General features: G+C 68.3%; 99 protein-coding genes and 1 pseudogene (2 of these 100 running past the window's edge). 53 read left to right on the top strand and 47 right to left on the bottom strand.

Annotation, left to right across the window (positions count from 1 at the left end; all coding sequences use genetic code 11):
- The 8 genes from paaB to IPF36_RS00775 all read left to right on the top strand — a co-directional run.
- A protein-coding gene (paaB, locus tag IPF36_RS00740; RefSeq protein ID WP_029044895.1) for a 1,2-phenylacetyl-CoA epoxidase subunit PaaB crosses the window boundary here: on the top strand, positions 1-70 show its end. It extends 212 nt beyond the left edge of the window; the window shows 70 of its 282 coding nt (coding positions 213-282); the start codon falls outside the window, past its left edge; the stop codon is at positions 68-70.
- A 13-nt stretch (positions 71-83) separates the two neighbouring features.
- Entirely contained in the window at positions 84-836 is a 753-nt protein-coding gene (gene paaC, locus IPF36_RS00745) for a 1,2-phenylacetyl-CoA epoxidase subunit PaaC (RefSeq protein ID WP_195427010.1), read from the top strand.
- A 5-nt stretch (positions 837-841) separates the two neighbouring features.
- Positions 842-1,357, top strand: coding sequence for a 1,2-phenylacetyl-CoA epoxidase subunit PaaD (paaD, locus tag IPF36_RS00750; protein WP_133094281.1), 516 nt, complete (start codon positions 842-844; stop codon positions 1,355-1,357).
- Between the two features lie 17 nt (positions 1,358-1,374).
- On the top strand, positions 1,375-2,451 hold the full coding sequence (paaE, locus tag IPF36_RS00755) for a 1,2-phenylacetyl-CoA epoxidase subunit PaaE (RefSeq protein WP_133094282.1): 1,077 nt from the start codon (positions 1,375-1,377) through the stop codon (positions 2,449-2,451).
- A 55-nt stretch (positions 2,452-2,506) separates the two neighbouring features.
- Positions 2,507-4,171, top strand: coding sequence for a phenylacetic acid degradation protein PaaN (paaN, locus tag IPF36_RS00760; RefSeq protein WP_195427013.1), 1,665 nt, complete (start codon positions 2,507-2,509; stop codon positions 4,169-4,171).
- Positions 4,172-4,244: 73 nt separating this feature from the next.
- On the top strand, positions 4,245-5,594 hold the full coding sequence (gene paaK, locus IPF36_RS00765; protein WP_195427016.1) for a phenylacetate--CoA ligase PaaK: 1,350 nt from the start codon (positions 4,245-4,247) through the stop codon (positions 5,592-5,594).
- Positions 5,595-5,748: 154 nt separating this feature from the next.
- Positions 5,749-6,057, top strand: coding sequence for a DUF485 domain-containing protein (locus tag IPF36_RS00770; protein ID WP_195427018.1), 309 nt, complete (start codon positions 5,749-5,751; stop codon positions 6,055-6,057).
- The gene (locus IPF36_RS00775) at positions 6,054-7,718 is read left to right on the top strand and encodes a cation acetate symporter (protein ID WP_195427021.1); all 1,665 of its coding nucleotides are present in this window, start codon (positions 6,054-6,056) and stop codon (positions 7,716-7,718) included. The genes IPF36_RS00770 and IPF36_RS00775 overlap by 4 nt, the downstream gene beginning before the upstream one ends.
- 23 nt (positions 7,719-7,741) lie before the next feature.
- Here IPF36_RS00775 and fusA read toward each other — a convergent pair whose 3' ends face one another.
- Positions 7,742-9,805, bottom strand: coding sequence for an elongation factor G (gene fusA / locus IPF36_RS00780; protein ID WP_195427023.1), 2,064 nt, complete (start codon positions 9,803-9,805; stop codon positions 7,742-7,744).
- A 213-nt stretch (positions 9,806-10,018) separates the two neighbouring features.
- Entirely contained in the window at positions 10,019-10,918 is a 900-nt protein-coding gene (locus IPF36_RS00785) for an oxidoreductase (protein ID WP_135702983.1), read from the bottom strand.
- Positions 10,919-11,101: 183 nt separating this feature from the next.
- On the opposite strand from IPF36_RS00785, the gene gcvA reads away from it, so the two are divergent.
- Positions 11,102-11,998, top strand: coding sequence for a transcriptional regulator GcvA (gcvA, locus tag IPF36_RS00790; RefSeq protein WP_195427026.1), 897 nt, complete (start codon positions 11,102-11,104; stop codon positions 11,996-11,998).
- A gap of 15 nt (positions 11,999-12,013) precedes the next feature.
- Here gcvA and IPF36_RS00795 read toward each other — a convergent pair whose 3' ends face one another.
- The 12 genes from IPF36_RS00795 to tauA form a co-directional block, all read right to left on the bottom strand.
- A complete protein-coding gene (locus tag IPF36_RS00795; protein ID WP_133094290.1) occupies positions 12,014-12,694 on the bottom strand; it encodes a nitroreductase in 681 nt (226 codons plus the stop codon).
- Positions 12,691-13,923 (bottom strand): CaiB/BaiF CoA-transferase family protein, encoded by a 1,233-nt coding sequence (locus tag IPF36_RS00800; protein WP_195427029.1) that lies wholly within the window; start codon positions 13,921-13,923, stop codon positions 12,691-12,693. Before IPF36_RS00800 ends, IPF36_RS00795 begins: the two co-directional genes overlap by 4 nt.
- Position 13,924: 1 nt before the next feature.
- On the bottom strand, positions 13,925-14,350 hold the full coding sequence (locus tag IPF36_RS00805; RefSeq protein WP_243736843.1) for a PaaI family thioesterase: 426 nt from the start codon (positions 14,348-14,350) through the stop codon (positions 13,925-13,927).
- Entirely contained in the window at positions 14,347-15,330 is a 984-nt protein-coding gene (locus IPF36_RS00810) for a tripartite tricarboxylate transporter substrate binding protein (RefSeq protein ID WP_195427030.1), read from the bottom strand. Before IPF36_RS00810 ends, IPF36_RS00805 begins: the two co-directional genes overlap by 4 nt.
- 34 nt (positions 15,331-15,364) lie before the next feature.
- Entirely contained in the window at positions 15,365-16,168 is an 804-nt protein-coding gene (locus IPF36_RS00815) for an enoyl-CoA hydratase/isomerase family protein (RefSeq protein ID WP_195427033.1), read from the bottom strand.
- A 10-nt stretch (positions 16,169-16,178) separates the two neighbouring features.
- A complete protein-coding gene (locus tag IPF36_RS00820; RefSeq protein ID WP_135702978.1) occupies positions 16,179-16,943 on the bottom strand; it encodes an SDR family NAD(P)-dependent oxidoreductase in 765 nt (254 codons plus the stop codon).
- 1 nt (position 16,944) lies between these two features.
- Positions 16,945-18,090 (bottom strand): thiolase family protein, encoded by a 1,146-nt coding sequence (locus IPF36_RS00825; protein ID WP_195427036.1) that lies wholly within the window; start codon positions 18,088-18,090, stop codon positions 16,945-16,947.
- Positions 18,091-18,126: 36 nt separating this feature from the next.
- A complete protein-coding gene (locus IPF36_RS00830) occupies positions 18,127-18,480 on the bottom strand; it encodes a Zn-ribbon domain-containing OB-fold protein (protein ID WP_133094296.1) in 354 nt (117 codons plus the stop codon).
- 174 nt (positions 18,481-18,654) lie between these two features.
- Positions 18,655-19,584, bottom strand: coding sequence for a LysR family transcriptional regulator (locus IPF36_RS00835; RefSeq protein WP_135702975.1), 930 nt, complete (start codon positions 19,582-19,584; stop codon positions 18,655-18,657).
- Positions 19,585-19,839: 255 nt separating this feature from the next.
- The gene (locus tag IPF36_RS00840) at positions 19,840-20,712 is read right to left on the bottom strand and encodes an ABC transporter permease subunit (RefSeq protein ID WP_133094297.1); all 873 of its coding nucleotides are present in this window, start codon (positions 20,710-20,712) and stop codon (positions 19,840-19,842) included.
- A gap of 10 nt (positions 20,713-20,722) precedes the next feature.
- Positions 20,723-21,499, bottom strand: coding sequence for a taurine ABC transporter ATP-binding protein (locus tag IPF36_RS00845; RefSeq protein WP_133094298.1), 777 nt, complete (start codon positions 21,497-21,499; stop codon positions 20,723-20,725).
- A gap of 41 nt (positions 21,500-21,540) precedes the next feature.
- Entirely contained in the window at positions 21,541-22,539 is a 999-nt protein-coding gene (gene tauA, locus IPF36_RS00850) for a taurine ABC transporter substrate-binding protein (RefSeq protein ID WP_133094299.1), read from the bottom strand.
- A 295-nt stretch (positions 22,540-22,834) separates the two neighbouring features.
- Between tauA and IPF36_RS00855 the strand changes: the two genes are divergently transcribed.
- Entirely contained in the window at positions 22,835-23,605 is a 771-nt protein-coding gene (locus IPF36_RS00855) for an SDR family NAD(P)-dependent oxidoreductase (RefSeq protein WP_133094300.1), read from the top strand.
- A gap of 20 nt (positions 23,606-23,625) precedes the next feature.
- On the opposite strand, the gene pdeM is transcribed toward IPF36_RS00855, so the two are convergent.
- The 10 genes from pdeM to IPF36_RS00905 all read right to left on the bottom strand — a co-directional run bounded on the left by pdeM (position 23,626) and on the right by IPF36_RS00905 (position 37,427).
- The gene (pdeM, locus tag IPF36_RS00860) at positions 23,626-24,321 is read right to left on the bottom strand and encodes a ligase-associated DNA damage response endonuclease PdeM (protein ID WP_195427039.1); all 696 of its coding nucleotides are present in this window, start codon (positions 24,319-24,321) and stop codon (positions 23,626-23,628) included.
- Entirely contained in the window at positions 24,318-27,002 is a 2,685-nt protein-coding gene (locus IPF36_RS00865; protein ID WP_195427042.1) for a ligase-associated DNA damage response DEXH box helicase, read from the bottom strand. Before IPF36_RS00865 ends, pdeM begins: the two co-directional genes overlap by 4 nt.
- Complete coding sequence (locus IPF36_RS00870; RefSeq protein ID WP_195427045.1) at positions 26,999-28,672, bottom strand: ATP-dependent DNA ligase; 1,674 nt, start codon at positions 28,670-28,672, stop codon at positions 26,999-27,001. Before IPF36_RS00870 ends, IPF36_RS00865 begins: the two co-directional genes overlap by 4 nt.
- Positions 28,669-29,799, bottom strand: a complete 1,131-nt coding sequence (locus tag IPF36_RS00875) for a ligase-associated DNA damage response exonuclease (protein ID WP_368671095.1) — start codon at positions 29,797-29,799, stop codon at positions 28,669-28,671. Before IPF36_RS00875 ends, IPF36_RS00870 begins: the two co-directional genes overlap by 4 nt.
- Positions 29,800-30,559: 760 nt before the next feature.
- Positions 30,560-31,156: a hypothetical protein gene (locus IPF36_RS00880; RefSeq protein ID WP_195427050.1), complete on the bottom strand. Its 597-nt coding sequence runs from the start codon at positions 31,154-31,156 to the stop codon at positions 30,560-30,562.
- Positions 31,157-31,159: 3 nt separating this feature from the next.
- Entirely contained in the window at positions 31,160-31,723 is a 564-nt protein-coding gene (locus IPF36_RS00885) for a PAAR domain-containing protein (RefSeq protein WP_195427053.1), read from the bottom strand.
- Between the two features lie 600 nt (positions 31,724-32,323).
- Positions 32,324-33,766, bottom strand: coding sequence for an FAD-binding oxidoreductase (locus IPF36_RS00890; RefSeq protein WP_195427054.1), 1,443 nt, complete (start codon positions 33,764-33,766; stop codon positions 32,324-32,326).
- Between the two features lie 16 nt (positions 33,767-33,782).
- Positions 33,783-34,199, bottom strand: a complete 417-nt coding sequence (locus tag IPF36_RS00895; protein WP_133094306.1) for a nuclear transport factor 2 family protein — start codon at positions 34,197-34,199, stop codon at positions 33,783-33,785.
- 143 nt (positions 34,200-34,342) lie between these two features.
- A complete protein-coding gene (locus IPF36_RS00900) occupies positions 34,343-35,914 on the bottom strand; it encodes a PLP-dependent aminotransferase family protein (RefSeq protein ID WP_135702967.1) in 1,572 nt (523 codons plus the stop codon).
- 76 nt (positions 35,915-35,990) lie between these two features.
- The gene (locus IPF36_RS00905) at positions 35,991-37,427 is read right to left on the bottom strand and encodes an amino acid permease (protein ID WP_135702966.1); all 1,437 of its coding nucleotides are present in this window, start codon (positions 37,425-37,427) and stop codon (positions 35,991-35,993) included.
- 334 nt (positions 37,428-37,761) lie between these two features.
- Here IPF36_RS00905 and IPF36_RS00910 point away from each other — a divergent pair, with 334 nt between their 5' ends.
- Genes IPF36_RS00910 through IPF36_RS00920 form a run of 3 tightly spaced genes read left to right on the top strand, consistent with a single transcriptional unit; the run spans position 37,762 to position 41,391 of the window.
- Complete coding sequence (locus IPF36_RS00910) at positions 37,762-38,601, top strand: IclR family transcriptional regulator (protein ID WP_195427056.1); 840 nt, start codon at positions 37,762-37,764, stop codon at positions 38,599-38,601.
- A 58-nt stretch (positions 38,602-38,659) separates the two neighbouring features.
- Positions 38,660-39,673, top strand: coding sequence for an AAA family ATPase (locus IPF36_RS00915; protein WP_195427059.1), 1,014 nt, complete (start codon positions 38,660-38,662; stop codon positions 39,671-39,673).
- A complete protein-coding gene (locus IPF36_RS00920; protein WP_135702963.1) occupies positions 39,670-41,391 on the top strand; it encodes a cobalt chelatase in 1,722 nt (573 codons plus the stop codon). Before IPF36_RS00915 ends, IPF36_RS00920 begins: the two co-directional genes overlap by 4 nt.
- A gap of 2 nt (positions 41,392-41,393) precedes the next feature.
- Here the strand turns inward: IPF36_RS00920 and IPF36_RS00925 are convergent, their stop codons facing one another.
- Genes IPF36_RS00925 through IPF36_RS00940 form a run of 4 tightly spaced genes read right to left on the bottom strand, consistent with a single transcriptional unit; the run spans position 41,394 to position 43,985 of the window.
- Positions 41,394-41,696, bottom strand: a complete 303-nt coding sequence (locus tag IPF36_RS00925; protein ID WP_133094312.1) for a 2Fe-2S iron-sulfur cluster-binding protein — start codon at positions 41,694-41,696, stop codon at positions 41,394-41,396.
- 33 nt (positions 41,697-41,729) lie between these two features.
- Positions 41,730-42,056, bottom strand: coding sequence for a ferredoxin (locus IPF36_RS00930; protein WP_195427061.1), 327 nt, complete (start codon positions 42,054-42,056; stop codon positions 41,730-41,732).
- A gap of 1 nt (position 42,057) precedes the next feature.
- Entirely contained in the window at positions 42,058-42,393 is a 336-nt protein-coding gene (locus IPF36_RS00935) for a 2Fe-2S iron-sulfur cluster-binding protein (protein WP_135702961.1), read from the bottom strand.
- 53 nt (positions 42,394-42,446) lie between these two features.
- On the bottom strand, positions 42,447-43,985 hold the full coding sequence (locus tag IPF36_RS00940; RefSeq protein WP_133094315.1) for a hypothetical protein: 1,539 nt from the start codon (positions 43,983-43,985) through the stop codon (positions 42,447-42,449).
- A 432-nt stretch (positions 43,986-44,417) separates the two neighbouring features.
- Here IPF36_RS00940 and IPF36_RS00945 point away from each other — a divergent pair, with 432 nt between their 5' ends.
- From IPF36_RS00945 to IPF36_RS00990, 10 genes are all read left to right on the top strand, one after another.
- Positions 44,418-45,113: a sulfite exporter TauE/SafE family protein gene (locus tag IPF36_RS00945; RefSeq protein WP_133094721.1), complete on the top strand. Its 696-nt coding sequence runs from the start codon at positions 44,418-44,420 to the stop codon at positions 45,111-45,113.
- A 60-nt stretch (positions 45,114-45,173) separates the two neighbouring features.
- Positions 45,174-46,106 (top strand): ornithine cyclodeaminase family protein, encoded by a 933-nt coding sequence (locus IPF36_RS00950; RefSeq protein ID WP_133094316.1) that lies wholly within the window; start codon positions 45,174-45,176, stop codon positions 46,104-46,106.
- Positions 46,107-46,283: 177 nt separating this feature from the next.
- On the top strand, positions 46,284-47,015 hold the full coding sequence (locus IPF36_RS00955; RefSeq protein WP_133094317.1) for a TenA family transcriptional regulator: 732 nt from the start codon (positions 46,284-46,286) through the stop codon (positions 47,013-47,015).
- 25 nt (positions 47,016-47,040) lie between these two features.
- On the top strand, positions 47,041-48,486 hold the full coding sequence (locus tag IPF36_RS00960; protein WP_195427063.1) for an aldehyde dehydrogenase family protein: 1,446 nt from the start codon (positions 47,041-47,043) through the stop codon (positions 48,484-48,486).
- A 27-nt stretch (positions 48,487-48,513) separates the two neighbouring features.
- Positions 48,514-48,993, top strand: a complete 480-nt coding sequence (locus tag IPF36_RS00965) for a heme-binding protein (protein ID WP_013953475.1) — start codon at positions 48,514-48,516, stop codon at positions 48,991-48,993.
- A gap of 27 nt (positions 48,994-49,020) precedes the next feature.
- Positions 49,021-50,022 carry a 2Fe-2S iron-sulfur cluster-binding protein gene (locus IPF36_RS00970; protein ID WP_133094319.1) on the top strand — a complete coding sequence of 334 codons (1,002 nt, stop codon included), beginning with the start codon at positions 49,021-49,023 and terminating at the stop codon, positions 50,020-50,022.
- A 70-nt stretch (positions 50,023-50,092) separates the two neighbouring features.
- On the top strand, positions 50,093-50,800 hold the full coding sequence (locus IPF36_RS00975; protein ID WP_135702959.1) for a GntR family transcriptional regulator: 708 nt from the start codon (positions 50,093-50,095) through the stop codon (positions 50,798-50,800).
- Positions 50,801-50,972: 172 nt separating this feature from the next.
- A complete protein-coding gene (locus IPF36_RS00980; RefSeq protein WP_165971459.1) occupies positions 50,973-51,149 on the top strand; it encodes a hypothetical protein in 177 nt (58 codons plus the stop codon).
- 251 nt (positions 51,150-51,400) lie between these two features.
- Positions 51,401-52,894, top strand: coding sequence for an amidase (locus IPF36_RS00985; protein WP_195427065.1), 1,494 nt, complete (start codon positions 51,401-51,403; stop codon positions 52,892-52,894).
- A 56-nt stretch (positions 52,895-52,950) separates the two neighbouring features.
- Positions 52,951-54,255 carry an MFS transporter gene (locus tag IPF36_RS00990; protein ID WP_133094322.1) on the top strand — a complete coding sequence of 435 codons (1,305 nt, stop codon included), beginning with the start codon at positions 52,951-52,953 and terminating at the stop codon, positions 54,253-54,255.
- Between the two features lie 28 nt (positions 54,256-54,283).
- On the opposite strand, the gene IPF36_RS00995 is transcribed toward IPF36_RS00990, so the two are convergent.
- The 4 genes from IPF36_RS00995 to IPF36_RS01010 all read right to left on the bottom strand — a co-directional run bounded on the left by IPF36_RS00995 (position 54,284) and on the right by IPF36_RS01010 (position 59,428).
- The gene (locus IPF36_RS00995; protein ID WP_195427067.1) at positions 54,284-55,054 is read right to left on the bottom strand and encodes a sulfite exporter TauE/SafE family protein; all 771 of its coding nucleotides are present in this window, start codon (positions 55,052-55,054) and stop codon (positions 54,284-54,286) included.
- Positions 55,051-56,085 (bottom strand): phosphate acetyltransferase, encoded by a 1,035-nt coding sequence (gene pta, locus IPF36_RS01000; RefSeq protein WP_195427070.1) that lies wholly within the window; start codon positions 56,083-56,085, stop codon positions 55,051-55,053. The genes IPF36_RS00995 and pta overlap by 4 nt, the downstream gene beginning before the upstream one ends.
- A gap of 123 nt (positions 56,086-56,208) precedes the next feature.
- Positions 56,209-57,975, bottom strand: a complete 1,767-nt coding sequence (gene xsc / locus IPF36_RS01005) for a sulfoacetaldehyde acetyltransferase (protein ID WP_133094722.1) — start codon at positions 57,973-57,975, stop codon at positions 56,209-56,211.
- A gap of 373 nt (positions 57,976-58,348) precedes the next feature.
- Positions 58,349-59,428 carry a 4-hydroxyphenylpyruvate dioxygenase family protein gene (locus tag IPF36_RS01010; protein ID WP_195427073.1) on the bottom strand — a complete coding sequence of 360 codons (1,080 nt, stop codon included), beginning with the start codon at positions 59,426-59,428 and terminating at the stop codon, positions 58,349-58,351.
- Positions 59,429-59,740: 312 nt separating this feature from the next.
- On the opposite strand from IPF36_RS01010, the gene IPF36_RS01015 reads away from it, so the two are divergent.
- The 3 genes from IPF36_RS01015 (at position 59,741) to IPF36_RS01025 (ending at position 63,141) form a co-directional block, all read left to right on the top strand.
- Positions 59,741-60,574 carry a shikimate dehydrogenase gene (locus IPF36_RS01015; protein WP_135702955.1) on the top strand — a complete coding sequence of 278 codons (834 nt, stop codon included), beginning with the start codon at positions 59,741-59,743 and terminating at the stop codon, positions 60,572-60,574.
- A gap of 108 nt (positions 60,575-60,682) precedes the next feature.
- Complete coding sequence (locus IPF36_RS01020) at positions 60,683-62,011, top strand: MFS transporter (protein WP_135702954.1); 1,329 nt, start codon at positions 60,683-60,685, stop codon at positions 62,009-62,011.
- Positions 62,012-62,076: 65 nt separating this feature from the next.
- A complete protein-coding gene (locus tag IPF36_RS01025) occupies positions 62,077-63,141 on the top strand; it encodes a porin (RefSeq protein ID WP_133094328.1) in 1,065 nt (354 codons plus the stop codon).
- A gap of 93 nt (positions 63,142-63,234) precedes the next feature.
- On the opposite strand, the gene aroQ is transcribed toward IPF36_RS01025, so the two are convergent.
- Positions 63,235-63,708, bottom strand: coding sequence for a type II 3-dehydroquinate dehydratase (gene aroQ, locus IPF36_RS01030; protein WP_195427132.1), 474 nt, complete (start codon positions 63,706-63,708; stop codon positions 63,235-63,237).
- Positions 63,709-63,811: 103 nt separating this feature from the next.
- Here aroQ and IPF36_RS01035 point away from each other — a divergent pair, with 103 nt between their 5' ends.
- Complete coding sequence (locus IPF36_RS01035; protein ID WP_133094329.1) at positions 63,812-64,786, top strand: LysR family transcriptional regulator; 975 nt, start codon at positions 63,812-63,814, stop codon at positions 64,784-64,786.
- On the opposite strand, the gene IPF36_RS01040 is transcribed toward IPF36_RS01035, so the two are convergent.
- Positions 64,770-65,537, bottom strand: coding sequence for an IclR family transcriptional regulator C-terminal domain-containing protein (locus tag IPF36_RS01040; RefSeq protein ID WP_133094330.1), 768 nt, complete (start codon positions 65,535-65,537; stop codon positions 64,770-64,772). The two genes, IPF36_RS01035 and IPF36_RS01040, sit on opposite strands and share 17 nt — an antisense overlap.
- Positions 65,538-65,671: 134 nt before the next feature.
- Between IPF36_RS01040 and IPF36_RS01045 the strand changes: the two are divergent.
- Positions 65,672-66,520, top strand: a pseudogene (locus tag IPF36_RS01045) (sugar phosphate isomerase/epimerase family protein); the annotation flags it as partial.
- A gap of 68 nt (positions 66,521-66,588) precedes the next feature.
- On the opposite strand, the gene IPF36_RS01050 reads toward IPF36_RS01045, so the two are convergent.
- The 6 genes from IPF36_RS01050 to IPF36_RS01075 all read right to left on the bottom strand — a co-directional run bounded on the left by IPF36_RS01050 (position 66,589) and on the right by IPF36_RS01075 (position 72,912).
- Entirely contained in the window at positions 66,589-67,500 is a 912-nt protein-coding gene (locus tag IPF36_RS01050; protein ID WP_135702951.1) for a DMT family transporter, read from the bottom strand.
- 131 nt (positions 67,501-67,631) lie between these two features.
- Positions 67,632-68,807: a cytochrome c gene (locus tag IPF36_RS01055; protein ID WP_195427075.1), complete on the bottom strand. Its 1,176-nt coding sequence runs from the start codon at positions 68,805-68,807 to the stop codon at positions 67,632-67,634.
- Positions 68,808-68,838: 31 nt separating this feature from the next.
- Positions 68,839-69,717, bottom strand: a complete 879-nt coding sequence (locus IPF36_RS01060; RefSeq protein ID WP_195427079.1) for an ABC transporter ATP-binding protein — start codon at positions 69,715-69,717, stop codon at positions 68,839-68,841.
- Positions 69,711-70,766 (bottom strand): ABC transporter permease, encoded by a 1,056-nt coding sequence (locus tag IPF36_RS01065; protein WP_195427082.1) that lies wholly within the window; start codon positions 70,764-70,766, stop codon positions 69,711-69,713. Before IPF36_RS01065 ends, IPF36_RS01060 begins: the two co-directional genes overlap by 7 nt.
- A gap of 3 nt (positions 70,767-70,769) precedes the next feature.
- The gene (locus IPF36_RS01070; protein ID WP_135702948.1) at positions 70,770-71,783 is read right to left on the bottom strand and encodes an ABC transporter substrate-binding protein; all 1,014 of its coding nucleotides are present in this window, start codon (positions 71,781-71,783) and stop codon (positions 70,770-70,772) included.
- Between the two features lie 31 nt (positions 71,784-71,814).
- Entirely contained in the window at positions 71,815-72,912 is a 1,098-nt protein-coding gene (locus tag IPF36_RS01075) for an LLM class flavin-dependent oxidoreductase (protein WP_135702947.1), read from the bottom strand.
- Between the two features lie 236 nt (positions 72,913-73,148).
- Between IPF36_RS01075 and IPF36_RS01080 the strand changes: the two genes are divergently transcribed.
- The 7 genes from IPF36_RS01080 (at position 73,149) to IPF36_RS01110 (ending at position 83,332) form a co-directional block, all read left to right on the top strand.
- Positions 73,149-74,360 carry an acyl-CoA dehydrogenase family protein gene (locus IPF36_RS01080; protein ID WP_133094337.1) on the top strand — a complete coding sequence of 404 codons (1,212 nt, stop codon included), beginning with the start codon at positions 73,149-73,151 and terminating at the stop codon, positions 74,358-74,360.
- A 104-nt stretch (positions 74,361-74,464) separates the two neighbouring features.
- Positions 74,465-75,082: a cysteine dioxygenase gene (locus IPF36_RS01085; RefSeq protein ID WP_195427085.1), complete on the top strand. Its 618-nt coding sequence runs from the start codon at positions 74,465-74,467 to the stop codon at positions 75,080-75,082.
- The gene (locus IPF36_RS01090; protein WP_133094339.1) at positions 75,079-76,707 is read left to right on the top strand and encodes a rhodanese-related sulfurtransferase; all 1,629 of its coding nucleotides are present in this window, start codon (positions 75,079-75,081) and stop codon (positions 76,705-76,707) included. Before IPF36_RS01085 ends, IPF36_RS01090 begins: the two co-directional genes overlap by 4 nt.
- A 236-nt stretch (positions 76,708-76,943) precedes the next feature.
- Positions 76,944-77,345: a cobalt-zinc-cadmium resistance protein gene (locus IPF36_RS01095; RefSeq protein WP_133094340.1), complete on the top strand. Its 402-nt coding sequence runs from the start codon at positions 76,944-76,946 to the stop codon at positions 77,343-77,345.
- A gap of 225 nt (positions 77,346-77,570) precedes the next feature.
- Positions 77,571-79,046: a TolC family protein gene (locus IPF36_RS01100; RefSeq protein WP_135702944.1), complete on the top strand. Its 1,476-nt coding sequence runs from the start codon at positions 77,571-77,573 to the stop codon at positions 79,044-79,046.
- 2 nt (positions 79,047-79,048) lie between these two features.
- On the top strand, positions 79,049-80,209 hold the full coding sequence (locus tag IPF36_RS01105; RefSeq protein WP_133094342.1) for an efflux RND transporter periplasmic adaptor subunit: 1,161 nt from the start codon (positions 79,049-79,051) through the stop codon (positions 80,207-80,209).
- Positions 80,210-80,215: 6 nt separating this feature from the next.
- Positions 80,216-83,332, top strand: coding sequence for an efflux RND transporter permease subunit (locus tag IPF36_RS01110; protein WP_135702943.1), 3,117 nt, complete (start codon positions 80,216-80,218; stop codon positions 83,330-83,332).
- Between the two features lie 830 nt (positions 83,333-84,162).
- Here the strand turns inward: IPF36_RS01110 and IPF36_RS01115 are convergent.
- From IPF36_RS01115 to IPF36_RS01125, 3 genes are all read right to left on the bottom strand, one after another.
- Positions 84,163-84,747: a bifunctional 2-polyprenyl-6-hydroxyphenol methylase/3-demethylubiquinol 3-O-methyltransferase UbiG gene (locus IPF36_RS01115; protein ID WP_133094344.1), complete on the bottom strand. Its 585-nt coding sequence runs from the start codon at positions 84,745-84,747 to the stop codon at positions 84,163-84,165.
- Between the two features lie 2 nt (positions 84,748-84,749).
- Positions 84,750-85,100, bottom strand: a complete 351-nt coding sequence (locus IPF36_RS01120; protein WP_195427088.1) for a mechanosensitive ion channel protein MscS — start codon at positions 85,098-85,100, stop codon at positions 84,750-84,752.
- Between the two features lie 262 nt (positions 85,101-85,362).
- Positions 85,363-87,822 carry a DUF3772 domain-containing protein gene (locus IPF36_RS01125; RefSeq protein ID WP_135702942.1) on the bottom strand — a complete coding sequence of 820 codons (2,460 nt, stop codon included), beginning with the start codon at positions 87,820-87,822 and terminating at the stop codon, positions 85,363-85,365.
- A gap of 495 nt (positions 87,823-88,317) precedes the next feature.
- On the opposite strand from IPF36_RS01125, the gene IPF36_RS01130 reads away from it, so the two are divergent.
- From IPF36_RS01130 to IPF36_RS01145, 4 genes are all read left to right on the top strand, one after another.
- Positions 88,318-88,989, top strand: coding sequence for an alpha/beta hydrolase (locus tag IPF36_RS01130; protein ID WP_133094347.1), 672 nt, complete (start codon positions 88,318-88,320; stop codon positions 88,987-88,989).
- A 126-nt stretch (positions 88,990-89,115) separates the two neighbouring features.
- On the top strand, positions 89,116-89,880 hold the full coding sequence (locus IPF36_RS01135; RefSeq protein ID WP_135702941.1) for a BON domain-containing protein: 765 nt from the start codon (positions 89,116-89,118) through the stop codon (positions 89,878-89,880).
- Positions 89,881-89,973: 93 nt separating this feature from the next.
- Positions 89,974-91,113, top strand: coding sequence for a DSD1 family PLP-dependent enzyme (locus IPF36_RS01140; RefSeq protein ID WP_133094349.1), 1,140 nt, complete (start codon positions 89,974-89,976; stop codon positions 91,111-91,113).
- A gap of 2 nt (positions 91,114-91,115) precedes the next feature.
- Positions 91,116-91,709 (top strand): uracil-DNA glycosylase family protein, encoded by a 594-nt coding sequence (locus IPF36_RS01145; RefSeq protein WP_195427090.1) that lies wholly within the window; start codon positions 91,116-91,118, stop codon positions 91,707-91,709.
- Between the two features lie 28 nt (positions 91,710-91,737).
- On the opposite strand, the gene IPF36_RS01150 is transcribed toward IPF36_RS01145, so the two are convergent.
- Positions 91,738-93,060: a sensor histidine kinase gene (locus IPF36_RS01150; protein WP_133094351.1), complete on the bottom strand. Its 1,323-nt coding sequence runs from the start codon at positions 93,058-93,060 to the stop codon at positions 91,738-91,740.
- Positions 93,061-93,069: 9 nt separating this feature from the next.
- The gene (gene cqsA, locus IPF36_RS01155) at positions 93,070-94,374 is read right to left on the bottom strand and encodes an alpha-hydroxyketone-type quorum-sensing autoinducer synthase (protein ID WP_133094352.1); all 1,305 of its coding nucleotides are present in this window, start codon (positions 94,372-94,374) and stop codon (positions 93,070-93,072) included.
- 459 nt (positions 94,375-94,833) lie between these two features.
- Here cqsA and IPF36_RS01160 point away from each other — a divergent pair, with 459 nt between their 5' ends.
- From IPF36_RS01160 to IPF36_RS01200, 9 genes are all read left to right on the top strand, one after another.
- The gene (locus tag IPF36_RS01160) at positions 94,834-95,769 is read left to right on the top strand and encodes a dioxygenase (RefSeq protein WP_133094353.1); all 936 of its coding nucleotides are present in this window, start codon (positions 94,834-94,836) and stop codon (positions 95,767-95,769) included.
- Positions 95,770-95,809: 40 nt separating this feature from the next.
- Positions 95,810-96,559 carry an SDR family NAD(P)-dependent oxidoreductase gene (locus IPF36_RS01165; RefSeq protein WP_195427093.1) on the top strand — a complete coding sequence of 250 codons (750 nt, stop codon included), beginning with the start codon at positions 95,810-95,812 and terminating at the stop codon, positions 96,557-96,559.
- A 48-nt stretch (positions 96,560-96,607) separates the two neighbouring features.
- Positions 96,608-97,492, top strand: coding sequence for a 3-keto-5-aminohexanoate cleavage protein (locus IPF36_RS01170; RefSeq protein ID WP_135702938.1), 885 nt, complete (start codon positions 96,608-96,610; stop codon positions 97,490-97,492).
- Positions 97,493-97,534: 42 nt separating this feature from the next.
- The gene (locus IPF36_RS01175) at positions 97,535-98,512 is read left to right on the top strand and encodes a zinc-binding alcohol dehydrogenase family protein (protein ID WP_195427095.1); all 978 of its coding nucleotides are present in this window, start codon (positions 97,535-97,537) and stop codon (positions 98,510-98,512) included.
- Positions 98,509-98,850, top strand: a complete 342-nt coding sequence (locus IPF36_RS01180; protein ID WP_133094357.1) for a cupin domain-containing protein — start codon at positions 98,509-98,511, stop codon at positions 98,848-98,850. Before IPF36_RS01175 ends, IPF36_RS01180 begins: the two co-directional genes overlap by 4 nt.
- 143 nt (positions 98,851-98,993) lie before the next feature.
- Positions 98,994-100,055, top strand: coding sequence for a porin (locus IPF36_RS01185; RefSeq protein ID WP_240745857.1), 1,062 nt, complete (start codon positions 98,994-98,996; stop codon positions 100,053-100,055).
- A 42-nt stretch (positions 100,056-100,097) separates the two neighbouring features.
- On the top strand, positions 100,098-101,081 hold the full coding sequence (locus tag IPF36_RS01190; protein WP_135702937.1) for a tripartite tricarboxylate transporter substrate binding protein: 984 nt from the start codon (positions 100,098-100,100) through the stop codon (positions 101,079-101,081).
- Between the two features lie 601 nt (positions 101,082-101,682).
- Positions 101,683-102,720 (top strand): LacI family DNA-binding transcriptional regulator, encoded by a 1,038-nt coding sequence (locus IPF36_RS01195; RefSeq protein ID WP_133094360.1) that lies wholly within the window; start codon positions 101,683-101,685, stop codon positions 102,718-102,720.
- 253 nt (positions 102,721-102,973) lie between these two features.
- The gene (locus tag IPF36_RS01200) at positions 102,974-104,242 is read left to right on the top strand and encodes a YihY/virulence factor BrkB family protein (RefSeq protein ID WP_133094361.1); all 1,269 of its coding nucleotides are present in this window, start codon (positions 102,974-102,976) and stop codon (positions 104,240-104,242) included.
- Between the two features lie 49 nt (positions 104,243-104,291).
- Here IPF36_RS01200 and IPF36_RS01205 read toward each other — a convergent pair whose 3' ends face one another.
- Together IPF36_RS01205 and IPF36_RS01210 are read right to left on the bottom strand one after the other, a co-directional pair.
- On the bottom strand, positions 104,292-105,824 hold the full coding sequence (locus IPF36_RS01205) for a sensor domain-containing diguanylate cyclase (RefSeq protein ID WP_133094362.1): 1,533 nt from the start codon (positions 105,822-105,824) through the stop codon (positions 104,292-104,294).
- A 217-nt stretch (positions 105,825-106,041) separates the two neighbouring features.
- Complete coding sequence (locus IPF36_RS01210) at positions 106,042-107,040, bottom strand: tripartite tricarboxylate transporter substrate binding protein (protein WP_195427098.1); 999 nt, start codon at positions 107,038-107,040, stop codon at positions 106,042-106,044.
- Between the two features lie 162 nt (positions 107,041-107,202).
- Here IPF36_RS01210 and IPF36_RS01215 point away from each other — a divergent pair, with 162 nt between their 5' ends.
- The 5 genes from IPF36_RS01215 to IPF36_RS01235 all read left to right on the top strand — a co-directional run.
- Positions 107,203-108,009 carry an IclR family transcriptional regulator gene (locus IPF36_RS01215; RefSeq protein ID WP_133094364.1) on the top strand — a complete coding sequence of 269 codons (807 nt, stop codon included), beginning with the start codon at positions 107,203-107,205 and terminating at the stop codon, positions 108,007-108,009.
- A gap of 52 nt (positions 108,010-108,061) precedes the next feature.
- Complete coding sequence (locus tag IPF36_RS01220; protein ID WP_195427101.1) at positions 108,062-110,227, top strand: acetate--CoA ligase family protein; 2,166 nt, start codon at positions 108,062-108,064, stop codon at positions 110,225-110,227.
- Between the two features lie 92 nt (positions 110,228-110,319).
- On the top strand, positions 110,320-111,351 hold the full coding sequence (locus IPF36_RS01225; RefSeq protein WP_195427104.1) for a tripartite tricarboxylate transporter substrate binding protein: 1,032 nt from the start codon (positions 110,320-110,322) through the stop codon (positions 111,349-111,351).
- A 47-nt stretch (positions 111,352-111,398) separates the two neighbouring features.
- Positions 111,399-112,730 (top strand): DUF1254 domain-containing protein, encoded by a 1,332-nt coding sequence (locus tag IPF36_RS01230; RefSeq protein ID WP_195427108.1) that lies wholly within the window; start codon positions 111,399-111,401, stop codon positions 112,728-112,730.
- Positions 112,731-112,743: 13 nt separating this feature from the next.
- A protein-coding gene (locus IPF36_RS01235; protein WP_135702932.1) for a DUF1254 domain-containing protein crosses the window boundary here: on the top strand, positions 112,744-113,659 show its 5' portion. The gene runs 443 nt beyond the window's last position; 916 of the gene's 1,359 nt are visible here — the first part of the coding sequence; it begins with the start codon at positions 112,744-112,746; its stop codon lies beyond the right edge, outside the window.

Here is a 113,659-nt window from a genome sequence, read left to right on the forward strand (position 1 = left end):
GCCCGCCAACAGCAAGGTCTACCGCCACCCCACGTTCTTCCCGATGCCGGAAGCGGTCAAGCACATCTGAGGCGGCCCGGACCATGACGAACCACAAGCTCGAATATTTGCTGCGCCTCGGCGATTCCACGCTGGTGCTCGGCCAGCGCCTGTCGGAATGGTGCGGCCGCGGCCCGGCGCTGGAAGAGGACATCGCGCTGACCAACGTCGCGCTCGACCTGATCGGCCAGACCCGCCTGTGGCTGGGCTATGCCGCCGAAGTGGAGGGCGCCGGCCGCAGCGCCGACCAGCTGGCCTTCCTGCGCGACGCGCACCAGTTCCGCAACCTGCTGCTGGCGGAACAGCCCAACGGCAGCTATGCCGATACGCTGGCGCGCCAGTTCCTGTTCGATACGTGGCACTACTTCCAGCTCGAAGCGCTGCAGCGATCAACCGATGCGCGCATTGCCGAAATCGCCGCCAAGTCGCTCAAGGAAGTGACCTACCACGTGCGCCGCAGCGCCGACCTCGTGGTGCGCCTGGGCGATGGCAGCGAAGAAAGCCACCGCCGCATGCAGGATGCGTTCGACGACCTGTGGATGTTCACCGGCGAACTGTTCGAAGCCGATGCGGCCGAGGCCGCTCTGGCGCGCGCAGGCGTGATCCCCGATCCCGCCACGCTGGCCGAGCCCTGGCAGCGTCATGTCGGCGAGGTGCTGGAGGAAGCCACGCTGCGCGTGCCTGCGAGCCAGTGGGCGCAGAGCGGCGGCCGCCACGGCCGCCATACCGAACACCTCGGCTACCTGCTGGCCGAGATGCAATTCCTGCAGCGCGCCTATCCCGGCGCGCGGTGGTGAGCATCATGACCGCGCAAGCGCTGGCGCGTCCCGCCGTGGAGCAGGTCTGGACCTGGCTCGACGCGGTGCCGGACCCTGAGATTCCAGTGATTTCCGTGGTGGATCTCGGCATCGTGCGCGACGTGGCGTGGGAAGGCGATGCCTGCGTCGTCACCATCACGCCGACGTATTCAGGCTGCCCGGCCATGACCGTGATCCGCGAAGGCATCGAAAGCGCGCTCGCCGCGCAGGGCGTGGACAAGGTGCGCGTGCGGACGCAACTGGCGCCGGCGTGGACCACCGACTGGATGACCCCGCGTGGCAAGGCCAGCCTCACCGGCTATGGCATCGCGCCGCCGGCGCAGCAGGTGATCGATATCAGCGGCATCAGCCGGAAAGCGGCGCCGGCCCTGGTGGTGGCCTGCCCGCACTGCGGCTCGCGCCATACGCGGCTGGTCAGCCAGTTTGGCTCGACCGCGTGCAAGGCGCTGTACCGCTGCGGCGACTGCAAAGAGCCGTTCGACTACTTCAAGGCTCACTGAGAAGGAAAGGTGGGGAGATGAGCAAATTCCATGAACTGACGGTGGCCTCGGTCACGCGCGAAACCCGTGACGCGGTGGCCGTGACCTTCGCCGTGCCGGACGAACTGGCCGACGCCTACCGCTACGTGCAGGGCCAGCACCTGACGCTGCGCACCGGTATCGACGGCGAGGACGTGCGCCGCTCGTACTCGATCTGCTCGGCGGTGCAGGATGCGCAGCTGCGCGTGGCGATCAAGCGTGTCGACGGCGGGCTGTTCTCCAACTGGGCCAACGAGCAGTTGCAGCCGGGCATGAAGCTGGAAGTGATGCCGCCGTCCGGCCATTTCCACGTGCCGCTGTCCGCCACGCACGCGAAGCACTACGTCGCCTTTGCCGCCGGCAGCGGCATCACGCCGATGCTGTCGATCATCAAGACCACGCTGCAGGCGGAGCCGGACAGCCGCTTCACGCTGTTCTACGGCAACCGCGCCTCGTCGTCGGTGCTGTTCAAGGAAGAGCTGGAAGACCTGAAGGACACCTACCTGCAGCGCTTCAACCTGGTGTTCGTGCTCAGCCGCGAGCAGCTCGACATCGACCTGTTCAACGGCCGCATCGACGGCGGCAAGGTCAACGCGCTGCTCAAGCACTGGGTCAGGCCGCAGGACATCGACGTCGCCTTTATCTGCGGCCCGCAGTCGATGATGGAAGAAGTCTCGCAGGCGCTGCTCGACAACGGCGTCGACAAGGCCCGCATCAAGCGCGAGCTGTTCGCCACCAGCATCCCCGCGGCGCGGCCCGCCGCGCATGCGCACAAGCAGGTCGGCCAGCAGCAGTGCGAGGTGACGGTGATCCAGGACGGCCGCACCCGTTCCTTCACGCTGGAAAAGAACAAGGAAACCGTGCTCGACGCCGCGCTGGCGCAGGGCATCGAGCTGCCGTACTCCTGCAAGGGCGGCGTCTGCTCGACCTGCCGCTGCAAGCGCATCGAAGGCGAGGTCGACATGGACGTCAACTTCGCGCTGGAAGACTACGAAGTCGCGCGCGGCTTCATCCTCAGCTGCCAGAGCTACGCCGTCAGCGACAAGCTGGTGATCGATTTCGACCAGGAAACCTGAAGCGTTTTCCTGCCATTCCCAATACCCAGATTCAATCTCGCCCCCGGAGCAAGCCGTGTCCCACCCGTTTTTCGAACGCCACCAGGCGCTGCTGGAACAAGCCACCCAAGCCATTGCCACGCGCGGCTACTGGAGCCCGTTCGCTGAAATGCCGAGCCCCAAGGTCTATGGCGAGACCGCCAATGCCGATGGCAAGGCCGCCTTTGAGGCCCGCCTGAACCAGCCGTTCGCGTTGTCGCAGTCCGGCACCGCCGGCCAGGCCGGCAAGGAAGTCTCGCCGTATGGCCCGGAACTGGGCATCACTTATCCTCGGCCTGATCTCGATCAGCTCTTTGCCGGCGTGGCCAGGGGCATGCCCGCATGGCGCAAGGCCGGACCGGAGGCATGGGTGGGCGTATCGCTGGAAATCCTGCAGCGCCTGAACCGCCGCAGTTTCGAGATTGCCTACGCGGTCATGCACACCACCGGCCAGGCCTTCATGATGGCCTTCCAGGCCGGCGGCCCGCACGCGCAGGACCGCGGCCTGGAAGCCGTGGCCTACGCCTGGGACGAACTGCGCCGCATCCCGAAGCTCGCCACGTGGGAGAAGCCGCAGGGCAAGAACGAGCCGCTGCGCATGGAAAAGCGCTACACCGTGGTGCCGCGCGGCGTGGGCCTGGTGATCGGCTGCTGCACCTTCCCGACCTGGAACGGCTATCCCGGCCTGTTCGCCAGCCTGGCGACCGGCAATGCGGTGGTGGTCAAGCCGCACCCGGGCGCGATCCTGCCGCTGGCGATCACCGTCGAGGTGGCGCGTGAAGTGCTGGAAGAAGCCGGCTTCGACCCGAACATCGTCACGCTGGTGGCCAACGACCCGAGCGAGCGCATGGCGTCGAAGCTGGCGTTGCGCCCGGAAGTGCGCCTGATCGACTTCACCGGCAGCACCGCCAACGGCGACTGGCTGGAGCGCAACGCGCACCAGGCGCAGGTGTACACCGAGAAGGCAGGTGTCAACCAGATCGTGATCGACTCCACCGCCGACTTCAAGGGCATGGTGCGCAATATCGCTTTCTCGCTGTCGCTGTACTCGGGCCAGATGTGCACGGCGCCGCAGAACATCTACGTGCCGAAGGACGGCATCGACACGCCGGAAGGGCGCATCAGCTTCGACCAGGTTGCCTCGGCGATCGGCGAGGCCGTTGGCAAGCTGACCAGCGATCCGGCCAAGGCGGTCGAACTGATCGGTGCGATCCAGAACGACGGCGTGGCGGAACGGATCGAAGCGTCGCGCGCGCTGGGCGAGATCGTTGCCGACAGCCGTGTGCTCGAACATCCCGAGTTTCCGGGCGCGCGCATCCGCACGCCGCTGGTGCTGAAGGTCGATGCCAGCGACGAGGCGAAGATCATGCAGGAACTGTTCGGCCCCATCTCCTTCGTCGTGGCGACCGACAACACGGCGCACAGCATTGAACTGGCGCACCGCGGCGCGAAGACACACGGCGCGCTGACGCTGTCCGCATACACCACCGACGCGGGCGTGACCGAAACCATCCGCGATGCCGCGGAAGACGCTGGCGTGGCGCTGTCGCTTAACCTGACCGGCGGCGTGTTCGTCAACCAGTCGGCCGCGTTCAGCGATTTCCACGCTACCGGCGCCAACCCCGCGGCCAATGCATCGCTGTCGGATGCGGCCTTCGTCGCAAACCGCTTCCGCGTGGTCCAGAGCCGCTCGCATATCTGATCGCAAGGCCTGCAGTACCCCGGCGCCGGCCCCCCTTCGTACGCGGCGCCATCATAACGAGATGGAGTAGACAATGGTGCAACGCAACCCCAACCCCAATGAGCTGGAGCCGATCGAGCGCGCCAGCCGCGACGAACTGCAGGCGCTGCAGCTGCAACGGCTCAAATGGAGCGTGCGCCATGCCTATGACAACGTGCCGCATTACCGCAAGGCGTTCCAGGCGGCCGGGGTGCACCCGGACGATTTGAAGTCGCTGTCCGACCTGTCGAAGTTCCCGTTCCTGACCAAGCAGGACCTGCGCGACAACTATCCGTTCGGCATGTTCGCGGTGCCGCGCGAGCAGGTGGCGCGCGTGCATGCGTCGAGCGGCACCACCGGCAAGCCGACCGTGGTCGGCTATACCGCGAAGGACATCGACACGTGGGCAAGCGTGGTGGCGCGCTCGATTCGCGCCGCGGGGGGCCGCGCCGGCGACCTGGTCCATGTCAGCTATGGTTACGGGCTGTTCACCGGCGGGCTGGGCGCGCACTACGGCGCGGAGAAGGCGGGCTGCACGGTGATCCCGATGTCGGGCGGACAGACCGAGAAACAGGTACAGCTGATCCGCGAGTTCCAGCCCAACATCATCATGGTGACGCCGTCGTACATGCTGAACCTGATCGAGGAGATGGAGCGCCAGGGCATGGATCCTTCGGAAAGCTCGCTGAAGGTCGGCATCTTCGGCGCCGAGCCCTGGACCGACGCGATGCGCGCGGAGATCGAGGCGCGTGCCGGCATCGACGCGGTGGACATCTACGGCCTGTCCGAGGTGATGGGGCCGGGCGTGGCTTGCGAATGCATCGAGAGCAAGGACGGCCCGGTGATCTGGGAAGACCATTTCTATGCCGAGATCATCGACCCGGTGACCGGCGAGGTGTTGCCGGATGGCTCCGAGGGCGAGCTGGTGTTCACCTCCCTGACCAAGGAAGCACTGCCGGTGATCCGCTACCGCACGCGCGACCTGACGCGCCTGCTGCCGCCGACGTCGCGCTCGATGCGCCGCATCGGCAAGATCACGGGGCGCTCGGATGACATGCTGATCATCCGCGGCGTCAACGTGTTCCCGTCGCAGATCGAGGAACTGATCCTGAAGGCGCCGGCGCTGGCGCCGCAGTACCAGCTGGTGGTGACGCGCGACGGGCACCTCGACAAGCTGGAGGTGCGGGTCGAGGCGCGGCCCGAGCGCTCCGCGTCGCTGTCGGCGGATGACCGGGCGGCGCTGGAGCGGGATCTGAAGGACCAGATCAAGACCTATGTCGGCGTGACCACGCGGGTGCAGGTGGTGGCGGCTGCAGGGATCGAGCGCACCACGGTCGGCAAGGCAAGGCGCGTGGTGGACATGCGGCCGAAGGTTACACACGAGCAGCCGGTCGGCGCGATCTGAGGCGCTGCTTTTCACCCATACCGCTGGCATAGGCTCCCCTCTCCCGCAAGCGGGAGAGGGGAGACCGTCGGTAGATCGACGCCTCAAACAAGAACCAAACTGATGGCAGCCACCAGAGCCGCCACACCACCCCCCCTGCGCCAAAGGAGACACCATGGACGCGCGACAACTGGAAGCCATCCAGAACCACCCCGACTTTATCCGCCTGATCCACGGCCGCACGCGCCTGGGCTGGTCGCTGACGCTGGTCATGCTGGCGGTCTACTTCGGCTTCATCCTGCTGCTGGCCTTTTCGCCCGCCACGCTCGGCACGCCGGTCGCCGGGGGCGTCATGACGGTGGGCATCCCCGTAGGCGTTGCAGTGATCGTTGCCGCCGTGCTGCTGACCGCCATCTACGTCCACCGCGCCAACCGCGACCTGGATCCGCTCAACGAACGCGTGCGCAAGGAGTGCGAAGCATGAAGCCGGTACACCTTTCCCTCGGCGCCGCCCTGTGCGGTCTGGCAGCCAGCGCCGCCACTGCAGCCCCCGCGATCCAGGGCGAGGCCGCGCAGCGGCCGCTGAACTGGAGCGCCATCGTCATGTTCATGCTGTTCGTGCTGTTCACGCTCGGCATCACCCGCTGGGCCGCGCGGCGCACGCGTTCGGCGTCGGACTTCTATGCGGCCGGCGGCGGCCTCACCGGCTTCCAGAACGGCCTGGCGATCGCCGGCGACATGGTGTCGGCCGCGTCCTTCCTTGGCATCTCGGCCATGATGTTCGACAAGGGCTACGACGGCCTGATCTACGCGCTCGGCGTGGTGGCGGGCTGGCCGATCATCCTGTTCATCGTCGCCGAACGGCTGCGCAACCTGGGCCGCTACACCTTTGCCGACGTGGTCTCGTACCGGCTGGCGCAGAAGCCGGTGCGCATCACCGCAGCGTGCGGCACGCTGACCGTGGTCATCATGTACCTGGTCGCGCAGATGGTCGGCGCCGGCAAGCTGATCGAGCTGCTGTTCGGCACCAGCTATGAATCGGCGGTGGTCATCGTCGGCGCGCTGATGGTGCTGTACGTGATGTTCGGCGGCATGCTCGCCACCACCTGGGTGCAGATCATCAAGGCGCTGCTGCTGCTCGGCGGCGTGACCTTCATGGCGGTGATGGTACTGGCCTATTTCGGCTTCAGCCCCGAAGCCATGTTCGCCAGCGCGGCCAGGGTGCATGACAAGGGCACGGCGATCTTGTCGCCGGGCGGGCTGGTGTCCAACCCGATCGATGCGATCTCGCTCGGCGTCGGCATGATGTTCGGCACCGCGGGTCTGCCGCACATCCTGATGCGCTTCTTCACCGTGGCGGATGCGAAGGAAGCGCGCAAGTCCGTGCTCTACGCCACGGGCTTCATCGGCTACTTCTACGTGCTGATCCTGGTGGTGGGCTTCGGCGCGATCGTGATGGTGGGCGCGGACCCGGCCTATCGGGACGCGGCCGGCAAGCTGATCGGCGGCAGCAACATGGTGGCCGTGCACCTGTCGCACGTGATCGGCGGCGACCTGTTCCTCGGCTTCATCTCGGCGGTGGCGTTCGCGACCATCCTGGCGGTGGTGGCCGGGCTGGCGCTGTCGGGCGCGTCGGCGGTGTCGCACGATCTCTACGCCAACGTGTTCCGCCGCGGGCAGGCCAGCGAGAAAGACGAGATCCGCGTGTCGAAGCTCGCCACGCTGGTGATCGGCCTGCTGGCGATGGTGCTGGGCGTGATGTTCGAGAAGCAGAACATCGCCTTCCTGTCCGGGCTGGTGCTGGCGATCGCCGCGTCGGTCAATTTCCCGGTGCTGTTCCTGTCGATGTTCTGGAAGGGGCTGACCACGCGCGGTGCGGTGGCCGGCAGCCTGGCGGGGCTGGTGTCGGCGGTGCTGCTGCTGGTGCTGGGCCCGACCGTATGGGTGGGGATCCTCAAGCACCAGCAGGCGATCTTCCCATATGCCAACCCGGCGCTGTTCTCGATGACGCTGGCCTTTGCCGCCGCCTGGCTGGTGTCGGTGCTGGACCGCTCGGCGCGGGGGAGCGCCGAACGCCAGCGCTACGGCGCGCAGTTCGTGCGCGCCATGACCGGCATCGGCGCGGCCGGTGCCAGCCAGCACTGAAAACCAGGCCAGCACCGGGCTGGTCAGTCGGTGTCCTGCTGCGCCTTGTGGCGGGACGCCATCTTCTCCTGCTGTCCCGGCGGCACGTTGTCGTAATGGCTGAACTGGATGGTGTAGCTGCCGTGGCCGCCGGTCATGCTGTTCAGCCGTGACTGGTAGTCGTTCAGCTCCGACAGCGGCACCTGCCCGGCAACGATCACGCTGTTGGCGGCGCCGGTGCGGGTGCCATGCACCTGGCCGCGCTTGGCGGACAGGTCGCCGATGACATCGCCCATCGCGGTGCCCGGCACCGTGACCTCGATCTCGACGATCGGCTCCAGCACGCTGGGGCGCGCCTTCATCACCGCGTCGATAAACGCCTTGCGTCCGGCCGTGGCGAACGCCACTTCCTTGGAATCGACCGGGTGGCTCTTGCCGTCGTACACGGTCACGCGCACGTCCTGCATCGCAAAACCGGCCAGTGGACCGCTTTCCAGCACCTGGCGGATGCCTTTCTCCACTGCGGGGATGAACTGGCCGGGAATCGCGCCGCCCTTGACCGCATCGATGAACTCGAAGCCTTCGCCGCGCGGCAGCGGCTCCACGCGCAGCATCACTTCGCCGAACTGGCCGGCACCGCCGGTCTGCTTCTTGTGGCGGTGGTGGCCCTCCGCCTTGCCGGCAATGGTCTCGCGATACGCGATCTTCGGCGGCCGCGTGGCGACTTCCAGCTTGTACTGCTCGGTCAAACGCTCCAGCGCGCAGCGCAAATGGAACTCGCCCAGTCCGAACACCACGGTCTCGTTGGTGCCGGCCGGATGCTCGATGCGCAGGCAGGGATCTTCGGCGCTGAGCTTGTGCAGCACCTCGGCCAGCCGCTGCTCGTTGCCGCGCCGCGCCGGCTCGATCGCCAGGCCGTAGATCGGCGTGGGAAACTCCAGCGGCGTCAGGTGGATGTCGCCATCCTCGGTGGCGTCGTGCAGCACCGCGTCGAAGCCGAGTTCATCCACCTTGGCCACCGCGCAGATATTGCCCGGGCCGGCGCGCTGCACTTCCTGCGTCTCCTTGCCCTGCAGCAAGAGCAGGTGCGCCACCTTGAACGGCTGGCGGCCCTCGCCGATATAGAGCTGGCTGTCGCGCGTGACCGTGCCCTGGTGGATGCGGAACACCGCCAGCTTGCCGACATAGGGATCGACTACCACCTTGAACACATGCGCCAGCACGTGCTTGTCCGGCACCGGCTCGGCGCGCACCGCCTTGCGTTTCTCGGTACCATCCTCGGCAGTGCCGGTCGAGCGGTAGAACAGCGGCGGGTTGCCTTCGGTGGGATTGGGCAGCAGCCGCACGAAGACATCGAGCAGTTCCGCGATACCGGCGCCGGTGGCGGCCGAGGTAAAGCAGATCGGCACCAGGTGGCCTTCGCGCAGCGCACGCTCGAACGGCGCGTGCAGTTGCTCCGGCGTGATGGCCTCGCCTTGCTCCAGGTACACCTCCATCAGCTCCGGATCGATCTCGATCACCTGGTCGATCAGCGCTTCATGCGCCGACGCCACCGATAAAAAATCCGACTCTCCGGCCGGATTGAAGAAGCAGTCCACCACCTTGCCGCCGTTTCCGGCCGGCAGGTTGATGGGCAGGCACTCCTTGCCGAACGCCTCCTGGATCTCGGCCAGCAGCCCCGGCAGGTCGACCTTCTCGCCGTCGATGCCGTTGATAACGATCATCCGGCACAGTTGCCGCGCCTGCGCCCAGGCCATGGCGCGGCGCGTGGTCATTTCGATCCCGGTCTGCGCGTTGATGACGATGGCCGCCGTCTCGACCGCCGCCAGCGCACTGATCGCCAGGCCGGAGAAATCCGGGTAGCCCGGCGTGTCGAGCAGGTAGATGCGGGTGCCGCGGAAGTCGACGTGGGTGATGGCGGAACTGAGCGAGCGCTTGTACTTGCGCTCCAGCGGATCGCTGTCGCTGACGGTCGAGCCGCGCTCCACGCTGCCCGGGGTGTGCAGCGCACCCCCCTTGTGCAGCAGTGCTTCGACCAGCGAGGTCTTGCCGCTCCCCGCATGCCCGAGCAGGGCAACGGTGCGGATGGCATCGGGACTGTCGTGCATGGTGGCTCTCTCGTCCGGCAATGGCTGTCAGGGCATTATTGGCGAAATTCGCCGGAAACGACATATGCCAGTGTCGGCATCGGGACAAAGCCTGATAGGCGCAAGGGTGTGAAGTGGTGCATGCGGCGCTTGGGCCCGGCCGGCAACCCGCGCCTCGCGCATGGCTGCAGCGCAGCAATCCAGGATTCAATAAGATTGCTGCGCCGCAACAGATCAGGCACTGGCGTGGTCGGTCGAGACCGCCACGGCATGCCATGCCGCCAGTTCGCTTTCCACCTTGCGGTTCTTTTCCGCGATGCGGGCCACCGTATCGGAGCCCAGCGGCAGCCGCACCGGCGGGTTGTCGCTGTCGGCAAGGGCGAGCAGCGCCACAGCCAGCTTGGCGGGATCGCCGGGCTGCTGGTGGTTGGCCGACGCCATGTGGCCGCGCATCGCGCCGACGGTTTCGGCGTATTCGGCGATCTCGGTGCCGACGCGGACCAGCGAGCTGGCATCGAGGAAGTCGGTGCGGAAGAAGCCCGGCTCGACCACGGTGGCGCGCACGCCCAGCGGCGCCAGCTCGGCGTCGAGCGCTTCGGTCAGCCCTTCCACCGCGAACTTGGTGGCGCCGTAGACGCCCCAGCCGGGATAGGCCGCATAGCCACCGATCGACGAGATATTGACGACATGCCCACTGCGCTGGCGGCGCATCTGCGGCAGCACCGCGCGCGTGACGTTCAGCACGCCGAATACGTTGGTGGCGAACTGCTGCTCGACTTCGCGCGCCGACGCTTCCTCCACCGCGCCCAGCAGGCCGTAGCCGGCGTTGTTGACCAGCACGTCGATGCGGCCGAAGCGGGCCACGGCGGCCTCGGCCGCGGCGATGGCCTGCGCTTCGCTAGTGACGTCGAGCGCCACCGGCAGCAGGTTGTCATGCGCGCCCACGGCGCCGGTGATCGTTTCGGGGCGGCGCGCGGTGGCGACGACACGGTCGCCGCGGGCCAGCGCGGCGCGGGTCAGTTCCAGGCCGAAGCCGCGCGAGGCGCCGGTGATGAACCAGACCTTGCCGGCGGCGTTGGTGACGTTGGTGGCGTTGGTGGCGGTGTTGGCAGCGATGGTGGTGTTGGCGGACATGGTGAATCTCCTTTGCTCGGTTTGACTTCGGTGTCTGATGGCGGGGGCCACGGAGACAAATTTAGGCGCGCTCGGTCAGCAACACTAGGCGGTGTAATTCCGTTTCAAAGACAACCAGAAGTTGTCAATAAATGCGAGCGATGTCGATTGAGCAATTCTCAACCGTATGGCAGACTCGCCGGCATGGACAAACTGCCTCCCCTGAACGCCCTGCGCGCCTTTGAAGCGGCGGCCCGGCACCTGAGCATCACCACCGCTGCGGAAGAGCTGCACGTGACGCCGGGCGCCGTCAGCCGCCAGATCCGCTCGCTGGAAGAAGGCCTGGGCGTGCAGCTGCTGCATCGCGGCCACCGGCAGATTTCGCTGACCCGCACCGGCGAGGACTACTACCGCGCCGTGACCCGGGCCATGGACGACCTGCGCGAGGCCACGCGGCGGCTCGGCAAGCGGGCCAGGCGCAAGCAGCTCAAGGTGCGCGCCTACACTACTTTCGCCATGCGCTGGCTGATCCCGCGGCTGTCGAGCTTCCATGCGGCCAATCCCGGCATCGAGGTGCTGCTGACCGCCTCGCTGGACCCGGTCGATTTCCGCAAGGAAGACATCGATGGCGCGATCCGCCTAGGCGACGGCAAGTGGAGCGGCGTGAATACCTACCGGCTGGTGTCCAACATCCTGGTGCCGGTCTGCAGCCCCAGCGTTGCGGCCGGCAACCCGAAGGTGAAAAAGCCTGCCGACCTGCAGCGCCAGACGCTGCTGCATTCGATTGCGCGTCCGGACGACTGGGCGCACTGGCTGAAGGCGGCGCGCGCCGACGCGCAGGTCGACGCGCGCAGTGGCATGACGTTCCAGAGTTCCGCCATGGCTTATGCGGCGGCAGTGGAAGGGCAGGGTTTCGCCATCGCCCAGCGCTTCCTGGTCGCGGGAGACCTGGAGGCCGGGCGGCTGGTCGCGCCGTTCCGCCAGAGCGTCGACATGGGCGACTTCACCTACTACCTGCTGACGCCGGCGGACCGCAAGGAAAGCGCCAGCATGGCGGTGTTCCGCGAGTGGCTGCTGGCGCAGTGCGAGACGCAAAGCTAGCGCGGCGCTCGCCGGTCACCAGCCGGCGAAGCAGGCAAATCCCTCCACTGGCTCGCGCGCAGTACGCAGCCGGTTGGCCGGCTCGGCGGGATCGGCGTGTCCGAGCGACATGCCGCACACCAGGATTTCATGGTCGGGAATGGCAAGCTGCGCGCGGATGACCCGGTGGTAGCGCGCGAACGCCTGCTGCGCGCAGGTTTCCAGGCCGTGCCCCAGCGCCGCTAACATCACCGCATGCAGGAACATGCCGAGGTCCAGCCACGCCGCCTGTCCCTGCCCGCGCTCGATGGTGAAGAACAACCCCACCGGCGCGCCGAAGAACGCGTAGTTGCGGGCATACTGCCGCGCCATGCCGGCGGCGTCGCCGCGCGGGATGCCAAGCAGGCCGTACAGCGCCTTGCCCAGTGTGCGGCGGCGCGCCAGGTAGGGCTCGCGCCACGCCGGCGGGTAGTAGACGTATTCCTCGCGATGACCGCCGCCATCGCTGTCGTGCAGCGCCAGCAGGGCATCGCTGAGCCGGTCGCGCACGGCACCGGCGCAGGCGTAGACCCGCCATGGCTGGGTGTTCGACGCGCTCGGGCTGCGCGCCGCGTCGGCCAGGATTGCCGCCACGGTCTCGCGCGGTACCGGCGTATCGAGAAAGCCGCGCACGCTGCGGCGGGCGTGGAGCGCGGCGATGATGTCGGCGCGGTTCATGATGCCGTTGCCGTGAGCGGTGCCTCGATGGTATCGGCACAATGGACCGCGCCGCGCGCCTGCAAGGCGGCGATCTGTGCCGCGCTAAAGCCAAGCCCGGCGAGCACCGTTTGCGTATGTTGTCCGCACGCCGGCGCCGGCCGCGCGGGCAGCGCGTTTTCCTGGACGCTATTGATCGGGAAGCCTGGCATGCGGATCTCGCCCAGCGTCTCGTGCGGGATGCGCTGCACCATGCGGTTGGCCGCCACCTGCGGGTGCGCCATCAGGTCTTCATAGGTGGCCACGCGCGCACACAGGATGTCGGCATCCTGCAGCACGGCCAGCCACGCGTCGGTGGGTCGCGTCACCAACACGCTGGTCAGCGCCTCGACCATTGCCGCCCGGTTGGCGACGCGCAGCGGCGAGGTGGCGAAGCGCGGGTCGTCGGCGAGCGCCGGCAGGCCCAGCACGTCGCACAGCCGGCGCCAGCGCTCGGGCATGTAAGCGGCGATCATGATCCACCCGTCGGCGGTGCGGAAGGCCTGGTTGGGCGCCGAATAGGGCGCGGCACTGCCCGCCCGTTCCGGCAGCCGCCCGTCGGCGCAATAGCTGGTGAGCGACGATTGCTGCAGCGCCAGCGCGGCGTTGAGCAGGCTGACGTCGAGATGCCCGCCCTGGCCGTCGCGTGCCCGCTGCGCCAGCTTGCCCAGGATACCGACGCAGGCGACGTAGCCGGTCATCACGTCGACCACCGGCGCCTGCACCTTGCACGGCTCGCCGTCGGGCAGGCCGATCAGGCTCATCAGCCCGGAATCGGCCTGGATGATGCCGTCGACGCCGGCACGGCCGGCATACGGGCCGTCCTGGCCATAGGCGGAGATCGAGCAGTAGACCAGCGCCGGGTTCAGCGCCGACAGCTCGGCATGGCCCAGCCCGAGGCGATCCATCACGCCCGGGCGCATGCTTTCCACCACGATGTCGGCTTCTGCCGCCATCCGGCGCGCCACGGCGAGACCTTCGGGGGATTTCAGGTCCAGCGCCACGCCCAGCTTGTTGCGGTTGAAGCCGTGGAACAGCGCGCTGTCGTCGCCCAGCCAGCCGGGGCCGAGCCCGCGGCCCAGTTCGCCGCCGGGCGGCTCGACCTTGATGACCCTGGCGCCCATGTCGGCCAGCAGCATGGTGCAGGTCGGCCCGGCGCCGATCTGCGTGAAGTCGATGACGGTCAGGCCGTCTAGTGCATCGCGCAGCATGTCATGTCTCCGGAAGGATGCGGGATCGTTTGAACGTGCCCTGCGCGGTGGCGACCAGCACGCCGGCATCGGTGGCCAGTTCGGCCGTGGCAAAGTACAGGCTCTTGCCGGCGCGGCTCACCGTGGCGGTGGCGCGCAGCCGGCCCGCGCTGGCCTTGCTGAGGTAGCTGATGGCCAGCATTACCGTCACCGCGTGGCCGAGGGCGCCGTCGGGGCCCGTCGGCAGGCCGGCGTAGCCGCAGGCGGCGTCGAGCAGCGTGGCGATCACGCCGCCCTGCACGCTGCCCTGCCGGTTCAGGTGGCGCGGCTCGATGTCGAGCTCGAAGGCGCAGCGGCCGTCGCCGACGCTGGCCAGGCGGATGCCAAGGTAGTCCAGCAGCGGGTTGTCGGTGGGCGGCACCATGGGGTGTTCAATCGGCGCGTTCACAGCGCCACCTTGATGTTGTTGTCCTGGATCACGCGCTGCCAGCGCGACATTTCCTTGCCGATATGCGCCTTCAGCTCGGCCGGCGTGGAGGCCTGCGGCTCGAAGCCCTGCTTTTCCAGTTGCCCGGCAACGTCGGGCGACTTCAGCGCGGCCACCAGCGCGGCATTGACCTTGTCGACCACGGTCTTCGGCGTGCGTGCCGGCGCCAGCAGGCTGTACCACAGCTCCGCGTCGTAGCCGACGATGCCGGCCTCGGCAAAGGTCGGCAGGTCTGGCATCAGCGCGCTGCGCTTCTTGCCGGCGATGCCGAGCGCACGCAGCTTGCCGGCGCGCACGAACTGGATCGACGAGGCAAAGGTGGCGAACGAGATCTGCACCTGGCCGCCCATCAGGTCGCTGATCGACGGGCCGGTGCCGCGGTAGGGCACGTGCAGCAGCTCGGTCTTGTTTAGCTTGGCGAAGACCTCGCCCGCCAGGTGCTGCGGCGTGCCGGGCCCCGGGCTGCTGTAGCTGAGCTTGCCCGGGTTGGCGCGGGTGTACTGGATGAACTCCTGCAGCGTGCGGAACGGCTGGTCGGGATTGGCGACCAGCATGATCGGCACCGACGCGATGCGCCCGACCGGCTCGAAGTCGCGCTCGACCTGGAACGGGACCTTCATGCCGAGGAACGGGTTCATCGTGATCTGGCTCGACGCGATCACCAGCGTGTAGCCGTCCGGCGCGGCGTGCGCGACGTAGTCGGCGCCCAGGTTGCCGCCGGCGCCGGGTTTGTTCTCGATCACGATGGTCTGGCCCAGCAGCTGGCTCATCTTGGGTGCGATGGCGCGTGCCAGGATGTCATTGCCGCCGCCCGGGGCGAACGGCACCACCAGCGTGATCGGCTTCTGCGTGGGGTAGGGTGCCTGTGCCGCTGTGCTCAGCGCCGTGACTGCCAGCACGCCGGCCATTGCCGCGCGCATGATTCGGGAAATACCTGCCATGGTTGTGTCTCCTGCGTGGTTCTTGTCGGTCCGCTCAGCGTCCCGTGTAGTGGGGCTGCCGCTTTTCGGCGAAGGCCTGGCGGCCTTCGGCGCGGTCGGCGGTATCGCGCAGCACGCCCCAGTAGAGTTCGGTGAGTTGCTGCGCGTCGGTCTCGCTGAGGTGGCTGGTCTGGCGCGACAGCTTCTTGACCGCCTGCACGGCCAGCGGCGCGTTGGCGGCGATGCGCGCGGCCAGCGCCAGCGCACGGTCGGGCAGGGCATCGGGCGCCATCGTCTCGGTGACCAGGCCGATGCGCGCGGCGTGCGCGGCATCGATGCGTTCGCCGGTCAGCACCATCTGCATCGCATGCGCCGCGGGCACCGCCTTGAGCAGCCGGTGCAGGCCGGACACCGCCGGGATCGAGCCGACCGCGACTTCGGGCAGGCCGAAGGTCGCCTGCGTCGACGCGATCCGCAAGTCGCACTGCAGCGCGAGCTCCAGCCCCGCGCCGAGGCAGTGCCCGTTGACCGCCGCGACCAGCGGCTTGCCGAGGCCGAGGTCGGTCAGATCCATCAGCCGGATATAGAGCCCAAGGTCAGCAGCATGCTCCGGCGCGCGGAACAGCGCCTCGGGGTAGGTGGCGGCGGAGGTGCGCGTGCCCTTGAGGTCCGCGCCGGCGCAGAAGGCGCGCGTACCGGCGCCGGTCAGCACCGCGACGCGCAGGTCGTCGCGGTCGCGCACCTCGGCCAGGTGCGCGCGCAGTTCGCGCAGCGTGGTTACATCGAGCGCATTGAGCGCGTCGGGCCGGTCGACGGTCAGCACCGCGACCGCGCCTTCGATGTGGCGTTGGATGGTCATGATGGCTTCCTTACACGCTGGGCGACGACAGGCTGCGCCCGCCGCAGACGTAGAGCGTCTGGCCGGTTACGTACGACGATTGCGGATCGAGGAAGAAGCTGACCGCATTGGCGATATCGTCGGCGGTGCCGATGCGCTGCACCGGCACCGACTTCTGCAGCCGCGCCTGTACCTCCGGCGCAAAGCCACGGAACAGCGGCGTATCGACGATGCCGGGCGCGACCGCGTTGACGGTGATGCCCTTGCCGGCGAACTCGATCGCCAGCGAGCGCGTCAGGCTGACCACGCCGCCCTTGGCCGCCGAGTAGTTGGCCTGCCCGAAGCCGCCCAGCCAGGCCCGCGACGAGATATTGACCACGCGCCCGTAGCCGCGCTCGACCATGCCGGGCAGCGCCGCGCGGCAGCACAGGAACTGCGAGCGCAGGTTGGTATCGATGACCAGGTCCCAGTCGTCGTCGGTCATCTTCAGGAAGCGCATGTCGCGCACTGCCCCCGCGTTGTTGACCAGGTAGTCGACGCGGCCGGCGCGGGCCGCGACTTGCGCAAAGGCGTCGTTGACCGCGGTGGAATCGGTCAGGTCGGCGGTGGCGCCGAAGGCATTGAGCCCTGCGGCGGCCAGCGTGCCGACGGCCTCGTCCAGCGCACCGCCATCGCGGTCCAGCAGCGCCACGGTCAGCCCCTGCCGCGCCAGTTGCGTGGCGATGCCCAGGCCGATGCCGCGCGCGGCGCCCGTGACCACGGCCACATGCGTGGGATCGAATCGTTGCGTACCCATGTCAGACTCCCAGCAGGTGGACGGAAGAGGCGGCGTGGTCGACACCCGCGATGCCGCCGCCGGTGCATTGCGTCAGCCCGACGCGCGCGTTCTCGACCTGGCGCTCGCCGGCGCGCCCTTGCAGGTGCCAAAGGATTTCGACCATCTGTGCCACGCCGGTGGCGCCCAGCGGATGACCCTTGGCCAGCAGGCCGCCGCTGGGGTTGACCGGCACGCGGCCGCCCAAGCGGGTTGCGCCGGACTTCAGCAGCGGCACCGCTTCGCCTGGCTCGGCCAGGCCCAGCGCTTCGTAGTAAAGCAGTTCGGCGATGGTGAATGCGTCGTGCAGCTCGACCACGTCGACATCCTGCGGCCCCAGCCCCGCCTGCTCGTACGCCTGGCGCGCGGCACGCGCGGTGATCTCGGCATCTAGGATGTCGTCGTCGGCCTCTTCGCGCAGGCCGGAGACCACCACCGACGACAGCACCTTGACCGGACGCGCCTGCGCCGGACGGCGCGTGCTCAGCACCACCGCGGCGGCGCCGTCGACCTGCGACGGGCAGCACTGCAGCAGCGTCAGCGGGTCGGCGATCATGCGCGAGCCGAGCACTTCTTCCACCGTGGTGGCCTTGCGCTGCTGCGCATACGGGTTGAGCGAGCCGTTGTAGCGGTTCTTGACCGCCACTTCCGCCAGGTCGGCGGGCGATGCGTCGCGCTCGTGCAGGAAGCGCGTGCCGCGCATCGCATACACCGCGGGCAGCACCATGCCGGCCTTGGCATAGAGGTCCGTCTTGTGGTCGTTGCGCTGCAGCGGGATGGTGCCGCCACCCAGCGCGGTCAGTTGCTCGATGCCGAACACCAGCACGGTGTCGTATTGCCCGGCCAGCAGCGCGTGCCGCGCCAGGTGCGCGCCGGTGGCGCCGCTGGCGCAGGCGTTCTCGACGTTGTAGACCGGGATACCCTTCAGCCCCAGGTCGCGCACGATCAGCTGGCCCAGGATCATGCCGCCCAGCACATTGGCGCAATACACCGCCTGGATGCGGCCGAGCGGCACGTCGGCGTCGGCCAGCGCCTTGAGGATGGCCTGTTGCGCCAGTTCCGGCGCCAGCACGCCGGGGTGGCGGCCGAACGGCGTCATCGCGCCGCCGTGGATGTAGATGTCCTGCATGTTGCTTTCCCTTTCCTTCTGCATTCTTTCGATCGGTCAGGCCGTGACGGCCTCGAAGACATAGCCGAACTCGGCGTCCGGGCGCGCTTCATAGCGGTCGCCGATCGCCGGGCGCGCCTTGCCCTGCAGGCGCCCGAAGATGCGCACCGGGCCGACGAAATCGACATAGCCCAGCGCGTACGGCGGCTGGCCGCTCTTGGGCGCGGGATGGATTACGGTGAAGCTGTAGACCACGCCGGAGCCGCGGATGGCGACGGGGTCATGCTCGGCGGCGAGCGGCGAATCGGCCGGCACTGCCGGGAAGATCCATTCGCCGGTGGCGCGGTGGCGCGAGGCGATCAGGTGGGGAAGGGGGTCCGCACTCCAGAGCGGATAGGCTTGGTCTGACACGGCAGTCTCCTGTGTTGGTGGGCCTTGGCGTAATGGTTGTCGCTGGCGGCGCGTGCGACAAACGACATTTCCGGCGCGTTCGCTTGAGAAAAAATCAAACGAAGGGCCGGCGCAGGGCGTCAGGAGAAGGGTGTTGGAAGGAAGTGTGGGTGGGGCTGCTTCGCGCCGGAAGGCTCAGGGCACCAGGCCCACCAGCCGCGACAGCGATTGCTCCGCGCCGCGCCCCGCTTCCACTACGAAATCGATGAAGCGCCGTACCCGCACCGGCATCTGGCTGCGGTGCGGGTAGTACATGTACAGCCCGACATTGCTGCTGCTGAATTCCGTCAGGATCGCCTTGAGCCGGCCGCTGACGAGGTCGGCGTGGATCATGTAGGCGGACAGCTGGCCGATGCCAATACCGGCGCGCACCGCCTCGACCTCGGTTTCCACGTCGTTGAAGCTGGCGACGGCGGGCACCTCCTGGTAGACCAGCGCGCCGTCGACCTGCAGCTCCCACGGCACCATGCGCCCGGTGGCCGGGCGGCGGAAGCCGGTGCACTGGTGCTGCAGCAGTTCGTCCAGCGTGGCCGGCTCGCCGTGCCGTGCGAGGTAATCGGGAGCGGCGCAGATGACCAGCGGCAGGTCGCACAGCCGGCGCGCCACCAGGTTCTGGCCGGGACTGGTGCCGGCGCGGAAGCCGATATCGATGCGGGACTCGACCAGGTCGGTGAAGAGGTCGCTCAGCACCACGTCGAAGGTGATGCCCGGATGCAGCCCGCGGAAGGCGCGCACCAGCGGCACCAGAACGCGGCTGCCGACCGACGGCGGCGCGGTCAGCCGGATCAGCCCGTCGTCGTCGCTCTTGCTGCTGCGCACCTGGTCCAGCGCCTCATCCAGCTGGCGCATGCCCGGCGCGGCCAGCTCGAACAGCCGCGCGCCTTCGGTGGTGAGGCTGAGCTTGCGCGTGGTCCGGTGCAGCAGGCGCACGCCGAGGTCGTCTTCCAGCGTGCGCACCGCCTTGCTGACGGCCTGCGGGGTCACGCCGGCTTCTACCGCGGCGCGCTGGAAACTGCCGGCGCGTACCACGCCGATGAAGAGGGTGAGGACGCGGGCTTTGTCCATGATTGGCAACTGGCGGTTGGGAATGTGCCGATGATAGTGCGTAACCGGCCTTGCTGGCTCGAAAAGGCGGGCTTTCGTACAAGTGACGGGACCGGGCGGCGTTGCGTAGCATTGAGGGCACACGCGCGCCGCGGGGGAGCAGGGCGCGCTGCATTTCGGCAAGCGGCTGATCGGGCGGAACCGGGCGTATCAATCACCGCCAGATGCCAGCCGCCAGGAACAGAATCCCGGCGGCCAGCAAAATGCCCACCCCCCTTACATCCTCCCCTTCCAGGGCACCAACCACTTCGCCATCTTCCTCATCAGCAGATCAAACACATAAGCAATCAACCCGATCAGCACGATCCCCATGATCACAACGTCGGTACGCAGGAAGTTGGACGCGTTCAGCACCATCTGCCCGAGCCCGGCGGTGGCGGCCACCATCTCGGCCGCCACCAGCGTGGTCCACCCGAAGCCGATCGCAATCCGCATGCCTGTCAGGATGTCCGGCAGCGCGGCGGGCAGCACCACGTGCCGCACCACCTGCCACGGCGTGGCGCCCATGGAGTAGGCGGCATTGATCTGCTCGATGGTCACCGACCGCACCCCCGCCTGCGCCGACATCGCCAGCGGCGCGAAGCACGCCAGGAAGATCAGCAGCACCTTCGAGGTCTCGTCGATGCCGAACCAGATCACGATCAGCGGCAGGTACGCCAGCGGCGGCAGCGGGCGGTAGAACTCGATGGGCGGATCGAAGATGCCGCGCGCGATGCGCGACACGCCCATCAGCACGCCGATCGGCACCGCCGTGACCACCGCCAGCCCGAACGCGCCAAATACGCGCACCATGCTCGCGGTGAAATGCTCGGTCAGCGGCTGGCCGCCTTGCAGGTTCCCCTGCCAAGCATCGATGAAGGCGGTGACGATCGATTCCGGCGTGGGCAGGAACAGCGGCGGCAGCCAGCGCAGGTGGCTGGCGACCCACCACAGGACGAGCAGGCTCGCAACGGTTACGGTGGAGATGCGCGAGCTGGAGCCTTCGCCGGGCAGGCGGTAGCCCGACACGGCTTTCATCGGCTTGCTGGAAGGCACGGCCGCAGGTGCTGCGCGCGGCGCGGGTTCGATGCGTTGGGCGGAAGCGGGCATCTTGAATTCCTCAGGCGGTGGCATGGATCAGGTCAACGATCTCTTCGCGGTAGCGGATGAATTCCGGGTCGGACTTGACCTGGCGGGCATCGCCGCACTCGATGAAGCGGCGCGCGAAGGGCAGTTCATAGGTATGCGCGATGCGGCCCGGCGACGGCGTCATCACGATCAGCCGCGTCGCCAGGAACAGCGCCTCTTCCACGCTGTGGGTGATGAAGAACACGATCTTCTGCTCCTTCGCCCACAGCCTGAGGATCAGCGCCTGGATCGATTCGCGCGTCAGGGCGTCGAGCGCGCCCAGCGGCTCGTCCATCAGCATCACGGCCGGGTCGCAGGCCAGCGCGCGCGCGATCCCCACGCGCTGCTGCATGCCGCCGGAGAGCTGGTAGACCGGCTTGGCGGCCGCCGCATCCAGTCCCACCGCGGCCAGTTTTTCGCGGGCGATGCGCAGGCGTTCGGCGCGCGGCACGCCGCGCAGGCGCAGGCCCAGCGCCACGTTGTCGGCCACGCTCAGCCACGGCATCAGCGCATGCTTCTGGAACACCACGCCGCGCTCGGCACCGGGTCCGCGCACGGCCTTGCCGTTCAGCCGGATCTCGCCTTCCGACGGCTCCATGAAGCCGGCGATGCACGACAGCAGCGTGGTCTTGCCGCAGCCCGAGGCGCCCAGCGCGACGACGAAATCGCCGCGCTCCATGGTGAGATTGACCTGCGACAGGGCCAGCGTGCGGGCGCCGCCGGCGGCGCCGTAGTTCACGCTGAGGTTATCGATTTCAAGTTTGTTCATGACGATTTCCGCTGCTGTTGCCGTTCCACACACCGCGCGCGTTACCGCAGCGCTCGTTTGGCCCATTCCGCATTGACGCCCTTGCTGTAGTCCGGCAGCACTGTCTGGATGGTCCCTTGCTCCTTCAGGAACTGCGCCGCCGACTGCAGCGCACGCGCCGCGCCGCCACCGAGCCAGCGCTCCGAGACCTGCTCTTCCAGCGTCGGGAAGGCATACAGCGCCATGCTGGCCGGCACCGTCTCGGCCTTGGCGCCCGAGACCTTGGCCACCGCCTTGACCATCGGCGAATCGGCGGTCCATGACGCCTTGTTCTTGCGGTAGTTGTCGTCCGCGGCGGCCAGCACGCGCACCAGCTTGACCATGAACTCCGGGTTTTCCCGCGCGAACTTCTTGTTGGCGATCATCCCGTCGAAGGTCGCCTTGCCGGTATCGGCGGCGATCTGCCCGGAGGTCGTCAGCACCGTTCCCGACTGCTTGAGCTTGGCCAGCACCGGATCCCAGATAAAGGTCGCGTCGATGTCGCCGCGCTCCCACGCGGCCGCGACCTCGGGCGGGCGCATGTTGACGATGCGCACGTCCTTGGGATTGACCCTGGCGCGCTCCAGCGCGACCAGCGTGTGGTAGTGCGTGGTCGACACGAACGGCACGCCCACGCGCTTGCCCTTCAGGTCGCCGATGCTGGCGATCTTGCTGCCGTTGCGCGCGACCATGGCCTCGGCCGCGTTGATGTCATCCAGGATCCAGAACAGCTCCACGTCCAGTCCTTGCGACAGCGCCGAGGCGATCGGCGAAGTGCCCGCCTCGCCGATCGCGATCTGGCCCGACGCCATCGCGCGGATCACGTCGCCGCCGCCGCCGAACTGGCGGAACGAGACCTTGTAGCCGGTCTGCTTCTCCAGCTCCTTCATGTCTTGCGCATAACGCCAGGGCACCACCATGTCCTGGTAAGCAATGACCACATCCTTGCTTTGCGCGTGGGCGGCTGGCACCAGTGCTGCTGCCAGGGCGAAATACGTCGCAAGTCGCTTGATCCACCGCATGGTTCTGCTCCTCGAAAGGAAAGGGGTTGAAGGTCTCGGCTTTATAGGTGAGCGCCGATCCAGCTCTATAGGACCAGTTGGCCGGATTCGCTGGGGCCAGCCTCGCCGCGGCGCCGGAAATGGCGACAGGCCGGGCGGAGCGGTGGCCCGGGCCAGCGTCAATCATGGAAATCCTTAGCGGCCCGGAAGTGCGCCGGCGCGCATCCAAACTCATCGGTTCCGACGACGAGCTTTGTGGCGTGACGGGTCAACAATGTCCGGTCGAGGCAGCGACCCACCATCCGAGGAGACAGACATGAGCAAGCACCCCTTCGACCTGGCAGGAAAAGTGGCCCTGGTGACCGGCGGCAACGGCGGCATCGGGCTGGGCATCGCCGAGGGCCTGGCCGCGGCCGGCGCGGACATCGCGATCTGGGGCACCAACGCGGACAAGAACGCCGTGGCCGCCGACCGGCTGGCGCAGCATGGCCGACGCGTGCACACCGAGGTGTGCGACGTGGGCGACGAGCAGGCGGTCGATGCCGCCATGCAGCGCACGGTAGCGGCGCTGGGGCGGATCGATGGCTGCTTTGCCAACGCCGGCATCGGCGGCAACAAGGGGCCGTTCGATGCGATGACGGCCGAGGTATGGCGCAAGACCATGCGCGTCAACCTGGATGGCGCCTTCTTCACGCTGCGCGCCGCGGTGCGGCAGATGCTGGTGCAGGGCGAGGGCGGCGTGCTGTGCAGCACCGCGTCGGTCGCGGCCATCGAAGGCGCGCCGCGCACCGAGCACTACGCCGCCACCAAGGGCGGCGTGATCTCGATGATGCGCGGCCTGGCCGTCGAATATGCACGCAAGGGCATCCGCGCGCATTCGATCCTGCCCGGCTGGATCAAGACCGAGATGACTGGCGCCGCGCAGGCCAACGATGCCTTCCAGGAGATGGTGCACAAGCGCGTGCCGATGCGCCGCTGGGGCGAGGGCAGCGATTTCGCGGGCATTGCGGTCTACCTGATGAGCCCGGCGTCGGCCTACCACACCGGCGACACCTTCGTCATCGACGGCGGCTACACGCTGTTCTGAGGCCTGCTCTGAGCGCTGTACTAAGGCGCGCGGCCAACCGGCCAGACACGGCCGCCGCCGACCACGTAGACGCGTTCGTCCGGCTGCGGCCGCACCGTGGCGTGGCCGGTGAAGGCGCCGAAGGCGGGCAGGATGGCGCCGCACGGGCCGAACAGGAAGCACGGCAGGCGCAGGCTGTCGGCGCCGGCACCGCGCAGCCGGCACGCCGGGTGCAGGTGGCCGGCCAGCACGTAGCCCAGCGGCGATGCCCCGGGCATGTGGCACAGCGCGAACGGGCCCGCCGCGGCCGGCTCCGTCACTACGCGGATCTGCAGCGAAGCGGGCGGGTCTCCCGCGCGCGCATCATGGTTGCCTCGCACCAGCGTGCAGCGCACCGGCGGAGGCAGGATGCGGCGCCAGCCGTCCAGCGCCGCCAGCACCGCCGGCGTGCGCGCGGCGCGGGCGTGCAGGAAGTCGCCGAGGAAGACCAGCTCCTCGATGGGCAACTGCCGCGTCAGCTGCGTCAGCAGGCCGAGGTTGTCGCCGGTGGTGCCGTGCGGCACGGGTTGTCCGAGCGCGCGGAATGCCGCGGCCTTGCCGAAGTGCACGTCGGCCACCATCAGCATGCCCGCCGCCGGCCACCACGCCGCGTGCTCGGGCAGCAGCCACAGCGTTTCTCCCGCCACCTGAATGGGGCAGGCGCCGTTGGCCTGCAGGGTGCCGGCATCCGGTGTCATAGCAGCGGCAAGGGTCTGGAGGGCTTGCGCGCGCGACGCGGCTTGCGCGGCGTGCGGCCGGACGGACCGGCGTGGTCGGCCATGCCGAAGCGCGCCGCTTCTGCCACGGCGTCGGCCTGCATGCCGGCGGCTTCGCCGGGCTCGGCGCCAGCGGCCAGTTCCAGCTCGGCGAGCATGCGCGCGATGCGGTCGGCCAGCTTCTCGGTGCTGAGCTTCTCGCGCAGGAATTCCACCACCAGCGGGAACGACAGCGGCGTGGGGCGCTTCAGGGCGTGCAGGTCTAGCCTGAGCGTTGCCAGCCGTTCGAGGGTTTCAGCGAGCCGGTGTGCGTCCAGTTCCTGCATCAGCACTTCGCGCTCGGCCTGGCCAAGCAGCAGGTTGCCGGGATCGTGCTTGCGGAAGACCTCGTAGAACAGGCTCGACGACGCCTGCAGCTGCCGCGCGCTCTTGGGCGCGCCCGGATAGCCCTGGAAGATCAGCCCGGCGACGCGCGCGATCTCGCGAAAGCGCCGCAGCGACAGCTCGCCCGCATTGAGGCTGCCGAGCACGTCGGCGGCCAGGTCGCGCCGGCGCTCCTCGGCCAGCACCTGCGGCAGCCAGTGGCCCCAGTCCATCGGCGCTGAGGCGAGCAATTCGAGCCCGTAGTCGTTGACCGCGACCGAGAACGTCGCCGGCACCTTCTGCCCGAGCCGCCATGCCAGCAGGCTGCCCAGCCCGAGGTGCACCGAGCGGCCGGCGAAGGGGTAGAGGAACAGGTGCCAGCCCTCGCGCGAGTGCAGCGACTCGGCCAGCAGCGTCTGGCGCGTGGGCAGCGCCGACCACTGCGCCTGCAGGTCTACCAGCGGCTGGATCAGCGGCAGCTCGGGCGTGGTGCGCGGATCGAGCCGCCCCGCGGCGGCGGCTTCGAGCGTGTCGATCACCGCTTCGGCCAGCTCGGTCGACATCGGCATCTTGCCGCCGTTCCAGCGCGGCACCACCGGGCGCCTGCCGGTGGCGCGGCGCACGTAGGCGGTCATCTCCTGCACGCGCACCAGCTCCAGCAGGCGGCCGCCGAACAGGAAGCAGTCGCCTGGCGCCAGCCGGGCGATAAAGCCTTCCTCCACCGATCCCAGCGAGGCGCCGCCGCTGCCGGCGCGGCTCCAGTAGCGCACCTGCATGGTGGCGTCGCTGACGATGGTGCCCACGCTCATGCGGTGGCGCCGCGCCAGCCCGAGGTCGGGCACGCGCCAGACGCCTTCATCGTCGGGCACCGCGCGGCGGAAATCGGGATAGGCGGACAGCGTGGCGCCGCCCTGGCGCACGAAGTCCAGGCACCACTGCCATTCGGCATCGGTCAGGCCGCGGTAGGCCCAGGCGCCGCGCACCTCGGCCAGCAGCGCCTCGGGCCGGAAGCCGCCGCCCAGCGCCACCGTCACCAGGTGCTGCACCAGCACGTCGAGCGGCTTGTCGGGCGACTCGCGCGCCTCGATCCGGCCCGCCTGCACCGCATGCCGCGCGGCCACGGCTTCCACCAGTTCCAGGCTGTGCGTGGGCACCACCGTCACGCGCGACGCGCGGCCCGGCGCGTGGCCGGAGCGCCCGGCGCGCTGCAGCAGCCGCGCCACGCCCTTGGGCGAGCCGACCTGCAGCACGCGCTCCACCGGCAGGAAGTCGACGCCGAGGTCCAGGCTCGATGTGCAGACCACCGCGCGCAGCTCGCCGTTCTTAAGGCTCAGTTCCACCCACTCGCGCACCGCGCGGTCGAGCGAGCCATGGTGCAGCGCGATCTGTCCTGCCCAGTCGGGGCGCGCATCGAGCAGCGCCTGGTACCACAGCTCGGCCTGCGAGCGGGTGTTGAGGAAGACCAGCGTGGTGCCGCTGTGCCCGAGCTCCTCGACCACGTGCGGCAGCATCGACAGGCCCAGGTGGCCGGCAAACGGGAAGCGGCTGGCATTGCCGGGCAGCAGCGTGTCGATGACGAGGGGCTTGGGGGTGTGGCCGTGCACCAGCACGCGCAGGTCTTCCGGCACGCCGCACAGCAGCACGTCGGCGGCATGCGGCAGGTTGCCGAGCGTGGCCGACAGCCCCCACACCATCAGCGCCGGCTGCCATTGCCGCAGCCGCGCAAGCGCCAGCTGCGCCTGCACGCCGCGCTTGTTGCCGATCAGTTCGTGCCATTCGTCGACCACCACCATGCGCACGCGCCGCAGGGTTTCGTGCGCGTCGGCGCGGGTCAGCATCAGCGTCAGGCTTTCGGGCGTGGTCACCAGCGCGGTCGGCAGGCGGCGTTGCTGCGCGGCACGCTCGGCGCTGCCGGTGTCGCCGGTGCGCAGCGCCACGGTCCAGTCGAGATCGAGTTCCGCCAGCGGCGCCTGCAGCGCGCGCGTGGTGTCGGCGGCGAGCGCGCGCATCGGTGTCAGCCACAGCACCGTCAGCGGCGGCGCGGGCTTGTCGTGCGACAGCGCGGCGCGCGGCGTGCCGAATGCCATCAGCGCGCCCAGCCATGCCGCATAGGTCTTGCCGGTGCCGGTGGTGGCGTGCAGCAGGCCGCTCTGGCCGCGCGCGATCGCGGTCCAGACTTCGCGCTGGAACGCGAACGGCTGCCAGCCGCGCGCATCGAACAGTGCCTGCAGGCCCTGCGCGACGGTCAGCGGCTCGGTGGCGTCCTCCGCCGGCTTGCGCGCGGCACGCGGCGGGGTCATGCGGCATCCTCCCGTGGCGTGGCAGCGCCAGGCAGCATGGCTTCCAGCGTGGCCAGCGTGTCGGCTTCCTCGATGGGCTTGTCGGTGCGCCAGCGCAGCATGCGCGGGAAGCGCACTGCGATGCCGCTCTTGTGGCGGCCGCTGCGGGCAATGCCTTCGAAGCCGAGTTCGAACACCTGCGTCGGCTCGACGCTGCGCACGGGGCCGAATTTCTCGACCGTGGTGCGGCGGATGATGGCGTCGACCGCGCGCATCTCCTGGTCGGTCAGCCCGGAATAGGCCTTGGCGAACGGCACCAGCGCGCGGCCCGGCGTTCCCGGCGGCGCGTTCCACACCGCGAAGGTGAAGTCGGTGTAGAGGCTGGCGCGGCGGCCGTGCCCGCGCTGCGCGTAGATCAGCACCGCATCGACCGAATAGGGATCGATCTTCCATTTCCACCAGACCCCCACGTCCTTGGTGCGGCCGGCGCCATAGGCCGCATCGGCCGCCTTCAGCATGAAGCCTTCCACGCCCAGGTCGCGCGAGGCATCGCGCAGCCGCGCGTAGTGCTCCCAGCTGCCGGCGTCGACCAGCGGGCTCAGTTCCAGCGCGGGGTGGATGTGGCCGGCCACCACCTGCTCCAGTCGCGCGCGGCGTTCCGCCTGCGGCCGCGCGCGCCAGTCCTCGCCCTGCCATTCGAGCAGGTCGTACGCCATCAGGATCGCCGGCGCATCGCGCAGCAGCTTCGCGCCCAGCGTCTTGCGGCCGATGCGCTGCTGCAGCAGCGCGAACGGCTGCACGCGGCCGTCCTGCCAGATCACGATCTCGCCGTCGAGCACGGTGCCGTCGGGCAGCGCCGCCGCGGCGTCGATGATCTCCGGGAAGCGCTCGGTGATCAGGTCCTCGCCGCGCGACCACAGCCAGGTCTGCCCGTCGCGGCACACCAATTGCGCGCGGATGCCGTCCCATTTCCACTCGACCAGCCAGCCGCCAGGCGCGCCGAGCACGTCGCCGAACTGCTCGACGGGCGCCTGCAGCGGATGCGCGAGGAAGAACGGGTAGGGCTGGCCGCCGGCGCGCAACTGGCGGTCGTCATCGCTCTCCGGCGCCAGCAGGGCGAGGAAGCGCGCGGCATCGGGGCGCGCCGACAGGTCGGTGTAGCCGACCATGCGCTCGGCCACGCGCTTGGGCTCGATGCCCGCCACCTCGCCCAGCGCGCGCGTGACCAGCAGGCGCGACACGCCGACCCGGAAGGCGCCGGTGATCAGCTTGAACAGCACCAGCCGGCCTTGCGCGTCCAGCGGCCGCCACAGCGCATCGAGCCGCGGCATCAGGTCTTCAGGCGGCAGGCTGCGCAGCGGCAGCAGGCGCTGTTCGACCCATTCGGCCAGGCCGGCGTGGTCGGCATCCATGGGTTCGGGCAGCAGCAGGGCGATGGTTTCGGCAAGGTCGCCGACGGCCTGGTAGCTCTCCTCGAACAGCCAGTCGGGCAGGCCGGCGGCCTCGCGCGCGAGTTCGCGCAGCACCGACACCGGCACGATCTGCCGCGGCTTGCCGCCGGCCAGGAAGTACACCGCCCACGCCGCGTCCTGCGGCGGGGCGGCGCGCAGGTAGTCGACCAATGCTGCGAGCCGGGCCTTGGTGGAGGTGGTGCCGTCGAGCGCGGCGTAGAGGTCGGCGAAGGCCTTCATGGGGCGGCTTCTTCGTTGCTGGCTTCGCTCACGGCTTCGGCCTGCGCCTCCACGCGCACCGCTTCATCGTCGTCGCCGTACTCGGTCTCGAACGCCTGCGCCTGCCAGCCGCGTTCATTCAGGTAGCGCACCATCACCGGCACGTTGCCGTGGGTCACGATGATGCGGCCCGCGCCGGTGGCGCTGATCGCCTGCAGCAGCCCCGGCCAGTCGGCGTGGTCGGACAGCGCAAAGCCGCGATCGACGCCGCGGCGCCGGCGCGTGCCGCGCAGCTGCATCCAGCCGCTGGCAAAGGCATCGGACGCATCGCCGAAGCGCCGCAGCCAGGGCGAGCGCTGCGCCGACGGCGGCGCCACCACCAGCGCCTGCCGCAGCAGCGGGCTGCGCGGCGGCAGTTCGGACGCCAGCGCCATCGGCGGCAGCGCCACGCCGGCGTCGGCATAGGCCGCGTTGAGCGTGGTCAGCGCGCCGTGCACGATCACCGGCCCGGGCAGGCCATCGACGCCGGCATGGTGCAGCAGCCCATGCAGGATGCGCTGCGCCTTGCCGAAGCTGTAGGCGTAGACGATGCTGGCGCGGCTGGCCTGCACATTGGCCCGCCACCAGTGGAAGATCTCCGCCATCAGCGTTGCCTGCGACGGCCAGCGGTAGATCGGCAGGCCGAAGGTGCTTTCGGTGATGAAGGTATCGCACGGCACCGGCTCGAACGGATCGCAGGTGCCGTCGGCCTCCAGCTTGTAGTCGCCGGAGGCCACCCATACCTGGCCGCCATATTCCAGCCGCACTTGCGCCGAGCCGAGCACGTGCCCGGCCGGATGCAGGCTCAGCGTGACGCCGTGGTGGGTGATGCGTTCGCCGTAGGGCAGGGTGTTCAGGTGGATGCCGGGCAGGCGCGCCAGCAGCACGCCGCGGCCTGGTTCTGAACAGAGGTAGTGCGCATGCCCGAAGCGGGCGTGGTCGGAGTGGGCGTGGGTAATGACGGCGCGCTCGACCGGGCGCCACGGATCGATATGGAAATCGCCGGGCGGGCAATACAACCCTTCGGGCCGGGCGACGACCAGGTCGCCGGGGCGCGCGGGTTCGGACGGAAACGGCCGGGGCTGGTCCAAGCGTGCCTCCTGATGCACTGCGGCCGCCATGCGGCTGCGATGCTCCCGGGGCGGGAGACTTGGGCATCATACTGCGGCGGCATGCGGGGTGAGGAGGCGGCGGGGTCCGGTTTGGGTGTCGGTGGTGGTCCGACAAGGCGTGCAAGATTGATCGCCAACTGATGCGGTGGCGGCGGGGAGTTGGCACCCTATGGGAGCTTCACCTCTGGGCAGTTCATGTTTGATGAATAGATTGCCGTCGCGTCGTCTGTATCGAAATAGATCCCATCATAATGATCGCCCCTGAAATAATGCGAATAAATTATGCGGCGCTTGAATTGACCTCTCAATCTAAAATCTGGCCATGCGCAATATGGGCCGTTCCTTGATATGGTGTCGAGGGAATTCAGTAATCCATCGGTATTTCTCTTGTAATTTACGACGACGTCCCATCCGAGGTAGCGAAATGGCGTATTGCTTTCTGATTCGTAATCATGTTTGTCAATGAAATTTCCGCTATCCTTGTCAAGGACCCGGGTAACTCGTTCTTGTACATAACATTCTCCGCAAGCATAAGACATGTGGCGGGTTTCTATAATTATGTTCGGCTCAGATAAGGGGAAGGGATAGATTGATATCGCGCATGCACCGCCCGCGATACAGGCCATTGCGCAAAAAAACCGAAGCATTTTTATTTTTGGGATTTTCATTGTGTCAACCATTTTTCGTCTATTGCACCTTTTTGTTTTGTTAGTTTTATTAGTCGGCCGCCCTTGAAAATCGCTCGGCTGCCGTGCCTTTAGTCCTGTCTTGGTTTGTCGTCAGCGTCAATTCCGGGGACGGCGTTCGTCGTGTGGCCGATTACGGACGACTTGATCTTTCCCGCCTCTTTCAGTCGTCTCGAGAAATCTGCTGCAATATTGTCTTCGTCTTTTGGATTGGCGGACGTCTGGCATCCATGGAACTCGATTTTCGCCTCGTTGGTGAAATTTGAAAATTGAATTTTCGAAAGATCGGGGCGCGAAAGAGATGCATTGTGGACAGCGTAGCGGTACCAGCGAAAATTGTTAAAACCTCCATTATTTTCCTCGCGCACGGATACCATATAGAGGTGATCCGGGCCGCCATGCGTAAATACGTCCAGTGATCGAATGCTGTTGACCTTTTGCTTGTTTATCGTCGCAATGAATTCCTGTGCGGAATCGATTTGCACATCAATGATTTCCAGTGTATTGTTATCGGATTGCTTGTAATCCTTTGTCACTTCGCGCTTGGCTCTTTCGAATGTATGGTTGTCACTTGTTGCATAGGCCCCGCCCCACAACAAAAGACGTACCTTGCGGGCTAGCGCATGAACGGAGCCCTTTTTGGTATTGGTTTTGGCAGTATGGGTCATACGTTACATCCGTGGCTCGGCATCGTCACCAGTATAAATCGTCAGCGTTTCAGCCTTTGCTGTCATGATGCGTTGGCAGAAACCGTCTTCGTCGGTGTGGCCGCTGTAGCTGGTCCCGTCCGACACATCAATGACATAAGCGACGCCAGCCAAGGGTTTCTGTGTAATTTCATCTACCAGGTGCACTTGTTCGTCATAATCGGCCGAGGCAGGCTGAGCCGGTTTTGACGAGGCCAGTGGCGAGGCCTCTGGCCGAAGTAATGCCTGCCGACCACTCCGGTTTACTTCGATGACGAAATCGCTGCGTGAGTGAGTGACGATCGGGTTGATAGCGCATTTGCAGTGGACACGCGCTCCTGTTACTAATACCTGCTTGCCATCAATATCGAAGGCCGGGTAGCAGTCGTTCATGACCGGCCCGCCAGCCTTGCAGGCGGGGCATGTTGCGTGATCGCCTTCTACACCTACGATTGCGTCACGGTGGAATACACTGCGGCCTGTCGCGATAAGCACGCCGTTCGTACTGGTCTTGTCTCCGTTTCGGAGCGCGCAGCGATTGTCGACCATAACTGCCCCTTGTATGCGAACAGGGTAATAAGCGGGAGCGCATCGTTGCTCCTTGAGTCGGTTTTTTTGCTGAGTAACTAATGAATCCGGATTGGCAACGGAACTCAATCGGAAAAATCAGAATTTGCAGCGACATCTAAAAAAGCCGCAGACTCGGCAGCACGCTATGGCGCCTTCTGTCGTACTGCTAGATTGTGTGTTGCGCGTGGCAATGGGTCGTGCGCGATGCAACGCACGCTACGAGTTATCCCTGCGAGGGGTATGCCAGTCCGGCTCGTGTGGGAAGTTTGTACCGTACGATTAGTGCTTGCTTCAGCGCCTTAGAAATACGATCACAAGGACATCGCATCGCCGGTGCTAGTGAACGCGAGAATGTGATGCCTGCTGCGCTGGTTGCGTATGCCTCGCGCGAGTGGGGGTCTCGGAGTGAGATGCCCAACCGGGAAGCGGGCCGGAGACTCTTCGGCGGTATGAATGAGGGACCAGGCACGTCCAAGCGGCTCAAGAACATGGTCTTGACCTGATCCCTGCAAGAAAGGAATGAGTTAGCAGCGGTCCCTTTGGATGGAAGCAACCGGCATCATCGGTGCTGTGGCCGCTTCAAAACACATCATCCTTCCAGTGATACCAGTGATACAGCGCCCGCTGCCCCATCCGGCGGAACGGCGCGAACATCCGCGACTCCGCCATCTCGAGCACGTTCGGGAACGGCAGCGGCGAGCGGAAGATCGGCAGCTGCGGCAGCGACGACTCCTTGCCGGCGATCAGCGTCGCCAGCCGCTTGCCCGCCTGCGCGGAGTACATCACGCCATTGCCGCCATACCCCATCGCGTAGTAGATCGATTGCGACGGGTCCGGCTGCGTGATACGCGGCATCATGTCGTGGCTGACATCGACCCAGCCCCACCACGAGTAGTCGATCTGGATGCCGCGCAGCGCCGGGAACTTGCGGTACATGTCGGCGATCAGCTTCTGCTTGTACTGGTCCTGCGGCGCGTCGTTGCCGGTGATGGCGCTGCGGCTGCCGATCTGCAGGCGGCCGTCGGGCATCAGCCGGTAGTAGTGGCGCAGGATGCGCGTGTCGGTGATGACCTGCGTGGTGCGGAAGTTACACGCGGCAATTTCGTCGGGGGTCAGCGGGCGCGTGACGATCGAGTTTGACAGGATCGGAAACAGCCGGTTCTTGAGCTGGCGGTGCAGCGACTGCGAGGTGTAGCCGCCAGTGGCCACGCCCACGGCGCGGGCGCGCACGATGCCGCCGGGAGTGCGCAGGTAGTGGACGCCGTTGCGCGTTTCCCAGCCGGTCACGGGGCTGGACGGATGCACCTTGGCGCCCAGCTCGCGCGCGCGGCGCAGGTAGCCGAAAGCCAGCTTGCCGGCGTGGATGCCGATGCCCTCGGGCTCGTGCATGGCGCCCGCGGCTTCCTTGTCGTCGACGTATTCGCGCCGCACGGTGCTGGCATCGAGGATGCGCGCGTCGTAGTTGAAGACTTCCCGCAGGATTTTTGCTTCCTTTTCCAGCCCGGGCATCACCTTGTCGCGGTGCGCGATATACAGGTGGCCGCCCGGCTGCGGATCGCAGTCGATGTCCTTGATCAGCCCCTTGAAGGTCTCCATGCCGTCGCAGACCTCTTCATGCAGGCGCAGCGCGGTGTCCAGCCCATAGCGCTGGATCCACTGCGAACGCTTGAGGCGCCCCGACGCGCATTGCGCCTGGCCGCCGTTGCGCGTGCTGCAGCCCCAGCTGACGCGGTTGGCTTCGAGCACGGTGGCCTTGATGCCGTACTGCTGCGCCAGGAAGATCGCGCAGGTCAGGCCGGTGAAGCCCGAGCCGATGATGGCCACGTCGACGTCGATGTCATGGGTGATCGGGCCGTCGTCGGCGGGCGGCGTGCCGGCGGTGCCGATCCAGTAGGTGGGCGCGTACTCGCGGCCCTGTCCGGGGGTGGGGGTATGCAGCGGGTCGTAGGCGGGGTCGTACGGACGCGACGGCGCGGTCGTGTGCTCGCCGCCCAGGGAACTGCGGGGGACTACGGCTTCCATGGCGCGTCTCCTGCGTTCAGGCTTGCGCTGCCACTACGGGCGCAACCACGGGCGGGCGGTCCTTGCGGTAGGCGTTCTTCACGGCGATCTTGCCGTCGCGGAAGGTGAAGACGTCGACCATGCGCGCCTCGATGCGGGCGCCGTCGGCGCGGGTGCCTTTGAAGGTGGATTCGCTGACGCCGCGGTCGCCCACGACAAAGTGATCGCCATCGACCCATTGCGCGTCGGGAAAGGTCTGCCAGGCGAGCTGGAAGCCTTCGCGCACGGCGTCGCGGCCGATAAAGCTGCGGCCGAGCAGTTCGCTGCCGGCCACGCCGTGGAAGGCGCAGTCATCGGCCATGAAGCCCATCAGGGCGTCGAGGTCATGGCGGTTCCAGGCGTCATTGAAGGCTTGCAGCAGTTCGATGCCGGCGGCGGTGTTGCGATCGGACATGTCTTGGTCTCCTGAGTGTTGTCCACCGGTCCGCGCAAGAAGGCGCTGCGGTAACCGGCCATGACTCGAGGATAGGGAAGCCGGCCGCGGCGCTGTAGCGCCAGTTCGGGACAATCGCTTGGGCCAGCCGGAGCGGGTCCGTTTCAGGCCGCCGGGCGGGCGCGGGACGTGACGGTGGCGTCCGCTACGGCTGCGCCGGCGCCGCCGGGGGTGGCCTGCAGTTCACGCGCGACACCCGCCAGCACGCGGATGCCGGGCTCGATCCGGTCCAGCGAGATCGAGGAGTAGCCCAGCCGGAACACGTTGCGAGGCGCCGGCTCCTCCATGAAGAAGACGCTGCCGGGCTCGATCAGCACGCCCTGCAGCTCGGCAAGGCGCGCGAGCGCGTTGGCGTCGAGCCAGGGCGGCCCTTCGATCCAGCAGGACGCGCCGCCGGCGATCGGCACCGGACGGAAATCGGGCATATGCGTGGCCAGCGCCGCCAGCACCGCCTCGGCGCGCTCGCGGTGCGCCGCCGACAGGCGCCGCAGGTGCGCGTCATAGTGGCCCAGCGACAGGAACAGCGAGAACGCGCGCTGGATATACGCCGAAGGGTGCCGCAGCATCAGCCGCCGCGCCGCGCGCAGCTCGGCGATCAGCGGCGCCGGCCCGACCACATAGCCGATGCGCAGCCCCGGCGCCAGGCTCTTGGACAGGCTGCCGACGTAGATCACGCGGTTGCTGCGGTCCAGGCTCTTGAGCGTGGGCGTGGGGTCGCCCTCGAAGCGGCTCTCGCTTTCGTAGTCGTCCTCGATCAGCACGAAGTCCGCTTCCTCGGCCTGGCGCAGCAGCGCCTGCCGGCGCGCCAGCGGCATGGTCACGGTGGTGGGGCACTGGTGGCTGGGCGTGACATAGACGTAGTCGCACGCGCGCTGCGCGTCGGACAGCACCAGTCCGTCGCCATCGACCGCCAGCGGTACCAGGTGCGAGGTATGCGAGCCGAAGATATTGCGCGCATCCGGATAGCCGGGATCTTCGATGCCGACCGGCGTATCGGGGCTGACCAGCAGGTCGGCCAGCAGGTACAGCGCCTGCTGCGCGCCCACGGTGACCACGATCTCGTCGGCGCCGGCCCATACGCCGCGGCGCGGCAGCACACGGGTGCGGATCTGCTGCACCAGCGACTCGTCGTCGCGCAGGATCATGTCCTGGGCCCAGTCGTGGATGTCGAGCACGCTGAGCGCCTTCAGGCAGCATTCGCGCCAGTCGGCAGTGGGGAACAGCGTGGGGTCGTACTGGCCGTAGATGAACGGGTACGGGTAGTCGCGCCAGTTGGCGCGCTTGACGATATTGCGCTGCTGCGTGGGGCGGAACACGAAGCGCCGCTCCCAGTCCGGTTCGCCGCCGCGCGCCGGCACCGGCTCGCCGCGCAGCGAGGCCACGCCGCTGACGCGCGTGCCGAGGATCCCGGGATTGACGAAATAGCCGCTGCGTTCGCGCGCCACCAGGTAGCCTTCATCGACCAGCTGCTGGTAGGCCAGCACCACGGTGTTGCGCGCCACGCGCAGCTGCGCGGACAGCTCGCGGCTGCTCGGCAGCGGTTCGCCCTGCGGCAGTTGCTCGTCGAGGATCGCCGACACCAGCATCTGGCGGATCTTGCCCTGCAGGCTCAGTCCGGACAGGGCGTGCTGCTGGAACAGCTGGAACCACATGGTGGCGGGAGACTTGAGGCTCATGGTGCGGGAGCAATAACAACGACACTGCAAACGACACAGCGCGCCAGCTTACTGCACTGGCGCGCCGCGTGGCACATCAATACTTGTGAAGATCGGGCCTTGGCATCTCGGCCAGCGGGACTACCGGCTCCGCGCCACGGCGAAACAGTTGCCGCGCACCGTAGGCAATCAGCAGGATCAGCAGGCTGATGACCCCCAGCGCAAGCGGCGTGCGCTGGTCGGGGATAAAGGCCATGGCGATCACGATGCCCAGCATGCCCAGGATCGCGACATAGGTCAGATACGGGAAGCACCACATGCGCACGCGCAGCAGGCCCGGCGCCTCGCGTTCCAGCCGCGAGCGCAGGCGCAGCTGCGAGATCGCGATCAGGATGTAGACGAAGATGGCGACGGTGCCGTACGAGTTGACCAGGAAGGCGAACACCGTATCGGGCGAGACATAGGACATCACCACCGCGCCGTAGCCGAACAGCGTGGCCACCAGGATGGCGCGCACCGGCACGCCGTTGCGGCTGACGCGGGCCAGCGACTGCGGCGCATCGCCGCGGCGGGTCAGCGCGAACAGCATGCGCGACGAAGCGTACAGGCCGGAGTTGAGCGCCGACAGCACCGCGGTCAGCACGATCGCGTTCATGATCTGCGCGGCGGCGGGAACGCCCATCACGTTCAGCGCGCTGACGTACGGCGTGGCGATGCTGTTGGAGTTCCACGGCACCAGGCATACCACTAGCAGGATCGAGCCGACATAGAACACCAGCACGCGCGTGATCACCGAGCTGGTGGCCTTGGCCACGGCCTTCTGCGGCTCGGCGGTCTCGGCGGCGGCGATGGTGACGATCTCGGCGCCGAAGTAGAAGCCGGTGGCCGCGACCGCGCCGGTCAGCACCGGCACGATGCCGTTCGGCATGAAGCCGCCGTTGGCGGTCAGGTTGGCCACCTGCATGCCGTGGGCGCCGGGAGCGAGACCCAGCACGTACACGCCTGCGACGAACAGGAACACGATGATTGCCGCGACCTTGATCGAGGCGAACCAGAATTCGAACTCGCCGAACGACTTGACCGACACCAGGTTGGTCAGCGTCAGCATCACCAGCAGCACCAGGCTGATGATCCAGTTGGGCACGTCCGGCAGCCAGTAGCGCACCAGGTCGGCGCCGGCGACGGCTTCGAGCGCCACCACGATGACCCAGAAGTACCAGTACATCCAGCCGGTCAGGAAGCCGGCGAGGTTGCCCACCCTGGGGCGGTCGCGCCAGGCTTCGCGCGCATACTCGTAGAAGCCGCCTGTGCCGGGCAGCGCGCACGCCATCTCGCCCAGCATGCGCATGACCAGCACGACCAGCAGGCCGGTGATCAGGAAGGAAAGGACCGCGCCGGGGCCGGCCGACTTGATGACGACGCCGCTGCCGACAAAAAGGCCGGCGCCGATCACGCCGCCAAGCGCGATCATGGTCATGTGGCGTTGCTTGAGGCCGTGGGATAGTCCGTTGCCGGACTCGGGTTGTTGGATCATGGTGTGTCTCCTGTGCTGCGCGTGCTGCCGGTGCTACTTGCAGCCAGACCAGCGTTTTTGGCAGGCGCCACGGCTTCTCTTCTGTATAGGTGGCGGCGCGGGAAACGCCAGCCGGGGCCGTGGTCGGTTCAGTGTTTGCAATCCCGGGTACGGGATGCTTATCCGTCCATGTCGACTAGTCTCCGGTGTCTACTTAAAAATCCGGAACCAGTTGTTCCGAAAACTTATTGTTTCACCGGAATGTAGGCCCTCCTCGGCGGAAGGTCAACCAGAAGTTTCGATAATTGATATGATTTGACTCTGAAAATGAAACTTACCTATGATGGAGCCAGGCATGAACGATATGCGCCTCGCCAAAAGTGACGCCAGGCCGGACGGAGACACGCCGGCACTGCGTTTGTTCGGCCTGCTCGAAGTCATCGCGGAGAAGGACCAGTCCTTCAACCTGCAGGCGCTGGTGGAAGAAACCGGCCTGCCCAAGCCCACGCTGCACCGCATGCTGCAGCAGCTCGAGGCGGCGGGGCTGATCCAGCGCAACGGCGACGGGCGGCAATACGGCACCGGCCTGCGGCTGCGCCGGCTGGCGGAGAACCTGTTGCTCAACAGCACCTCGCACGGCGCGCGCCACATGGTGCTGCGGCGGCTGGTGGAAGAGGTGGGCGAGAGCTGCAACCTGACCGCGTTCTCGGGCGGCGAGGTGCTGTACCTGGACCGCGTGGAAACCGCGGCGCCGCTGCGCTTCTACCTGCATCCGGGTTCGCGCGTGCCGGCGCACTGCTCCGCCACCGGCAAGCTGTTCCTGGCGCAGCTGGCGCCGGCGCAGCGGCAGCGGCTGCTGGCCCATGCGGAGCTGGAGCGGTACACGCAGAACACGCTGACCGACCACGCGCAGCTGGAAGCGGAACTGGAGCGCGTGAAGCGCGACGGCTACGCGCTGGATGACGAGGAGTTCCTGCCCGGGCTGGTCTGCATCGGCGTGCTGGTCCCGGCCGTGGACGGCGGCAAGTCCAACCTCGGGCTGGCGCTGCAGGCCCCGGTCATGCGCGTGGCGCGCGACAAGGTGGTGCAGCTGTTGCCGGCGCTGCAGCGCGCGGCCAGCGCGCTGGCGGCAATCGAGGCCGAAAGCGCCAGCAGCTGGCATGGCGGCGCGGATAGCGCCGAAGAGGACGAATAGCGCGCACGGCGTCACGCGGGGTTGCCCCGCTGGTCGCGGTGCCGATGTGATAGCAGGCATGGCGACCAACGAGGAGCATGAGGTGACGCAAGAGCAGTATGGCAAGCCGGACCGGATGATTCCGGTGCGCGCGGTGTTCGGCATCGATTCCGGCCTGATGGTGCCGGCCTTCAGCCTGCGCGACGACCACGTACCGGAGATCGACCCGGCCTACCGCTTCCACCCGGAGGTGACGCTTGCGATCCTGTCCGGCTTCATGCGCGACCGGCGCGTGATGGTGCAGGGGCTGCATGGCAGCGGCAAGTCCACCCATATCGAGCAGGTGGCGGCGCGGCTCAACTGGCCGTGCGTGCGCGTCAACCTGGACGGGCATATCAGCCGGCTCGACCTGGTCGGCAAGGACGCCATCGTCGTGCGCGACGGGCGCCAGGTGACCGAGTTCCAGGAAGGCATCGTGCCGTGGGCGCTGCAGCGGCCGGTGGCGCTGATCTTCGATGAATACGACGCGGGCCGTCCCGACGTGATGTTCGTGATCCAGCGCATCCTGGAACGCGATGGCAAATTCACGCTGCTCGACCAGAACCGCGTGATCCGGCCGCATCCGTCGTTCCGGCTGTTCGCCACCTCCAATACCGTGGGGCTCGGCAACGTCAACGGGCTCTATCACGGCACCCAGCTGCTCAACCACGCGCAGATCGACCGCTGGAACGTGGTCGCCACGCTGGACTACCTGCCGCACGAGGAAGAGGCGGGCATCGTGCTCGCGCGCGTGCCCGAGCTGGACAACGATGCCGGCCGCGCGCTGGTCGACGCCATGGTGGCCATGGCGGGGCTGACGCGGCGCGGGTTTGCGGCGGGTGACCTGTCGGCGCTGATGTCGCCGCGCACCGTGATCAGCTGGGCCGAGAACTGCCAGATCTTCCGCGATCCGGGCCTGGCGTTCCGGCTGACCTTCCTGAACAAGTGCGACGAGGCCGAGCGGCCGGTGGTGGCGGAGTATTATCAGCGCTGCTTCGGGCAACTGCCCGGGGAGCCCGCCGCGGTTGCGGCAGCGTCGGAGTCCGCGCCATGACCACGGCGTCGGCAGCGCAGCAGCTGCGCCGGCGCCAGCGGCAGGACGAACTCTCCGGCGCCGCCGTGCGCGCGCTGACCGGCGATGCGGCGCTGCATTTCCGCGACGGCCAGCTCTGGCGCGCGATGCGGCCGGTGCCGCAGCATGCGCCGCACCTGCGCACCGATCCGGGCACTGACACGGCTGCCTGCCTGCGCGGCGCCGCCGACGGCGCGGCACTGCGGCAGGCGCATTCCGATGCCGCGCTGCACCGCAGCCTCTGCCCCGCCGATCCGGTGGAGCGCCTGCTCTTCGAGCTGCTCGAGCAGCTGCGCTGCGAGACCCACCTGCCGCGCGGCATGGCCGGCGTGGCAGCCAACCTGCGGCACGGCTTCATGGCGTGGTCGCGCGCGTTCCATCGCTCGGGGTTGACCGAGGGCCATCTCGGCATCCTGCTCTACACGGTGGCGCAGGTGGCGTGGTCGCGCCTGAGCGGCGAGCCGGTGCTGGAAGAGACCGAAGACCTGATCGAGGCCACGCGCGCTGCCATCGTTCCCGTGCTGGGCACGGCGCTGGCAGGCCTGCGCGCGCAGCGCCGCGACCAGTCCGCGTTTGCCGTGCATGCGCTGGCGCTGGCACGTGCCGTCGGGGACATGGTCCGCAGCGAAGCGCCGCGTGCCGGCGAGGACGACGACAACGCCGTTTCATCGGCACGCGCGGGCTTTGCGCTGTGGCTCGATTTCGACGAACCGCCCGCTGAAGCCTTCGCGCTTGCCGACAGCGGCCACAGTCGCGTGCTGGCCGACGCAGCCGATGGCTACCGTATCTTCACCACGCGCTACGACCGCGAAGTGCGCGCCGCCACGCTGGTGCGGCGCGCCTTGCTCGATGAGTACCGCACGCGTCTGGACGCACGCATCGCCCGCGCGGGCGTCAACGTGGCGCGGCTCGCGCGCAAGCTGCGCGCCGCGCTGGCGCAGCCGCGCGTTGATGGCTGGTCCTTCGGCGAGGAAAGCGGCCGCATCGACGGCCGCCGGCTGGCGCAACTGGTCAGCTCGCCCGCCGAACGGCGCCTGTTCCGCCGCGAAGCGCACAAGGCGCACGCCGATTGCGTGGTGGGCTTCCTGGTGGATTGCTCGGGATCGATGAAGGCGCGGGCGGAGCCGCTGACTTTGCTGCTCGACCTGCTGGCGCGTGCCCTCGACCAGGCCGGCGTGGCCACCGAGGTGCTGGGCTTCACCACCAACGCCTGGAACGGCGGGCGCGCCCGCGCCGACTGGCTCGCGCGCGGCCGGCCGGCGCACCCCGGCCGGCTCAACGAAACCTGTCACATGGTGTTCAAGGATGCCGCGCGCAGCTGGCGCCGTGCGCGCACCGACATGACCGCCTTGCTCAAGGCCGACCTGTTCCGCGAAGGCATGGACGGCGAGGCGGTGGAGTGGGCCTGCGCCCGGCTGCACGCCACCGGCAAGGCGCGCCGCATCCTGCTGGTGGTGTCCGACGGTAGCCCGATGGACACCGCCACAGGGCTGGCCAACGATGCGTGTTATCTCGACAACCACCTCAAGGCCGTCGTGGCGCGGCATGAGGCGTTGCGTGATGTGGAGGTGCTGGGGCTGGGGGTTGGGCTGGATCTCAGCCCGTATTACCGGCACACGCTGGCGCTGGACCTGACGCAGCCGGTGGACATGGCGATGTTGGACGAGGTGGCGGGGTTGATCGCCGCGCGGCGGCGCTGAACTCAGGCGCGCACTGCCTCCCTGGGCTGCCACGACACCGCGATATCGCCCTCGATGAACGTCTGGCAAGCCAGCCGGAAGCCCCCTGCGAGTTCTTCTTCCGTCAGCAGTTTCTTTTCCTTCGGCTTGACCGCGTCGGTATGCTCGCGGCCTTTGTCGATGCGGCACTTGCAGGTGCCGCACAGGCCGCCGCCGCACTTGAACGGGATGCCGCCCCGCTCGCGCAGCGACACACGCAGCAGGTTGCTGTTCACCGGCGCGCTGACCGTCTTGCCGTGGTTGGTGAGGAAGGTGATCTGGATCATGGCGATGAATGCGTAGCGTGCGTGTGGGAGGCTTCAGGACTGGCCGCCCACGGCGACCGGCGTGGGCACGAGGGCGATGTCCATGCTGCCGAAGCTGGCCAGCTCGCGCAGCGCGGCGCGGGCGGCCTCCAGCGTGGCGTACTTGTCGAGGAACTTGGTCGATATCAGGTTGACGATGCCGGGTGGGGCTTCCTCCTGCACTCGTACCTTGCTTTCGGCTGTATCGGCCGCCAGCTCGGCGATGACGAAGCGTGCAGTGCGCTTGCCATAGAACACGTAGTCGTATGCCTCGACGGCGGTCATGCCGTCGGTGGGCTCGGTGCGGAACTGGCCGGGGCGGCTGGTGAGCAGCACGAACATGTCAGGCTCCCGCGCTTGCCGTGGCGAGGGCGGCGGGGGCCGGCAGGTCGTCCTGGGCCAGCTCGATGTCATGCTCGATCCAGAGCTGGCACGCTAGCCGGTAACCCTGCTCGAGCCGTTCGCCGAGCTGCTTCTTTTCCTTCCAGTTGGGCGGCGGCAGGTGCTCGGCCCCGGCGAGCACGCGGCAGGCGCACTTGGAGCATTTGCCCATGCCGCACTCGTAGCGCAGGTTGGGGTAGGGGAACTGCCGGATGCCGGCGCGGACAACCAGGTTGGTCTGGGGCTTGACCTCGTCGACAAAGGTCTCGCCGAGCTTGTGGAAGGTGACTTTGGGCATCGTCAGGTCTGGGAAAAGTCAGGAAAAACAGCGGTAGCGATGCTTGCGGGCGCCTACGACCACAACACCATCGCCGCCACGGTGGAGCAGCCCAGCCCGATCAGCACCGGGATCAGCAGCGCGCGCACCGCTTCCAGCACCGGCACCCGGGCGAAGCCTGCCACCGCGATCAGCGACGACCACGCCACCAGCGTGCCGCCGCCGGTCCAGACCGCGCCCATCTGGCCCACGGCCGCCAGCGTGGCCGGGTCGAAGCCGACCACCGGCCCCAGCGCGCCGGCCAGCGTGCCGGTCAGCGGCAGGCCCGCGAAACCTGAGCCGTCGATGCCGGTGATCATGCCGACCAGCAGCACGCCGAAGGCGACCAGCACGTGGTTGTCCGGGATCATGTGCTGGTAGGCCTGGATCAGCTCGAACAGCAGGCTCGGCGCCTTGCCCGGCGGCAGGCCGAGGATCTGCGCGGCGGTCTCGCCGGCGCCGACGAAGAAGAAGCCGGCGATCGGCAGCACCGAGCCCATCGCCTTGAAGGCGAAGACGAAGCCGTCGGTGATGTGCTCCGGGCAGACGTCGAGCATGCGGCGCGGGCCTTCGGCCGCCAGCGTCGCCAGCATCATCAGTACCGCCGCGACGCCGCCGACCAGCGCGGCCGCGTCGCCGCCCTTGAGATCCTGCACGCCGGTGCCGAGCTTGGGCAGCACCATCACGGCGACCACCGCGAGGAAGGCAACCGGCGTCACGATGGCAAAGCATTTCGACCACTTCACCCGGCGCCTTGCCACCATCGACAGGCTTGCCTCGATATTGCTGTCGGTGGCAAGCGGTTCGGTGTGGGCGGTGCCCCTGGCGATCTCGGCCTTGTCGAAGGTGATGCCGCCGTCGATCGCTTCGGCGGTGCCGCCCGCCTGCGCCTGCCAGCGGTCGAGCAGGGTGCCGCAAGCCGGCACGATGTGCTTGCGCATCGACAGGTACGCCAGGCACAGCGCGATGCAGCCGGTGATGATCGACAGGGCCAGCGCGCGGTCGGCCACCACCGCGGCGCTGACCGCCGCACCGGCGGCCTTGGCGCTGATGCCCGGCGCGACGCCGATCACATAGTCCGACGACAACGCCATGCCCTGACCGGCAATGGCGATCGCCATCGCGCCCGCCAGCGGCGGCAGCCCCGCCGCGATCGCGGCGGGCAGCAGGATGGCCGAGACCAGCGGCACGGCCGGCGTCGGCCAGAAGAACAGCGAGATGACGTAGGTGATGCCCGCCAGGATAAAGAACGCCGAATGCCCGTTCTTCATCACCACGCGGAAGGGCTCGACCATGCGGATGTCGGAGCGCAGCGTCTTGAGCGCATTGAGCAGCGCCGTCATGAATGCAATCACCAGGAAGATATTGAACAGCTCCTTGGCGGCAACCAGGCTCGCGGAAAACACCCCGCCCAGTGCCGACACCGGGCTGCCGGTCAGCGCAAAGACGACCAGGGCGGTGCCGACGATCGACGGGACAACAACATTGGCGCGCAGGATCATCGTCAGCACGATGACTGCTACCCCTGACAGATAGATCCAGTGCGCGGCACCGATCACGACTTGTTGTGACATGAAGACTCCCTGGGGGCGGAGGGTTTGTGGGGCGGATGGACTGGGCTGCGCTGCACCCGTTTCGGTATACTATATTCCATAATGTCTTCGCGCCAAGCGATTTCGCATCCGGACTTACGCTTACGCGAGAATGGTGCGGATCGCTCTAAGGCGCACATTTATTGGGAATTCGCCCGCTTTCACGGTCCTCCCATTGGTGCATCCCATCGGCGGGCCGGTTGCCCGGCACATCCTCAGTATGTAGACTGTATACCGTTATGTATCGATTTCGGCGGGACAATCGAGCCAGATGAGCAGGACGCATGCCCGTTCCCGGGCAATCCGCCCACTCAGCCTGGCCGTCCGGCTATTCCCGCCACTACCGTTTCCGCCATGCCCGATCCGTTGCTCGCGATGCTGCCCGCCGGCCTGTCCGTCCCGGCCTACCTGTCGATGGGACTGCTCATCCTGGCGGGAGCCTGCCTGCAGGGTGTGGGCGGGATCGGCTTTGCCATGCTGTCGGCGCCGCTGGGCGCGATCTTCTTCCCTGACCTCGTGCCGGGGCCGCTGCTGGCGATGGGCTGCTGCCTGTCGCTGATGGGCGCCCTGCGCGAGCGCGAGGCCATCGTCTGGAACATCGCCGGCCTTGCACTGGCCGGCCGTGCGCTGGGCGGCGCCGCGGCGGTGCTGACCATCGCGTGGCTGGCCCCGGGTCCGCTGGCGCTGCTGTTCTCGCTGTCGATCCTCGCCGCCGTGGCGCTGAGCCTGCTCGGCTGGCGCCTGCTGCCTAGCACCCGCAACGTGGTCGTGGCGGGCACCTTGTCTGGCTTCATGGGGACGATCACCTCGGCCGGCGCGCCGCCGTTCGCGCTCGTCATGCAGCACATGGCGCCCGCGCCGTTGCGCGCGACCATGGGCTGCATCCTGTCCGGCGGGGCGGTGCTGTCGCTCGCCATGCTGGCGCTGGCCGGGCGCTTCGGCCTGCCGCAACTGGTGCTGGCGCTGGTGCTGGCGCCGTTCCTGCTGGCCGGTTTCGCGCTGTCCAACCGGCTGCGCGGGCGGGTGTCTCCCACTGCGGTGCGCCGCCTGCTGCTGGGCCTGTGCGCGGCCGGCGCGCTGGGCGTGCTCGGCCGCGCGGCATTTGCCTGATGGCGCCGGGCCCGCGGCGCTTCCGAATTTTTCCAGCTCAACCTAACCAGCGGAGTTTCCATGCAGCACATCACAGACGCGATGATCGATGCCCACGTCACCCCGGAAGATGCCCGGCAGGTCATGGAGGCGGCGTTTTCCAGCTTCGGGCGCGGCGACGCCGCGATGCAGGAGCGCATCCGCACCGAGGCCGGCGGCGTCAAGCTGTCCACGCTGGGGGCGGTGATTCCGCAGCAGGGCGTGGCCGGGGCCAAGGTCTACACCACCATCAACGGCCAGTTTTCCTTTGTCATCCTGATCTTCTCGACCGAAGACGGCCGGCCGCTGGCTTCGTTCGACGCCGGCGCCATCACGCGCCTGCGCACCGCGGCGTGCACCACGCTGGCGGCGCAGCGGCTGGCCCGTCCCGGCGCGCGCACGCTGGCCTTGTTCGGCGCCGGCACGCAGGGCGCCCAGCACGCGCGCCAGCTCGGCGCCACGCTCGGGCTGGAACGCATCCTGGTGTCCGATCCGCATGCGGACGCCGGCATGCCCGAGCGCCTGTCGGCGCTGTGCGGCATCCCGGTGGCGCTGGCCGAGCCCGATGCGGCGGTGGCCGAGGCCGACATCATCGTCACGGCCTCGCGCGCGACCACGCCGCTGTTCGCCGGCACGTCGATCCGGCCGGGCGCCTTCGTGGCCGCCATCGGCTCCAGCCTGCCGCATACGCGCGAACTGGACGACGCCGCGCTGCGCCGCGCCGCCGCGGTCGTGGTGGAGTGGCGGCCGCAATCGACCCGCGAGGCCGGCGATATCGTGCTGGCCGATCCGCAAGCGCTGCCGGCGGACAAGATCGTGGAACTGGCGGACGTCGTGCTCGGCAAGGCGTCGCCAAGGCAGCGCGACGACGACATCGTGATCTACAAGTCGGTCGGCGTGGGGCTGGAAGACGTGGCGCTGGCTGGTTTCGCCTGGTCGCGCATCGCGGGCGGGGCAGAGCGCCGCGCCGCCTGAGCGCGGTCGCTCGCTCCAGCGCCGGGTAAACACCGACGTGATTAGTCAACAGAGCCCTTGTCGTCTCCGATTGACTGTATATAGTATACAACCATGCCGAGACCGATCCGCCATGCGAGCCGGTCCCGGCATCCAACCCACCGAATCGCCCCGTATCGCCAACCAGGAGCCCCCGTCATGGCCGAACTGATGAACCGCGAAGATTTCCGTGCCGCCCTCGAAGAAGCCATCAAAGGCAAGAGCGCCAACAAGGCGCCGTTCAGCGTGGCCTGGGCCAGCGGCAAGCTGACCCGCGCCCATCTCGCGCGCTGGGCCGAGAACCACTACCACTACGTCGGCCCGTTCGCGGACTACCTGGGCTACATCTACGCCCGCACGCCGGACCGCTATACCGAAGCCAAGGATTTCCTGCTCGCGAACATGTACGAGGAAGAGATCGGCGGCGACCGCCACACCGACCTGCTGATCCGCTTTGCCGAAGCCTGCGGCACCACGCGCGAGCGCGTGACCGACCCGGACAACATGTCGCCCACCACGCGCGGCCTGCAGAGCTGGTGCTATGCGGTGGCCATGCGCGAAGACCCGATCGTGGCGGTGGCCGGCCTGGTGGTGGGGCTGGAATCGCAGGTGCCGTCGATCTACCGCAAGCAGACCCCGACGCTGCGCGACAAGTACCAGTTCACCGACGAAGAGGTCGAGTTCTTCGACCTGCATATCGTCTCGGACGAGATCCACGGCGAGCGCGGCTACCAGATCGTGCTGGAGCACGCCAACACGCCGGAGCTGCAGCAGCGCTGCCTGAAGATCTGCGAGATCGGCGCGCAGATGCGGCTGCTGTACACCACCGCGCTCTATCACGACTACGTCGAGAAAGAACTGCCGCTGCCCGAACTCGACATGGCAGCCTGAGCGCCGCCACGCAACGGGATCGACGATGACCGTATTCCTGAACCATATCGACGGCGAATGGACGGCCTGCCAGTCGGGCCGCACCTTCGACAACGTCAACCCGGCCGACACCGCCGACCTCGTGGGCCGCTTCCAGGCGTCGTCCGCGGTCGACGCGCAGGCGGCCGTGGCGGCCGCGGCGGCAGCCTTTGCCGGCTGGAGAAAGACCCCGGTCGGCAAGCGCGCCGCCATCCTCAACCGCGCGGCGGAGCACCTTGAAGCCAACGCCGACAGCATCGCCGCCGAGCTGACCCGCGAGGAAGGCAAGGCGCTGGCGCTGGCGCGCGACGAGGTGCTGCGCTCGGCCCAGACGCTGCGCTTCTATGCCGTGGAAGCGCAGACCTTCAACGGCGAGGTGTTCCCCAACGACGACCCTGACCAGCTCGTCTACAGCCAGCGCGAGCCGCTGGGCGTGGTGACGGTGATCGCGCCGTGGAATTTCCCGGTATCGATTCCCGCGCGCAAGATCGCGCCGGCGCTGGTGACCGGCAACACGGTGGTGTTCAAGCCGTCGTCCGAGGCGCCGCTGTCGGGCTACCGGCTGGCCGAGGCGCTGGTCAAGGCCGGGCTGCCCAAGGGCGTGCTGAACTTCATCACCGGCAGCGCCGCCGAGATCGGCGCAACCATCACCGAAGCGCCTGTGGTGCGCGCGATCTCGTTCACCGGGTCGTCGCGCGCCGGCGAGCAGATCCACCGCGCGGCGCCGCTGACCACGCGCACGCAGATGGAACTCGGCGGCAAGAACCCGCTGATCGTGATGGAAGACGCCGACCTGGATCGCGCCGTCGACCTGACCATCAAGGGCGGCTTCTCGCTGTCGGGGCAAGCCTGCACCGGCACCAGCCGCGTGCTGGTGGCCGAATCCGTGAAGGCGGCATACACCGAGCGCCTGCTGGCGAAAGTCGCAACGCTCAAGGTCGGCAGCGGCATGACGCCGGGCATGGATCTCGGGCCGCTGGCCTCGGCCAGGCAGCTGGAGACCGTGCTGCGCTATATCGACATCGGCAAGTCCGAGGCGACGCTGCTGTCCGGCGGCACGCGGCTGACCGGCGGCGATCTCGACAAGGGCTATTACGTCGCGCCGACGGTGTTCACCGACGTGACGCAGCAGATGCGGATCGCGCGCGAGGAGATCTTCGGGCCTGTGATCGCCATCATCGGATTTACCGGCTACGCCGACGCCATCGCCAAGGCCAACGATACCGAGTACGGGCTGGCCGCGGCCATCGTCACCAGCAGCCCGCGCTACATCCACCACTTCGCCACCGACATCGAGGCGGGCACGGTCAAGATCAACCGCACCACCACGGGCAACCTGGTCAACGCGCCGTTCGGCGGGGTCAAGAGGTCTAGCACCTCGACCTTCCGCGAGTCGGGCCGCACCGGGCTGGAATTCTATACGCAGGTCAAGACGGTCTACCGGGGCGCCTGAGCCCGGCCGTCGCAAGGAGTCTTACCGATGAAGAAAGCCATCAAGCTGGAACTGCGCGAAGCGCGCCACATGGTTGCCGCCGCGATCCGGCGCTCGGAGGAAATCGGCGTGCTGGAGTCGATCTGCGTGGTCGACGAGGGCGGCTACCCGCTCGCGCTCGAACGCATGGACGGCGCCCGCATCACCGGGCCGCAGATCGCGTGGAACAAGGCGTTCACCGCCGCGGGCCACAAGCGCTCCACCCACCTGTTCACCACGCCGCCGAACGGGCCGGCGCTGCCTGGCAACGAGGCCTTCGGCATCCAGTGGAGCTTCGAAGGCAAGTTCGCGGCGTTCGTCGGCGGCTTCCCGATCGTGGTCAACGACGAGGTGATCGGCGGCATCGGCCTGTCGGGCGGCAACGGCGAGCAGGACACGCAGGCCGGGCTGGCCGCGCTGCAGGCGCTGGCCGAACTGCTTGCGCCGCAGGACCTGAAGGTGCTGGTGCAGGCCGATATCAAGAAGTAAGTACAAGTTCGTCTTAGCGGAGGTTCCATGTCGTACCGCATCCAGATCGCCGATACGCAGCAGGTCTTTTTCGTCGAGCGCGGCGAGACGCTGCTGCAGGCCGCGCAGCGCGCCAGCATCGCCTTGCCGCACGACTGCCAGCTGGGCGGCTGCGGCACCTGCCGCATCCGCCTGTTCGACGGGCAGGTGCGCTACGACGAGGAGCCGTTCGGCCTCGCGCCGGACGAGGCTGCCGCCGGTTACGCGCTCGCTTGCCAGGCACAGCCGCTGGCCGACCTCGTCATCGGCACCGCACGTGAGGGCGAGGCCTGCGCCGAGCCCGCGCGGCACCGCGCGGTGGTGCAGGCGGTGCGCCCGCTGTCGGCGGACGTCATGCACGTCGAACTGGAGGTGCCGGACGCGGGCACGCTGGACTATCGCCCCGGCCAATACCTGAAGCTGGTGAGTACCGACGGGCTCGCGCGCAGCTTTTCGATGGCGTCGGTGCCGCGGGACGGGCGGGTCGACCTGCACGTGCGGCGCATTCCGGGCGGCGCCTTTACCGACGGCATCCTGCCGCGCATGCGGGCTGGCGATGCAATCGACGTCGAACTGCCGCTCGGCAACTTCTTCTACCGGTCCCGCGACTACCGGCCGCTGCTGATGGTGGCCACCGGCACCGGGCTGGCGCCGATCAAGGCGATCCTGGAATCGCTGATGGGCGATCCCGACTGCCCGCCGGTGTCGCTGTACTGGGGCATGCGCCAGCCGCACGACCTGTACCTGCACGACGCCATCCCCGCGTGGGGCGAACGGCTCTATGACTTCCAGTACGTCCCGGTGCTGTCGCGCGCCGGGACGGACTGGCAGGGCAGGCGCGGCTATGTGCACGACGCGGCGCTGGCCGACCTGGGCGACCTGAGCGAGCACGCCATCTACCTGTGCGGCTCGCCCGACATGATCCGTGACGCCCGTGCCGCTTTCCTGGCGCACGGAGCCAGTCCTGACCACCTCTACGCGGACAGCTTTACCTTCCAGCACCTTTGTTAAGACATGACGGTATGCAAGGATGGCTGGTATACAATGACGCCAGCCTTTCCGCCTACGCCTCTGCCGACCCATGTCCCTCACTCCGTCTCCCGCCGCGCCCGCCGAGCCGCTGAGCCTCGGTGCCAGCCACTCGCCGCTGTTTGCCCTTGTCACCGACAAGGTGCGCGAAGGCATCCTGAACGGCAAGTACGCGCCGGGCGAGCGGCTGGTGGAAAACAAGCTGTCGGCGGAACTGGGCGTATCGCGCATTCCCGTGCGCGAGGCGCTGCGCGCGCTGGCCAGCGAGGGCCTGGTGCTGATCGAGCCGCGCCGCGGCGCCACGGTGGCGAGCCTGTCGCCGGTGATCGCGCGCGAGATGGTGGAGGTGCGCGCCACGCTGGAAGGCCTCAACGCCAAGCTCGCCGCGCAGCGGCGCGACCCGGCGCTGGTGGCGGAACTGGAAACGGTGCTGCGCCAGGGCATGGAGGCCGCCGCGCAGGGCCGCGCGGATGAACTGCTGGCGCTCAATACCCGCTTTCATGAGGTGCTCGGCACCATCGCCGCGAACAGCGTGCTGCAGGAAATGATGCGCTCGCTGCGCGAGCGCACCGCCGTGCTGTTCGGCCCCGCCAACGTGGTGCGCGCGCGCCAGAACTGGGACGAGCACGCCCAGATCCTGCAGGCCGTGATCGCCGGCGACGCCGACCTTGCCGCGCTGCTGGCCGCGCGCCATGTCTACAGCGCCGCCAAGGCGGCCGACCTGCCGGTGGGCGGGCAGGGCGCGGCGCAGGCGGCCTGAGCGAAGGCTGCGGCCCCTGGCTGTCGTCCGCTGCCGGCCGGTATTTTCCCAATCCGAGTGGCGATTGCTATTTCCGTTGCATGCCCCGCAACAGGGCGTTGCATGCCCGCGCATGACGCACTGCACCAAGAATGTGTATACTGTAGTCATTCAAGGTCAATTGGGATTTACCATGCAGTCGCCCGAGCAACGCTATCTGTCGCAACCCGTAGGTCAGCAACTGCTGCACCACCTTGCCGCGCGCGACGCCGTGCGCCATGCCTCGCCGCTGGTGCCGCTGCGCCTGCGCGATATCGGCCGCTTCCTGCAGGCGCTGGGCGGCCGCGCGCCCCGGCGCGGCCATTGCTGATCCAGCCTGAGTGACCGGGCGGCGCATCGCGCCGCTCGTGGCCGTCGCTTCCCTTCTGGCACGGGTTCTGCGTGCCGCACTTCCCCCGATAGTCCATCCCCTGGCGCTTGCCATCCGTGGTGCCCGCGCGCACATTCGCCTTGCACTGCGCGCAAGACGGAATATAGTATACCAACACAATTAGCAGTCCCTGAGCCCCTGATAATGCCCCCACCCGTGCCGAGCCGCGCGGATCACGACAAGGAGCCGATGTGAACCTGCCCGACTGGACGACCGGCGGCTTTCCGCCGCTATGGGAGGTGGCACAACGGCTCGCCGGCGGCACGGTTACATCGGAGGAACTTGTCGACGCCTGCGAGGCGGCCTGGCAGCGATGGCACGGCGTCATCAATGCGCTGGTGCTGCCGGATTTCAGCGCCGCGCGCGCCGCGGCACGCGACAGCGACCGGCGCCGCCGCGCCGGGCAGGCGCGCGGCGTCCTCGACGGCGTGCCGTTCTCGGTCAAGGAATCGTTCGACGTCGCCGGCTGGCCGACCACCTGCGGCAATCCCGCCTTGCGCGGGCACGTCGCCCAGCGGGATGCCGTAGTGGTGCAACGGCTGCGCGATGCCGGCGCGGTCCTGCTCGGCAAGACCAACGTCCCGCTCGGGCTGCGCGACTGGCAGAGCTACAACGCCATCTATGGCACGACCCGCAATCCGCACGATCCGTCGCGCACGCCGGGCGGCTCGTCCGGCGGTAGCGCGGCGGCGGTGTGCGCGGGTTTGTCGTTCTTCGATGTGGGTTCCGACATCGGTTCCTCGCTGCGCAACCCGGCGCACTACTGCGGCATCTTCTCGCTCAAGCCTAGTCACGGGCTGGTGCCACTGGCAGGCCACGGCACCGGCGCGGCGCGTTTCGGCGAGCAGGACATCAATGTCGCCGGCCCGCTGGCCCGCAGCGCTCGCGACCTGGAACTGGTGCTGCGCGCGATCGCCGGACCGGCCGGTGACGAGGCATTGCCATACCGCTTGCAGTTGCCGGAATGCCCGCACTGCACGCTCGCGGATTTCCGCGTTGCCGTCCTGCCCACCCATGCCCAGGCGGAAGCCGACACCGAGGTTGCAACGCAGATCGAACAGCTGGGTCACTGGCTGTCCGGCAAGGGCGCCCGCGTCGACTGGCATGTGCGGCCGGACTTCGACGCCGGCGAGCTCTGGCATGTCTACGTGACGCTGTTGCGCGCCACCACCTCTGTGCACATGGACGACGCCGCGTTTGCCGATGCGCTGGCGCGCAGCGCCACCGCCGCGGCGGGCGACCATGGCTATGCAACCCTGCAGTACACCGGCGCGACGCTGGGCCACCGCGACTGGTTGCGCCTGCAGGTCGCGCGCGAGCGCTTTGCCGCCGCCTGGCGCCGCTTCTTTACCGGCTACGACGTGCTGCTATGCCCGGCCGCGGCCACCACGGCATTTCCCATCGACGAGGCCGGAGAGCCCTGGCAGCGGACCATCAGCGTCAACGGCCGCCCGCAGCCGATGACCACGCAACTGTTCTGGGCCGGCCATTCCGGGCTGTGCGGCCTGCCTTCGGCCGTTGCGCCGATCACACCGATCGCACCAATGGGGCCAGGCGCCAGCGGCCTGCCGGTCGGCGTGCAGATCGTCGCCGGCCGCTACCAGGATCTCACCGCCTTGCGTTTTGCCAGCCTGCTGGAGGAAGCGGGCCATGCCTGCCGGCCGCCGCCGCGGCCAGCCGCCTGACCGGCGGACCACCACCACCAACCACACCACATCACACCACCACAGGGGAGGGAATCATGTTCGATTGGTTCCGTGATTTGTCGCGCATGGAGCGCAAGGGATTCTATGGCGCGTTCCTGGGGCATGCCGTCGACGTGTTCGACTTCATGATCTATTCCTTCCTCATCTCCACGCTGCTGGGGCAGTGGGGCATGAGCAAGTCCACGGCGGGCGCGATCGTCACGTGGACACTGGTGTCGTCGCTGGTCGGCGCGATCGGCGCCGGCATCCTGGCCGACCGCTACGGGCGGGTGCGCGTGCTGCGCTGGACCATCATCGTGTTCGCGGGCGCGTGCTTCCTGTGCGGGCTGGCGCAGTCGCCGGAGCAACTGATGCTGTTCCGCATGATCCAGGGGCTGGGCTTCGGCGGCGAGTCATCGCTGTGCATGGTGCTGGTGACGGAGATGATCCGCAACCCCGCGCACCGCGGCAAATACTCGGGCTTTACCGCGAGCAGCTATTCCTTCGGCTGGGGCGCGGCGGCGATCGTGTATGCGATCACCTTCAGCGTGCTGCCGGCGGAGACGGCATGGCGCGTCTGCTTCTTCCTCGGCATCCTGCCGGCACTGGTGGTGATCTACCTGCGCCGCAACCTGGAGGAGCCGGAGATATTCCTGAAGAGCCGCGCGGCGGGCAGGCAAGGCTCCGCGCTGGCCGGGCTCGGCCGCCTGTTCCGCGGGCCGCTGCTGTCGAAGACGCTGCTGTGCAGCCTGCTTTCGGGCGGCATGCTGGGCGCGTACTACGCCATTGCCACGTGGCTGCCGACCTTCCTCAAGACCGAGCGCGGGCTGTCGGTGTTCGGCACCAGTAGCTACCTGACGGTCACCATCATCGGCTCACTGGTCGGCTACGTGGCGGGAGCCTATGCCACGGACCGCTGGGGCCGGCGGCTGACCTACATCGTGTTTGCGGCGGGGGCGTTCGTGGCCGCGCTGGTCTACATGGTGATCCCGGTGTCGAACACGTCGATGCTGTTCCTGGGCTTCCCGCTGGGGGTGCTGATGCAGGGCGTGTTCGCCGGCATCGGCGCGACCATCTCCGAGTCCTATCCCAACGATATCCGCGCGACGGGATATGGCGTCTCGTACAACGCCGGCCGTGTGATCGGCTCGCTGTTCCCGCTATCGGTCGGGTGGCTGAGTTCGGGGCACACCTCGCTGCCGATCGCGATCGCGATTGTCGCCGGGGTTGGCTATGCGATGGTAGTGGTTGCCGCCGTGTTGCTGCCGGAAACGACCGGTATGGATCTCGGGCAGGCCGGCGGCAGCGGCGAGAAAGAAGACGCCGCGCCGCTGGCGCAGCCCGCAGGCACGGTCGCCTGAACGCGCCGGGAGGGCGCTGCCCGCGCCCTCATCGAACCCACGCCGAGATCGCAGGCAGCATCAGGCTGACGCCGATCCCGATCAGCACCCCAAACGCAACCCGCCGCGTCGTGGTCGGCGAGAACGGCGGCGGAAAGCGCCGCCCCAGCAGCGTGGCGATTACCACCACCGGCACGCCCAGCGCCGCCTGCAGCCAGATCGCGCCATCGAGCTGGCCCTGCCAAGCCGAGAACAACGTGCGCACGCTGGACGTGACGGTAAATACCAGGATCAGCGCGCAGCGGATCTCCACCGGCTTCATCGGCTGCCGGTAGAACTGGAAGATCAGCGGCGGCCCGGACACGCCGAACATGCCGCTCAGCAGCCCGCCGAACACGCCGCTGACGAAGAAGCTGCCATCGCCTGAGCGTTGCGGCAGCGGTTCGGGCTTGAACGCGGCGCTCAGGCCGCCGTACAGGATCACCGCGCCCAGCAGCAGTTGCAGCAGCGTGGCGGCGCTGGAACTCAGGTACTCCAGTACCAGCACGCCCACCAGCACCGACGGCAGGATGCCGATGGCGGCAGCGCCCACGGCGCGCCAGTCGATATGCCCCAGCTTGCCGGGCAGCGCGCAGGCGCTGTTGGCCAGCGTCACCAGGCTGACCACGGCCGCGACGGTGGCCACCGGCGCGAGCCCCAGCCCGCTGGTGGCGCCCATCACGATCATGCCCAGGCCGAAGCCGGTCACCGTCTGGAAGTAGGTACCCGCGCCGAGCAGGGCTTGCAGCCCCAGCAGCGGCAACAACAATTCCGCCTTCATGCCGCCGCCTGTTCGCCTTTGCCGGCCTGTGCCGCGGTGGCCTGCGCCTGGACCACGGTGACGGCGATGACATGGAACACATCGTCCGCGCTGCACCCGCGCGACAGGTCATTGGCCGGCTTGTTCAGCCCCTGCAGCATCGGCCCGATCGCCTTGGCGCCGCCGACGCGCTCGGCCAGCTTGTAGCCGATATTGCCGGACTCCAGGTTGGGGAACACCAGCACGTTGGCGCGGCCGTTGACCTGCGAGTGCGCGACCTTGCGCGCGGCGATCTCGGCGACGATGGCGGCATCGAGCTGCACGTCGCCATCGATGGCCAGGCCGGGGCGCTGCGCGCGCACGCGCTCGGTGGCGGCCACCACCTTGTCCACGGCGGCATGGTGCGCGCTGCCGCTGGTGGAGAACGACAGCATCGCCACGCGCGGCTCGTCGTTCAGCAGTGCGCGCGCGCTGTCGGCAGCGGCCATGGCGATCTCCGACAGCTCTTCCGCATCGGGATTCACCACCAGCCCGCAGTCAGAGAAGATCAGCCCGCCCTTGAGTGTGTGGAAGGGCTCGCACAGCATCATCAGGAAAAAGCTCGACACCAGCCGGAAACCGGGCGCCAGGCCGATCAGCTGGATCGCGTTGCGCACCACGTCGGCGGTGGTGTGTTCCGCCCCCGCGACCGACCCGTCCGCATGGCCGAGGCGCACCATCAGGTTGGCGAAGCACAGCGGGTCCAGCACCGCGCGCCTGGCTTCGTCCAGCGTCATGCCTTTCTTCTGGCGCAAGGCGTAGAGCTGTTGCGCGAACGAGGGCGTCAGCGCGGAGGTGGCCGGATCGAGCAGCGTGATGCCGTCCAGCGCGATGCCGTGGATGGCCGCGGCGGCGTTGATCTGGCGCGGGTTGCCGACCAGCACGATGCGGGCGATGCCTTCCTGCATGGCACGCTGCGCGGCCTGCAGGATGCGCGGGTCTTCGGCCTCGCACAGCACGATGCGGCGGGGGGCGGCGCGGGCGCGGTCGATGATGCGGAGGATGGGTTTCATGGTGGTTGGCTCGGTGAAACTGAAAAAAGGGCCAGCGCCGCGCGCTATGCCCTTGGTGTTCTCCCCTCTCCCGCTTGCGGGAGAGGGAGCACCCCATCGCGAGAGAAAGGGGTGCTGCTTGGATCAAACGTAGTCCTTGTACTTGTCCAGGTAACGCACCGGCTTCGACAGCGCATCGCGGCGGAACGGGTCGCCCAGTTCACGCGTGCACATGATCTCGATGATCGTGGTCTTGCCATGATTCATCTGCAGGTCGATGGCGCGCTTCAGTGCCGGGCCCACGTCTTCCAGGCGATCCACCACGATGCCTTCCGCGCCCATCGCCTTGGCGATTTCGGCGAAGCTCTGGTTGTCGAGCTCGCCCGCGACGAAGCGGCGGTTGTAGAAGTCCACCTGGTTCTTCTTCTCCGCGCCCCACTGGCGGTTGTGGAACACCACCGCGGTCACCGGGATGTTGTGGCGCACGCAGGTCATGGTTTCCATCAGGCTCATGCCCCAGGCGCCGTCACCGGCGTACGACACGGCCGGGCGGTGCGGCGCCGCGACCTTGGCGCCGATGATGGTCGGGAAGGCGTAGCCGCAGTTGCCCCAGCTCATCGCCGCAAAGAAGCTGCGCGGCTTCTCGAAGCGCAGGTAGCTGTTGGCCACCGAGTTGATGTTGCCGATGTCGGTGGACACCATCACATCTTCCGGCATGGCCTTTTCCAGCTCGCGCAGCACCTGGCGCGGATGCAGGTAGTGGCCGCCGTTGGGCGTGCGTTCCTGCTTCTGCTCTTCGATCATGTCCAGGCTGTACGGGTCGCGCTCATGCGTCCAGTCGTCCAGCTCCTTCTCCCACGCGGCCTTCTCGTTGGAGATATCGGTGGCGCGCGCGTCGCGGGTGGCGTCGCAGGCCAGCGTGCGGCCGGCCAGGCGCTGGGTCAGCGCGATGGCGGCGGCCTTGGCGTCGCCGCAGATGCCCACCGAGATCTTCTTCACCAGGCCCAGCATCTTGTGGTCGGCATCGATCTGGATGATCTTGGCGTTCTTCGGCCAGTAGTCCATGCCGTGCTGCGGCAGCGTGCCGAACGGCCCCAGGCGCGAGCCCAGCGCGATCACCACGTCGGCGCGCGAGATCAGCTTCATCGCGGCCTTCGACCCCTGGTAGCCCAGCGGGCCGCACCACAGCGGGTGGCTGGCGGGGAACGAGTCGTTGTGCAGGTAGCTGTTGACCACCGGCGCGCCCAGGCGCTCGGCCAGTGCCTTGCATTCCTCGATTGCATCGGCCATCACCACGCCGCCGCCCGAGATGATCACCGGGAACCTGGCATTGGCCAGCAGTTCGGCCGCTTCATTCAGGCTCTGCTCGCCGCCGGGGCCGCGATCGAGGTTCTGCGGCTTCGGAATCTCGGCGGTGATCTTGCCGTAGAAGTGGTCGCGCGGGATGTTCAGCTGCGTCGGCCCCATCTCGGCCTTGGCGCGGTCAAAACAGCGCGCGGTGAACTCGGCCATGCGCGCCGGGTTGGTGACGTGGCCCTGGTACTTGGTGAACTCCTGGAACATCGGCAGCTGGTTGGCTTCCTGGAAGCCGCCCAGGCCGATGCCCATGGTGCCGGCTTCGGGAGTGACGATCACCACGGGGCTGTGGGCCCAGTAGGCGGCGGCGATCGAAGTCACGCAGTTGGAGATGCCGGGACCGTTCTGGCCGATGACCACGCCGTGGCGGCCCGACACACGGGCATAGCCGTCGGCCATGTGGCCGGCGCCTTGCTCGTGCACCACCGGGATCAGGCGGATGCCGGCGGGGGCGAAGATGTCCATCGCGTCCATGAAGGCCGAGCCCATGATGCCGAACATATCGGTCACACCGTTGGCGACCATCGTTTCGACGAAGGCTTCGGACGGGGTCATGGTCTGCGGGCCAGCCGGAACCTGGCTGTCTTTCGCTGCGGCCGAGCCACCGGAAACGGCGGGCTGCTTGGTGGTTTCGAGGTCGCGCATGGCGGGTGTCTCCTGGTTGGGGTGTTATAAAGTGGAACAGTTCGTTCCGAAAAATTGATGCGTTGGTCGAAATGTAGGTGGAAGATCGGCCGGCGTCAATAAGAAGTTTTGGTTTATGGAATGAATTTAGCGAAAAAATGAGACAAAAAGCGGTTATGAGTGCCTGATGAGGCACTAGAGCGTTTGCGTTGGAGGAGCGGAAAGCAAGACAGCGCCGGCATGGGAGCCGGCGCAGGGGGAAGGCAGGAGAGAGGGCGCCGCGCCTAGGTGGCGGCGCAGCGCGTCAGCGTGCCGACAGCGCTTCGAGCACCGGCAGGTTGCCCTCGCCGAAGCCCTGATGACCGTCACGCTGGACGATCTCGAAGAAGAACTCGCCCGCCTCGCGTTTCATGAAGGCTTGCTGGAAGCACTCGCGAGGGCCACTGCCATCAACCAGGATGCCGTAGCGTTGCAGGCCGGCAAGGTCCAGCCCATGGCCTGGCACGCGGGCAGGGACCGAATCGTAGTAAGCCGGCGGCGGCTGCACGAACTGCACGCCACGGCTGGCCAGTGCCGCGGCGCTGGCAAGAATGTCCTCGCTGGCCAGGGCAATGTGCTGGATGCCTTCGCCGTGCTGATCCGACAGGTAATGCCGCATCTGGTCGTGCCGCGGCGTTCCCTTCTCGTATAGGGGGATGCGGATGCTGCCGCACGGCGAAACCAGCGCGTGTGACTCGCCGGCGCTGCGCAGTTTCCGGAACCCCAGCACCTTGCGGTAGAACTCCAGCCATTCTTCCAGGTGGCCGGGATCGACTGCCTGGGTCAGGTGGTCGACGCGCAGAAGGCCGGCGTCGGACATGTCGCCGGCCGGCGGCAGCGGCCGGAAATCCACGTCGTAGATCGAGATGTCGCCGACATCGCCCGGCCGACCCTCTTTCCCGCGCCAGCGGTCGATGAAATAGAGGACCGATTGCCCGATCCCCTGGATGGCGGGAATATTGAGCTCCATCGGTCCCACCGTGCCGCCCTCGAACGGCCAGGCGCCAGCCTCCAGCGCCCGCGCGAACGCCACCGCCGCATCGTCGACCCGAATCCCGATCGCACAGATCGACAACCCATAACGCGCCGCATAGCGCGTGGCGAACGAATCCGGCTCGGCATCGACGATGAAATTCATCTCGCCCTGCCGGTACAGCTTCACCGCCTTGTGGCGATGCCGCGCGATGGCGGCGAAGCCGAGGCGTTCCAGCGTCCGGCCAAGCGCGGCAGGATCTGGCGATGCGAACTCGATGAACTCGTAGCCCCGGATGCCGAGCGGGTTGTCCCATGGTTGTGCATCCCCTGCGCGCGGGGCGTGTGAGGAAGAGGCGGGTGCGGCGCTCATAGTCTTGGCTCCTGTCTGGGTATTGCGGGGGCGGTGCCGGGCCTTGCGGCGACGACCGATAGTAGCAACGGCGCCGCGGCTCGCCGTGCATTGGCGCCTGTCGCAGCGGCCTCGTAGAAACCCGCATTCGATGCCTTGATCGCGCATAGTCGTTCATTAATCGCCCAAAGTGCCGAAAAAGACGGTTGGCGGAGCGCCTAGCGACCACTAATCTCCGGTCAACGACGCGCCCCCGTCCCTCCGCCAAGGCCAACTCAGAAGGCCATGCATGCCGGAGTCCGGGTAGCGCGAATTACCGGAACTCAGGCACACATGATCCACGGCAAGACCACGCTAATCCCCCACATCGGCTATCCGACGGAGTCGTTCAAGGCGCCGATGATCTACAACCCCTGGTTCGACCGGCAGGGCATCGATGCCGCCGTAATCCCGATGGGGGTCAAGCCGGACGACTACGCGACGGTGTTCCCCGCGCTGTTCCGCATGACCAATATCCGCGGCGCGCTGGTGACCATGCCGCACAAGGTCGCCACCGTCGAGCTGGTCGACGAACTCACGCCCGCCGCGCGCATCGCCGGCGCCTGCAACGCCGTGCTGCGGCGTGACGACGGCACGCTGGTCGGCGGCCAGTTCGACGGCGAGGGCTTTGTGCGCGGCATCCTGCGCAAGGGCTGCCGGCTGGAAGGCGCGCGCGCCATTGTGTCGGGCAGCGGCGGGGTGGGCAGCGCGATCGCCGCCTCGCTGGCGGCGGCCGGCGTGGCCGAGCTGGCGCTGTTCGACGCCCGCGAGACGGCGGCGCGCGCCCTGGCGCATCGCCTCGCCGAACACTACCCGGCGTTGCGCGTCAGCACCGGCTCGGCCGACCCGGACGGATATGACGTGGTGGTCAATGCCACGCCGCTGGGCATGCAGCCCGGCGATCCGCTGCCGTTCGACGTGGCGCGCATCGCCCCCGGCGCCATGGTCGGCGAGGTGGTGATGAAGCAGGAATACACGCCGCTGCTGCAGGCCGCGCTCGCCCGCGGCTGCAAGGTGCAGGTGGGCACGGACATGCTGTTCGAGATGATCCCGGCCTACCTGGAGTTCTTCGGCTACGGCACGGCCACGCCCGACGCGCTGCGCGAGGTGGCGCAGATCCGCTACTGACGCATCGACGGGCCGGGGCGCAAGCCCTTGCCCCGAAGCCGCGCGCAGGCCAGCACACAAAGGCACGCCGGCAAGCAAGACTTCTATCCATTGGTGGAGACAGACAACATGACAACGACTCACAAGGAGCTGCCAGCGGCTTCCGCGTTCGGCAACTCGCTCGGCGACAAGGTGCGCGCCGCCTTTGCCTTCGGCAAGGTGCGCTGGGGCATGCTGGCGCTGGTGTTCTTCGCGACCACGCTGAACTATGTGGACCGCGCCGCGCTGGGCGTGCTGCAGCCGGTGCTGGCCAAGGCCATGGCCTGGACCGCGCAGGACTACGCCAATATCAACTTCTGGTTCCAGGTGGGCTATGCCATCGGCTTTGCGCTGCAGGGCCGCTTTATCGACCTGGTCGGCGTCAAGCGCGCCTTTGCGCTGGCGGTGCTGCTGTGGAGCATTGCCTGCGGCGCGCATGCGTTCGCGGCGTCGGCGGTCGGCTTCATGATCTGCCGCTTCTTCCTCGGCTTGTCTGAAGCGGCCAATTACCCGGCGTGCGTCAAGACCACGCGCATCTGGTTCCCGGCCAGCGAGCGCGCCATCGCCACCGGCATCTTCAATGCCGGCACCAACGTCGGCGCGATGCTGACGCCGATCATGCTGCCGCTGATCCTGCAGGCATGGGGCTGGCAGGCCGCGTTCCTGGTGATCGCCTCGCTGGGCGCGGTCTGGCTGGCGTTCTGGTTCACGCGCTACCACAACCCCGAGCAGCACCCGACCGTCACCGCCGCGGAACTGGCGCACGTCACCCGCGACATCGATCCGCCGCCCCAGCGCATCCGCTACACGCAGATCCTGCGCATGCGCGGCACCTGGGCCTTTGCGCTGGCCTACGCCATCACCGCGCCGGTGTTCTGGTTCTACCTGTACTGGCTGCCGCCGTTCCTCAACCAGCAATACCAGCTCGGCATCAGCGTGACGCAGATGGGCATTCCGCTGATCGTGATCTACCTGTGCGCCGACGTGGGCAGCGTGGGCGGCGGCGCGCTGTCGTCGTGGCTGATCGCGCGCGGCATGCCGGCGGTGCGGGCGCGGCTGCTGTCGATGCTGGTCTTTGCCGTGTGCATCGTTTCGGTGGTGATGGCCGCCGGCGCCAGCAGCCTGTGGATGGCCGTGGCCGCGATCTCGGTGGCGATCGGTGCGCACCAGGCATGGACCGCCAATATCTGGAGCATGGTGATGGACTACACGCCCAAGCACGTGGTCAGCTCGGTGTTCGGCTTCGGCGGAATGATCGGCGCGATCGGCGGCATGTTCATGACGCAGCTGGTGGGCTACGTGCTGACCGTAACCAACAACAACTACGCGGTGCTGTTCACGATGATCCCGTGCGCCTACTTCATCGCGCTGACGTGGCTGTTCTTCCTCGCCCCGCGCAAGGTGCCTGAGGCCGCCTGACGACAATTCCTCGCCGGCACTGCTGGTGCCGCGAGTACGACAACAAAGACCGGGACAACACTCCGATGCATAAACGATTCATTGCGCTGCTCGCGCTGGGCGCGGGCAGCGTGCCGGCTGTCGCCCAGACTTCCGGTGGCGTCACGCTCTACGGGCTGCTCGATACCACCATCCGCTACAGCACCAACGAAGACGCGGCCGGCCACAGCCGCACGCAGATGACCGACGGCGTGCTGACCGGCAGCCGCTGGGGCATCCGCGGCGCGGAGGATATCGGCGGCGGCAACAAGGCGTGGTTCATCCTGGAGTCGGGCTTCTCGCCCGACACGGGGACCAGCCAGCAGGGGGGGCGGCTGTTCGGGCGTACCGCGGTCGTCGGCTTCGACGGTCCTTATGGCAAGCTCGCGCTCGGCCGCCAATACACGCTGGCGCATGAAGTGCTGTCGTCGTATGAGGCCATGGCCTTTGCCAACAACTCCATCGTCGGTTACCAGGGCGGCAACTACACGGGGCTGCGCTACGACAACACGCTCAAGTACATCAAGAGCTTCAACGGCCTGCAGGTGGCGGCGGCCTACACCTTCGGCGAGGTGCCGGGCAGCATGAAGACCAATTCGGCCGCGGCCGGGTCGCTGGTGTACAGCTCGGGACCGCTGGAAATCGGCGCGGTCTACCAGCAGACGCAGAACGTCACCTCGGCCTATTTCGGCGCGGTGCCGGCGGCGCAGGCGAGCAAGCAGACGGTATGGGGCCTGGGCGGGACGTGGAAGGCGGCGCGGTCGCAATACTACCTGGGCTATACCAACAACCGGCTCGACGTGGCGGACTATCGCAACAACGTAGGCTATGTCGGCACGCGCTTCAGCCTGACGGAGGCGCTGGCGTTTATCGGCACGTTCCAGTACGACTGGCTGCGGCACGCGGGGCAGGGCGGCAAACGGCTGACCACGGCGGGCATGCTGGACTACAACTTCAGCAAGCGTACCGATGTGTATGTGGAGGTGGACTACACCCACCTGCAGGGGCAATGGATTGCGCTGAACAGCGGGGCGGCGTTTGTGAACAGCGGGAATACGTACGGGAACAAGACGCGGCTGGGGGTGATGGCGGGGGTCAGGCATAAGTTCTGATCGCTTTCGGCCTTCTCCACCCGTGCCGGTTTGCTCCCCTCTCCCGCTTGCGGGAGAGGGGAGCAAACACGCGGCGTGCGCCGCCTGCAGCGGTCAGGCGGAAGCGGATTCCGCAACCATCCCCGTCACCTGCGCCACCGCCGCCACCGCCAGCCCATACCCCTTCACCCCCAGCCCCGCCATCACCGCCACCGCCACCGGCGAAATCCACGACTTGTGCCGGAACGCCTCGCGCGCATGCACGTTGGAGACGTGGTACTCGACCACCGGCACCGCCGCGCCCTTGATCGCATCATGCAGCGCGATCGACGTATGCGTGAGCGCGCCCGCGTTCAACACCACGCCGGCCATCTCGCCGCTCGCGCACAGCTTGCCCGCCTCGTGGATCCAGTCGATCAGCTGCCCTTCGTGATTGGTCTGCCGGCACTCGGCCCGCAGCCCGAGCCGTTCTGCGGCCTGCTGGCAGATGCGTTCCACATCGGCCAGCGTCTCGCTGCCATAGACGGCCGGCTCGCGCGTGCCGAGCAGGTTGAGGTTGGGTCCGTTGAGCACCAGTACGGTCTTCATCATGTCTCCTTCATGTCTGCTGTAACGTCTGCTGTCGGCCGCGATGCTGGCGCGGCCACGGCCGATAGCCTATCGTTTAGCCCTCGTCTCATCATCGACTGCCATGGAAATTCAGCATGCGCCCAGCGCGAACAATGACCCGTTCCTGCGCGACCTGCGTCTGTTCTGCACGGTGGCGCGGCGCGCCAGCTTTATCGCCGCGGCCCAGGAGACGGGCATTTCGCCGGCCCATGTGAGCAAGCGCATCGCCATGCTGGAGGCCATGCTCGGCGCCAGGCTGTTCCACCGCACCACGCGCCGCGTCAGCGTCACGGCCGAGGGCGAGAGCGCGTTTGCGTGGGCGCAGAAGATCCTGGAAGACGTGGATGGCATGCTGGAAGCCGTCGGCGGTGCCGGCGGCGAGGCGCGCGGGCAGTTGCGCATCGCCACCAGCCTGCGGCTGGGGCGGCGGCACGTGGCGCCGGTGCTGTCGCTGCTGCGGCAGCAGCATCCGGGGCTGGAGGTATGGCTGGAACTGCTCGACCGCCGCGTCGACCTGATCGGCGAGCAGTTCGACCTCGATATCCGCGTGGGCGACGTGCAGGAGCCGCACCTGATCGCCAGCCGCATCGCCACCGGCAGCCGCGTGCTGTGCGCGGCGCCGGCCTACCTGGCGCGGCGCGGCATGCCGGAGCATCCGTCAGACCTGCCGCGCCACGACTGCCTGCTGTTGCGCGAGCGCGACCAGGCCTTCGGCGTGTGGCGGCTGCAGGGGCAGGACGGCGGCTGGGAGACCACGAAAGTCACCGGCCCAATGGCATCGAATGTTGCCGACGTGACGCACGAGTGGGCCCTGGAGGGCTACGGCATCATCATGGCGTCGGTCTGGGACGTGGCCGCCGCCGTGCGGGCGGGCGACCTGGTGCGCGTGCTGCCCGGCTGGCGGCATCCGTCCGACATCTGGGCCGTGACCAGCGCGCGGGCGTCGGCCTCGGCGCGCATGCGCGTGTGCCTGGCCTTCCTGAAGGCGCAACTGACACAAGGGCCGCACGCGCTGGCGACGTCGCTGGAAGGCCAGGCCGCTACAGCACGCGCATGATCAGGAGCGCCGTGTCCTGCAGCACCTGCAGCACGCGGTCCAGCGCCTGTTGCGGGGTCTCGTCGCCGATCGGCATGTTGACCGACAGCGCGGCGATCACCTTGCCGTGGCGATCGCGCAGCGGCACCGCCACGCCGCGCACGCCGGTCTGCAGCTGCTGCTCGAGCATCGCATAGCCCTGCGCGCCGGCCTTGCGGATTTCTTCCAGCAGCCGGTCGTGCTGCAGGATCGTGTAGGGCGTGTAGGGCGCCAGCACCACGTTTTCCAGCCAGGTCCTGACCTGTTCCTGCGGCCGTGACGCCAGCATCATCACGCCCGCCGACCCCAGCGGTGCCGGCACCCGCGCGCCCAGCACGAAGCCCGTGCTCATCACGCGGTTGGTGCTGGTGCGGGCGATGAACACCAGCTCCCAGCCATCGAGCACGCTCAGGTAGGCGGCCTCGCCAAGCTGCGCGGTGATCTGCTGCAGGAACGGCTGCACCGTGCGCGGCAGCCGCGCCGAATCGAAATACGACCAGCCCACCTTGAGCACGCGCGGCGTCAGGCTGAACAGCGTGCCGTCGCTGGTGGTGTAGCCCAGGTGCTCCAGCGTCAGCAGGTAGCGGCGCGCGGCAGTGCGCGTCAGGCCGGTGCGCTCGGCTGCCTGCGTGGGCGTCAGGCGCGGATGGTCGTTGTCGAAGGCCTCCAGGATGGCCAGGCCCTTCTCCAGCCCGGCGATCCAGTCGCGCCGGTTCAGCGGTTCGTTTTCCATGGTTAACCCTTGCTTCGCGCGATAGATGATTGCATTGGAGCGATTGTCGCACGCGTGCGCGCGAATGACGGTTGTTGCGGGCAATGATGGCTCATAACCTTGGGAAATCCAAGCCGCTACCTCGACTGATCGCCATGACCCTGTTTCCTGTTCCGCTGCGCAAATCGATCGCTACCGTCACCTTGTCGGGATCGCTGCCGCAGAAGCTGCAAGCCGCTGCCGACGCCGGTTTCGACGGCGTGGAGATCTTCGAGGACGACCTGCTGCAGTTCCCCGGCACGCCCGCCGAGGTCCGGCGCATGGCCGCCGACCTCGGCCTGCAGATCCTGCTCTACCAGCCGCTGCGCGATTTCGAGGCCATGCCGGGCGGCCTGTCCGCCGCGGAGCTGGCGCGCGCCGAGCGGAAGTTCGATGCGATGGAGCAACTCGGGGTGCACCTGGCGCTGGTCTGCAGCAACGTGCAGGATGCGGCGCTCGACGATGCCGCGCGCGCCGCCACCGACCTGCACGCGCTGGCCGAAGCCGCGGCCCGCCGCGGCCTGCGGCTGGGCTACGAGGCGCTGGCCTGGGGCCGCCATGTGCGCCGCTGGCGGCAGGCGTGGGACATCGTGCAGCGCGCCGGGCATCCCGCGCTGGGACTGATGCTGGACAGCTTCCATACGCTGGCGCTCGGCGACACGCTGCATGGCCTCGATGCGGTGCCGGCCGGACGGATCTTCTTTGTCCAGCTTGCCGACGCGCCGCGCATGCCGCTGGACGTGCGCACCTGGAGCCGCCACCACCGCAATTTCCCTGGCCAGGGCGACCTGCCCGTGGTCGGTTTCACGCGTGCCGTGCTGCGGGCCGGCTATCGCGGCCCGCTTTCGCTGGAGGTGTTCAACGATGGCTTCCGCGCGGCGCCCCCGTTGCCGGTTGCGCAGGACGGGCTGCGCTCGCTGGAATGGCTGGAAGCGGTGACGAACGGCGTGCCCGTGGCCGCAGAGCGCGCCGGTGGCCCGGCTCTCGCGGCACGCTAAAACGCTATACCGCGACGCTATACCGCGACCCTACCCTATGCCGCGCTCGCTTGCCGCGCCGCCGGCCGTGCCGGCAAGGCGCGCTCGCGGGCCGCCACCGCGGTGCCGGCCACGCCGCTGGCGGCGATCATCGCCACGCCCAGCAGCGACCAGGCATCGGGCAGCCAGCCAAATACCAGCCAGCCACCCAGCATGGCAAAGGCGATCTGCAGGTAGAGATACGGCGTCAGCACGCCGACCGGGGCACGCGCATAGGCCAGCACCAGGAACATGTGCCCGGCGCAGCCGGCGAGCGCCATGCCCGCCAGCAGCCACCAGTGCAGCGCGTCGACGTGCCAGGTCCACGCCAGCGGCAGCGCCGCCGACAACAGTGCCGCGGCAATGCAGCCGGTATAGAAATGCGTGGTGCCGGCGCCGTCGGTCCGGGTCAGCACGCTGGTCAGCAACTGGTAGGCGGCATTGAGGCAGACCGCCGCGAGCGGCAGCAGCATGGCCGGCTCCACGTCGGCGCCGGGCCGGATCACCACCAGCGCGCCGGCAAATCCGGCCAGCAGGCAGAGCCAGCGCAGCGCCGACATGCGCTCGCCGAACAGCGTCGCGGCCGCCAGCGCGATCGCCAGCGGCGTCAGGCTGACCACCGCGGTGAACTCGCCCACCGGCAGTACCTGCAGGCTGAAGAACGCGCAGGCGCTGGACAGCAGCATCGTCACCGCGCGCGTAGCCTGCAGCCATGGACGGCGCGTGCGCAGCAGGATGCGGCCGCGCGCCGGCAGCAGCACCGCGCCGGTCAGCGCCGCCTGCGCAAGGTAGCGCACCCACAGCGCCATCACCACCGGCACGGCGGCGCCGGTGATCTTGGTCATCGTATCGAGCGCGGCGAAGCATGCCACCGCGGCAACCATCAGCGCGATGCCCTGCAGGGGCCGCGAACTTCCCGTGGCGCTCATGGCGCCATCCTTGACCGCAACATGTCAGCGTTCCAGGCTGTCCTTCATGAAGCCGAGGGTACTGTCCCGGGCGCGGTCGATGGCGGCGGCGGCTGGAAAGTCAGAATTCGCTGCCAGCGAACAATCCCTGCTCAATGGATGAAACCGCCCTTGACGAAGCGAACCGGCTCGGCGTCCATGCGCAGCAACAGCGCCGTCAGGCCATCGATCCCGGCGGGCAGGGGCCGCGTCGCGGCAGCCGGCCCGGACACGCAGACGAGGTCGGCATCGGACCACGTGCTGCCCGGCGTGCCGCGCGCGCGCAGCCATCCCGCGCCGTCGGCGAGCAGCTGGGTGCCGGCCAGCCGTGCCGGCGGCAGGCCGGCAATCGCCGCCAGTGCCTGCCAGGCCTGGGCGGAAGCTGCCGTGCAGCCGGCGCGGAAGCGCGGCACCTGCGCCGGCACGCGGCCGTCCGGTGTGACGAGCACGGTCAGGAAGCGCGGGTCTTCATAGGGCAGGGTAGCGGCGATCCCGTCCACTGCCACCAGCCGCACGCGCTGCTCGCCGCGCCAATGCGACAGCGCCACCGGCGCGGCGTCGCCGCAGCGGATGGCCATCTCCGGCAACCGCAGCGGCACCGGCCAGTTCCCTTCGGTACTGTTGGCTGCCGACAACGCCTTCAGGTAGTCGATCACGGCCCAGGCCTCGCGCTCGGCAAGCTGGCTGCGGAAGCCCGGCATGGTCGGCTGGCCGCGGCGGTCGCGCATGCCGGACAGCACATGCCAGAACAGCTCGCCATCGGCGCGGCGCGCGAGCAGGGGACTGACCAGCGTCGGCGGCCATTGCGGCAGGCCGGCGGCCAGCGGTCCTTCGCCGCGGCCGTCATTGCCGTGGCACGCGGCGCAATGCTGTGCGTAGACGCGTTGCCCCAGCACGATGGCGTCGACCGCAAAACCGGTAGGGCTGGCGTGGAAGCTGGTGGGGCTGGCCGGGCCGAGCAGCAGCGCGGCCCGTGGCCACGGCGCCAGCAGCAGGGCCAGCAGCGCTGCCGCGAGCAGCATGGGGCGGCCCCGGCGCCAGGCGCTGGCGACGGCGACGGCCAGCAGCGCAAAGGCGAGCGCGCACAGGCTGAAGCCGACCTGCCGTGCCAGGGCAAGGTCGATCAGCAGCGTTTCGCCGGCAATCCGCCGCGCCCACGGCCAGGCCGGCTGGCCATGGCTGGTGCCGGTCAGGCCCAGCGCATGCCACAGCCACAACAGGCCCAGCTGGCATTTCTCGATCAGGACAAGCAGTGCGTTCAGCCACGCCTGGGGCGGCGGGTGGCTCATGGCGCGGCTCGCCCGGTGCTGCGAAGGGCCATTACCAGCTCGCGTCCAGTCCCAGGTGGCGCAGCGCTTCGTGCCGCAGTTCGGTCAGGCGCGGGTCGCCGCGATGGCGCGGGTAGGGCAGGTCGACCTTCAGCTCCGCCGCGATGCGCGCTGGCCGCTGGCTGAACACGATCACGCGCTGCGCCAGGAACAGCGCCTCTTCCACGTCGTGCGTGACCAGCAGCGCCGAGAAGCGCGAGCGCTGCCACAGTTCGACCAGGTCGCTCTGCATCGCCAGCCGCGTCAGCGAATCGAGCTTGCCCAGCGGCTCGTCCAGCACCAGCAGGCGCGGATCGTTGACCAGCGCACGCGCCAGCGCCACGCGCTGCGCCATGCCGCCGGAGAGCTGGTGCGGAAAGGCCCGCGCGAACGACTCCAGCCCGACGCGGCGCAGCGCGTCGTCGACGCGATGGCGCTGCTGCGCGAGGATGCCCTGCGCCTGCAAGCCGAGCGCGACGTTGTCCCAGACACGGCGCCACGGGTACAGCGTGGGGTCCTGGAACACCACGATGCGCGACGGGTCCGGCTCGGTGATGGGCGTGCCGTCCTGCAGAATCTCGCCCGACGTGGGCTGGTCCAGGCCGGCGACCAGGCGCAGCAGCGTGGACTTGCCGCAGCCGCTGGGGCCGAGCAGCGCGACGAACTCGCCGGGCGCGACGTTGAGGCCGACGTCGTCGAGGACCTGCAGGCGCTCGTTGCCGTGGCCGAACCAGTGGCTGACCTGCCGGATATCGATGCGAGCCCCAGTCAGTACGTTCGAGTCATCACCCGCCGCCGCGTTAACTCCCCTCTCCCGCTCGCGGGAGAGGGGAGCCTTCTGCGGGCGTACGTGAGATCTCGATGCTTTCAACCGCTCGACCACGCTCACCATTTCACCGTCCCCTTCTGCCACGACAACACCCGGTCCCGCGCCACGAACAACAACGTAATCACCCCCGAAAACAGCAACGCCATCACGATCAGCGCCGCATACATATTCACGTACGAGGCCCAGCCCTGCGCCCAGGTCAGGTACCACCCCAGCCCCGATTTCACGCCCATCATCTCGGCCGTCACCAGCACCGAGAACGACGCGCCCAGTCCCATGAACAGCCCGACAAACACCTGCGGCAGCGCCGCCGGAATCGCCACGCGCAGCACCAGGAACCAGCCGGACGCGCCCAGCGTGCGCGCCACGTCGTAGTAGCTCTTGTTGACGCCGGCGACGCCCGACCACGTCAGCACGGCCACCGGGAAGGCGGTCGCCAGCGCGATCAGGAACACGGCCGCCGAATAGCTCGACGGGAAGAAGTAAAACGTCAGCGGCAGCAGCGCGGTCGAAGGCAGCGGCCCCAGCACGCGCAGCACCGGATGCACCCAGTAGCCGATGCGCCGCGACCAGCCGATCGACACGCCCACCAGGAAGCCCACCAGCCCGCCGTACGCCACGCCCAGCCCCAGCAGCTTGAGCGTGTTGAGCACGCTGTCGCCGAGCCGGCGCCAGTCATCGGCGTAGACCTCGATCAGCGCCTGCGGCGGCGCGAAGAAGGGCGTCGGCAGGACCGCGGTCTTGGCGGTCAGGATCTCCCATGCGGACAGCACCGCCGGCACCGCCACCAGCCACGGGCCTGCGGTCCGCAGCGCAGCCAGCGGCCGTTGCAGCGCGCGCACGTGCTGGCCGCCCAAGGCGAGCAGCGCCAGCAGCGCGGCCGCCGCCAGCGCGGCCAGGCCGAGCTCCTCGGTATAGGCCCAGTCGCTGAAGCCCACTACGTGGTTGGGCCAGCGCCACGTCAGCGCGCCGAAGGCGGCCCATGCCAGCGCCGCGAGCAGCCCCACGGGCCAGATGCGTGCCGGGGCAGCATCCTGCGCGGGCACTTCGGAAGCCGCGGCGGCCGGCTGGCGCGCCAGCCGCGCATCGAATGCAGGTTGGCTTGTCGTCATCGCTTATCCCAGGACGTTGGCGTAGACATGCTGCGCCAGGCGATTGGCATCGGTGGTCTTTTTCAGCACGCCGATGCGGCGGAAATCGTCGGCGTAGAACGCGATCTCGTCGCGCAGGTCGGCGCCGGTCGGGTGATGGTTGTAGGTCAGCGTCGCGTACAGCTTGCGCAGGTCTTCCGGATTGATCTTCGGCGAGTATTTGGCGAACACCCTGGCGGCCTCGTTGGGGTTCTCGTTGACGTAGTCGGTGGCCTGCACGATGGCGCGTGCCAGCGACGCGGCGGCGGGGCGGTCATTGCGCACCAGTTCGCCGCGCGCGCCGACCACGCAGCACACCTTGCGCGCATATTCGCCGGTCAGGTTGGTGGCCAGTTCCACGTAGGCGCCGTTGGTGCGCTTCTCCAGCAGGTACAGGTTGGGATCGCCGTCGGCGATGGCCTGGATCTCGCCCTTGTCGACCGCCACGCCGAGCAGGTCGGCCGGATACTGGCGCCATGTGATGTCCTTGTCCGGGTCGATGCCGTTCTTGGCCAGCAGGATGGTGAAGAAGTGCTTGCCGGGCGCGGCCAGGTCGCTGACGCCCACGGTCTTGCCCTTCAGGTGCTGCAGGCCGGTCACGCCCGCGGCCTTCGAACCCACCAGCCGCACGCAGCCACCGTGCGAGCTGCCGATGATCTTGACGTCGAAACCTGCCTCCAGCGGCTTGAGCCAGCGGTGGATCATGCCCACCGCGGCATCGGCCTTGCCGGTGGCGATCGACTCCAGCAGCTGGTCGGTCGAGCCGCTGTAGTTGATCAGGTCGACCTGCAGCCCGTTCTTCTCGAAGAAGCCTTTCTCCTGCGCCACCACGATCGGCGTCAGGCAGAACGAGTTCTGGTTCCAGGCGAAGGTCAGCTTGCGCGGCGCGGACCAGGCCTGGCGGCCGAGGATCAGCGCCGGCGCCGCGATGGCTGCGGCGCTGGCAAGGCGCAGCACGCTGCGGCGGCGCGGGTCGGTGTCGTTGTGCTTCTGGCTCATGGTGAGACTCCCCGATTCTTGTTGTGGGTGTTCAGGCGGCGCGGCGCTCCGCGTGGTGCGCGGCATCGTGCTGCGCCACCAGCTCGCGCACGCGCGGGATCAGCTCGCGGCCATAGTCGATGGCGTCTTCCAGCGGATCGAAGCCGCGGATCAGGAAGGTGGTCACGCCCAGTTCGTAATAGGCCAGCAGTGCCTGCGCCACCTGCTCGGGCGTGCCGACCAGTCCGGTCGAGTTGGAGCGCCCGCCGGTCTCGCGCGCGATCGCGGTCCACAGGCGCTGGTCGACACGGTCGCCCTTGTCGGCGGCGGCCAGCAGCCGGCGCGCGCCTTCGCTCTGCTGCGGGCCGCCACGGCTGTAGCCGGCCTGCACGCGCAGCGCGCGGGTGCGTTCCAGGATGCTGTCGGCGCGGGCCCACGCCTGCTCTTCGGTCTCGGCCAGCACCGGCCGGAACGAGACCGAGAAGCGCACCGTGCGGCCATGCCTTGCCGCCTCCGCACGCACGCGGGTGGTCAGCTCGCGCACCTGGTCGAGCGATTCGCCCCACAGCGCATAGACGTCGGCGTGCTTGCCGGCAACTTGCAAGGCCGCTGCCGATGCGCCGCCAAAATAGACCGGCACATGCGGATGCTGCGACGGCTTGACCTCGGAAAAGCCCTGCGTGAAACGGTAGAACTCGCCAGCATGGTCGAACGGCTGCGGCTCGGTCCAGATGCGGCGCAGGATATGCAGGTACTCGTCGGTGCGCGCGTAGCGCTGGTCATGGTCGAGGAAATCGCCGTCGCGCTGCTGTTCGCTGTCGGAGCCGCCGGAGATGAAATGCACGCCCAGGCGCCCGCCGCTGAACTGGTCGAGCGTGGCGATCTGGCGCGCCGCCAGCGTCGGCGCGGTAAAGCCGGGCCGGTGCGCCAGCATGAAATGGATCCGTTCGGTCACGCTCGCGGCATAGGCAATGGTCAGCGTGGCCGACGGCCCGGTCGAATGGTGCGGCACCAGGATGCGGTCGAAGCCGGCCTGCTCGTGCGCCTGCGCAAAGGCACGCACATAGTCGCGGTCGATCGCGGGGCCCGCAGGGGGATGGATCTCGGACTGCTTCTGGCTCTGGATCATGCCGATGAAATCGACGCTCATTCGTACGCTCCTGATTCGGTGATGGCGGCGGCTTGCCGCCCGGGCCTTGTATGGACTGGGGAACAAAGTACGCCAGCGGCGCGCGGCGACTAACGAATAAAAACGACGGACCATATTCAGTAAGCGTCGTTTCCGGAACGCGGGTGCGGCGCTACGCTATGCGGCATTCGCGGCAATCGGCTCAAGCATCAGCAAGTTGCCCGCATTGCCAGCCATCCCTCCCGGAGTTCCGTTCCATGTCTTCGACGTCTTCCCTGCGCCGCCTGCCCGCCAGCGCCGCGCGCCTTGGCGAAGTGCTGGCCGAACTGTCCGCGCGCTTCGCCGCCGGCGCCGCCGCGCACGACGCCGCCGCCAGCTTTCCGCATGACAATTTCGCGCAGCTGCACGCGCAAGGCCTGATCGCGCAGGTGGTGCCGCGCGACTACGGCGGCGGCGGGGCAGGGCTGGCGCAGGCGCGCCGCATCATCGCGGCCGTCGCCGGTGGCGACCCGGCCACGGCGCTGGTGCTGACCATGACCTACTTGCAGCATCGCGCCATCGCGCGCCCCGATTCGCACTGGCCGCATGTGGTGCGCGCGCAGGTCTTTGCCGATGCGGTGCAGGACGGGGCGCTGATCAACGCGCTGCGAGTCGAGCCCGAGCTCGGCTCCCCTGCGCGCGGCGGCCTGCCCGCCACCATCGCCACGCAGGTCGGCGATGGCTGGCGCCTGAGCGGCCGCAAGCTGTACAGCACCGGCATCCCCGCGCTGCGCTGGCTGGCGGTATGGGCACGCACCGACGAGCCGCAGCCGCGCGTGGGCGTGTTCCTGGTGCCGGGGCCGGCCGCGGGCGTGGCCGGGGTGCGCATCGTGGAGAACTGGAACCACCTGGGTTTGCGCGCCTCGGGCAGCCACGAGACCGTGCTCGACAATATCTGGATCCCGCCCGACCACGCCGTCGATATCCGCCCGCCCGCCGCGTGGGCGCCGGCGGGTGCGAGCCAGGCCGACATCGACGCCAATGCCGACCAGCAGGCGTGGATGACCGTGCTGCTCGGCAGCCTCTATGACGCCGTGGCGCGCGCCGCCGGGTCGTGGGTGCGCGGCTTCGTGCGCGAGCGGGCACCCGGCAGCCTGGGCGCGCCGCTGGCGACGCTGCCGCGCGTGCAGGAATCCATCGGCGAGATCGCCGCGCTGCTGCGGACCAACCAGGTGCTGCTCGACGATGCCGCCGCGCGCGCCGACGGCAATGCGCCACCTGCCACCGCCGACAGCGGCCTGCTCAAGTTCACCGTGACCGGCAATGCGATTCGCGCGGTGGAACTGGCGCTGCAGCTTGCCGGCAACCACGGCCTGAGCCGCAACAATCCGCTCGAGCGGCACTATCGCGACGTGCTGTGCAGCCGCATCCATACGCCGCAGAACGATTCGATCCTGGTCGCTGCCGGCAAGCACCAGCTGGGGCTGTAGGGGCATGCAGTGCTGGCATGAACGCGGGCGCCGCGCCGTGTTATGTTTGCAGCGGCAGCGCCCCGCAGAGGGCCCGAATACAGAACCACCCCCGGAGGCATTCCATGAGCAGTTCCCCCGAAGCCAGCGGGCTCGCACCGCTGCGCGATTTCATCACCGGCCTGGCCGCGCTGCTGGACCAGCATCCCGACGAGCCGCGCATCCTGCGCGAGGGCGGGGCGCTGCTGGCGCGGCTGGTGGCACGCGACGACTGGCTGCCCGAGGCGTGGGCCGAGCCGCACCCCGAGTACTACCAGCAGCACCTGCTGCATTGCGATTCCGGCGAGCGCTTCTCGATCGTCAGCTTTGTCTGGGGCCCGGGGCAGCGCACGCCCATCCACGACCACACCGTATGGGGCCTGATCGGCATGCTGCGCGGCGCGGAGGACTCGCAGCCCTTCGTGCTCGACGCCGAAGGCCGCCCCGTGCCGCATGGCGAGCCGGTGCGGCTGCTGCCCGGACAGGTAGAAGCCGTGTCGCCGGCCGTGGGCGACATCCATTGCGTCAACAACGTGCATGACGACCGCGTCTCGGTCAGCATCCATGTGTACGGCGCCAATATCGGCGCGGTGCGCCGCTCGGTCTACGCCGAGGACGGCACGCGCAAGCCCTTTATCTCCGGGTATTCCAACCGGACCCTGCCTAACCTGTGGGACCGTTCCCGCGAAGACCGGAAGTCATGACCATCCAGCACGCCACGCAAGCCGCCGCCACGGCGATCCCCACCTTCACTCGCGCGCAGGTGCGCCAGGCCCTGCTGGCCGGCGCCGAGATCGCACTGATCGACGTGCGCGAGGAAGACCCCTTCGCGCAGGCGCATCCGCTGTGGGCCGCCAACTTCCCGCTGTCGAAGCTTGAGCTGGAAGCGTGGCCGCGCATCCCGCGCCGCGATACGCTGATCGTGGTCTACGGCGAGCACGCCGGGGAAGACCTGGCGCCGCGCGCCGCGGCGGTGCTGCAAACGCTGGGCTATACCAACGTGCACCGGCTTGAAGGCGGCCTGGCCGCCTGGATCGCCGAGGGCGGTGAGGTGTTCCGCGACGTCAACGTGCCGAGCAAGTCGTTCGGCGAAGTGGTCGAGGCAGAACGCCATACGCCCTCCCTGTCCGCCGAGGAAGTGCAGGCTCTGATCGACAGCAAGTCCGACGCGGTGATCGTCGACGCGCGCCGCTTCGACGAGTACCAGACCATGAGCATTCCCACCGCCACCAGCGTGCCCGGCGCCGAACTGGTGCTGCGCGTGCGCGAGCTGGCGCCCGATCCGCGCACGCGGGTGATCGTCAACTGCGCCGGCCGCACGCGCAGCATCATCGGCACGCAGTCGCTGGTCAACGCCGGCATTCCCAACCCGGTTGCGGCGCTGCGCAACGGCACCATCGGCTGGACGCTGGCGGGCCAGCAGCTCGACCACGGCGCCAGCCGCCGTGCGCCCGCCGAAGTGAGCAGCGGCAACCGCGACAGCGCCCGCAGCGGCGCGCGCGAGATCGCCGACCGCGCCGGCGTGCGCCGCATCGCGCTGGGGGCGTTGGCATCGCTGGAGGAGCCTGGCCGCACCGTGTACCGCTTCGACGTACGCACGCCCGAGGAATTCGCCGACGGCCACCTGCCTGGCTTCGTCAATGCGCCCGGCGGACAGCTGGTGCAGGAGACCGACCACAACGCCCCCGTCCGCGGCGCGCGCATCGTGCTGGCCGATGACGACGACGTGCGCGCCGGCATGACCGGTTCATGGCTGGCGCAGATGGGCTGGGAGGTCTGGGTGGTGGAGCCGGCCGATGCGGCCGAGCGCGGCGAGAGCGGCGCGGTGGCGGCAGACGTGCCGGTGCCGCCAGCGGTGCCGGCGGTCGCACCCGCCGAACTGGCCGCGTGGCTAGACGAGGACGCGGACGGCAGCACCGTGGTGCTCGACTTCACCGCCAGCGCCAACTACGTCAAGCGCCATATCCCCGGCGCGTACTTCGTCATCCGCGCTCAGCTGGCCGATGCGCTGGCGCGCATCCCGCAGGCGCGGCGCTATGTGCTGACTTGCGGCTCCAGCCTGCTCGCGCGCTTTGCCGCCGCCGACCTGCAGCGGCTGACCGATGCGGAAGTGGTGGTGCTGGAAGGCGGCACGCAGGCGTGGATCGCGGCCGGGCTGCCGCTGGAGTCCGGCGAGACGCACCTGGCGTCAGAGCGCACCGACCGCTATCGCCGGCCGTATGAAGGCACCGACAATCCGCGCGAGGCGATGCAGGGCTACCTGGACTGGGAGTTCGGGCTGATCGCGCAACTGGAGCGCGACGGGACCCACGGGTTCAGGGTGGTGTAGGGCCGCCCGGTCTTCTGAGACCCGCGGCTGTCCGAAACCCTGGCTCAGGGTTATCCCGGGCTTTTCAACGATCTGCTGGTAAAATCGCGCTATTGATATGCATCTTTTCGCTGCATTGCGGAACGAACGTAACGATTCTCTGTCAATCGTAATCGTTACGTTACAATGCTGTCCCGCAGCACGGCCGGTGCCCGTCCGAAAGGGCGCTTCCGCCCCGTGCTCCAAGCCCCCGACCCATGCGATTGTTGTTCCTGCTGCTGACTGCCATGTGCCTGTCACTGCTCTCCTTTGGAGCGGTGGCGGACGCGCGCACGTCGGTGCAGCCGCAGGTCCAGGCCAGTACCGAACTGGCCGCGCTGCAGTCGGTGGACGACATGGGTCGCGTCATCGTGCCCGGCGACGATGGGCTGCATGACGACGACATCTGCGAGGACCCGCCGCCCGGGTATTGCAATATCTGGTCGGCCGACCTGCTCGACCCGCTGGACCTGCTGGACGAAATCGAAGAATCCAGTGCCCTCATTGCCTTGCCCCCGGTGAAGCTGCTGCTGCCCGCCGGGGATGTCGCGCAATATCCCCCAGGCCGCGCCGAACCGCCGCCTTCGGCCTTCTTCCGGCCGCCAATAACCCGCTCCTGAGCGCCGGGCGTTCCACGCCTTGCCGCTCCCCCGCGCGCACGCGCTGCCTCCGCAGCTGCCGTGCCGCGGGCCGCGCCCCCTTGCCTGATAACGCCAGCCTGCCCGCCGCTACCGCGCGCGGGTAAGCCGCTGCCGTGGTCCGTCCCGCCGTGATTCCCAGCCGTGATTCGCGCCGGGGCGCGCGGCGGCATGGCGCAGGCGTCGTATTGCTTGCATTCCGGACTCATGACAACAACTAAGCTGACCCTGATCGCGTCGCTTTCGCTGCTCGCGTTCGCCGCTGCCCAGGCCCATGCCGGTGAGCAGGGCGCCGCCCCGGCGAAGGCCGCGGGGGCAGCGGGCACCACGCCCGCCGCCCCGGCCGCACCGCTCTCCAAGCCTTCCGCGAAGATTTCCGCCGCCCCGGCACTCACTCCCGGCGCCGAGCTGCTTGCGTCCACGGCCGTGCCCAAGGCGGCATCCGCACGCCCCGCGGGTACCGCGGCCGGACCCGCTTTCTCGCTGCCGCAGCTGCTCGACATGGCGCAGTCGACCAACAAGGGCGTCGCCGCGGCCGAGGCCAATGTCGATGCTGCCAGCGCCGCCATCAGCAGCGCGCGCGCCTATCCCAATCCGCAGGTCGAGGTGATGTACGGCCGGCTGTCCGGCAAGCAGCCCGGCGTGACCAGCGGCAATGCGCCCAGCTACGCCGTGGTGCAGAAGCTGGACTACCCGCACCAGCGCAGCTTGCGCGAGGCCATGGCCTCGCGCGGCCTGGAGTCGTCGCAGGCGGCCCGCCAGGGTTTCCGCGCCGACCTCGCCGCGCGCGTCAAGACCTCTTACTACGACGTGCTGCGCCGCGAAAGCGAGCTGCATGCCGCGGAAGAAGACCTGGCGATGATGCGGCAGATCCATTCGCGCGCACGCCTGCGCGTGGAGGTTGGCGAAGCGCCGCGCTATGAACTGATCAAGGCCGAGACCGAGCTGCTGGCCTCGCAGAAGAGCCAGCAGACCGCCGAGCTGCGCGTGAACCAGGCCAAGGCCGCGCTGCGCCAGCAGGTCGGCGGCGCCATGCCGGGCCAGTTCTCGCTGGACGGCACGCTGGGACAGTCGCCGGACGTGCCGCCGCTGCCGGTGCTGCGCGACACCATGGCCGCGAGCAATGCCGAGCTGGTCCAGCGCCGCACGGAGCTGGAGCGCGCCCGCCTGGGCGTCGACTACCAGCGCTCGCTGCGCTGGCCGGAAGTGGCGGTGCGCGCCAGCACCGACCGCCAGCCCGACAACAACGTCTCGCAGATCGGCCTGGTCATGACCATCCCGCTGTGGGACCGCCGCCGCGGTCCCGTGGGCGAGGCCACCGCGCAGGCGACGCAGGCGCAGAGCGCGCTGGAAATGCGCGAGTTCGAGCTGACGCAGGAACTGGAATCGGCCTACCGCCAGTACGAGATCACGCAGGCGCAGGTGACCGCGCTGGAGTCCGGCATCGTGCGCGAGGCCGAGTCGGCGCTGGGCGTGGCCGAGTCCGCCTATCGCTTCGGCGAGCGCGGCATCCTGGACTTCATCGATGCCCAGCGCGTGCTGCGCAGCGCGCGCAACGAGCTGATCGCCGCCCAGTACGAGCAGCAGCTGGCCGCCATCCAGATCGAAAAGCTCTTGTCGACCGCCCCCGGCGCCACCGCCGCGCCGGGCCTGCCGCCGACCTCCACCATCGAACAGAAATAACCATGCGTCCCAATTTCCTGCTTTCGCTGACGGCCGCCGCCGTCCTGACGTTCAGCCTGGCGGCCTGTTCCGACAAGCCTGAACCCGTTGCCGAGGCGCCCAAGCTGCCGCCCGGCGTGATCCAGCCGGAAGGCAACCTGCAGCAGTCGCTGAAAGTGGCGCCGGTGAGCACCTCCCCGTTCAGCGAGATGCTGCGCGTGGCCGGCCGCATCGACTTCGACGAGCAGCGCGTATCGCGCATCGGCGCCAGCGTGACCGGCCGCGTCACCGACCTGTATGCCACGCTGGGCCAGGAAGTGAAGGCCGGCCAGGTGCTGGCGCGCCTGCACAGCAGCGAGCTGGGCGCGGCGCAGATGTCGTTCCTGAAGAGCGAGGCGCAGCACGAGCTGCAGGTGCGCAACGCCGAGCGCGCGCGCCAGCTGTTTGCCGCCGACGTGATCGGCCGCGGCGAGCTGCAGCGCCGCGAGAGCGAGCTGGCGATCGCCTCCGCCGAGATGCGCGCCTACCGCGACCAGCTGCGCGTGCTGGGCATGTCGCAAGGCTCGATCGCAGAGCTGGCCAGGAACGGCAGCATCAACTCGCATTCGCCGGTGTATTCGAGCATCAGCGGCACCGTGGTCGAGCGCAACGTGGCGCAGGGCCAGGTGGTGCAGCCGGCCGACGCGCTCTACACCGTGGCCGACCTGTCGCGCGTGTGGGTCGTGGCCGAGGTGCCCGAGCAACAGGCCGCGCAGGTAGCCGAAGGGCAGAGCGTTGAGATCGAGGTGCCGTCGCTGGCCAACGGCAAGGGCGGCAACACCATCACCGGCAAGCTGATCTACGTGGGCCGCACGGTCAACCCGCAGTCGCGCACGGTGCTGGTCCGCACCGAGCTCGAGAACCGCGAAGGGCGCCTTAAGCCCGCCATGCTCGCCAGCATGCTGATCGCCGGCAAGCCGCAGGACCAGCTGGTGATTCCCGCGGCCTCGGTGGTGCGTGACGGCAACGACGAGCTGGTCTATGTCGAGATGCCGGGCAACAAGTTCCGCCTGACCAAGGTCAAGCTGGGCGCCGAGAGCGACGGCATGCGCGTGGTGCAGAACGGCGTGAAGGCCGGCGACCGCATCGTGGTCGATGGCGCGTTCCACCTGGACAACGAGCGCAAGCGCATCGAGCAAGGGTAATCGGACATGATGAAATCCCTAGTCGAAGCCGCCATCAAGCAGCGGCTGGTGGTTTGCGTGCTGGCCGTGGTGCTGTTCTTCTTCGGCCTGCGCGCTGCCACCAAGCTGTCGGTGGACGCCTTCCCCGATGTGACCAACGTGCAGGTGCAGATCGCGACCGAAGCCGCGGGCCGCTCGCCCGAGGAAGTCGAGCGCTTTGTCACCGTGCCGGTGGAAATGGCAATGACGGGCCTGCCCGGCCTGGAAGAGATGCGCTCGCTGAACAAGGCGGGCCTGTCGCTGATCACGCTGGTGTTTACCGACGCCACCGACGTGTACTTTGCACGCCAGCTGGTGATGGAGCGCCTGATCGAAGTGGGCGGGCGCATGCCGGAAGGCGTGTCGCCGGTGCTGGGCCCGGTCTCGACCGGCCTGGGCGAGGTCTACCAGTACACGCTGGACCGTGCCGACGACGGCAACGGCGAGCTGACGCAGGAAGAGCTGGCCGAGCGCCGCATTGCCCAGGACTGGGTGGTGCGCCCGCTGCTGCGTTCGATCCCCGGCGTGGCCGAGATCAACTCGCAGGGCGGCTACGTGCGGCAGTACCAGGCGCTGGTCAACCCGGAGCGCATGCGCCATTACGACGTGTCGATCCAGCAGGTCTACCAGGCGCTGGCGCGCAACAACGCCAACTCCGGCGGCGGCGTGCTGCCGCACTACGCCGAGCAGTACCTGATCCGCGGCGTCGGCCTGGCCAAGGGCGTGGAGGACCTCGGCAGCATCGTGCTGAAGGAAGTCAACGGTACGCCGGTCTACCTGCGCGACGTGGCCAACGTCTCCATCGGCCATGAGGTGCGGCAGGGCGCGCTGGTCAAGAACGGCCAGACCGAGGCCGTCGGCGGCATCGTCATGATGATGCGCGGCGGCAATGCCAAGGAAGTGGTCAGCCGCGTGAAGGCACGCGTGGCGGAGATCAACGAACGCGGCATGCTGCCCGGCAAGCTGCAGATCGTGCCGTACTACGACCGCAGCGAGCTGGTCGATGCCGCGTTGTGGACGGTGACCAAGGTGCTGCTCGAAGGCGTGGTGCTGGTGGTGATCGTGCTGTTCCTGTTCCTGGGCGACGTGCGTTCGTCGGTGATCGTGCTGGCCACGCTGGTGCTGACGCCATTGCTGACGTTCATGGTGATGAACCACGTGGGGCTGTCGGCCAACCTGATGTCATTAGGGGGCCTGGCAATTGCCATCGGCCTGATGGTCGACGGCTCGGTGGTGGTGGTCGAGAACGCGTTCGAGCGATTGGGACACAAGGAGCCGGGCCTCACCAAGACCGAGATCCTGGTCAAGGCCGTGCAGGAAGTGGCCACGCCGGTGATCGTCGGCGTGGGCATCATCATCCTGGTGTTCCTGCCGCTGATGACCCTGTCCGGCATGGAAGGCAAGATGTTTGCGCCGCTGGCGTTCACCATCTCGATCGCGCTGGCGATCTCGCTGATCCTGTCGCTGACGCTGTCGCCGGTGCTGTCGTCGTACCTGCTCAAGGGCGGCGCCGAGCATGACACGCGCGTGATTGCATTCATGAAGCGCCACTACCTGCGCATGCTGCACTGGGCGCTGGGCAACAGCCGCAAGACCGTGCTCAGCGCAGTGGGCGCGTTCGTCGCGACGCTGCTGATCGTGCCGCTGCTCGGTACGTCGTTCATTCCGGAGATGAAGGAAGGCTCGATCGTTCCCGCGATCGACCGCGTGCCGAACATCTCGCTGGAAGAGTCGATCAAGCTGGAAAAGGAAGCCAACAGGCTGGTGCTGGGCGTGCCCGGCGTCAAGTCGGTGGTGTCCGGCGTGGGCCGCGGCGAAAGCCCGGCCGACCCGCAGGGCCAGAACGAATCGACCCCGATCGCCAGCCTGAAGGATCGCGACCAGTGGCCCGACGGGTGGACCCAGGACGATATCGCCAACGCCATTCGCGAGAAGCTCAAGGCCATCCCCGGCGTACAGATCGTGATGGCGCAGCCGATCTCGGACCGCGTCGACGAAATGGTCAGCGGCGTGCGTTCGGACGTGGCGGTGAAGGTGTTCGGCGACGACCTCGACAAGCTGCGTGAACTCGCGGGTGAGATCTCGCGCGTGGCAGGGGGCATCCAGGGCTCGCAGGATATCCGTATCGAGCGCGTCTCGGGGCAGCAGTACCTGTCGATCGAGATCGACCGTCAGGCGATTGCGCGCTACGGGCTGAACGTGTCGGACATCCATGACGTGATCGAGATCTCGATCGGCGGCAAGCGCGCCACGGACATCTTCGAAGGCGAACGCCGCTTTGCCGCCGCCGTGCGCCTGCCGGATGACTTCCGCAACAACGTGCAGTCGATCCGGCAGCTGCTGGTGAACGCGCCGGACGGCACGCAGGTGCCGCTGCAGAGCGTGGCCAGGATCGAAGTCAACGACGGCCCGGCGCAGATCAGCCGCGAAATGGCCAAGCGCCGCGTCGTGGTGATGATCAACGTGAAGGATCGCGATCTCGGTGGCTTCGTTGCCGAACTGCAGCAGGCCACTGCGTCCAAGGTCAAGCTGCCGGAGGGCTACTACCTGGAGTGGGGCGGCCAGTTCCAGAACATGGAACGCGCCATGGGCCACCTGAAGATCATCGTGCCGGTGACCATCGCTGCGATCTTCTTCCTGCTGTTCCTGCTGTTCAACTCGCTGCGCTTTGCCACGCTGATCATCACGGTGCTGCCGTTCGCATCGATCGGCGGCATCATCGGGCTGTTCGTCACCGGGGAATACCTGTCGGTGCCGGCGTCGGTGGGCTTTATCGCGCTGTGGGGCATGGCCGTGCTGAACGGGGTGGTGCTGGTGTCGTATATCCGTTCGCTGCGCGATTCGGGCTTGTCGCTTGATGAGGCGGTGGTGCAGGGGGCGACGCAGCGGTTCCGACCGGTGATGATGACTGCGACCATTGCGATGCTGGGGTTGGTGCCGTTCTTGTTCTCTACCGGGCCTGGCTCGGAAGTGCAGCGGCCGCTGGCGGTGGTGGTGATCGGCGGGTTGATCACGTCGACGTTGCTGACGCTGGTGATGGTGCCGACTTTGTATCGGTGGTTTGATGATCGGAAGCCGGATCCTACTAGGGATGTGCCGGTTTAAGGTTTTGTTTGTGTTTAGGTTTTAGGTAGTGGGACGCCCTGTGCGCTGGTTGCGTGTGGGGCGTTTTTTTTGGTTATGCTGCGGCTGGCATCTGGCGGTGCTTGATATGCCCTGTTCCGCCCTAAAGGGCGGGTGACTCTTTGTCCGAGCGACAAAGAGTCACCAGAAAGCGCGTTTACGGCCCTGCGGGCGGCCACTCTTATCGTAGTGGGCTGGGGCTTTCGTACGGGGCTGGGCTTCGATGCAGGGCAGGACTGCCTGACGCCTTGGTGCGCCACGGTGGTTTGGGATTGACTCGGTTGTTGAACGAGCCCAGAGCTGTTGAGTGGCCCCTGCTGCGGGCGGCGTGGTAGGAACGCCTGCGGTTGCGCTGCGCGCGAGTCCTAGTTGGTTTGCTGGGCTGGGCGATATGTTATGCCCTACACACAAAATTTCTGACAGGCCCCCGAGCCCAGGCCCCTGACCTGCGATACTGCCGGCGCGCAGCGCAGCCGCAGGCGTCCCCGCGTTGACGCCAGCAGTAGGGGCCAATCACAGCTCTGGGCTCGTTCAATCACCGCGTCAATCCCGAGCCACCGTGGCGCACCAAGGCGTCAGGCAGTCCTGCCCTGCATCGAAGCCCAGCCCCGTACGAAATCCCACGCATACTACGATAAGAGTGGCCGCCCGCAGGGCCGTAAACGCGTTTTTGGTTACTTTTGCCGCTCGGGCAAAAGTGACTCGCCCCTTTAGGGGCGAAACCAGGACATATCAAATCCCACCAGATGCCAGCCGCCACGCACAACAAAAACCACCAGACGCCTGCCCCTAAAAACCCAACCCCATCCCCCTCAAGCCAACCTCATCTCCAACTGCCTGGACCACAAATCCATCGTGAAATCCGGCTCCTGGTGATGAATATGCCGATACAGCCCGTGCTGCGCACCAATCGCATCATGCACCGCCTGCGCCGTGATCTGCTGCTCGGCGAACAAATGCCGGAAATGGCAGGCGACAATGACGCCGTCATCGCTCAACGCACCCGCCGCCAGCGCCGCGACCTCGTGCCAGTCGGACTTCGGGAAGTAGTACCCCAATTCTGAAAACACGATCAGGTCAAACGATCCCTCGGGCCAATGCTGCGGCAGCTCACCCGTCAGCACCTGTACGTGGGCAAACTCCGCCACGCGTTGCCGCGCCTGCCCGGCAGCGCTGTCGGCAAGCTCCATTGCCACCAGCGCATCGCAGCGCGGCGCCAGTTCGACGGTAAGATGCCCGCCGCCGCAGCCGGGCTCGAACACGCGTGCGAAGCGTTCGCGCGGCAGCGTGGCCATCAGCAGCGCGCGCTTGCGTGCCTCGTACCAGCGCGTGCCGATGCCCCAGGGGTCGTCCTGCCGGCCGTACAGCCGGCTGAAGTATTCGCGATCGACCGGCATGATCAGTAGCCGTAGTAAGGCTGTTGCCGGTAGTAGCCGGACGGCTGCGGGCCGCACGGCACGTACGCGCGGTCGTAGTCGCTGTAGCAATAGCCCGGTGGCACCGCCGGCGCCGCGTACGAGACCGGCGCGGGGGCATAGGTGACCGGCGGCGCCACCGCCACCGGTGCGGCCACTACCGGCGCCGAGGCCAGCGCCGCGCCGAACGCCAGGCCGACCAGCGCGCCGACGGCAAGGACCGCGCCGGCATTCGACCCGCCGCCATGGTGGCGGCCGTGCGCGGACGCGGGGCCGGCGGCTACCAGCGCCACGGCCAGGGCGGTCGCGGCGACGATTCGGGTGGAGGGGCGCATGTCGGACTCCTTGTGATGCAGCTTGTGTTCCTGAATGATGGATGCAAACTGCCCGGCAAGGTGTTTCGCCGCGGAGGCCGACTTGTTAGCTTTGTAACGGGGCTTTTTTCAGGGACCGGTTTTTAACAGGCCGTAATACGGCCCCTGTCACCCACCCTGTCCGGAATCCACCCCGGGGATTTGGGCCAGTCCGCCCGGGCTCGCGCAGGGCGGGCGTACCGATGTCTTGAGCGCGGACCACCGGGCGGAGCGGTCGGCGGACTTACCCCGCCGCGTATGCGCGTTGCGATGCTTCGCCGAACGGCGGCAGGTTTTCCAGCCGCAGCGATTGCGGTTCGGTCAGTGCGATGTCCTCGGCGCGCAGCCGCTTGAGGATCTCGAACAACAGGTCGCTGCGCGTGGCCGCGGCGATGCGCGGGCTGCCGACGTAGCCCGTCACCGACAGCGTGATGCCGTTGGAAGCGAGCTGGCTGAACATGACCGACGGCGCCGGCACGTCCAGGATGGACTCGTTTTCCTTGTAGACATCGAGCAGCAGGTCGCGCAGCTGTTCCGGATCGGTATTGAGCGGGAATGTCAGCTGCAGCGATGCCACGCCCTGCGTGCTGTTGCTCATGGTCACATTGCGCACGTTCTGCGAGATCAGCTGCGAGTTGGGCACGATCACAGTCGAGCGGTCGCCCAGCTGGATTTCGGTCGCGCGCACATTGATGCGGCGGATGTCGCCCTCCACGCCGGCCAGGCTGACCATGTCGCCTACCTTGACCGGGCGCTCGGTCAGCAGGATCAGGCCCGAGACAAAGTTTTTCACGATCTCCTGCAGGCCAAAGCCGATGCCCACCGACAGCGCGCTGACGATCCACGCCAGGTTGTCCCAGCGCACGCCCAGCAGCGACAGCGTCAGCAGCACCAGCAGCACATAGCCGACATTGCTGAACAGCGTGATCAGCGATGCGCGCAGCCCCGGCTCGCTGCACACCTTGGGCAGCAGTTCCGCATCGAGCCAGCGCCGCACCGAACGCAGCAGCCAGATGCCCACGCCGAGCGCCAACACCGCATTCAGGATTCGCTCCGGCATGATGTTCAGGCTGCGCAGCTTCTCGCCGCCCAGCACCATCAGCAGGCTGTTGAGCAGGTCCGCCGGCGTGGTGCCGAAGCCGCCGGTCAGCAGCGCCACCACTGCCACCAGCAGCAGCACGCTGGCGCCGATGCCCGACAGGACGGTCGAGGCCTGCTCCAGATGCGAATCGTCCACGCCGAACAGCTGCTTGATGACGCGGCCGCTGGCGTGGTTGGTCGACAGCACGGCCTCGCAGACATCGCGCGTGACCTGCGTCAGCAGGTACAGGCTGCACAGCACGATGTCGAACCAGACCAGCTCATAGGTCAGGAAGCGCGCGAAGCTGATATAGCCGGCCAGCAGCGCGACCATCGACACGATCACCAGCACGGTCACGGCGGCGTGGATCATGCCGGCCAGCGTGGCGCGCGCCTCCGGGCGTTCGCCCGCGGCGGCGAGTTCGTTGCGCACGCGGTTGGCGCGCAGCAGCGCCGCGCCGATGGTCAGCACCACCACCAGCGACACCAGCCCGCGGCCCAGCAGCGTGACCTGCAGGCTGGTGTCGGCGATGCGGTTGATCTGCTCGAGCGTGCCGGCCAGCAGCAACAGGCCAGCCAGCACGGCGGGGAAGGGCTTCATCGCCAGCGCGACCGGATCGGCCAGCGCAGGCAGGCGCCAGCTGGGGTGGCGCGTGCACAGCAGCGCGCGCCCCAGCCCGACGATCAGCGCGCTGGTCATCGTCAGCTTGACCAGCTGCGCGTAGAGCGCCATCACGTCGGGCGGCAATTCATAGTTGCGAGCGAAGGCGTGGTAGACCAGCTGCACCGCGAGACCTGTGGTGCAGACCGTTGCCAGCGTGGTCGCCAGCGCCAGCGCGCTGCGGCGCAGGCGCGTCTCGGGCAGCCGGGTCAGGCAGAACCACGCCAGCGCGCGCTCGGCAAGGCGCCGCCCCAGCGTCCATACCGCCAGCGCGAGCAGCAGCAGGGCCACCGTGGCCGCGCGTTGCGACGGCTGCCACGCCAGCTGCAGCATCGGCTCCACCTGGTCGCGGAAGCCGTCCAGCCGCGCCTGGTCTTCCGGCGGCGGGCTGAACAGCGGCTGCCAGAACTGCGGGTTGAGGATGCTTTCCGAGCGCAGCGCGAGCTGGTCTTTCAGGTGGCCGCGCTCCAGCCGGGCCAGTTGCTCGCTCAGGTTGGCGATGTTCTCCTTGCTCTCGGCAGCCTGCTTGAGATGCGCGTCGAGCTGCGTGCGGCGCGTGTTCAGCTCGGCGCGCTGCTTCATCACCGCGGGAGCTTCCCTGGTGGTGCCGTCGACCGGTGGCGGACCGAGCACGTCGAGCTGTGCCTGCAACTGTTCGCGCTGCGGCTTCAGGGCGGCGCCGAGCTTGTCGGCGTCGGCATCCAGCCGCCGCAGCGTCTCTTGCAGGTCATGCAGCTTGGTATTGCCGTCGGGGTCGGAGGCCTGCTGCTTGACGCTGTCCTGCTCGGTCTGCAGGCGCTTGAGTTCGGCGTTGGCTTCGGCGTGGGTCAGCGCGGGCGCTTGTGCGGCGGCCTCGGCTTCCGATGCGGTCCCTGCGGCATGGACGGCGGGCAGGGTGACCGGCATCAGGTGGCATAGCGCAGCGAGCGCAAGGCCCAGTGCGAGCCGTGAAGCTTTGCTCATGGCGGATTCTCGTCGGATGGTGACGGCTTGCGGCGCTCCGGCGGCGGATGGAAATGGCAAGGCACGGTGCGGGCAGGGCCACATGGCGCTGCATCGCGATTCCGCTGCGGAACGGCCGGGACACCGGCGATGAACACGGGAAGGGATGGCTGCGTACAGTCCATCCGCTTCGGCGAATTTGGGTCAGCCACGAGAAAGGCCTGCGGGCGAAGCCGCAAGCGGGCAATGCGTGGCACGGGTCGTGCTGACCGATCGCGGCGGGACCATTTTCGGAGCCGCCACGGCTCGGGGCATTATACGAAAGCGTTCAGGTCACACGGCCCGCACAGGCGGCGCATGGGGCACCGGCGGGCAGAATTTTGCGCATCGGTGCCGTGCGCGGCCGTGCGTGGCCGTGCGAGGAAACAGCGCGGGCGGCATGTTCGCCACAATCGCATTACCATCACGGCTTTCGCGCGCCGGCAATCGGCTCGCCCGACATTGCAAGGAGCATTCATGGGAGTACCGTCTGCCACGGAAACGGCGCACCTGGCTGGCGCCGCCGGGCCGATCGAGATGCTGGTCGACCGTCCCGCCGGCACGCCGCGCGGGATCGCGGTGGTGTCGCATCCGCACCCGCTGCTGGGCGGCGCGGCCACGCATAAGGTGCCGCACCAGTTGGCCAAGGCGCTGCTGGCGCGCGGCTTCCTGACCGTGCGGCCCAACTTCCGCGGCGTGGCGGGCTCGGGCGGCGAGCACGACCAGGGCCACGGCGAGACCGGCGACATGCTGGCCGTGGTGGCGCAGTTGCGCGACGACCACCCCGGCCTGCCGCTGGCGCTGGCGGGCTTTTCTTTCGGGGCGTTCGTGATGGCGCAGGTGGCCGCCACGCTGGCGGCGCAGGGCGTGCCGGTCCGTCACCTCGTGCTGGCCGGCCTGCCGTATGGCACGGTCAAGGCCCATCGCAGCTATGACACGCCGGCAGTGCCGGCCGATTGCCTGGTGGTGCATGGCGAGCGCGACGAGCGCGCGGAATTGTCGGCGCTGTTCGACTGGGCCCGACCGCAGGCGCTGCCGGTGGTGGTGGTGCCGGGCGCCGATCATTTCTTTACCGGCAAGCTGCCGTTGCTGGTGCGCATCGTCGGCCAGTACCTCGACCGGCCCGCCGGGGATGGACGAAGCGCATGACGTTGTTGCGCATCGTGTAAAAACTGCGTCCCGCGGCGCTGCCGGAGCGCCACGCGGCCAGCACCGGCGCAAGGGCATGTTTTGTGCTACCGATATCAGGCTAGGACGTCAGATCGGAGGCAATCCATGAAAGACTATCCACCGTCGGAAATCCGGGGAACCTGGCGCCACCGCGGCTACGATGAGCCCGACGATACCCGCCAGGCACGCCACTGGCGCAGCGGCGACACTGGCGGCTCGCCGTATGGCTATGGCGAGGCCCGCTATGGCCTCGAGGATGAAGATGACGAGCGCCCCACGCGCCCTTCGCGCTGGGCCGCGCAAGCGGGGTCGCGCCGCATGCCCAAGGGCTACCAGCGCACCGACGCCCGCATTCGCGATGACCTGTGCGAACGGCTCGCGCACGCCGATGACGATGTCTCGGATGTCACCGTCGACGTCGGCTCGGGCATCGTCACGCTGGCCGGCACCGTCCGGGACCGCGACGCCAAGTTCCGCATCGAGCAAATGGCCGAGGATGTGCTCGGCGTCAGTGAAGTGCGCAATAACATCCAGATGGTGCGGCCCGGCAGCAGCGGCGGTAGCGGCGGCAATGGCGAAATCGGCGAGCGTGCCGGCCGCGCAGCGCGTGGCGAGGATCAGGATCAGGGTCAGGGTCAGCAGCGGGTCGGCCAGTCCACCGGCCAGCGCCGGCAGGTCGGTTCCCCGGCCGGCGACGTGCTGTACATCGTGCAAGGCTGGGACGGTCGTTTCCTCGCTAACGAGCGCGGCGAGGCGGTGATGGTGAGGTCGATCGCGCAGGCCGGCCTGTTCGATGATGCCGATGTGGCCCGCGCCGCTGCCGCGGAACACTGCGGACGCGGCTATCGCCTGCTGGCCACGCGCCGCTAGCGCGTTTTGCGCGCGCAAGCCTGTGCGCAAGGGGCACGCCGGTGTTATCGTGAGGGGCCCACGGCAAGCACTGCCGCAACCGGGCCCCATACCATGCATGAAGCCAGCGTTCTCCGGCCGCCGCACGCGGCGGTCGGCCAATCGTTGTCAGCGTTGCCCACGCCTGCGCTGCTGATCGAACTCGATGCCTTTGAAGCCAACCTGGCGCGCATGGCGGAACTTGCCGAACGCGCCGGCGTAGCGCTGCGCCCGCATGCCAAGGCGCACAAGTCCGTGGCGATCGCGCAGCGGCAGGTCGATGCGGGCGCGGTCGGCATCTGCTGCCAGAAGCTGTCCGAGGCGTATCCCTTTGCCGCCGCCGGCATCGGCAGCATCCACCTGAGCAATGAATTCGTCGGCGCCGACAAGGCCGCAATGGCCGCCGAACTGGCGCGCCACACGCGCTTGTCGATCTGCGTGGACGATGCGCGCCAGGTCAGCCAGGTCGGCGCCGCCGCGGCGCGCGCCGGCGTGCGCATTGCGGTGTTGCCGGAGGTGGACGTGGGGCAGGGCCGCTGCGGCGTGGACAGCGACGAGGCCTTGCTGGCGCTGGTCGATGCGATCGGCGCCGAAGCCGCACTGGATTTCGGCGGCCTGCAGGGCTATCACGGCGGCATCCAGCATATCGAGGCCTGGGCGCAGCGGCGCGAAGCCGCGCAGCGCGCGGCCGAAGCCACCGCCGGCTACCTGCGCGCGCTGGAGCGGCGCGGGCTGCGCTGCCCGGTGGTGACCGGCGGCGGCACCGGCACCGCCGAATTCGACCTGGAGAGCGGCGTCTACACCGAGATCCAGCCGGGCTCGTACCTGTTTCTCGACGGCCATTACGGCTCGCTCGAATGGGAGGGCGCGCTGCGGCCGCTGCATTCCCTGTTCGTGGCAGCCACCGTGATGAGCGCGGCGCGCGCCGGCGTGGCGGTGTGCGATGTGGGGCTGAAGTCGGTCGCGGTCGATTCCGGATTGCCGCACGTGTGGCCGCGCGATGCCGATGGCGCGCTGGAGTACGTTGCCGCCAACGACGAGCACGGTGTGCTGACGGTGACCGGCGCCGACAGCCGCGACCTGCTGGGCGAGCGGCTGTGGCTGGTGCCGGGCCATTGCGATCCCACCGCCAACCTGCACGATGCCTATGCCTGCGTGCGCGGCGAGCGCGTGGAAGCGGTTTGGGCCATCGAGGGGCGCGGGCTCAGCCGCTGATTTTGCCTCGTACCCGTTCCACCAGGCTTGACCGGCTCCTCGCCGACATTGCCGGCTGCCACGCCTGTGCCTTGCCGCACGAGCCCAGGCCGGTGGTGCAGGCCGGCGCCCATGCGCGCCTGCTGATCGTCGGCCAGGCGCCCGGGCGCCGCGTGCATGAAACCGGCATCCCCTGGAACGATCCTTCCGGCGACCTGCTGCGCACCTGGCTGCAACTGACGCCCGAGCAGTTCTATGACGCCGGCAAGGTGGCGATCGTGCCGATGGGGCTGTGCTATCCGGGCAAGGGCGCCAGCGGCGACCTGCCGCCGCGGCGCGAATGCGCGCCGCTGTGGCATGCGCCGCTGCTGGCGTCCATGCCGGAAATCCGGCTGACGCTGCTGGTCGGCCGCCACGCACAGGCTTACTACCTCGGCAGCCGGGCCTGGGCGACGCTGGCCGATACCGTCGCCGCCTGCGCCGACTACCTGCCAGCATTCTTCCCGCTGCCGCACCCCAGCCCGCGCAACCGCTTCTGGCTGCAACGCCATCCGTGGTTCGACACAGACGTGCTGCCGCGGCTGCGGCGGCAGGTGGCGCTGGCGCTGTCCGGCTGATGCCGCTCAGTGGTCCCTCAGTGGTCCCTCAGTGATCTCTATGCGGGAAGCGGATGTTGAACTCCGTGAACTCGTGCTCGACGGAACGGCAGCTGATGCCCGCGCCCCAGCTGGTCAGGACGTTCTGGCAGAAGGCCAGCCCGATGCCGGTGCCGCGGTGCGCCGGGTAGGAGAAGAACGGCTGGAACATGCGCGCCAGCACCTGCGGCGGCACCCCGGTCGCGGTGTCGCGGAAGGTGACGTGCACCCCGTCCGGCCGCACCTCGCAGCAGATCCGGATATCGCCCTTGCCGGCGCGCTTGATCGCTTCGAGCGCGTTCTTCAGCAGGTTGGTCACGACCAGCCCGAACAGCTGCGCGTTGCCGAGCACGCGCACCGGGCCGGGCAGGTCGAACGCGACGATGTCGCGGCCCGGCTCGTCGAACGGAAACCGGGCGATGGCATCGCGGATCACGCCGCCCAGCTCGAACAACTCGCGCGTGGCCTGTTCCGGGTTCTTGGAGTTGGACACCAGCAGCTCGATGCTGTTGCTGATATGCGCGATGTCGGACTCCATGCGCGCCACCGCCTGCATCAGCCCCTCGCGGCGTGGCGCATCCTGGTCCAGCGCCGCCGGCAGCCGCGCCTTGAGGCCGCTCGCGCTGACGCTCAGGCTGGTCAGCGGCGTACGCAGTTCATGCGCGACGGTGGCCAGCGCCGCGGCCATGCCGCGCCGCTTCTGCTCGATCAGCAGCTGGCGGTCGAGCTTGATCACCACCAGCACCGAGATCACGAAGCCGATGATCGGCAGCTGCAGCAGCACCGGCTCCCATGGAATCCCGCCCATGGAATTGCCGGCCAGCACGAACAGCGCCACCGCGGCGGCCGCGCCGGACAGCAGCGAGATGGTCGCGAACGCCGTATTGAAGTGATAGAGGATCACCACGGCGATGATGACCGACTCGGCCCAGGCCATCGAGCCGCCGTTTTCCAGGTACAGGAAGATGAAGGCGAACGGCATGCCCACCGTGATCGCAAACAGCGCGTAGGGCGGCAGCCAGCGGCGGTGCGAGAACGCCCTGGCAAACAGCAGCGGCACGAACAGCGCGGTGCAGACCAGGCGCAGCCACAGGTTCTCGTAGGGCTGCGGGAACACGTACGACCAGATCAGGTAATAGAGCGGGTGACCGATGACCCCCAGCGCGCCCACCATCTGGATGCGCCGCAGCCGGATGACGCTTTCCTCGTCGAGCAGGATGGCCCGCGCCGCGGTATCGAACACCGCCTGCCAGGCCCGGCGGGCAAGGCTGGCAAGTCCCGGCAGACCGGAACGGCGCTTGCGGCCGCCCGAGTCGGCCAACTCTGCTTCCATCTCCAACGGCTACTCCTCGCGGGAGCTTGCGGCGAGCTCCTCTTTGGGATTGGGGGATTTGCGCCGGCTGCGGCGCGTCGATGACCATTCTTCCAGGCGCACCTCGTCGCGGATACTGGCGAGAACGCTGACCAGCCGGTCGATTTCACCGGCGCTAAGTTTCGCATGCAGGGTAAGTCGCATCAATGCCCGATTCTTGGGGGTTGCCGGCGAACAGAATACCGCGCCGAAGATGCCGCGCTGCTGCAGCGCGTTGCGCAGGACCATCACCTGCGGCTCGGTGCCGGCCTCCAGCCCGATGATCTGCTCGGAGCCGTCGCTGATGTTGTACCCCAGCGCACCGATCGCTTCGCGGGTGGTGCGGGTGATCGCATGCAGCTGTTCGCGCCGCTGGTCCGCCGCGGCGATGAAGTCGATGGCGGCGTCGAACCACGCAACCTCGTGGCGCAGTAGCCCCGAACTGAAAATGGCCGGCCGCGACTCGACCGCGAAGAAGTCCTTGAACGTGCTGGAGCAGGTGACGAAGCCCGCGCGCCCGGCGAAGGCCTTGGCCAGCGACGCGGTGCGGAAATGCACCCGCTCCGACAACCCCAGCGCCGGTACCAGCCCGCCGCCCGATGGCCCATGGGTGCCGAGCGAGTGCGATTCATCGACCACCAGCACCGAACCCGTCGCCTCCGCCACCGCGACGTATTCCTCCAGCGGCGCCACGCTGCCGGTGGTGGAGTACACCGCGTCGACCATGATCACGCCGGGCCCGAAGCGTTCGGCCTGGCGGCGCGCATGGCCCACGTCGTTGTGGCGGATCGGCACGGCCTGCGCGCCGGCGGCGGTGATGCCTTCCCACAGCGAGGCGTGGCCGTTCATGTCGATATAGACCGGCACGCCCGGCCCGGCGATGCATTGCACCAGGCCGACGTTGGCGGCCCAGCCGGACTGCGCGATCAGCCCGTCCTCGGCCTGCATCAGGTTGGCCAGCTTGCGCTCGACGTGCCGTTGCGGCGTCTCGCCGTACTGGAACACGGACGACATCAGCAGCTCGGGCTGCTCGTTCAGCAGCGCGCGCGCCTGCGCCTCCAGCAACGGCCGCTCGCCCAGCAGGCAGAGGTAGTCGTTGCTGCTCAGGTGCAGCGCGTCGGGCCCCGGCTTGCGCCCGTGCAGCAGGTGGTCGCCACCCCAGAGCTTGCCCAGCCTGGCATCGAAATGCTCTGACATGCGTGCTGCGATCCACTGCGGCAGCGGCGGCGTGGTCACGCTGCGGGGGGGGCAGGGAACGGGGTGCGTCGGTTGCGGACGCTGGACGGCGGAGAACATCGGTTTTCCTCTGGTAGGTAGGAGGGATCGAAGGAGATCGCTGGCGGCATGGCCAGGAACCCGGGCATCGCAGGCACGTCGGGCTTTCTGCACGTCAGCGATTACTGTGCCAAGTCCTCGGCAACGATTGTGACCGGGCTTCCACCAGTCCAACGCTTGTATGAACGGGAGGGGCCACGCTGCCGTTGCATTGTGGCGCGACCAGCGCTCGCTGGCATGTCGGTATATCGCCGGTTAGTGCCTGGTAAGGCATATATAGGCAGGTGTACCCACAAATGCCACCCTCCGCGCGAGCGGGGACCGCCTAGGGTTTGTCCTGAAGACGAGGCGTAGCGGCTTGTTTTGATTGTGATTTCCGGCGGCGCGAAAGGGGGCGGGGCCCCGCCGGCCCGAACTTTCGCCTTGACCTCCGGTGCTGGCCGCCGATAATAATGCAAACGTTTGCAAAGGAGGAGTGACATGGAAACATCGATCGCGCGGCAGGTATCGCCGGCCCCGCGCCCCACGCTGATAGACGACGAACATTCGGTCACCGGCATCGTCCAGGCCGCGATGGCGGACACCGCCAGCCCACGCCTGCGCTTCGTCATGGATGCGCTGGTCCGCCATCTGCATGGCTTCCTGCGCGAGGCGCGCCTGACCGACGAAGAGTTCGAGTTCGCGCTGGGCTGGCTCGCCAGCCTTGGCCATGCGACGCATGCCACGCACAACGAGGTCGTGCTCGCGGCCGACGTGCTGGGTTTGTCGACCCTGGTGACGGTGATGAACAACAGCACCCGCGACGGCCGCACGCCCGGCGCCTTGCTGGGACCGTTCTACCGCGCCAACGCGCCGCGCTATGCCTGCGGCGACTGCGTGGTGCAGGACGACGCGCCCGGCCTGCCGCTGCTGGTCAGCGGCACCGTGCGCGGCACCGACGGCACGCCGCTGGCGGGCGCGCTGGTCGAGATATGGCAGGCCTCGCCGGTCGGCCTGTACGACAACCAGGACCCGACCCAGCCCGACCGCAACCTGCGCGGCTGCTTCCATGCCGATGCCGACGGCGGCTACCGCTTCCGCACGGTGCGTCCGGCCGGCTATCCGGTGCCGACCGATGGCCCGGTCGGCGCGCTGCTGGCCGCGCAACAGCGCCATCCGTACCGGCCGGCGCATATCCACTTCATCGTCGCCGCGCCGGGATACCGGACGCTGGTGACGCAGGTGTTTGCCGACGAGGCCGACAAGCTGGCCTCGGATGTCACCTTCGGCGTGCACCGGCAACTGGTCGGCACGCTGCAGCTGCACGACCAGGGCAGCAGCCCGTGGGGCGACGTGCCGGCGCCGTTCTACACGCTGGACTTCGACTTCACGCTGGAGCCGGGGCAGCAGACCTTTCCCAAGCCGCCGATCGACTGAACGCCGGCCGATTTCCTTTCACGCAAATTCAACTCCGAACATGAGCGCATCCCCCCTTTCCGGCAAGGTTGCCGTGATCCTCGGCGGCACCGGCAGCATCGGCTTTGCCGCCGGTGAAACGCTGGCCCGCCTCGGCGCGAGCATCGTCCTGACCGGCCGCGACGCCGACAAGGCGGCCAGCGCGGCGGCCGCGCTGCCGGCCGGCAACCATCTTGCCGCCGTCGCGGAAGTTGCCGACAGCGCCTCGCTGCGCGCGCTGGCCGACGAAGTCATCTGCCATTACGGCCGCGCCGACATGCTGGTCAATACCGCCGGCTTTACGCGGGCAATCCCGCACGCCGACCTCGACGCGCTCGACGACGCGCTGATCGACGAACTCTTTGCCATCAACTGGCGCGGCCAGTTCGCCGCGATCCGCGCCTTTGCGCCGCACCTGCGCGCCAGCGGCGACGGGCTGGTGGTCAACGTCGGCTCCATCGCGGGGCGCAACGGGCAGGGCAGCAACGTGGCGTACTGCGCGGCCAAGGCCGGGCTCGACGCCATGGCGATGTCGCTGGGGCGCGCACTGGCGCCGCAGATCCGCGTGCTGAACGTCTCGCCCGGCGTGGTCGACAGCGACTTCGTGCCCGGCCGCGACAGCAGCTTCAACGAGCGCGCCGCCAGGACGACGCCGCTGCAGCGCATCGGCCAGGCGCAGGACGTGGCCGATGCCATTGCCGCGTGCGCTACCTCGCTGCGCTTTGCCACTGGCACCACCATCGTCGTCGACGGCGGCAGGCAACTCGGCTAGCCCGGCGCCACGCTCCGTTTTTCTCTTGTTCTTCACCAACGTTCGCTCATGCACGCACGCAAGACCATCATCACCTGCGCGGTGACCGGCAATATCGTCACCCCCGAGCAGCATCCCGGCCTGCCGGTCACGCCGGCGCAGATCGCCGACGCCGCGCTCGAAGCCGCCGAAGCCGGCGCTGCCGCGGCCCATATCCACGTGCGCGATCCCGAAACGGGCCGCCCGTCGATGGCGCTCGAATACTACGCCGACGTCATCGACCGCATCCGCGCGCGCAACCGCACGCTGATCATCAACCTCACCACCGGACCCGGCGGCCGCTTCGTGCCGAGCGAGGACGAGCCGCGCGTGGCCGCGCCGGGCACCACGCTGCTGCCTCCGGGCAAGCGCGTCGAGCACATCACCGCGTTGCGCCCCGATGTGTGTTCGCTCGACCTCAACACCATGAATTCCGGGGGCGACGTGGTCATCAACACGCCCGCCAACGTGCGCAAGATGGCCGCCGCGATCCGCGCCGCCGGCGTCATGCCGGAGCTGGAGATCTTCGACTCGGGCGACCTCAACATGGCGCTCGACTTCATCCGCGACGGCGTGCTCGACGGGCCTGGCCTGTGGACCTTCGTGCTGGGCGTCAAATACGGCTTCGCGCCCACGCCCGAAACGATTTTCTATGCGCGCAACATGCTGCCCGCCGGCGCGCACTGGTCCGCCTTCGGCATCGGCCGCGCCGAATTCCCGATCGTGGCGCAGGCATGGCTGGCCGGCGGCCATGTGCGTGTCGGCCTGGAAGACAACATCTACCTGGAGAAGGGCGTGCTGGCCCCCAGCAACGCCGCGCTGGTCGCCAAGGCCCGCGACATCGTGCGCTCGCTCGGCGGCGAGATCGCGTCGCCCGCCGAGGCGCGCCGCACGCTGGGGCTGCGCGAAGCCTGAGCCTTGCCAACCGAATTGCCGATTCCTGAAAGGAAAGAACTTATGAACACGATCCGCGTGAACCAGAAAGCCGCCGATATCGAGGCGCTGCAGCTCGAACTGCTCGGCGTGCCGCGCCCCGATGCCGCGGCGGACCAATGCATCATCGAAGTCGCCAGTGCCGGGGTCAATCCCAGCGACGTGAAGGCGACGCTGGGCCTGATGCCGCATGCGGTGTGGCCGCGCACGCCCGGCCGCGACTATGCCGGCCTGGTGGTCGACGGGCCGGCCGCGCTGCTGGGCCTGCAGGTGTGGGGCAGCGGCGGCGAGCTCGGCATCCGCCGCGACGGTACCCATGGCAAGTACCTGCGCATCCAGGCCAGTGCGGTGCGCGCCAAGCCGGCGTCGGTGTCGCTGCTGGAGGCCGGCGCCGTGGGCGTGCCGTTCATCACTGCCTACGAAGGCTTGCGCCGCGCCGGCATGCCCCAGGCCGGCAGCACCGTGCTGGTCTGTGGCGGCAACGGCAAGGTGGGGCAGGCCACCATCCAGATCGCCACGGCGCTGGGCGCGCGCGTCTTTGCCGTCGAGCGTACGGCCGAGCCTTACCGCGGCCATGCCAGCGGCGCAGTGCGCATGATCGACGCCAGCCGCGAAGCGATCGCAGAAGTGGTGCGCGACGAGACCGGCGGCCATGGCGCCGACATCGTCTACAACACTGTCGGCAGCCCGTACTTCGAGCAAGCCAACCAGGCGATGGCCATCGGCGCAGCGCAGATCTTCATCTCGACCATCGAGAAGCCGGTGCCGTTCGACATCTTCGCCTTCTACCGCGGCCAGCATACATACGTTGGCGTCGATACGCTGGCCCTGGACAGCGGCGCGTGCGCGCAGATCCTGGACCAGCTTGCGCCAATGTTCGCCGCGGGCGCGCTGCGGCCGTTCCCGGTGCTGTCCGATTACACCTATGCGCTGGCCAATGCCAAGGACGCATACCGCGCGGTCCTGCAAGGCGCGACCGAGCGCGTGGTGCTCAAGCCATGAACACGACCCGCTTTGCCCGGGCGCCGGCGTATTTCCCGCCCAACCACGACGGCATGCATTGCCTGCGGCTGCAGGGACACGAGGCCGGCCCGTCCGAGGCACTGTGGCTCGGCGTCTCGGTACTGCTGCCAGGCGGCCATACCGCGCTGGATGCCTCGCCGGTGGAAAAGCACTACGTCGTGCTCGAGGGCGAAGTCTGCGTGCGCACGCCGGACGAGGCCGTCACGCTGGGACAGTACGACTCGGTGCGCCTGGCGCCGGGCGAGGCGCGGCAGGTCTCCAATCCCGGCAACCGGCCCGCCTTGCTGCTGCTGGCGATGCCGTATCCGAAGGCCTGATTTTCTTGTGCCGTGATGCAAACGATTGCAGCCCCGAAATAAACGGCGCTGACCAAAAAGGTGATTACAAAAAGAATGACCACAACCAAAGGGGTAGACCAATGACATCCGTTCCCAAGCGGTGCCGCTTGCTGCTGCTGGCCATGGGCGCGGCCTGCACCGGCCACGCCGGCGCGCAGTCGTCCGTGACGCTGTACGGGCGCCTCAACACCGCGCTGGAGTATTCCTACGCCAATACGGCGACCGACGGCACGCGCCTTGGCGGCGTCGGCCGGCTGACCAACAACCGCTCCGTGTTCGGCATGCGCGGCGAGGAAGGGCTGGGCGGCAGCCTCAAGGCAATCTGGCAGATCGAGAGCAACGTCTCGCTCGACACCGGCCAGGGCCAGATCGCGGGGCGCAATTCGCGCATCGGGCTGCAGGGCAGCGCCGGCACGCTGTTCATGGGGCACTGGCAGACGCCTTATACCGAGGCGACCTCGACCTACGATCCGTATTACCCAACCACGGCGGGGTATATGGCGCTGATCGGCAACGGCTCCACGTCGAGCTCGGACAACGTGCAGGACACCAGCGCGTTCGACCGACGGCAGAAAAACATCATCGTCTACAAGTCGCCGTCGCTGGCGGGCTTCAGCGGCGCCGCCGCGTGGGGCATCAACGAGGAAAAGACCACGGTGCCGCGCAACCCGGGGCTGTACTCGTTCTCCGCCGCCTACGACAACGGCCCCCTCAACGTGGTGCTGGCCTATGAAATCCACCAGCATTACCAGACCGCGGGCCGCAACGACGATGCGATGAAGGCGGGCGTTTCCTACAAGTTCCCGACGACCACCGTCGCGCTGCTCTATGAACGGCTGCACTACCGCACCGCCACCGGCGACCTCACGCGCAACGGCTACTACGCGTCGGTGGTGCAGAAGCTGGGGCCGGGCAGCGTGCGGGTCGGCTTTGGCCTGGCCAGCAACGGCGCCGGCAACGCCACCGAGACCGTCGGCTTCTTCCGCAGCGGCGCGGAGACGGGCGCGACGCAGGTCACGGTGGGCTACGACTATCCGTTGTCCAAGCGCACGGCGCTGTTTGCGTACTACAGTCGCATCAACAACAAGCGCAACGCGATCTATGACTTTGCCATCAACGAGCTGGGCGTAAGCGCGGGCGCCGACCCGCAGACCGTCGCGCTCGGCATGCGGCATTTCTTCTGAGGCGCGGCACACGCGTCCCGACTAGCAGTGAGGAGACAAGGAATGATTCGATCCATCCAGGGCGCCGTGCTGGCGCTGACTTCGACGCTGATGCTGGCGGCCGCCCCCGCCGCCAGTGCACAGCCCCAGTACCCCAGCAAGCCGATCCGGCTGGTGGTGCCGTTCTCGGCCGGCAGCGCCACCGATATCCTGGCGCGCATCCTCGGCAGCAAGATGGCCGAGGGCGGCAGCTACCAGGTGATCGTCGACAACCGGCCCGGCGCGGGCGGGACTGTCGGCGCGACCGGCGTGGCCAAGGCGGCGCCGGACGGCTACACGCTGATCCTGGTGTCGGTCGGGCATGCGATCAACGCCACGCTGTATCCCAGGCTCGGCTATGACACGGTGAAGGACTTCGCGCCGGTCTCGCTGGTGGCCAGCGTGCCCAACGTGCTGGTGGTCAATGCGGCCAGCAAGTACAAGTCGGTGCGCGACGTGGTGGCGGCGGCCAAGGCCACGCCGGGCGCGCTGAACTTTGACTCGGCTGGCTCCGGCAGCTCCACGCACCTGAGCGGCGAGATGTTCAAGATGCAGGCCGGCATCGACATCACGCATATCCCGTACAAGGGCACCGGCGAAGCGCTTACCGACGTCATGGCCGGCCGCGGCGACATGATGTTCGCGCCCTCCGTCTCGGCGATGCCGTTCGTCAGGCAAGGCAAGCTGCGCGCGCTGGCGGTGACCACGGCCAGGCGGGCCAGCGCGCTGCCGGATATCCCGACCGTAGCGGAGTCGGGCTTGCCGGCCTATGCCTTCGATTCGTGGTTCGGCATCCTCGCCCCGGCCGGCACGCCGCGCGAGATCGTCGATGCCCTCAACGCCGAGATCGGCAAGGCGCTGTCATCCCCCGACGTGCGCGAGCGCCTGGCGGCGCAGGGCGCCGAGCCGCGGCGTTCATCGCCGCAGGAGTTTGCCGCGTATATCCAGGCGGAAATCGGCAAGCTGGCGCCGGTGGTGCGGCAGTCAGGGGTCAGGGCTGGGGAGTAAGGGCAGGGCATCGCGATGGCCAGACTTGCCGATTGTGTGCTCCCTCTCCCGCTTGCGGGAGAGGGGAGCAAACAAGCCGGATAGAATGGATTGCGGGCAGCGCCGCGACGGCGCCAAGCGAGCGCAGCGACGCGTTACGTGCCCGAGCCCCTGACCTGCGATACTGCAGGCGCGCAGCGCAGCCGCAGGCGTTCCTGCGTTGCCGCCAGCAGCAGGGGCCGCCCACAGCTCTGGGCTCGTTCAATCACCGTGTCAATGCCGAGCCATGGTGGCGCACCACGGCGTCAGGCAGTCCTGCTTTGCAACGAAGCGCAGCCCCGTACGAAAGCCCCGGCACGCTACGATAAGAGTGGCCGCCCGCCCAGGGCAGAAAACGCGCTTTTGGTTACTTTTGCCGCTCGGGCAAAAGTGACTCGCCCCTTCAGGGGCGAAACCAGGGCATATCAAATATCCGCCAGATGTCCAGCCACAGCCACGTGAAGGATGACGGCGAAGTGAAGCCCAAGACTTCATTCAGGCCCCCGTCCCCACCCCCCATCAGCAATGCGCCTTAAAATATCGCATCTCCCATTCCCGGCCCGCCGCCCAACAACCAGCCGTCATGTCCGAGCGCAAGCGCCTCACCCTGAAAGACCTGGCCGCCGAGATCGACGTGCATTACTCGACGGTCTCGCGGGTCATGAACCCGGCCACGCGGCACCTGGTGGCGCAGGACGTGGCGGCGCGCATCCTGGAGGTGGCCGAGGCGCGCGGCTTCCGCCCCAACCGCATCGCCGCCGGCTTGCGCACGCAGCGCTCCGGGCTGGTAGGCGTGGTGCTGCCCGACATCGCCAACCCGGTGTTCCCGCCGATCCTGGCGGGGATCGAGTCGGTGCTGGCGCAGCAGGGCTACGTGCCCATCGTCGTCAACGCCGGCACCGACAAGAGCCGGCAGCGCTTCATTATCGACCAGATGATCGGCCGGCAGGTCGAAGGGCTGGTGCTGGCGACGGCGGAGCGCGAGGACGCGGTGCTCGACTACTGCATCCGGCAGCATATCCCGGTGGTCACGGTCAATCGCGGCGAAGAGACGGGCCGGGTCTCGTGCGTGGTCAGCGACAACCTGCTGGCGATGCGGCTGACGGTAGACCACCTGGCCGGCCTGGGCCATCGCCATATCGGCCATATCGCCGGCCCGGCCGCGCTGTCCACCGGCTTCCTGCGGCGCGAGGGCTTTGTCCAGGCGGTCAGGCGGCACCGCCTGCGCCGCGACGCCTGGCACGTGATCGAGGCCGCCAGCTATTCGCGCGAGGCCGGCAAGCTGGCGTGCGCGCAACTGCTGGAAGCCTTTCCGGCGGTCACCGCGATCGCCGCCGGCAATGACCTGGTGGCGATGGGCTGTTATGACCTGCTGCGCGAGCGCGGGCTGCATTGCCCCGCCGACATCTCGGTAGTGGGCCACAACGACATGCCCTTTGCCGACGCGCTGACGCCGCCGCTGACCACGGTGCGCATCGCCGTCCATGAGATGGGCGAGGAGGCTGCACGGCTGCTGCTGCGGCAGATCGACAAGCCGGGATCCGATGCCGTCACCGTGCAGCTGACGCCGCAGCTGATCGTGCGCGGGTCTACCGCCGCGCCGCGCGACGGCACGTCATAGGCGGGCCGTGCCGCCGCCACTGCGGCCATGAAGGCCTGCGACAGCACGCCCAGGTTTATTCGCGCCGGACCACCCGCCGCGTATTCTGGCAGGCACATGCGGCATAGCCGAGCGCGCGCGCCTGGTAATTCTGGAAGCGCCCGTTGCATGATGGACCGGCCAGCGTGCCTCCCCAGGCGCCGCATTGCGGGCGCCGTTGCTCTGGAATGGGATTTGCTATTGCCATGCAGGACACGTCGCGACAGGACCTCGCATGCTATCCCTTGGCCCCGTGTCGCCGCGCGCCGCCTTCGAGCTGATCCGCGAGAGCATCAACTCCTGGATCGACGACTATGCCCCGAGCATGGGCGCGGCGCTGGCGTACTACACCGTCTTCTCCATTGCCCCGCTGCTGATGATCGTCATCACCGTGGCGGGCGTGATATTCGGCGCGGAAGCGGCGCGCGGCGAGGTCGTCAGCGAGCTGAGCGGGCTGATCGGCACCGAAGGCGCGGAGGTGGTCGAAGACATGCTGGTTGCGGTCAGCGAGCCGGCCGCCAGCACGGTCTCCGCCATCATCGGGGTGGTGGCCCTGCTGATCGGCGCGACCACGGTGTTCGCCGAGTTGCAGTCGGCGCTCGACCGCATCTGGCGGGTCCCGCAGCGCCAGAAGAGTTCGGGCCTGTTTTCGCTGCTGCGCGCGCGGCTGCTGTCGTTCGGCATGATCCTGGGCATCGGCTTCCTGCTGGTCGTGTCGCTGCTGCTCAGTGCCGGCATTTCGGCGATGGGGCGTGAATGGGGACCGCTGCTAGGCATCGACGAGGCGGTCGGGCATGCGCTGGACACTGCCATCAGCCTGGTGCTGACGACCGTGGTGTTCGCGATGATCTACAAGATCATGCCGCGCACCAAGATCCGCTGGTTCGACGTCTGGCTTGGCGCCGTCGTCACGGCGCTGCTGTTCACGCTGGGCAAGTTGCTGATCGGCCTGTACATCGGCAAGAGCGGCGTGGCCAGCGGGTATGGCGCCGCGGGTTCGCTGGTGGTGTTGCTGCTATGGGTGTACTACGCCGCGCAGATTTTCCTGCTGGGTGCCGAATTTACCTGGCATTTTGCCCAGCGCTTTGGCTCGATGCGGCACAGCGGCCAGCCAGCGCCGCCGATCGCGCCGCTACGCGGGCGGGCGCAGGTGGTCGTGGACGAGCAGGCCCGGGGCGAAGCGACCCGCCATCCGGTAAGGACCGGCATCGACGGCGTGACGCCCATCGTGGCGCTTTATGTCGACGAGATCGTGAACGCTGCCGTCAAGGCGGGAGAGCAAGGCCAGGCGACCGCGGTCGCCATCGCGGACGCCGCCGAGAAGGCCGTTGCCCACTTCAGGAGCGCAGCGGGATCGGACAAGCAGGCCTTGCGCAACCGGCTGCGCGAACTGGCCCAGGCGCTGGTAGTGTCTGCCGAGGCGGGGCACCATTCCGGCGATACCCGCGACCTGATCCAGTTCGGCGTGAGCTACGTCGAAGCGTACCTGCACCGGACGCACTGAGGCGCTGCATCGTGCTGCAGCGCGCTGCATCGCCGGACAGGCGAGCGCATCAGACGGCCAGCGCCGGCGTGGCCTCGCCCAATATCACCACGCGGTTGCGGCCGTCGCGCTTGGCCAGGTAGAGCGCCTGGTCGCCGCCATGCAGGAAGGCGCGCAGGTCCGCGAACGGCCCGGCATCCCCGCCGCCGGCCGAACTGGTGGCAACGCCGATGCTGACCGTCAGCGTGCCGAGCGGGCTGGTCGCGTTCGGGATCTCCAGTGCCTGCACCGCATGCCGGATGGCCTCGGCGATCCTCGCGGCGCCGGCGGCCGGCGTGCCGGGCAGCAGGATCGCGAATTCCTCGCCGCCGTAGCGGCCGGCATAGTCGCCCGGCCGGCGGATCTGCTTCTGGATGCTGTCGCCGACCGCGGCCAGCGCATCGTCGCCGGCAACGTGGCCGTAGCGGTCGTTGAACTGCTTGAAGTGGTCGACATCGACCATCAGCAGCGACAGCGGCTGGCCGTCGCGCCATGCCCGCCGCCATTCCTTGTCGGCGGCGTCATCCAGCGCGCGCCGGCTGCCCAGGCCGGTCAGGCCATCGGTATTCACCATCAGGCGCAGGTGCGCCTCCATGTCGAGGCGGCGGCGCCACTGGCGCGACAGCAGCACCGCCAGCGCCACGATCAGCGCATCGACCACGGCAATCAGCCCGGCAAACCACCATGCGCGCTTGTACCAGGGGGCCAGCACGTCGTGGACCGAGAGCCCGACCACCACCATGAGCGGGAAGTCGGGCAGGCGCCGGTAGCTGTACAGCCGCCGCACGCCGTCGACCGCGGCGATGCCGATAAAGCTGCCTTCGGTGCCCCGCAGCAGCGGTGCAAAGGAAGGGCTGGCCGAGATATTGCGGCCCACCGACGCATCGTCGTAGGGGCGGCGCATGATGATGGTCCCGTCCGTGCGCAGCAGCGTCAGCGTACCGCCGCCGCCGAGGCTGACGCCATCGAACAGCTTGCGAAAGTAGTTCAGGCGCAGCGTGCCGACGACGATGCCGCGGAACGCGCCATCGGGCCCCGACACCCGCCGGCTCAGTCCGATGGACTTGTTCTGCGCGGTGAGCCGCGGCTGGAACGGCTGGCTGAGGAAGATGCCGGCGTTGGCGTCGTGCACGTGGGCCTGAAAATAGTCGCGGTCGGCAAGGTTCACGGCGCGCGGCGGCCATTGGTGCGAATCGAGCAGCAGGTTGCCGCTGGCATCGGTGGCCAGCAGCGAGCCCATGTCCTCGGCGTTGATGGAGCGGTCGAACAGCACGCGCTGGCGCAAGGCGGTCGGCAGCTGCATCACTTCCGGGTCCTGCATGGCATCGGCGACCCCGGCGATGGCGAACTGGTAGATATGCAGGTTGCGCGAGATGCTGCGCTCCAGCGTGAGCGCCAGATTGGCCGAGGCTTCGCTGGCGCCGGCCAGCGCGTCGCTGCGCATCTGGGCCAGTGCCGCGGCGCCCAGTCCGGCGATGGCAACCGCCAGGGCGATGGTCGCCGGGACGATCATCGCGGCGGGGTTCAGGCGTACGCGCAGGCGTCGTCTTGCAAGGTCGATCATGGAGGCGGGCGCTGCCGGTGCAATTTTTGCAGCATTGTAGTGCCCGCGGGTACCTCGGCCGCGCCGTGGGAAAAAATGTCACACCTGAGTTTAGCGGCCTGCAAATCGCTTCGAGGCGTGCCGAACCGGTTTCAAGTTACAAGTGCTGCCGCCTTCCGCCACCGCGATGAAGTCCTGGATCTGGCTAAGGCGCATGGCTGGCGCTCCGGGGGCGGCGTCAGTCCAGCGTGACCCCGGTGTCGGCGGTCAGCTTCAGCACCACCGGCAGGTAGGCGGTGTAGGCGCTGGCCGCCTCGGACGGCGTGTTGCCGATGGGCTCGGCGCCCATGTCCTCGATCCGCTTCGAAAACGCCGGGCTTTTCACCAGCGCGCTGACCTCGCGCCCCAGGCGGTCGACGATGGGCTGGGGTGTTTTGGCCGGGGCCATCAGCGTGATCGGCCCGGTCAGCCGGTAGGCGTCGTCGGGATAGCCGGCCTCGGCAAAGGTGGGCACGTCGGGCAGCGACCTGGCGCGGCGCGGTCCGGTCACGGCGATCGGCCGCAGCTTGCCGCCGGCAAAGTGCTGCTGCAGCGCGGTGACCGAGCCCACCGTGACGTTGACCTGGCCCGCCAGCAGGTCGGTCACCATCGGTCCCTCGCCGCGGTAGGGCACGTGCAGGATGTCGACACCATACTTCCTGGCCATGTAGGTCTGGATGGTATGCGGCTGGGTGCCCGGTCCCCACGAACCCATGCGCAGCTTGCCGGGCTCCTTCTTTGCAAAGTCGATCAGTTCGGCCACGGTCTTGACGGGCACGGTGGCATTGACCGCCAGCACGGTGCGCGCGGTGGCGATGTCGGAAATCGGGCGCAGGTCGGTGCGCGGGTCGTAGGGCAGTTTCTTGTACAGCGCCAGGTTGGCGGTGATCGGGCCGGGAATGGTCAGCAGCAGGGTGTAGCCGTCGGGCGCCGCCTTGGCCGCCTGGTCGGTGCCGATAATGCCGCCCGCGCCGCCCTTGTTCTCGACCACGATGGTCTGGCCGAGCCGCTTGCCGAGACCATCGGCCAGCGCGCGCGCCAGCGTGTCGGTCAGGCCGCCTGCCGGGTACGCCACCACCAGCCGCACGGGCTTGGTCGGGTAAGCATCTTCGGCGCCTGCGCCAGACGGCAGCAGGCACAAGGCCGCGGCGGTGATCAGCACGACACGCCGGCGGCGTGAAAAGGTGCGGTTTTTCATGTCTTGTCTCCTTTTCGAATCTGTGTCCGATGCCGGAGAACCTTATGGGCGGCACGCCGGAGGGGTCAACACGATGGCCTATATTTCCAATATGTGGAAATTGATTCCGCTTTTTGACACTCGATCACGCGCTGTCCCAGACTGGGTAAAGAGGAAAACGCCATGAACCTGCCGGTCGAACAATTCATCGCCGAACGCCGCCGCGAGGACCCGTCCTTCGGCGGCCTGCTGGCCAAGGGCTTTGCCCTGCTGCGCTGCTTTATCGACGAGCCGCGCCCGCTCGGCAACGGCGAGCTGGCGCAGCGGCTGCAGCTGCCGCGCGCCACCGTCTCGCGCATCTGCCGCACGCTGTTCGAGCTGGGCTACCTCGACTGGGATCCCAAGCTCGACAAGTACTTCGTCAGCGCCCAGGTGCTGGCGCTGGGCTATCCGTACCTGGCCGGGCTGCAGGTGCGCCACGTGGCCCGTCCGCTGATGCAGGCGCTGGCCGACCGCATCGAGGGCGCTGCGTCGATGGGCGTGGCGCACCGGCTCGACGTTACCTACCTGCAGTCCTGTACCCACAACGAGGGCACCCCGGCGCGGCCGGGAACCGGCGCCGTGCGCTCGGTGCTGAGCACGGCCATGGGCCGGGCTTACCTGTGCACCTTGTCGAAGGCGGAGTTCGAAAGCCTGATGGTGGCCGCCCGCGAGGAGCGGCCCGAGGAATACGCGGCGTTCTACGACACGCTGTGCCACAACGTGGCGCACTACCCCAAGCGCGGCTTCGCGCTCAACGAGGGCGATGCCGGCATCGGCGTGTACGGCGTGGGCGTCTATTCGCGCATCCGATACCTGAACCGCCCGCTGCTGTTCAACTGCGCCGTGCCCGGCTCGCAGGTGAAGCGCGGGATGATGGAAAAGAAGGTGGCGCCGCTGTTGATGGAGATGGTCCGCTCCATCGAGGCCGCCACCGGCCTGCGGCAATAGCCGGCCAGGCCCGACTGGAACCATCCATAAAACAAGACCCGGAGACTGCCACATGGTTGACCTGAATTCCCTGCTGTACCCGCGTTCGATCGCGGTGGTCGGTGCTTCCACCCAGCCGGACAAGGTGGGCGGCATGCCGATCCGGCTGCTGCGCGAACTGGGCTATGGGGGGCGCGTCTATCCGGTCAACCCGTCCGCCGCCGAAGTGCAGGGCCTGCGCGCCTATGGCTCGCTGGCGGACATCGGCGAGCCGGTCGACCTGGCGATCGTGGCGGTGCCGGCCAGCGCCAGCCAGGACGTGATGGCGCAGCTGGCCGGCAACGGCACGCGCGCGGCGGTGGTCTTCACTTCCGGCTTCGCCGAAGCCGGCGAGGGCGGCGTGCGCATGCAGGACCTGCTGGCCCGCAGCGCGCGCGATGCGGGCGTGACGCTGCTGGGCCCCAACTGCCTGGGCGCGATGAACCTGCGCGAGCGCATGTTCGCCACCTTCTCGCCGATCCCGCTCAGCGGCGTGCCGCCGGTCGGCGAAGTCGGGCTGGTCAGCCAGAGCGGTGCCTTCGGTGCCTACGCCTATGCGCTGGCGCGCGAGGCGGGGCTGGGCCTGAGCCACTGGGTCACCACCGGCAACGAGGCCGGGCTGCAGGTGGCGGACGTGATCGCATGGCTTGCCAACGACCCCAACACCCGCGTGATCCTCGCCTACATCGAAGGCTGCCGCGACGGCGCGCGCCTGCGCCAGGCGCTGGCCGCGGCGCGCGCGGCGGGCAAGCCGGTGGTGGTTACCAAGGTCGGCACCACGGCGGCCGGCGCGCGCTCGGCGCAGTCGCACACGGCCAGCCTGACCGGCGAGGATGCGGTGTACCAGGCGGTGTTCGATGCCTACGGCGTGCACCGGGCCCATACGCTGGAAGAATTCTTCCGGCTCGGCTATGTGCTGTCGCGCGGCCGGCGGCCGGCGACCTGGCAACGCCCGGAAGGGAGCGGCGCCGCTGCCGCCACGCCGCTGGCGATCGTCACCGTGTCGGGCGGCGTCGGCATCATGATGGCCGATCGCGCCGAGCAGCTGGGTTTGCCGCTGCCGCCGATGCCGGACCTTGCGGCCGAGGCGCTGCGTACCGCGATCCCGTTCGCCAGCACTGCGAACCCCATCGACGTCACGGGGCAGGTGGTGGCGCAGCCGCGCGTGTTCATGGATGCCCTCGCGGGCGTCGCGCGCAGCGGCGCCTATGGCTGCGTGGCGGCCTTCCTGGCCGGCGGTGCCAATGCGCCGCGGCTGTGGCCGGAGCTGCAGCAGACCATCGGTGCGTTGAGCGAAGACACAAATGCCGCTCCGCTGCTGCTGGCCGGCATTGTCGACGACGACAAGCGCGCATGGCTGGAAGCGCGCGGGTGCCTGGTGTTCCGCGAGCCGGGTCATGCAGTGGAAGCCGTCGCCACGCTGGCGCAGGCGGCGGCGCTGGAATCCGCACGGGATACCTTGTCCGGGACCGGGCCGCGGCGCGAAGCGCGACTGCGCGGCCTGCCGCCCGAAACCACGGCGCTGTCCGAGTACGAGGCCATGGCTTTGCTCGCCGACGCTGGCGTGCCGGTGGCCCCGCACGGGCTTGCGCGCGATGCGGACGAGGCGGTGCGCATTGCCGAGGGCCTCGGCTATCCCGTGGTGGTCAAGCTGTGCTCGCGCGAGATCCTGCACAAGAGCGATGTCGGCGGCGTGGCCCTCGGCCTGGCCGATGCGCAGGCGGTGCGCGAAGCCTTCGCCCGCATGGCGCAAGCGGTCGCCCTGGCGCGCACCGGGAGCGGCGCGCCGGTGCCGTTGGAAGGCGTGCTGGTGGCGCGCATGGTGCGCGGCTGGGGCGAGGTGATGGTCGGCGTGCGGCGCGACCCGGTGTTCGGGCTGGTGGCGCTGGCCGGCATCGGCGGCACCGCGGTCGAGATCTTCCGCCAGACCGCCTGCGGGCTGGCGCCGCTGTCGCGCGCACAGGCGCGCGCGATGCTGCGCGCCAGCCGTGCCGCCGCGCTGTGCGAAGGACATCGCGGCAACCCCGAAGTGGATCTCGATGCCGCCGCGCAGGTGCTGGCCACGGTGTCGCAACTGGCAGCCGGTCTGGGCGAGCGCCTGGACACGCTCGAGATCAATCCGTTCATCGTCACCGCGCAGGGGCTGGTCGCCGCCGACGCGGTGGTCACGCTTCGCCCGGACCGTCGTACCGCTTCATAGTGACGGCGCGCAACGCGGTGGACAGGATGCCCGCACAGACGGGCGACGCCCCGCGGCCAGACGCAGTACCTCAAACAAGACTGGAGACAAGCATGCAAAGGCACAAGCACTTGCCGGCGCGGCGCATCGCGCTGCGCGCGCTGGGCGCACTCGGCGCACTCGCCGTGGCGCTCTGCGGGGTGGTATCCCCCGCGCACGCCGGCCCCAATCCCGGCCCCAATCCCGGCACCTATCCCGACAAGCCGATCCGGCTGGTAGTGCCGTTCCCGCCGGGCGGCGGCACCGATGTGGTCGGCCGGCTGCTGGCGGCGGGCCTGTCGAAGGAACTCGGCAAGACCGTGGTGGTGGAGAACGTAGCCGGCGCCACCGGCACCATCGGCTCCGCACAGGTCGCGCGCGCCGCGCCGGACGGCTACACGCTGGTGCTTGGCATCTCCGCCACGCATGCGATCGCACCAGCCATTTTCCCGAAACTGCCCTACGACCCGCTGCGCGACTTCGTGCCCGTCAGCCGGCTCTTCTACGGCGGCAACGTGCTGATCGCCGGCCCCGGCTTTACCGGCCGCGACCTGCCCGCGCTGATCGCCGCGGCCAGGCGCCCCGGTGCCGACCTGACCTACGGCTCGTGGGGCAACGGCTCCGGCGGCCATCTCGCCGGCGAAAGCCTCAACGTGCTGGGCGGCATCCGCCTGCGCCACATCCCCTATAAGGGCGTCAGCCCGATGCTGACCGACGTGATGGGCGGCACGCTGCCCGTGGCCATGTCCGACCTTGCCGGCACGCTGCCGCTGATCCGCAGCGGCAAGGTGAGGGCGCTGGCGGTTACCGGCTCCGAGCGTTCGCCGGCGCTGCCCGACGTGCCGACCTTTACCGAGGCCGGCGTGGCGTTCGGCGTGGACAGCTGGTTCGCGCTGTTCGCCCCCGCGCGCACGCCGGCCGAGATCGTCGACAAGCTTGAGCGCGCCACCGTCGCCGTCATGCGCGATCCCGCCATCAAGGCGCAGGCCGACGCGTTCGGCATGCGCTACAGCCCCCAGCCGCGCAGCGCCTTTGCCGCGCAGATGCGCAGCGATGTGCCAGCCTGGGCCACGCTGGTCAAGTCGAGCGGCGCGGCACAGGAATGAGCCGCACGCGTTCCCACAATTTCCGCCTATTTTTCCCGGAGCCCTGCATGAACCATCCCGCGCCACAGTTCTTCTCCGCACCCGTCTACAGCTCCAGCCAGGAAGCGCTGGTCGCCGCCGCCGCCATACCGCTGGCGATCTACGGCTATCCGCTGGTCGAAACGATCCGTACCTGCAAGCTGCAGACCGCAGTCAGCGAGGCCACCGGCTATGGCCGCGCCCCGGTCAACACGCTGTCGGCGAGCGAGCGCCAGTGGACGCATGAAGACCGCGACGTCGTCACGCCCGCCAATGACCTGCTGTATTTCTGCGGCTGGGCCAACCTGGCCGACGGGGCGGTCACGCTGCGCGTGCCGCCGCTGCCGAAGTGCGACCAACAGCGCGACCGCTACTACGTGGTGGAGCTGCTCGATGCCTGGACCAACAACTTCGAGAACCTGGGCCCGCGCACCGTGCCGGCCGAAGGCGGCACGGTGACGCTGGTCGGCCCCGGCCAGCACGCTGAAGGCGAGCATGTCGTGGCCTGTCCGACCTCGCTGGTATGGCTGCTGGGGCGCGTGCTGGTGCAGGGTCCTGACGACCTGGCCGCGGCCCATGCATTCGAAAGCGGCTTCGCGCTCGAGGCGCCGGGCAAGCCCATGCCGCAATGCGTGCGCGACTGGCGCGATACCGGCAACGAGGCGCTCGATTTCTTCCAGAACCTGTTCAATGCGTTGCGCGAGTACCCGCCCGCCGAGCGCGAGCTGGGCGCGTTCACGCTGCTGCGCAAGGCCGGCCTGAAGCTGGAGGGCGAGGTCGACGTCACGGCATTGCGCGCGGAAGTCCGCGCCGGCCTGGAGAACGCGTATCGCCAGGCCATGCAGCTGATCGAGGCGCATACGCGCAGCCAGGGCCGCAAGAGCTGGGGCTACAGCCTGAAGCTCGGCGTCTATGGCGACGACTGGCTGCAGCGCGCCTGCACCGCGATGAAGGGCCTGGGCGCGTTGCGCGCCGACGAAGCCATCTACGCGATGGCCGATTTCGATGCCGACAGCGAGCCCCTGCATGGGGCGCAGGCATACGAACTGAGCTTCCCGCCCGGCATGCTGCCGCCGGCGCAGGCGTTCTGGTCGGTCTCGCTGTACGGTGAGGACCGCTTCTTCAGCGCCAACGAGATCGGCCGCTACGCCGTGGGAGACCGCACGCCCGGCTTGCGCATGGAGCCCGACGGCAGCCTGGTCATCCCGATCTCGCACCGGCGGCCGGAACAGGCCGAACAGGCCGACAACTGGCTGCCCGCTCCCGCGGGCCCGTTCTACCTGATCCTGCGCCTGTACCATCCCGCGCCGGCCTTTATCGCGGGCGAGTACCGCATTCCGCCGGTGCGCCGGGTTGCCTGAGGAGCGAGATTCCATGACAAAATCCGCCGATTCATCCGCCGATTCTTTCGCCGGTTCCCGACTGCCCGCGCTGGCCCGCGAGGCAGTGCTGTACACGCTGCCGCTCTACGAAATGGCGCGCATGCGCGCCGCCACCTGCCCGCGCCGCCGCCGTGAAGGCGCCTTTGCCGACGCGCGCCCCGACGGCACGCTGCGCTGGGTCAACCAGTTCTTCCACACGCGCCAGCTGCTCGGGCCGCAGCACCGGCAGGTGGTCACGCCCAACAACGACACGCTGTACAGCAACGCCTGGCTCGACCTGTCGCAGGGACCGCTGCTGCTGGAGGTGCCGGACAGCGCCGGCCGCTACTACGTGCTAGGGCTGCTCGATTTCTATACCAACCCGTTCGCCTACATCGGCAGTCGCACCACCGGCACGCAGGCCGGGCGCTTCCTGCTGCACGGTCCCGGCTGGCAGGGCGAAGCCCCGGCTGGCGCCACCGCCATCGCCTGTCCGACCGATGCGGTGTGGCTGCTGGGCCGGCTGCTGGTGGACGGCCCGGACGACCTGCCCGCGGTGCATGCGCTGCAGGACCGCTTCCGGCTGACGCTGCCGGACGGCGGCGACGCGGTGCGCGCGTACGATGTCGGCATGCAGCCCAACGAACACCTCGGCGCGTCGCCGCAGCAGGTGCGGCGCTATGCCGACGTGGTGAACCGCGCGCTGCGCGAGAACCCGCCGCCAGCAGACGAGGCGGCGACAGTGCAGGCCTTCGCCGCGCTCGGCCTCGGTGCCGCGAGCGAGGGCGTGCCGCTGAAGGAAACGCAGGTGGCGCTGCTGGCCGCTGCCATGGAGCAGGTGCTGGCCGAACTGGCCCGGCCGATGCCTTCCGCGCTGGGCGGCGGCTGGAACCTGCCGGTCGAGATCGGCGCGTCGTTCGGCACGCGCT

Source organism: Cupriavidus sp. IK-TO18, from assembly GCF_015549295.1.
Taxonomy (GTDB): domain Bacteria; phylum Pseudomonadota; class Gammaproteobacteria; order Burkholderiales; family Burkholderiaceae; genus Cupriavidus; species Cupriavidus oxalaticus_A.

What these genes read in the sequence shown, in the direction of transcription:
- IPF36_RS00815 (WP_195427033.1), bottom strand. Translation starts at nt 16,168, where the DNA reads ATGACCATCCAACGCCACATCGAAGGCGCGGTCGCGGTGCTGACCGTC.
- IPF36_RS00940 (WP_133094315.1), bottom strand. Translation starts at nt 43,985, where the DNA reads ATGTCACAACAAGTCGTGATCGGTGCCGCGCACTGGATCTATCTGTCA.
- IPF36_RS01050 (WP_135702951.1), bottom strand. Translation starts at nt 67,500, where the DNA reads ATGAGCGCCACGGGAAGTTCGCGGCCCCTGCAGGGCATCGCGCTGATG.
- IPF36_RS01095 (WP_133094340.1), top strand. Translation starts at nt 76,944, where the DNA reads ATGCGATTGTTGTTCCTGCTGCTGACTGCCATGTGCCTGTCACTGCTC.
- IPF36_RS01070 (WP_135702948.1), bottom strand. Translation starts at nt 71,783, where the DNA reads ATGAGCCAGAAGCACAACGACACCGACCCGCGCCGCCGCAGCGTGCTG.
- IPF36_RS00840 (WP_133094297.1), bottom strand. Translation starts at nt 20,712, where the DNA reads ATGCCCGCTTCCGCCCAACGCATCGAACCCGCGCCGCGCGCAGCACCT.
- IPF36_RS00945 (WP_133094721.1), top strand. Translation starts at nt 44,418, where the DNA reads ATGGGACTGCTCATCCTGGCGGGAGCCTGCCTGCAGGGTGTGGGCGGG.
- paaD (WP_133094281.1), top strand. Translation starts at nt 842, where the DNA reads ATGACCGCGCAAGCGCTGGCGCGTCCCGCCGTGGAGCAGGTCTGGACC.
- IPF36_RS01085 (WP_195427085.1), top strand. Translation starts at nt 74,465, where the DNA reads ATGAGCAGTTCCCCCGAAGCCAGCGGGCTCGCACCGCTGCGCGATTTC.
- IPF36_RS00825 (WP_195427036.1), bottom strand. Translation starts at nt 18,090, where the DNA reads ATGCAGGACATCTACATCCACGGCGGCGCGATGACGCCGTTCGGCCGC.
- IPF36_RS00955 (WP_133094317.1), top strand. Translation starts at nt 46,284, where the DNA reads ATGGCCGAACTGATGAACCGCGAAGATTTCCGTGCCGCCCTCGAAGAA.
- IPF36_RS00845 (WP_133094298.1), bottom strand. Translation starts at nt 21,499, where the DNA reads ATGAACAAACTTGAAATCGATAACCTCAGCGTGAACTACGGCGCCGCC.
- IPF36_RS01080 (WP_133094337.1), top strand. Translation starts at nt 73,149, where the DNA reads ATGTCTTCGACGTCTTCCCTGCGCCGCCTGCCCGCCAGCGCCGCGCGC.
- IPF36_RS01215 (WP_133094364.1), top strand. Translation starts at nt 107,203, where the DNA reads ATGAACCTGCCGGTCGAACAATTCATCGCCGAACGCCGCCGCGAGGAC.
- IPF36_RS00775 (WP_195427021.1), top strand. Translation starts at nt 6,054, where the DNA reads ATGAAGCCGGTACACCTTTCCCTCGGCGCCGCCCTGTGCGGTCTGGCA.
- IPF36_RS00900 (WP_135702967.1), bottom strand. Translation starts at nt 35,914, where the DNA reads ATGAGCCTCAAGTCTCCCGCCACCATGTGGTTCCAGCTGTTCCAGCAG.
- IPF36_RS01185 (WP_240745857.1), top strand. Translation starts at nt 98,994, where the DNA reads ATGGGCGCGGCCTGCACCGGCCACGCCGGCGCGCAGTCGTCCGTGACG.
- IPF36_RS01180 (WP_133094357.1), top strand. Translation starts at nt 98,509, where the DNA reads ATGAACACGACCCGCTTTGCCCGGGCGCCGGCGTATTTCCCGCCCAAC.
- IPF36_RS01065 (WP_195427082.1), bottom strand. Translation starts at nt 70,766, where the DNA reads ATGACGACAAGCCAACCTGCATTCGATGCGCGGCTGGCGCGCCAGCCG.
- IPF36_RS01120 (WP_195427088.1), bottom strand. Translation starts at nt 85,100, where the DNA reads ATGCGCCCCTCCACCCGAATCGTCGCCGCGACCGCCCTGGCCGTGGCG.
- IPF36_RS01165 (WP_195427093.1), top strand. Translation starts at nt 95,810, where the DNA reads ATGAGCGCATCCCCCCTTTCCGGCAAGGTTGCCGTGATCCTCGGCGGC.
- IPF36_RS00820 (WP_135702978.1), bottom strand. Translation starts at nt 16,943, where the DNA reads ATGGGTACGCAACGATTCGATCCCACGCATGTGGCCGTGGTCACGGGC.
- IPF36_RS00965 (WP_013953475.1), top strand. Translation starts at nt 48,514, where the DNA reads ATGAAGAAAGCCATCAAGCTGGAACTGCGCGAAGCGCGCCACATGGTT.
- paaE (WP_133094282.1), top strand. Translation starts at nt 1,375, where the DNA reads ATGAGCAAATTCCATGAACTGACGGTGGCCTCGGTCACGCGCGAAACC.
- IPF36_RS01230 (WP_195427108.1), top strand. Translation starts at nt 111,399, where the DNA reads ATGAACCATCCCGCGCCACAGTTCTTCTCCGCACCCGTCTACAGCTCC.
- IPF36_RS01205 (WP_133094362.1), bottom strand. Translation starts at nt 105,824, where the DNA reads ATGATCGACCTTGCAAGACGACGCCTGCGCGTACGCCTGAACCCCGCC.
- IPF36_RS00970 (WP_133094319.1), top strand. Translation starts at nt 49,021, where the DNA reads ATGTCGTACCGCATCCAGATCGCCGATACGCAGCAGGTCTTTTTCGTC.
- xsc (WP_133094722.1), bottom strand. Translation starts at nt 57,975, where the DNA reads ATGACCCCGTCCGAAGCCTTCGTCGAAACGATGGTCGCCAACGGTGTG.
- IPF36_RS00905 (WP_135702966.1), bottom strand. Translation starts at nt 37,427, where the DNA reads ATGATCCAACAACCCGAGTCCGGCAACGGACTATCCCACGGCCTCAAG.
- IPF36_RS00835 (WP_135702975.1), bottom strand. Translation starts at nt 19,584, where the DNA reads ATGGACAAAGCCCGCGTCCTCACCCTCTTCATCGGCGTGGTACGCGCC.
- IPF36_RS01130 (WP_133094347.1), top strand. Translation starts at nt 88,318, where the DNA reads ATGGGAGTACCGTCTGCCACGGAAACGGCGCACCTGGCTGGCGCCGCC.
- IPF36_RS00925 (WP_133094312.1), bottom strand. Translation starts at nt 41,696, where the DNA reads ATGATCCAGATCACCTTCCTCACCAACCACGGCAAGACGGTCAGCGCG.
- IPF36_RS00810 (WP_195427030.1), bottom strand. Translation starts at nt 15,330, where the DNA reads ATGGCAGGTATTTCCCGAATCATGCGCGCGGCAATGGCCGGCGTGCTG.
- IPF36_RS01190 (WP_135702937.1), top strand. Translation starts at nt 100,098, where the DNA reads ATGATTCGATCCATCCAGGGCGCCGTGCTGGCGCTGACTTCGACGCTG.
- IPF36_RS00870 (WP_195427045.1), bottom strand. Translation starts at nt 28,672, where the DNA reads ATGAAGGCCTTCGCCGACCTCTACGCCGCGCTCGACGGCACCACCTCC.
- IPF36_RS00880 (WP_195427050.1), bottom strand. Translation starts at nt 31,156, where the DNA reads ATGACCCATACTGCCAAAACCAATACCAAAAAGGGCTCCGTTCATGCG.
- IPF36_RS01210 (WP_195427098.1), bottom strand. Translation starts at nt 107,040, where the DNA reads ATGAAAAACCGCACCTTTTCACGCCGCCGGCGTGTCGTGCTGATCACC.
- IPF36_RS01025 (WP_133094328.1), top strand. Translation starts at nt 62,077, where the DNA reads ATGCATAAACGATTCATTGCGCTGCTCGCGCTGGGCGCGGGCAGCGTG.
- IPF36_RS00990 (WP_133094322.1), top strand. Translation starts at nt 52,951, where the DNA reads ATGTTCGATTGGTTCCGTGATTTGTCGCGCATGGAGCGCAAGGGATTC.
- pdeM (WP_195427039.1), bottom strand. Translation starts at nt 24,321, where the DNA reads ATGACACCGGATGCCGGCACCCTGCAGGCCAACGGCGCCTGCCCCATT.
- IPF36_RS00910 (WP_195427056.1), top strand. Translation starts at nt 37,762, where the DNA reads ATGAACGATATGCGCCTCGCCAAAAGTGACGCCAGGCCGGACGGAGAC.
- IPF36_RS00885 (WP_195427053.1), bottom strand. Translation starts at nt 31,723, where the DNA reads ATGGTCGACAATCGCTGCGCGCTCCGAAACGGAGACAAGACCAGTACG.
- paaC (WP_195427010.1), top strand. Translation starts at nt 84, where the DNA reads ATGACGAACCACAAGCTCGAATATTTGCTGCGCCTCGGCGATTCCACG.
- IPF36_RS00795 (WP_133094290.1), bottom strand. Translation starts at nt 12,694, where the DNA reads ATGAACCGCGCCGACATCATCGCCGCGCTCCACGCCCGCCGCAGCGTG.
- tauA (WP_133094299.1), bottom strand. Translation starts at nt 22,539, where the DNA reads ATGCGGTGGATCAAGCGACTTGCGACGTATTTCGCCCTGGCAGCAGCA.
- gcvA (WP_195427026.1), top strand. Translation starts at nt 11,102, where the DNA reads ATGGACAAACTGCCTCCCCTGAACGCCCTGCGCGCCTTTGAAGCGGCG.
- IPF36_RS00950 (WP_133094316.1), top strand. Translation starts at nt 45,174, where the DNA reads ATGCAGCACATCACAGACGCGATGATCGATGCCCACGTCACCCCGGAA.
- IPF36_RS01160 (WP_133094353.1), top strand. Translation starts at nt 94,834, where the DNA reads ATGGAAACATCGATCGCGCGGCAGGTATCGCCGGCCCCGCGCCCCACG.
- IPF36_RS00975 (WP_135702959.1), top strand. Translation starts at nt 50,093, where the DNA reads ATGTCCCTCACTCCGTCTCCCGCCGCGCCCGCCGAGCCGCTGAGCCTC.
- IPF36_RS01195 (WP_133094360.1), top strand. Translation starts at nt 101,683, where the DNA reads ATGTCCGAGCGCAAGCGCCTCACCCTGAAAGACCTGGCCGCCGAGATC.
- IPF36_RS00915 (WP_195427059.1), top strand. Translation starts at nt 38,660, where the DNA reads ATGGCGACCAACGAGGAGCATGAGGTGACGCAAGAGCAGTATGGCAAG.
- IPF36_RS00960 (WP_195427063.1), top strand. Translation starts at nt 47,041, where the DNA reads ATGACCGTATTCCTGAACCATATCGACGGCGAATGGACGGCCTGCCAG.
- IPF36_RS00785 (WP_135702983.1), bottom strand. Translation starts at nt 10,918, where the DNA reads ATGTCCGCCAACACCACCATCGCTGCCAACACCGCCACCAACGCCACC.
- IPF36_RS01225 (WP_195427104.1), top strand. Translation starts at nt 110,320, where the DNA reads ATGCAAAGGCACAAGCACTTGCCGGCGCGGCGCATCGCGCTGCGCGCG.
- IPF36_RS01100 (WP_135702944.1), top strand. Translation starts at nt 77,571, where the DNA reads ATGACAACAACTAAGCTGACCCTGATCGCGTCGCTTTCGCTGCTCGCG.
- aroQ (WP_195427132.1), bottom strand. Translation starts at nt 63,708, where the DNA reads ATGAAGACCGTACTGGTGCTCAACGGACCCAACCTCAACCTGCTCGGC.
- IPF36_RS01150 (WP_133094351.1), bottom strand. Translation starts at nt 93,060, where the DNA reads ATGGAAGCAGAGTTGGCCGACTCGGGCGGCCGCAAGCGCCGTTCCGGT.
- IPF36_RS00895 (WP_133094306.1), bottom strand. Translation starts at nt 34,199, where the DNA reads ATGTCCGATCGCAACACCGCCGCCGGCATCGAACTGCTGCAAGCCTTC.
- IPF36_RS00770 (WP_195427018.1), top strand. Translation starts at nt 5,749, where the DNA reads ATGGACGCGCGACAACTGGAAGCCATCCAGAACCACCCCGACTTTATC.
- IPF36_RS00935 (WP_135702961.1), bottom strand. Translation starts at nt 42,393, where the DNA reads ATGCCCAAAGTCACCTTCCACAAGCTCGGCGAGACCTTTGTCGACGAG.
- cqsA (WP_133094352.1), bottom strand. Translation starts at nt 94,374, where the DNA reads ATGTTCTCCGCCGTCCAGCGTCCGCAACCGACGCACCCCGTTCCCTGC.
- IPF36_RS01015 (WP_135702955.1), top strand. Translation starts at nt 59,741, where the DNA reads ATGATCCACGGCAAGACCACGCTAATCCCCCACATCGGCTATCCGACG.
- IPF36_RS01110 (WP_135702943.1), top strand. Translation starts at nt 80,216, where the DNA reads ATGATGAAATCCCTAGTCGAAGCCGCCATCAAGCAGCGGCTGGTGGTT.
- IPF36_RS00920 (WP_135702963.1), top strand. Translation starts at nt 39,670, where the DNA reads ATGACCACGGCGTCGGCAGCGCAGCAGCTGCGCCGGCGCCAGCGGCAG.
- IPF36_RS00855 (WP_133094300.1), top strand. Translation starts at nt 22,835, where the DNA reads ATGAGCAAGCACCCCTTCGACCTGGCAGGAAAAGTGGCCCTGGTGACC.
- IPF36_RS01135 (WP_135702941.1), top strand. Translation starts at nt 89,116, where the DNA reads ATGAAAGACTATCCACCGTCGGAAATCCGGGGAACCTGGCGCCACCGC.
- IPF36_RS01035 (WP_133094329.1), top strand. Translation starts at nt 63,812, where the DNA reads ATGGAAATTCAGCATGCGCCCAGCGCGAACAATGACCCGTTCCTGCGC.
- IPF36_RS01140 (WP_133094349.1), top strand. Translation starts at nt 89,974, where the DNA reads ATGCATGAAGCCAGCGTTCTCCGGCCGCCGCACGCGGCGGTCGGCCAA.
- paaK (WP_195427016.1), top strand. Translation starts at nt 4,245, where the DNA reads ATGGTGCAACGCAACCCCAACCCCAATGAGCTGGAGCCGATCGAGCGC.
- IPF36_RS01060 (WP_195427079.1), bottom strand. Translation starts at nt 69,717, where the DNA reads ATGGTGAGCGTGGTCGAGCGGTTGAAAGCATCGAGATCTCACGTACGC.
- IPF36_RS01090 (WP_133094339.1), top strand. Translation starts at nt 75,079, where the DNA reads ATGACCATCCAGCACGCCACGCAAGCCGCCGCCACGGCGATCCCCACC.
- IPF36_RS01105 (WP_133094342.1), top strand. Translation starts at nt 79,049, where the DNA reads ATGCGTCCCAATTTCCTGCTTTCGCTGACGGCCGCCGCCGTCCTGACG.
- IPF36_RS00995 (WP_195427067.1), bottom strand. Translation starts at nt 55,054, where the DNA reads ATGAAGGCGGAATTGTTGTTGCCGCTGCTGGGGCTGCAAGCCCTGCTC.
- IPF36_RS00865 (WP_195427042.1), bottom strand. Translation starts at nt 27,002, where the DNA reads ATGACCCCGCCGCGTGCCGCGCGCAAGCCGGCGGAGGACGCCACCGAG.
- IPF36_RS01170 (WP_135702938.1), top strand. Translation starts at nt 96,608, where the DNA reads ATGCACGCACGCAAGACCATCATCACCTGCGCGGTGACCGGCAATATC.
- IPF36_RS01020 (WP_135702954.1), top strand. Translation starts at nt 60,683, where the DNA reads ATGACAACGACTCACAAGGAGCTGCCAGCGGCTTCCGCGTTCGGCAAC.
- IPF36_RS01055 (WP_195427075.1), bottom strand. Translation starts at nt 68,807, where the DNA reads ATGAGCCACCCGCCGCCCCAGGCGTGGCTGAACGCACTGCTTGTCCTG.
- pta (WP_195427070.1), bottom strand. Translation starts at nt 56,085, where the DNA reads ATGAAACCCATCCTCCGCATCATCGACCGCGCCCGCGCCGCCCCCCGC.
- IPF36_RS01200 (WP_133094361.1), top strand. Translation starts at nt 102,974, where the DNA reads ATGCTATCCCTTGGCCCCGTGTCGCCGCGCGCCGCCTTCGAGCTGATC.
- IPF36_RS01040 (WP_133094330.1), bottom strand. Translation starts at nt 65,537, where the DNA reads ATGGAAAACGAACCGCTGAACCGGCGCGACTGGATCGCCGGGCTGGAG.
- IPF36_RS01115 (WP_133094344.1), bottom strand. Translation starts at nt 84,747, where the DNA reads ATGCCGGTCGATCGCGAATACTTCAGCCGGCTGTACGGCCGGCAGGAC.
- IPF36_RS01125 (WP_135702942.1), bottom strand. Translation starts at nt 87,822, where the DNA reads ATGAGCAAAGCTTCACGGCTCGCACTGGGCCTTGCGCTCGCTGCGCTA.
- IPF36_RS00800 (WP_195427029.1), bottom strand. Translation starts at nt 13,923, where the DNA reads ATGCTGCGCGATGCACTAGACGGCCTGACCGTCATCGACTTCACGCAG.
- IPF36_RS01220 (WP_195427101.1), top strand. Translation starts at nt 108,062, where the DNA reads ATGGTTGACCTGAATTCCCTGCTGTACCCGCGTTCGATCGCGGTGGTC.
- IPF36_RS01010 (WP_195427073.1), bottom strand. Translation starts at nt 59,428, where the DNA reads ATGAGCGCCGCACCCGCCTCTTCCTCACACGCCCCGCGCGCAGGGGAT.
- fusA (WP_195427023.1), bottom strand. Translation starts at nt 9,805, where the DNA reads ATGCACGACAGTCCCGATGCCATCCGCACCGTTGCCCTGCTCGGGCAT.
- IPF36_RS01075 (WP_135702947.1), bottom strand. Translation starts at nt 72,912, where the DNA reads ATGAGCGTCGATTTCATCGGCATGATCCAGAGCCAGAAGCAGTCCGAG.
- IPF36_RS00890 (WP_195427054.1), bottom strand. Translation starts at nt 33,766, where the DNA reads ATGGAAGCCGTAGTCCCCCGCAGTTCCCTGGGCGGCGAGCACACGACC.
- IPF36_RS00930 (WP_195427061.1), bottom strand. Translation starts at nt 42,056, where the DNA reads ATGTTCGTGCTGCTCACCAGCCGCCCCGGCCAGTTCCGCACCGAGCCC.
- IPF36_RS01175 (WP_195427095.1), top strand. Translation starts at nt 97,535, where the DNA reads ATGAACACGATCCGCGTGAACCAGAAAGCCGCCGATATCGAGGCGCTG.
- IPF36_RS00980 (WP_165971459.1), top strand. Translation starts at nt 50,973, where the DNA reads ATGCAGTCGCCCGAGCAACGCTATCTGTCGCAACCCGTAGGTCAGCAA.